Origin of the sequence: Polaribacter atrinae, assembly GCF_038023995.1 — a bacterium.
GTDB lineage: Bacteria > Bacteroidota > Bacteroidia > Flavobacteriales > Flavobacteriaceae > Polaribacter > Polaribacter atrinae.
Window position 1 is genome coordinate 2948406 of the sequence record NZ_CP150660.1, and the last position, 115343, is coordinate 3063748.

The window sequence follows — 115343 nt, forward strand, 5'->3', positions numbered from 1 at the left end:
CCAGCTTTTAGCTGGATTTTTTTTACCTATAAGTCGTGTAGATTTTATGTTAGCACGGAGTTATAAGAGCGTGTTGATTGATAATGAGGTTGTGTTATTCTTATACTCTTAAAGGAGTAGAATATTCAGGTATAACAACAAAAGAGGTTAAATAACTTGGGCGGAAAGTTCGTAAATGCAAAAAACCGTTGAAAATCAAAAAGATTAACAACGGTTATTGTACTGAAGGCGGGACTTGAACCCGCACGGCCATTACTGACCACTGGATTTTAAGTCCAGCGTGTCTACCAATTCCACCACTTCAGCATGGTAATTTATATATAAAGTAAAATTTGATTACTAAATCAAAACTTACTTTTATTTTAAAATGAACTTTTTAATACTTGTCCTTATTTCTAAGGAGTGCAAATATACTACGTTTAATGATAGTTCACAATATTTAAAAGGAAAAATAATTAATTATTTTTATGTTTTTTTGTAAGTAATTAATATCCGGTTGTTTAAGTGTGTTTTTTTTATTGAATACAACGATGCTAACTGTGTTGTTTTCTAAAATAAAGTTAATAAAAAGATAGGGGTAGGCGAGTTGTCGGGGTAAAAGCAAAAAACCGTTGAAAATCAAAAAGATTAACAACGGTTATTGTACTGAAGGCGGGACTTGAACCCGCACGGCCATTACTGACCACTGGATTTTAAGTCCAGCGTGTCTACCAATTCCACCACTTCAGCATGGTAATTGAATAGAGCGAAAGACGGGATTTGAACCCGCGACCCCCACCTTGGCAAGGTGATGCTCTACCCCTGAGCTACTTTCGCAGTCATAATTTTAAAAGAACTTTTCTTTTTAATTACCCTTATTCCTAAGAGCGGTGCAAATATAATATCTTTTATGGTTCTGGCAAATTTTTATTTCGTTTTTTTTATATTTTTTTATTGGTATTTATTTTACATGATAAATTGGTTCTTGATGCTGAAATTACTTCATCTAAGAGTGTCGTAATTTAGCTTTTGGGGATTAGAAGGTTGTTTTTGTAGTAAACAACGCTATAACTATATCTTTTCTTAAATGTATAGTCTCTTTTAATTTGAAGAACGTTCATAGAAAATAATTTTACAAATTATCCGTAGATTTACGAGGTAACAATTAATGTGTTTAAATATGAAATTAATAAAATATGTAGCTTTTCTTTTTTTAGTGCTTATTGGAATATCATCTTGTAAAAAAACATCAGAAAAAATGGTTATAAATGATGTTAAAAACCAGCAGCCTAATATTATTTGGTTAATGGCAGAAGATATGAGTACCGATTTGGAAATCTATGGAATGCCAAACGTAAAAACACCACATTTAAATAAAATGGCATCAGAAGGTATTCGTTTTGATAATGCTTTTGTAACAAATCCAATATGTTCGCCAAGTAGATCTGCAATGATGATTGGTACACATCAAGTTAAAACAAACTCACAACATCATAGAAGTAATAGAAAGGTGCCTCTAGATTCTATATATAAACCGTTTACAAAATTATTAAGAGATGTAGGTTATACTACAATATTAGGTCATCATGGAGTGATGAAAAAAGGAAGGAAGACAGATGTTAATTTTAAAAGTAAGCCTATTGGGAAATGGGATGGAAAAACGGAGTTTGGTTTGTTTGATAAATATGATACGTTTACAAAAGAAGATCAACCTTTTTTTGCTCAGATACAATTAGATGTTACACATAGGGGAGATTGGTGGGATGACGTTAGAGAGAAGTCTAAACATCCTGTAGATCCTAAAACGGTAACATTGCCTCCGTATATGGCGGATGATGCTGCAATACGATTGGATTGGGCTAAGTATTTAGATCAAATTGAATATATGGATAATGAAGTTGGAATGATTTTTAAGGAATTAGAAGACAAGGGAATGGCGGACAACACTATTGTGATCTTTATTGGAGATAATGGGCGTTGTAATATCCGTGGAAAGGGGTATTTACAAGATACTGGGTTAAGAATTCCTTTTATACTGTATTACCCGAAGCAATTTAAAGGTGGTCAAGTTAGAAAAGACGTGGTTTCATCAACAGATATTACAGCTACAATTGTAGATTTTGCAGGGGTTAAAGTTCCTGATTATATGACCGGAAAACCAATTTTTAAGAAAGACTTTGAGAGGGAGTTTGTTTACTGTACAAGAGATTTATGGGACGAAATTGAAGAGAAATCTAAAGCTGTAACATCTGGAGATTGGTCTTATATTAAAAATGAGAAACTAGAGATACCTTATGATGCACAACAAGCGTATTTAGAGTGCTGTACATGTGATGAGAAAACTGTATAAAGAAGGTAAATTAAATGACGCTCAAAACCATTTTTTGAAGCAACAAAACCTAAAGAAGAGTTGTATAATTTAAAAGAAGATCCACATCAGTTAAATAACTTAGCTTCTAATGAAAAGTATAAAGAGATATTAGAAAAGCTACGTGTAAAAACATTAGAATTCGAGAAAGCTATGACTCCAGATAATTATGTTTATAATCCGGCTCATGTTCCAGGTTTGGCTTTTGTTAAATGGTTTGAAAAAGAACATCCAAAAGCACATCAGCAAATGAAAGAAGGTGTTAAGGTTGGTTATAAAAAATATAGTAAAGCTTATAAAGAGTATTTAAAAAAGAGCAATAGCAAGTAAAAGCATCCTAAATTTAGGATGCTTTTTTTATGAAAATTAGTAATCTTACTCTTAAGTTAATTCACTTTATGAGTGAGATGTCTAAAAACAACTTTGTTGCTTATTTTGCTGCTGCGTAACGTTTTTCAACTTCGTTCCAGTTAATTACATTAAAAAATGCATTAATATAATCTGGTCTTCTGTTTTGGTAGTTTAAGTAGTATGCATGTTCCCAAACGTCTAATCCTAAAATAGGAGTTCCGCCACAAGTAACACCTGGCATTAATGGATTGTCTTGGTTTGGAGTAGAACAAACTTCTACTTTACCTCCTGGTAAAACACATAACCAAGCCCAACCAGAACCAAACTGAGTAGCTGCTGCTTTAGAAAAAGCGGCAATAAAATCATCTTTAGTACCAAAAGCAGCTTCAATAGCATCTTTTAATTCACCAGATAAATATCCTCTATCATTTGGGTTTAAAACAGTCCAGAATAAAGAATGATTGTAAAAACCACCACCATTATTTCTAACTGCACCATTGCTCATGTCTAAATTAGTAAGAATATCTTCAATAGATTTTCCTTCTAAATCTGTACCTGCAATTGCGTTGTTTAAATTATTTGTATATCCTTGGTGATGTTTGCTATGGTGAATTTCCATAGTTTTTGCATCAATATTTGGTTCTAACGCATCGTAAGCGTATCCTAATTCTGGTAATTGAAAAGCCATTTTTTTATGTTTTTAAAAAGTTAGTATTTTATTTACGATTGTAAAATTAACCATAAATGGATGGTTTTACAAACAATTTATGGTTTGATAATTTATTACAGTATAAATAAGATTTATTCTCCGTGTATTTGCATAAATTCTTCTAGTTGGTTTACCATGTTTTTGCTTCCACAAATAAAAGGAACCCTTTGATGTAATTCTGTTGGTTCTACATCCATTGTTCTTGTATAACCATCAGAAGATTTTCCGTTAGCTTGTTCTGCTATAAATGCCATTGGGTTACACTCGTATAATAAACGTAATTTTCCATTAGGATTTCTAGAGCCTTTCGGGTACATATAAATCCCTCCTTTTATCATATTTCTATGAAAATCAGATACTAAAGAGCCAATGTATCTACTGGTATAAGGTCTGTCTCCTTCTTCTTCCTGACAGTATTTAATGTATTTTTTTACACCTAAAGGAAAATCTAAATAATTCCCCTCGTTTACAGAATACATGGTTCCGTCTTCTGGGAACTCCATATTTGGGTGAGATAAGTAAAAAGAACCAATTGCAGGGTTTAATGTAAAACCATTAACACCATCTCCAGTAGTGTAAACAATCATTGTAGAGGTACCGTAAACTATATAACCAGCAGCAACTTGTGCACTTCCTTTTTGTAAAAAATCTTTTAATTCTACAGGAGTACCTGTTGGAGTAATACGTCTATAGATAGAGAAGATCGTTCCTACCGAGACATTTACATCAATATTAGACGAGCCATCTAAAGGATCAATTAAAACAACATATTTATTTTGATGATTCTCATCATTACTATTAATAGAAATAAAACTATCTTCTTCTTCACTAGCAATACCACAAACAATATTCCTTCTTGTTAAAGTCTGTATAAACTTATCATTAGCATACACATCTAATTTTTGTTGATCTTCACCTTGAATATTTGTGTCTCCAGCTGCACCAATAATATCAACTAAACCAGCTTTGTTAACTTCATGGTTTACCACTTTTGCTGCTAATCTTATAGAGTTTAAAAGACTAGAAAGTTCTCCAGAACTATATTTAAAAGCATGTTGATGTTCAATAATAAATTCACCTAAAGTTTGTTTTTTTCCTGTCATTTTGCGTGTTGTGTTGTTAATTTTAACAAATATCTATTTTTTTAAAGTTACTACAACGTTTTAGTTGTTTAATTTTTCTTCAGAAATTTAAACAATTCAAAAATAATTGTCTAAAATCTTCAAATATTTTTGGTAGATATGTAAATAACTATCTTTGATTAAAATTTATAAAAAGATGGATTTTATTGTAAGATTAGGACAACAAAAAGACATGCAATCTGTATTTAATTTAATTACAGAATTAGCCGTTTTTGAGAAAGAACCAGATGCTGTAGAAATTACCGTAGATGATTTAATAAAAGATGGTTTTTCTAAGAATCCTAAGTTTAAGGTTTTTGTTGCTGAGCAAGAGAATACTATTATTGGAATTGCTTTATTTTATGAGCGTTATTCTACTTGGAAAGGTAGTGCTATTCATTTAGAAGATTTAATTGTTACGCAAAGTAAACAGAAAATAGGTGCCGGAAAAGCATTGTATACAGCTGTTTTAAAATATGCGCATGACCATAATTTTAATAGAGTTGCATGGGAAGTAATCGATTGGAATACCAATGCAGTAGAATTTTATAAAAGTACTGGAGCCACTTATTTAAATGATTGGTCTGTGGTGCAAATGGACAAAGAAAACTTATCAAAATTTATTCAAAATAATTAAAATGAAGATTTTTAAATTTGGAGGAGCGTCTGTAAAAGATGCAGCAAGTGTAAAAAATGTAACACAGATTTTACAAAGCGAAGGAACGGAAAGTACAGTAGTTGTAATTTCTGCAATGGGTAAAATAACCAATGCTTTTGAAGAGGTTATAGACGCATACTATAATAAGACAGATAAGTTGTCTGAAAACTTAGGTGTTATAGAAGACTTCCATAAAAATTTAATGAATGATTTGTTTGATAAAGATGATGAAATTTATAAAGAAATAGATATTCTTTTAGGGGAGTTAAGCTGGTTCTTAGCAAGAAATACCTCGCAGAGATATAATTATGTATATGATCAAATTATCTGTTTTGGAGAGCTTTTATCAACAAAAATAGTAAGTGCGTATTTAACCAAAATAGGTGTAGAAAATAATTGGTTTGATGTTAGAAACTACATAAAAACAGATAGTAATTATAGAGACGCAAAAGTAGACTGGGATTTAACACAAGGTATTATCAGTAATAAATTAGATGCCTCTAAATTAAATATTACCCAAGGATTTATTGCTGCAAATGATACAGAAAACACCACTACTTTAGGTAGGGAAGGATCTGATTATACGGCAGGTATTTTTGCGTATTGTTTAAATGCCGAAAATGTAACTATTTGGAAAGATGTACCAGGAGTATTAAATGCAGATCCAAGAGTATTTTCAGACACTACTTTATTAGAACAAATTTCTTATGAAGAAGCGATAGAAATGGCGTTTTATGGTGCATCTGTAATTCACCCAAAAACGTTACAACCATTAGAAAGAAAAGATATTCCGTTGTTGGTGCGTTCTTTTGTAAATCCTAAAGAAACCGGTACTCGAGTTTCTAAAGGAACAAGTTTGGTGCCTTCTATTCCTTGTTTTATTGTAAAAAAGGATCAGATTTTAGTTTCTATTTCTGCATTAGATTTCTCTTTTATGGTAGAAGATAACATTAGTTATATTTTTAAAAAACTACACGAATATCAATTAAAAGTAAACTTAATACAGAATTCTGCAATTAGCTTTTCTGTTTGTATCGATAATAAATTTAACAAGTTTGATGAATTTTATAATGAATTAAAAACACAGTTTAAAATTGATGTTCAGAAAGGTATAGACTTGTTTACAGTACGTCATTTTGATGATAAAGCAATTACAAGTATCGAAGAAAAAGGAAAATCTCTGTTGACGCAAGTAAATAAAGAAACTATTCAAATTGTTTTAGAATCAAATTAATAATTTGATAAATGATTTTTTTAGTATGTTTGCATTTCCGTCTAATTATAATTTATGGCATTAGTAACATCTAAGGAGATTTCGCAAGTAGTTGGTTTGCAAAGGTTTGGTTTTTTAGGAACCTTCGTTGGGTGGATTCTTTTAAGGATACTTCGTATTTCTGCCATTAATAGAGTGTATGAAAAAAACAAAAACAAAACTGATTTAGATTTTTTAAACGGAATTTTAGATGATTGTAACATTAAATTTGAAATTCCGGAAGAAGACTTAAAAAGAATTCCAAAAGAAGGACCTTTTATAACTGTTTCTAACCATCCTTTAGGTGGTATAGATGGTGTTTTACTGCTAAAACTGCTAATAGAAAAAAGAGCAGATTATAAAATTATAGCTAATTTTTTATTGCATAGAGTAGCCCCTTTAAAACCTTATGTAATGCCAGTCAATCCTTTTGAAACAAGAAAGGATGCAAAGTCTAGTGTTGCCGGAATTAAAAGTGCATTAATGCATTTAAAAGAAGGATATCCTTTAGGTATTTTTCCTGCAGGAGAAGTTTCTACTTACAAAGATGGAAAATTAAACGTAGATAAAACATGGGAAGAAGGAGCTGTAAGGTTTATTAAAAAGGCCAATGTACCGGTAATTCCTATTTATTTTCATGCAAAAAATAGTCGTTTATTTTATTTTTTATCAAAAATATCAGACACTTTAAGAACAGCTAAATTACCTTCAGAAGTAATGTCTCAAGGAGGTAAAGTAATAAAGGTAAGAATAGGAAAGCCTATTTCTGTTAAAGATCAAGAAGAGTATAAAGAGATTTCTGCTTTTTCAGAATTTATTAGAAAGAAAACCTATATGCTTGCAAATCCTTTTGAGAAAGCACATAAATTAATTTCTACCCAAAATTTAAAGATTCCTAAAAAGGCTGCTAAAAAAATTGTTGCACAAAGAAGTGTAAATTTATTTGTAAAAGAAGTAGATGCTTTAAGAGCTGGAGATGGTAGATTGTTAGAAAGTAAGAATTACGAGGTGTTTTTTGCATGCGCCAAAGAGATTCCTAATTTGTTACATGAAATTGGTAGATTACGCGAAATTACCTTTAGAGAGGTTGGTGAGGGAACTAATAAAGAAATAGATTTAGATAAGTTTGATAAATATTACCACCATTTATTATTGTGGGACAGAGAAGCAAACTGTTTGGCAGGAGCCTACAGAATGGGACTTGGAAAAGCAATCTATAAAAAATATGGTATTAATGGATTTTATATTCAAACCTTGTTTAGGATAGAGCCAGAATTATATCAAATGATGGACAATACCATAGAAATGGGTAGAGCCTTTATTATTGGTGAATATCAACAAAAACCAATGCCATTATTTTTATTGTGGAAAGGAATTGTACATGTTACTCTTCGTTACCCAGAATATAAATATTTAATGGGTGGCGTTTCTATTAGTAATCAGTTTTCAGATTTCTCTAAATCGTTAATGATAGAGTTTATGAAATCTCATTATTACGATCCATATATTGCGCAATACATTCACCCGAAGAAAGAATACAAAGTAAAATTAAAAGACGGTGATAAAGATTTTGTATTTGATGCAACCAAAGCAGATATGCAAAAGTTCGATAAAATTATCGATGAAATAGAGCCAGGAGCATTAAGAATTCCGGTATTGATTAAAAAATATGTGAAACAAAACGCGCGATTGGTTGCGTTTAATGTAGACCCTAAATTTAATAATGCCGTAGATGGATTAATGTATATTAAGGTAGCAGACATACCAGACAGTACGGTAAAACCTGTTATGGAAGAATTTCAGGCAGAGTTAGAGCGTAAGGCTACGGAGTTACAGAATAAGTAATAGATATTTGTAATTTGGGCGTTACCCAAAAGGGTCGGGCTTTATGTTACAAGTCCTCGGTCGTTCCTCCCTGTGGGCTTTTCACTACAATCCCTAACGCGGGGTTGTTATATAAAACAGTATTCTAATTATTTTTATAAACTTCTGATTTCCCTTTTAAGACAGGGAAATCAAAAGTGAATATGGTTATTAAAGTAACTTACACTCGTACATTACCGTCTCCAATAATATAATATTTATTAGTCACTAATTTTTTTAATCCTAACGGGCCTCTGTGGTGTAGTTTGTCTGTACTAATAGCTAATTCTGCGCCAACACCTAACTGACCACCATCTGTAAACCTTGTCGATGAATTTTTATAAACTGCAGCACAATCTACTTGTTGCATAAAGTTATCTGCATTTTCATCATTTGTGGTCATTATTGCTGCAGAATGTCCTCCGGAATATTTATTAATCATTTCGGTAGCTTCGTCTAGGTTATCTACAGCACCAATACAACATTTTAAGGCTAAGAATTCTTCTTTCCATACACTATCTTCAGGAATCACAGCTTCGTCTGTTAATACTTTTTTAATGCTTTTATCAACTAAAATAGTTACGTTTTTTTCTTTTAAAACAGCTTGTAAGTCTTTTAATTTAGACTCGTAATTTTCTATCTTTTTATTGATAAGAATTTTGTCTAACGCATTACAAGCAGAAATTTTAGCTGTTTTTGCATTGATGATCACGGCTAAGGTTTTGCTCCATTCTGCGCTTTCATCAATATAGATAAAATTATTTCCTCGTCCGCTAATTAAAACAGCACATGTTGCATGTTCTTTTACAAAACTAATTAAGCGTTCGCCACCTCTTGGTACAATTAAATCTAATTGTTCTGTTGGGTTTCTTAAGAACTCTTGTGTTTCTGTTCTGTCCATTTGCAAGAACTTTATATAATCTTCACTTAGATTATTTTCTGTTAATGCCTTGTGCCAAAAATCTACTAATATTTTATTACTGTATAAGGCTTCTTTACCACCTTTTAATAATATTCTATTGTTAGATTTAAAGGCTAAAACGGCTGCTTCTACAGTAACATCTGGTCTCGATTCATAGATAATCATGATGGTACCAAACGGAGCTGTTTTATTAGTTACTTTTAATCCGTTCTCTAAAGTAATATCACTTATAATTTGATTTACTGGGTCTTCTTGCGCTTTAACTTCGTTGATGGCTTTTATCATTCCATCAATTTTTTGATCGTTTAAAATCAAACGATCAAACATTGCTTGATCTTCTTTATTAAAAGCGTCTAAATCTCTTTTGTTCGCTTTTAATAATGCTTCTCGATTTTCATCAAGAATCTTCGTCATGCTGGTTAATACGTTATTTTTAATGGTTGTTTCTAATAATTTCATCTTGTAGATTTTAAAGTGCCACTTTTGTACCGACAGATTTTCCGTCAATAATATCAATAATGGTGTTATCTCTTTTTCCGTTTGCAATATAGGTAGGGATGTTGTTTGATGCAGCTTCTTGTGCATAATCTAGCTTAGAACCCATTCCGCCTCTACCTTCTCCAGGTTTCTTATTGCTATCTTTTATGTATTTGTCTAGATCTTCATCTGGATTTACATTGGTAATTAAATTACTGCTTTCTGCTTCTGGATGTCCTGTATACAGACCATCAATATCGGTTAGAATAATTAATTTATCAGCATTTATTAACTGTGCAATTAAACTAGCTAGTTCATCATTGTCAGAAAACATAGACATGGTTACAGATACAGCGTCATCTTCATTGGCAATAGGTATTACGCCTTCTGCTAACAAACCTTCGCAACAATTAATCATATTTTGTCTGTGTACACCCGGAGTAAAATCTCTCTTTGTTGGTAGTACCTGTGCGCACTTCATTCCGTAATCATTAAAAAGATTGTAGTAATGACGCATCATTCTTGGTTGCCCAATAGCAGAGTATACTTGTCTTCTTTGGGTATCATTTTCAATACTAGATTCACCTAGAATTTCTTTTCCTGCAATTACAGATCCAGAAGAAACTAGGATGCAAATAATTCCACGTTCGTATAATTCTGCAACTTGTTTTACCAAACGTCTTAATACAGGTCTAACAATTCTGTTATCTCTGTTTGTCATTACGTTGGTACCTACTTTTATTACTATTCTTTCTTTATACATTTTAATTTTCTTTACCCATTTCTACAGCCCTATTAAAAGCGGCAAAAGCGGCGTCTTTAATTAATTCGTTTACATTATTATCTTCCATAGAATCTAAGGCAGCACGTGTAGTCCCCCCTTTAGAAGCAACTTTTTCCATCCAAGAATTTGGCGATAAATTAGATTGGTTAAATAATTCTATGGCACCTGTAAAAGTCTGACTTACCAAAATAGAAGAATCGTTTTTAGAAAAGCCCATTTTTAGTGCAGCCTCCATCATACTTTGCATAAAGTAAAATACATAGGCAGGTCCACTCCCAGAAATTCCTGTAGAAGCATCAATGAATTTTTCACTATTAACCTCCATAGATTTACCTGTTGTATCTAGTAAACTTTCTATGGTTATTTTTTCTAATCGAGATACTTCTTCTGATGTTACATAAGACGTTAATCCTTTACCTATTTGAGCAGGTAAATTTGGCATTGCTCTTATTATTTTGTGAAGTCCAGAGTATTTTTTTATGTTTTCTATATTAACACCAGCCATAATAGATACAATTACCTGCCCTGGTTTTGTAAAAGGTTTTAATGCTTTAAATAGTTTTTCTGCATGGTAAGGTTTTACGGCAATAAAGATAATGTCTGCTTTTGGTACACAGTCTCCTAGTTCTTTAAATGCATCAAAATGAGATATTTCATTCAATTCTTCTAACTTTTCTGCAGAATTGTCTAAAACCATGATGTTTTTTTTCTTTAACAATCTAGACTTAGACATTCCTTGAGCATACGTTAGCCCCATATTTCCTGCTCCAATTACTAATATTTTCATTTTTCTATATTAAATGTTACTATTATTTTAATTTTATTTTGAGTATTATTTATAAAGCGTCATTTGAATTTTCTTTGATTCAAATCCGTTTTTTTTAAATAGTTCAATAGCGTTATTATTTTTATTGATGTTTAAAGAAAGGTTTCCGTTACAATAGTTGGTCGCTTCCTTAATTAATTTTGTTGCAATTTTTTGTTCTCTGTAATCTTTGTGAACTGCTAAGTAAGTAATAAGATTTTCCGATTGATATTCACTCATGCCCGTTTTATTGACGATAATTGCACCAATTATTTTGTCTTTTTCCTCTATAACAAATGCGTATCCACCTATATTTGAGGTTTCTTTAGCTGCATATAAAAGGGATTTACGAATGGCTCCTTTTTCTTCTTTACAATCTTCTAAATGTTCGTTTAAAAATTTTGAAATTTTATTAATATTTATGTATGACATCCTTGTAAAGGCGTCAAAGGTTTTAATCATCATCATTATTTCTATTGATTTGATTTATCTAAAACGATAAAAAATGAAAAGCTAAAAAAGCTCTAAAAAAAGAGAGGTTAAACGTTTGGTCGTTTATTTAACGAAAAGAGTGAGGAGGTATGAATTTTTTAGGTTGCTTTCTAAACACTAAAAAATTAAAGTTGAATATTCTAAAGTTACGCAATTTGTGTATCCTTACTTTCATCCTGCAAAGTTACAAAAAGCATATGCCACTATCAAATTATATAGGTTTAATAAGGAAATATCTTATTTATGTGTTTTTAAAAGCAAAAAAAATGTTGATAAAATAAGACGTAAGAATCTTATTTTTACAAACTGTATGGTAGTTTGTAAACCTGTAGTTTTATCCGAATAAAAAAAAGAATAGCGCGTTATAGAAACGTATCCTTCGTTTATAAAGACGGGTCTTTTGGTAAATTCTTTAAGTTGTTGATGTACCTATCTTCGTTAAAAGGTTTTTTATATTCTAAAACATCTAGTAACTCTATTGCCAAACATTGGCTCATAAATTGCTTAGATTCCGTTTTACTAAAACCTAATTCAATTAACCTTTTATAAGTGATATTTGTCTCTTTGGATTATTATCTCTCATTTGATTTTCGATAATTTCAAAAATTTGATTTTTTAAAGGATCGTTAGTTTTCATTTTTTTAGGTTTTTATCTATTCATGTAGAGTAGAAGTGAGTTTGTGTGTTTTTTAGGTACTTAACTTAGCGAAGTTAACTGTATTTAAAATTAATAACAAATTAAAGGCAACCAAAACATGACAAAAATGCAGATTTTTTCATTTGGTACAGTTTTAGCAATTATCTTTAAAAATAAACAGTATGAAAACCTTTTTAAAAATTCTATTAACGGCTTTAGCAGTAATTGTTTTAGCTAATATTTTACCAGGTATTTCAGTAGCAGGTTATGTTGCAGCAATTATTGTTGCAGTGGTTATATCGTTACTAAATATGTTTGTAAGACCACTCTTAATCTTCTTTACATTACCAGCTACAATTGTCACTTTTGGCTTATTTATTTTTGTAATTAATGCGTGTATTATATTATTGGCAGATAAATTAGTAGATGGTTTTGCCGTTTCAGGCTTTTTTGCAGCGCTATTATTCAGCGTTTTACTGTCTGTTTTTAGATCGGCATTATTTTCATTATTAAAAGAGGATACCAAAACAATCCAGAACTAAATAACATTACTGAATTAGAAGTATTTAACATTTGTGCAATCAATTAAAATCATTAATTTTGCACTCGATTTTTCAAGATAAAAGAACAAGAAATGAATATTACAAAAGAAAACATTGATGCGTTAAACGCAGTTGTAAAAGTAGATATTGTTGCTGATGATTATCAAGCAAAAGTAACCGGTTTATTAGAAGATTATCGTAAAAAGGCAGATGTTCCTGGTTTTAGAAAAGGACATGTACCAATGGGGATGATTAAAAAGCAGTATGGTAAATCTATTATGATAGATGAAGTAAACAAGCTTTTACAAGAGTCTTTAAATAAATTTATAACAGAAGAAAAATTAGAAATGCTAGGTAACCCTTTACCTAGAATGACAGAAGATTTTGATTGGAATGCAGAGGTTTTTTCTTTTGAATTTGAATTAGGTTTAGCACCTGTTTTTGATGTAGATTTAAAAGCTAAAGATAAAGTTACACAATATAACATCGTAGCAACAGAAGAATTACTTGACGAAGAAGTTAAGAACATTCAAACTCGTTACGGAAAAGTAAGTGCAATAGAAGAAGCTACAGAAGATTCTAATGTTACAGGTACTTTTGTAAATGAAGAAAAAGAAATTAACAAAAAATCTACTTTTATAGTAAAAGACTTAAATGGTGATGAGAACATTGCTAAATTAGTTGGTGCTAAAGTTGGAGATGTAATTGAGTTAGGTACTAAAGATTTATTTGAAGATGCGCATAGATTACAGCACCTTTTAGATGTGGAGCATGATGTAATTCACGATTTAGATATTACAGTTTCTTTTACTGTAGAAGAAATTACAAAAACAGAGCCAGCAGATTTAGATAAAGAGTTGTTTGATAAATTATTTCCTGACGGAAGTGTAAGTACTGTAGCCGAATTAAGAGAAAAAATTAAAGAAGATGCAGAAAAGCAATTTCAACAACAAGGAGATCAACAATTATTAAATGCAATTACGGAGTATTTAGTAGAAAGTACAAAGTTTGATTTACCTGCAGATTTCTTAAAGAAATGGTTAAGAACAGCTGGAGAAAAGCCTTTAACAGAAGAAGAAGCTACTGCAGAGTTTGATAAATCAGAAAAAGGTTTACGTTATCAATTAATCGAAGGAAAGGTGATGAAAGATAACGATATTAAGATAGACTATAAAGAATTGGTAGACTATGCAAAAGGATTTATCCGCACGCAAATGGCTCAATTTGGTAATACAAATCCAGAAGAAAAAGAATTGGATGATATTGCTGGTAGAATTTTACAAAACCAAGAAGAAGCTCAGAAATTACAATCTCAATTAATTAGTAATAAATTATTAAATTTTTATAAAGAGAACATGAGTTTTAAATCTAAAGAACTTTCTTACGAAGACTTTATTAAAGAAGTATATAAATAAGAACCCTGTTTTTTAGGTCACCTCAAGCTCAGTCGAGAGGTTTTAAAATTATAAAAGATAAAAAACCTGAGTTGTTAGATTCAGGTTTTTTTAGCGACAAACTGAAACAAAATAGTAAGAAATAGTTCTTATATTTACAGTATTAAACTTAAAACAGCATCACGAAAATGGATTACGGAAAAGAGTTCGAAAAATACGCAACAAAACATCACGGAATAAACAGCAACTATTATGGTAAGATTACAAGTAGTGTAACACCATATATTATGGAAGAACGCCAAATGAATATTACTCAAATGGATGTTTTTTCTCGTTTAATGATGGATAGAATTATCTTTTTAGGAACAGGAATTAATGACCAAGTAGCAAATATTATTCAAGCTCAGTTATTGTTTTTAGAAAGTGTAGATGCTAACAAAGATATTTCAATTTATATTAATTCTCCAGGAGGAGGTGTTTATGCAGGTTTAGGTATTTATGATACTATGCAGTTTATAAAACCAGATGTAGCAACAATTTGTACAGGTATGGCAGCTTCTATGGGAGCCGTTTTAATGTGTGCAGGAGCAGCAGGTAAACGTTCTGCATTACCACACTCTAGAGTTATGATTCACCAACCTTTAGGTGGTGCTCAAGGGCAGGCTTCAGATATCGAAATTACTGCAAGAGAAATTATAAAGTTAAAAGGAGAATTGTATGATATTATTGCACATCACTCTGGTCAAACTGTAGAAAAAGTACACAATGATTCTGATAGAGATTATTGGATGAAAGCAGACGAAGCAAAAGCTTACGGAATGATTGATGAAGTTTTAGCAAGAAAGAAGTAATATTAGCAATTAGCCGTTAACAAATAGCTAACAGCCAAAAGCAAAAAGACAATTAAATGTCAAAAGAAGAAAATTTAGAATGTTCGTTTTGCGGACGAAAAAAAGCAGAAACAGACTTGCTGATTGCAGGGATGGATGCTCATATTTGCGATAAATGTATAGAACAAGCGCACGGTATTGTAGAAGAAGAAATTTCTGAAGCAAAATCTAGCGACTTATCTAAAGATTTAATGCTAAAAAAACCTTTAGAAATCAAAGAATTCTTAGATCAATATATTATTGGTCAGTTAGAAACTAAGAGATCAATGGCAGTAGCTGTATATAATCACTATAAAAGATTATTACAGTCTAAAGACGACAAAGATGATGTAGAGATCGAAAAATCTAACATTGTCTTAGTAGGAGAAACCGGAACCGGTAAAACCTTAGTAGCAAAAACAATTGCAAGAATGTTAAACGTACCATTTGCTATTGTAGATGCTACCGTTTTAACACAAGCAGGGTATGTTGGTGAAGATGTAGAAAGTATTTTAAGTAAATTATTACAAGCTGCAGATTACGACGTAGAAAAAGCGCAAAGAGGTATTATTTTTATCGATGAAATAGATAAAATTGCTCGTAAAGGAGATAACCCTTCAATTACAAGAGACGTTTCTGGAGAAGGAGTTCAGCAAGCTTTATTAAAATTATTGGAAGGGACTGTGGTAAATGTTGCACCAAAAGGAGGAAGAAAACATCCTGAGCAAAAATTTATAGAAGTAGATACCAAAGAGATTTTATTTATAGCAGGTGGTGCTTTTTCTGGAATTGAAAGATACATAAGCAAGCGTTTAAACATGCAAGCTGTTGGTTTTAGTGCCTCTTTAGATGATGACAAAGTAGACGAAGAAAACTTGTTGAAATACATTATACCTTCAGATTTAAAAGCTTTTGGTTTAATTCCAGAAATTATTGGGCGTTTACCAGTTTTAAGCTACATGAATCCTTTAGATGCTACAACGTTAAGAGCAATTTTAACAGAGCCTAAAAACGCTATTATTAAGCAGTATTCTAAGTTGTTTACAATGGATGATGTTGCGTTTACAATAGAAGAAGAAGCTTTAAATTATATTGTTGAAAAAGCAGTAGAATATAAATTAGGTGCAAGAGGTTTACGTTCTTTATGTGAAGCTATTTTTACAGATGCAATGTTCGATTTACCAAGTTCTAAAGAAAAAGAACTGAATGTAACAAAAGAGTATGCAGAAGCAAAATTATCAAATTCTACTTTAAAGAAATTAAAGGCAGCTTCTTAAATTATTTAGGGCGTTACCTTTCAGGTCAGGCTTTCGCACTCGCTTTTTTTGTAAAAAACAAGAAAGAGCTCAAGCAATTGCTCAATCCTTAACGCGTATTGCTAACTAGAAAAGGAAGTTTTTAAAAATTTCTTTTTAGAATTTATAGAAACTTCAAAGGCAATTGTACTGTAATTTATGCAGTATATAACCTTTGAAGTTTTTTCATTTTAGAATAATTAAAGTAATTATTCTAATTTATATATTTGTAATCACTTTCCACTAATTAAACCAAATAAATGATATTAAGAAGTACCATAGACCGCATTTTCGAAACTGCAAGAGTAGAAGAGGTTATTGGTGAATTTGTTGTACTTAAAAAAGCAGGAAGTAACTTTAAAGGATTAAGTCCGTTTACAGATGAAAAATCACCTTCTTTTATGGTGTCTCCAGTTAAACAAATCTGGAAAGATTTTTCTACAGGAAAAGGAGGTAACTCTGTTTCGTTTTTAATGGAGCATGAGCATTACACCTATCCAGAAGCATTAAGGTGGTTGGCTAAAAAGTACAATATAGAAATAGAAGAAGCAGAGCAATCATCCGAAGAAAAAGCGCAGATGAATGAGCGCGAAAGTATGTTTATGGTTTCTACTTTTGCCAAAGATTACTTTCATGAGATAATGCTTAATACTAATAAAGGGAAAGCAATAGGATTATCTTATTTTAAAGAACGTGGTTTTACAGACGAAACGATTAAAAAGTTCGAATTAGGGTATTGTTTTGATGAGTGGGATAATTTTACTAATGCCGCTTTAAAAAAAGGGTATGATCTAAAATTTTTAGCATCAACAGGATTAACAATTGTAAAAGAAAACAAGCAGTTCGATCGTTTTAAAGGACGTGTTATGTTTCCGATACATTCTATGTCGGGCCGTATTTTAGGTTTCGGAGGACGTATTTTAACTGCAGATAAAAAAGCAGCCAAATATTTAAATTCACCCGAAAGTGATATTTACCATAAGAGTAAAATTCTCTACGGTTTATACCAAGCAAAGAAAGAAATTGCCAAACAAGATAATTGTTTCTTAGTAGAAGGTTATACAGATGTTATCTCATTTAATCAATCTGGGGTAGAAAATGTTGTTGCATCTTCTGGTACTGCTTTAACGCCAGATCAAATTAGATTAATAAATAGATTAACAAAAAACATTACCGTACTTTTTGATGGTGATGCTGCGGGAATTAGAGCTTCTATTCGTGGTATCGATTTAATCTTGGAACAAGGAATGAACGTAAAAGTGGTTCAGTTTCCTGATGGAGAAGATCCCGATAGTTTTGCTAAGTCAAATTCAAATGCAGAATTAGCTGCTTATTTAGAAAATTCAGCTCAAGATTTTATCAATTTTAAAGTCTCTCTTTTATTAAAAGATTCTAATAATGATCCTATAAAAAAAGCAGGTGTAATTAGAGATATTGTAACAAGTATCTCCAAAATTCCAGATGGTATTCAGCGAGAAGTATACGTACAAGAATGTTCTAGAATTATGGATATTTCAGAACGTGTATTGTTTAGTGAACTAGCCCAACTGTTAAAAAAGGGATTACAAGAAAAAAGTAAATCTAGCAGACAACAAAATACACCACAGCTAAACCCAAATGAAATACCACCAGAATTTGCTATTGGGCAAGAACAAACTAAGATGGGTTTGGTTAAAGGAGGTGCTGTTACTAATCAGAAAATAGATCAACTTTCAATTTTAGAAAATGAGATTATTAAAATTCTACTTTTATATGGAAATGAAGAAGTAGAGTTTACAGAAGAGGTTATACATGTTGATGATGCTGGAAAAGAGAAAATAGATACAAGAAAATATGAAAATACAGTTTCTGCAGAAATTTATGTCCATTTGCATGAAGATGAAATAGAGTTTTCTAATGTTTTGTTTCAAGAAATTTATACGGAAATTATTCATCAGTTAAATCAATTAGAAAAATTAGATATAGATGGTTTAATTAATCATAAAAATTCAGAAATATCTACCATTGTAACTTCTATTTTAATGGAAAAAGAAAACCCAAATAGACAGTTAAGTAATTGGGAAGGACAAAATATAGAGGTAAAGTCTGCTTTAGAAGTTTTAGCTAAAGATGTGAACGATGTGGTTTATAATTTAAGAAGAGTTTTAATTGGTGAAAAGATTGACGAATTGATGAGTGAGGCAGTATCAAACCAAGGCTCACCAATAGATTTAGAGGTTATTAGAAACTACACAAGTCTGAAAATGAGGCTCTTTGAAAAGTTAAATAGAGTTGTCTAATATTATTAAATTGTAAAACAGGGTGTTTATACCCATAGCTTTAGATTATGGTTAGATAAATTTTTTGTATATTGCAGCCGCTAAAAGAAAACCCTTACTGTTATGAAAAGACTATTACAATGTTTAAAAATTATTCAATTATTTGTTTTATTACCATTTGAAATTTCAAAAGGATCTAAGAAAAAAGCATATTTAAAGATAAAAAAAATAATGGTTGCTGCCAACCTATTATAATGATAAAAAAAAAGCCTTAATTTAAAAAATTAAGGCTTTTTTTTATCATCTAATTTCTTTAGGTATTTCACAAATAGGTATTGGCAACATTTTATGTTGGTTAATTCTATTTAATCTTGTATATATTTTAAAAACTTCTAGATCTCTTCCAGAAAAATCATCTTCAGATTTTCCTTTTTCTTGCATAACCATAGCCCATTCTAATTCATCATAAGAAGCGCCTATTTGGTCTTCATCAGTTCTGCTATCTCCAAATAAACCATCTGTTGGTTGTGCTTTTTGTATAGAATTTGGTACGCCCAAAAATTCAGATAATTCATATACTTCAGATTTCATTAAATCTGCAATAGGGCTTAAATCTACACCACCATCACCATATTTTGTATAAAACCCAACACCAAAATCTTCTACTTTATTACCTGTTCCGGCTACTAAAGAACTATGTAAACCCGCTAAATAATATAAAGTAGTCATTCTAAGTCTTGCTCTTGTATTGGCAAGAGATAGATCTACTTTAGGTGAAGGATCTGCATTTGGTACAACATTTTTAAAATCCTCGAAAGTAGAGGTTAGATCTACTCGTACATCAGAAACATTATTAAAATTATTTTTTAATTGTGCAATATGTTCTTGTGCTCTAGTAACTTGACTCGGAGATTGATGAATAGGCATTTCTACGCATAAAGTAGGAAAACCTGTTTTAGCGCATAAAGTAGAGGTAAGGGCAGAGTCTATACCACCAGAAACTCCAACTACAAATCCTTTTACTTTTGCATTTTCAGCATAATCTTTTAGCCATTTTATTATGTATTCGGCAACCTTTTCAGTCTTCATTGATAAACTATTTTAGTATTTTTAGCGTTCTTAAATCTAATGACTAAGGTACAAAGAATATGAGATTTTATTTTATGATTTTAATGGTTTTATGTGTGTTTTTTTCGTGTTCTGATAAAAAAAACACTCAAATTGATGTTTCTACAGTAAATATTGATTTTACCGTAAAAAGGTACGAGGTTGATTTTTATAATACAACTGTAAATACATTGCCTGATCTTAAAAATAAATATCCTTATTTATTTCCAAAATCATTTTCAGATAGTTTAGCTATTTCTAAAATAGCTAATAAAGATGAACAAGAATTGTTTTTAGAAACGCAAAAGTTGTATAGTGATATCTCACCGTTAGAATCTGAATTAACATCTCTTTTTAAACATGTTAAATATTATAATAAGAATTTTAAAGCACCCAATTTAGTGACAATGATATCTAATATAGACTATAATAGTAGAGTTATCTACGCAGATAGTTTATTGTTTGTTTCTTTGGATGTTTATTTAGGTAAAACGCATAGGTTTTATGCTGATTATCCAAAATACATTAAAGAAAATAACACAAAAAAAAGCATCATTGTAGATGTAGCAAATTCAATGATAGAAAAGCAATTAGTTTCATTGCCTAATAGAAGTTTTTTGTCAAAAATGATTCATGAAGGCAAAAAACTGTATTTATTAGATATGTATTTACCTGCTGTTTCTGATCAATTAAAAATAGGGTACCCAAAAGAAAAAATAGATTGGGCTATTGAAAATGAAGAGAATATTTGGAAATATTTTATAGAAAAAAAGCTGTTATTTAGTACAGAAACACCATTGAATAAAAGGTTTTTAGACAATGCACCATTTTCTAAATTTTATTTACAAAATGATAACGATTCTCCAGGTAGAATAGGCGTGTGGTTAGGATGGCAGATTGTGAAGTCTTTTATGCAAAATAATGATGTATCTTTGCAAGAATTATTAATGATTGATTTTGAAGAGTTATTTCAAAAATCAAATTACAAGCCTAAAAAATAATGTCAGTAAAACATAATTCACAAATTAATTTCGAAATTGGTTTAGATGAAAACAAAGTTCCAGAAGAAATTTCTTGGACAGCAAAAGATGGTGGTATAGATAATGAAGTATCTAAAGCTATAATGATTTCTGTTTGGGATCATAAGAAAAAAGATACCCTAAGAATGGATTTATGGACAAAAGAAATGCCTGTAGATGAAATGAAGCAATTTTATCATCAGACATTAGTGTCTATGGCCGATTCATTTGAACGTGCAACTGATGATCAGAAAATGAGTGCTACTATGCGTGATTTTTGTGATTACTTTGCAGAGAAGTTAGAGCTGAAATAAATAATACTTATTATTCAAAAAATAAAGGTTGTCCAAATTAATTGGACAACTTTTTTGCATTTGTAATAAGCTGTATTTGTATACCCGTTATCTTAGTTAAGATTTTAGACATAAAATCTTATACTATGTTTAAATCTTATTCTAAATAGAAAGTTCCCAAGGTTTGTATATGGGTATTTGTTTACATAGGTTAGTTTTTTTACTAGGCTATTTTATAATACTATAATTTTATACCCAAAAAAAAGAGGCTACATAGTAGCCTCTTTTTTTATTATTAGTAAATCGATTAATTATTCATCAATTCTTTCTACTTCTCCTATTGCGTCTATAGGCTTAATTTCAACCCTTCTGTTCAATTGTCTTCCACCTGCATTTTCGTTAGAGAATTTAGGTCTAGACTCTCCGTAACCTACTGGTTTAAGTCTATCACTTGATATACCGCTCTTAATCATGTATTTTCTCACACTTTCAGTTCTTCTTTGAGATAAGTACAAGTTGTATCTATCACTATTTCTGTTATCTGTATGACCTTCAATAACGAATTTTACATCTGGTATTTTTTTCATTAATCCAATAATTTGGTCAATGGTGCTATAAGATATTAATTTAATATCATCCTTGTTTGTGTCAAAGTAAATACTAGTTGCTAATAATCCAATTTGTTGGGTAATATTAACAGGTGCTACAGCTTCTTGTTTAGGACAACCTCTATTTTCTACTGGACCAGGAGTATTTGGACATAAATCTTTAGCATCCATTACACCGTCTCCGTCTGTATCAATATTTAAAGGACAACCTTCATTTGATAGTGGCCCGTATTTTAATGGACATTTATCTTTGTAGTCAGGTAAACCATCACCGTCTGTATCTACAGCTTGACCGTTACCATATACCATTGCTCCTTTAGGAGTATTAGGTTCAACATCTAATTGATCCATTACACCATCTCCATCTGTATCAATAATTTCAAATTCAGTACCAGCCGGCTTCTCAGGTGCCCAAATGATGTGTTCTTTTTTCTTTTCTAATTTTAAAACAACTCCTAAACTAGTAACAAAAAAGCTTTCCCAAGTCTGTTTATCAGAAACAGCTGCGTCTAAATGATCTTCATTATTAAAGTACATTCCGGTTCTAAATTCAAGATCGACTCTTCTGCTTATTCTTCTTTTAACACCTAATTGTGCAGATAGAAAAATTGAACTAGCTTCATTTACACTATTTCTATCAGGGTTGTAACCAAAGTCGACTAAAAGTTCATCAGGTGTTGTACCTGTTGGGTCAGTTTTATAAAGAGCAGAATCGTATTGATGATATCCAACTCCAAAATAACCAGCTGCATGCCATTTAGTTGCATTTCTTTGAAACATATTTGTTAAACTTACGATTAAATTTAACTCAGCACCGTAAGATCTACCTTCAAATCGCAAGTCAGAATCAGTAATAATATTATTTGGTACATATCTAAGGGAATATCCGTTTGAGAAAGATTGTACACCCCCAGACATTTTAGTATATGTAGCTTTAAACTCTAAACCTAAAATTGGGTTAAACATTTTATCTACATATATATAACCTCCAAAATTCCAATAATTAGAATCATCATCAACGCCAATAGAGCGTAAATCTCCGTGCATTATAAAATTACTAAAACCACCACCTACTGACCAAGTGTTAATTTCTTTAATTATATCATTACCTTTTATGTTGGTACTGTCTAAATTTATAGCTTTTTTTTCCGAAGATTGACCGAATGATTGAGCAATAATAATACTGCTAAATAGAATAAATAGAATAATTCTCCTCATTTTAATTTTTTGTTTTAAACAATATAGGGGAATGACTCCCGCAAAAATATATATTTTTTTTTAAAAATGCTTTATTTTATTAACAATGTTCTTATAATCAGCTTCATTGTTTACAAAATCTATATCCGAAACATCAATAACTTGCAAATTTAAACTTTTTTCAGTTTTAATAAAACTTTTATATCCATTATGAATACGTTTTAGGTAATCGGGTTCTATTTTTTGTTCATAAGATCTTCCTCTGTTTTTAATATTTTCTAAGAGACGTTCTGTGTTTTGAAATAAATAAATATACAAATCTGGTTTTGTTATTTCTTTATACATTAAATCGAACATTTTTCGATATAACAAATACTCTTCTTTTTGTAATGTTACTTGTGCAAAAATTAAAGATTTAAAAATATAATAATCTGATATAATAAAGCTCTTAAACAAGTCGAACTGCGCTAAATCGTCGGTTAGTTGCTGATATCTGTCTGCTAAGAAACTCATTTCTAAAGGAAATGCATATCGTTCTTTATCTTCGTAAAATTTTGGAAGAAATGGATTGTCAGCAAAACGTTCTAATACCATTTTAGCATTAAAATCTTTAGACAGTAAATTTGCTAAAGTTGTTTTACCTGCACCAATGTTTCCCTCAATAGCAATGTAGTTATACTTTTCTGAAATTGGTATAGGTCTTTTTAAAGTTTCATCTAATTTTACTATTTCAGAACTGTCATCACAACTTTGTAAGCATACTGAAATTTGTTTCTTCTCTATAGGATGCATTACAGTTGAAGCTATTTCTGCCAAAGGAAGCATTACAAATTTTCGTTGTAACATTTTAGGATGAGGCACTATCAATGTTTTAGATAAGATTACTTCATTATCAAACAATAAGATATCTATGTCTATTTTTCTATTATGATACCCTTCTGCTGAAGAGCGCTGTCTACCTAATTCACTTTCTATTTTTAATAGCGAATTTATTAAGATTTCTGGTTGTAAATTAGTGACGACTTTAATACAAATATTAAAAAAATCGTCCCCATCAAATCCCCAAGCAGGGGTTTTGTATATGGATGATATTTTTTGAATTCCCCCAATGTTATCATCAATTAAATGAATAGCATTTTGTAGGTTTTCAAGTTTATTGCCTTGGTTTGTACCTAAAGATAAATATGTGATATGTTGTAATTTCATTGTTGTGTGCAAAGAAAATAAAAGGATTCAACAAATACCCTATAAACTAAAAAAATCGCCAAAATTAATTGGCGATTTTTAATATCAATTTAAAAAAGAAATTATTCTTCTTTTCTTGGTTCTCTAGGTTTTCTATCGTCACGTCCGCGATTATCTCTGCTTCTGTTATCACGTCCACCAGAACGTTTATCATCTCTTGGTGGTCTTGCTACATAACCTTCTGGTTTTGGTAACAATGCCTTTCTAGAAACTTTTTCTTTACGAGTTCTTGGGTCTAAACCAAAGTACTTCACATCAAAAACATCACCCATGTTTACAACATCAGTTACATTTTCTGTACGTTCCCATGCTAATTCACTTACGTGTAATAAAACTTCGTTTCCTGGAGCTTCTACGTATTCTACTACAGCACCAAAATCTAACATTTTAATTACTTTAACTTCGTAAGCACTACCAACTTGAGGTTTGAATAGCATTGACTCGATACGAGCAATAACTAATTCTATTCCTGCTGGGTCTGTACCTAAAATCTCGATAATTCCTTCTTCAGTTACAGCATCTTCAGTAATTACAATTGTAGTTCCTGTTTCTTTCTGTAATTCTTGAATATGTTTACCTCCTGGTCCAATAAATGCACCAATTATATCATTAGGAATACGTCTGTTAATCATTTTAGGAGCATGCGCTTTTACTTCTCCGTTTGCAGTTGCAATCGTATCTGTAATTTTACCTAAAATATGTAAACGACCTTCACGAGCTTGTTTTAGTGCATTCACTAAAATTTCGTAAGAAAGACCTTTTACTTTAATATCCATTTGACAAGCAGTAATTCCTTCAGAAGTACCAGTTACTTTAAAGTCCATATCTCCTAAGTGATCTTCATCACCTAAAATGTCAGATAAAACAGCGTAACGATCTCCATCAGAAATTAATCCCATTGCAATACCAGAAACTGGTCTTATCATTTGTACACCAGCATCCATTAAAGCCATTGTACCAGCACAAACAGTTGCCATAGAAGACGAACCGTTAGATTCTAATACTTCTGATACAACTCTTACTGTATAAGGGCAATCTGCAGGAATCATTCCTTTTAATCCACGTTGCGCTAAGTTACCATGACCAACTTCTCTACGAGATGTTCCTCTTAATGGTCTTGCTTCACCTGTACAAAAAGGAGGGAAGTTATAATGTAAATAGAAATTTTCTTCACCTTCGTAAGATGGCATATCTATTTTATTTGCGTCTCTTGATGTTCCTAAAGTAACTGTTGCTAAAGCTTGAGTTTCTCCACGAGTAAAGATCGCAGAACCATGCACAGATGGTAAATAATCTATTTCACACCAAATTGGTCTAATATCTGTAGTTTTACGTCCGTCTAAACGTAAACCTTCTGCTAAAGTTAATTCTCTAACTGCAGCTTTTTGAGATTTGTTGAAATATTTACCAACTAAATCTCCGTAATCTGCTAATTCTTCTTCTGTAAAAGCAGCTTTAACTTCTTCTTTTATTTCAGCAAAAGCATTTGTGCGTTCTACTTTAGAAGTTCCTTTTTTAGCGATAGCATAACACTTATCGTAAGTAAGGTCGTTTATTTTTGCAGCTAATTCTTCATCTTCTCTTTCTCCTTGATATTCTCTTGTTGCTTTCTTACCAAAAGCTTCTGCTAATTTTATTTGAGCAGCACACTGAACTTTAATAGCTTCATGTGCAAACTTAATTGCATCTGCCATTTCTTCTTCAGAAATTTCATCCATTTCACCTTCAACCATCATTACAGAATCTGCAGAAGCTCCAATCATCATATCGATGTCAGATTCTGCTAATTGTGCTCTGTTAGGGTTGATTACAAATTCACCGTTTATTCTTCCAACTCTTGCTTCAGAAATTGGGCATTCAAAAGGGAAATCTGATAATTGAATAGCTGCTGATGCTGCTAAACCTGCTAATGCATCTGGCATAACGTCTTCATCATTAGACATTAATTGGATCATTACTTGTACTTCTGCGTGATAATCTTTTGGAAATAATGGACGTAAAACACGGTCTACAAGACGCATTGTTAATACTTCACCATCACTTGGTCTTGCTTCTCTTTTAAAGAAACCTCCAGGATAACGACCTGCAGCCGCAAATTTTTCTCTATAATCTACTGTAAGTGGTAAAAAATCAACGTCACTTTGTTTGTAGTTAGAAACTACAGTACATAATAACATTGCTTTTCCCATTTGAACAACAACTGAACCGTGCGCTTGTTTCGCTAATTTACCGGTTTCTAATGAGATGGTTCTTCCGTCTCCAAGGTCTATTACCTCTCTAAATACTTTTGGAATCATAAATTTTAATTCTAAATTTTTAATTTGTTTGTTGTTGTGTTGTTGTACGTTGTTGCAATGGAAATTCAAAAATGCTGTTACTATTTTTGATTTTTTTTCCTGCCTTTGCAGGAATGAGGTCAATCTAATTCAACCTTTTTTATATAGATTCTGTTTGTTAGTCAGAATTTAATACTTTTTTCATCCTCGTTTTTACGAGAATAACCTTTTACTATTTTTAAAGCAATTCTAAAGCAATGCTTTAAAATTTAAAAACAAAAAAGAGGAACATTTATAGCCCCTCTTTTCTATAAGAATTATTTTCTAATTCCTAATTCTGCAATAATTGCACGATATCTTAAAATATCAGATTTTTTTAGATAATCTAATAAACTTCTACGCTTACCTACTAACATTACTAATGAACGCTCTGTGTTGTAATCTTTACGATTATTTTTTAAGTGCCCAGTTAAGTGGTTAATTCTGTGTGTAAACAATGCAATTTGACCTTCTGAAGAACCAGTATCGTTTTTTCCTTTACCGTGTTTTTCGAAGATGCTTTCTTTTACTTCTTTAGTTAAATACATTCCAATATTATTTAAATGATTATTATGTATATCAATGATATTTTCATTGAAGCTGCAAAGATATGATTATTTTTTTAATTGGAGATAGGAAAATATACACATTATTTAGCTCTTTGTAAGATACATCGTAATCTGTTTAAGGGTTTAAAATCAGTAGATTAATTGTTTTTAAACCCTTTGTAAGGATATTTTAAATTATGCTCTAACAGGTATGTTTTGTATTAAATCAATATACAAATTAATCTGTTTTTTTAAATTTTTACGTTCGTAAATTGCATCTAAGAAACCATGTTCTAAAACAAATTCAGATTTTTGAAAACCTTCTGGTAAGTCTTTACCTGTAGTGTCTTTTACAACTCTTGGTCCTGCAAATGCTATTAATGCATTTGGTTCTGCAATATTAATATCGCCTAGCATGGCATAAGATGCAGTGGTACCACCTGTTGTAGGATCTGTACATAAAGAAATATACGGAATGTTAACTTCTGCTAATTGTGCTAATTTTGCAGATGTTTTTACCAATTGCATTAAAGATAAAGAAGCTTCCATCATTCTTGCTCCTCCAGATTTAGAGATCATTAAAAAAGGAATCTTATTTTTAATAGAGTAATCGATAGCTCGTGCTATTTTTTCTCCAACTACAGATCCCATAGATCCACCTATAAAAGCAAAATCCATCGCTGCAATTACAATCTCTTTTCCTAAAGACAACCCAACAGCTGTTCTTACAGCATCGTTTAATTTAGTTTTTTCTTGTGCAGCCTTTAATCTATCTGGATATTTTTTTGTGTCTTCGAATTTTAAAGGATCTTTAGAGGTTAAAGTTGCATCTAACTCTTTAAACTTGTTTTCATCAAAAAATAATTCGAAATATTCTTTACTACCTATTCTTACGTGATATCCATCTTCTGGACTTACATATAAGTTTCTTTTTAATTCTTCTGTATCTATTATTTTTCCACTAGGTGTTTTGTACCATAACCCTTTTGGAGTGTCTTTTTTATCTTCTGTAGAAGTCTGTATTCCTTTATCCGTTCTTTTAAACCAAGCCATACTAGTTGTTTTGTTTTAGGTTATTTCTAAATTTATGTAAATAAAATTAGAACCGCAAATGTAAAAGTTTTTTCTTAAAAGTATCCTTTTTGATCTCTAAACTCATAAAAAAAGCACTTTGATTTTAATCAAAGTGCTTTTTAAAAGTATTTTAAAGATAACTCTTATAAAGTATCTACGTTGTTTAAGTCAGAAAATGCTTGTTTTAAACGTGTAATGAAAGTAGCTTCACCTTCACGTAACCATTTTCTTGGGTCGTAATATTTTTTGTTTGGAGATTCAGGTCCATCAGGGCTTCCAATTTGAGATTTTAAGTAATCTGCTTTTTCTCCCATGTAATCTCTAATTCCGCTCATAAAAGCATATTGCATATCAGTATCAATGTTCATTTTAATAACACCGTAACCAATAGCTTCTCTAATTTCTTCTAATGTAGAACCAGATCCTCCATGAAATACAAAATCGATATGATTTTCTTCAACACCATATTTCTTAGTAATAAATTCTTGAGAATTTTTTAAGATTTTTGGAGTTAACTTTACGTTTCCTGGTTTATAAACACCATGTACGTTTCCAAAAGCTGCAGCTATTGTAAATTTATCACTTACTTTAGAAAGTTCTTCATAAGCATAAGCAACTTCTTCTGGTTGTGTGTATAATTTAGACTCATCAACATCACTATTGTCAACACCATCTTCTTCACCACCTGTAATACCTAATTCAATTTCTAAAGTCATACCCATTTTACTCATACGAGCTAAATATGTTTTACAAATTTCAATGTTTTCTTCTAAAGGCTCTTCAGATAAATCAATCATGTGAGAGCTATAAAGAGGTTTACCAGTTTCTTCAAAATGTTTTTCTGAAGCATCTAATAATCCGTCTATCCAAGGTAATAATTTTTTAGCACAGTGGTCTGTATGTAAAATAACAGGAACTCCATAAGCAACTGCTAATTCATGTACATGTTTTGCTCCTGCGATACCACCTGCAATGGCAGCTTTTTCACCTTCGTTAGATAAACCTTTTCCTGCGTTAAATTGTGCACCACCGTTAGAAAACTGAATAATTACAGGAGCGTTTAAATCTCTTGCCGTTTCTAAAACACCGTTAATTGTGTTAGATCCAATAACATTTACTGCTGGTAAAGCAAATCCTTTTTCTTTTGCAAAATTAAAAATATCTTGAACTTCTGATCCAGTTGCAACACCTGGCTTTATATTATGACTCATGTTTGTTTATTTTAATCATTAATTACTCCTCAAAAGTACTAAAAATACGGCTGAATGTAAGCATAAAATAACGAAAACGTTATAGGTTTTATTCCTGATTTAGAAGGGGTAGTTAATACCTATATTGTATACAGCATTGGCAAAGTTGTAGTTTTTAAACCATTTATTGCCATTTAAATATGGCTCGTATGTTTTAAAGCCAACATCTAAACGTAAAATTAAAAAACTAAAATCTAACCTTGCTCCAAAACCAGAACCTACGGCAATATCTTCTAGTGATGATAAATTATTAAATTTTGATTCTTCGTCAACAAAATCAGAACCGGTTATGTCCCAAATGTTTCCAGCGTCAATAAATAATGCTCCTTTTAATTTGCTAACTACATCAAATCTGTATTCTGCACTGGTTAAAAATTTAAGGCTTCCTACATTAAATTCTAGCCCTGTGTTTCTGCTTCCTGGACCTAGTTCATAGGTTTGCCATGCTCTAATATCATTAGAGCCCCCTGCAAAATAACTTTTTGTAAAAGGTATGTCTGAATTATCGTAAGGAATTATTGCTCCTAAAAAAGTTCTAATTCCAAAAACAGAGTTACCGCCTAGATCCCAAAATTTCTTGTATTCTAAATCTGTTTTAAAATATTGTGCTAGAGGTATATCTGCAAGTGTTTTTTTGTTATTTACATTTGTTTTGTTAGATAATAAACCTAAAGCATTGCCAGAATTTGCAAGTCTTATTTTAAAGAATGAGAAATTATTATCACTAAAATTTGATTGGTTATTGTAGGTATATGTGTAAGCTAAAACAGGTATTAAAAAATCTGATGTTACTATATTATACCTATTTAAAATATTTAAAGCAGTATTGTATTCGTCTGAATTGGTGGCTTTAAAGCTATCATCATCAGATACTTTTTTCATGAAAGCGAATGCTTCAGGTACTTGAGTCGCGATATCTGTAGAAAGAGGGTAGTTGGGGTTTGTTGTAATGTTGTTTGCAATATCATAAGCCTCTGCTACTTCATCTAGGTTAGAAAACTCTGAGCTATAAATATCAAAATAACTACTAATGTTTAAGTTTTGTATGTACTGCGTATTCAAAACTTCTAATTGAATTGTTTTCTTAGCATTGTACTGCCATTTATAATCAGATAAGAATGTAAATGTTTGCCTATCTAAACCTATGTTTTTTTGAAAGCTAGATCCAACAGAGAATAGGGTTCTTGGAGACATTTCTTTAGGAACCAATTTATTTAAACCAAAAGGAGCAAGAAGTCTTGGTATTTCTAAAGAAGCATCTGCTCCAATTTCCCAACCAGGACCACTGTTTGAATTAAAATATGAGCCTAAAAAAGATAGTTTTAATAATTCTGCACCTCTAAAGGCATTTCTATTGGTGATAGAAAATTTAGCAGAAGAACCAATATTTCTAATATTAGAATGTGTTATTTCTGTTTCTAAACCTAAAGTATATTTTTCTATAGGAGCTAAAAGAATATCCATTCTAAGTTCATCATCTGTACCCGAAATTTGATTAAATTCTATTTTTGTAGATTTAAAATTTTTAAGAGACTTTAAATCATTTCTTGTTAAATTCCTTAAAGTATCTTTATAGATACTACCTGGTTTTAAAAATATTGACTGCGATAAGTATTTTGGATTGTATTTAATTTTTCGGTGAGCTAAAAAATTAATTCCATCATACTTTAAAGTGTCTAATGGTGTTTCTCCTTTTCTTGTAAAAGAATAATCTGTAGTAACATTTACTTCAGTCACCTTTTGTACTTTATAAGGTGAGTTTACGTAAATTCCGTTTGTTTCTTTTAATCTGTTTCCAGAAATTAAGAAATCTACATTGGTTTTATAATCCGTTCTTGTAGAGTCTAAATAAAAACCTAGAGCAGATTCTGTAAAATTATAAATACCATTGTTTCTAAATAGTTTTAAAACTCTACTTGCTTCATTTCTAAAAGTTTTATCGTTGTATTGATTTCCTGTTTTTAAGAGTGATGGTGTGCTAGAGCTTTTATAAATTGAATCTAAGACTAATGACTCTATTTTGAAATTAATAGTATCTAAAAGAGTTGGCTTCCCCTTACTTATTCTATACGATACGGTGGCTTTTTTGCTAATTGAATCTCTATTTATATCTGATGTTACTATCGATTTAAAATAACCTTGATTTTTGTAATAAGTTAATAGATTTTTTTCTGTGTTTTTTACTTTTCCCTCACTAACAATAACAGGTCCTTGGTAATTTAAAAACCATTTATTTAAACCAATAAAAGTTTTTGCGTATGCAATACTTTGTTTTTCTGAAAAAACATTTTTAATAAAGTTGTAAGAACGAGGATTTTTTTCTCCCCATTTAGAAGGTGTTTTAGGGTTGTTTGGGTTACCTATATTATGAAAATATAAACCAACAGGTAAGTTTAAGAACTTTGGGTTTGGTTTTTGTAGAATGTATTTTTGGATATCACTACTCTTATTTTTTACACTATCTACATAAATATAATTTTGAGTAAGCATGTTTTTACCTTCCGCAACATGCTTTGTAGAATTACATGAAACTAAAAGGAGTAAGAATAAAAATGATAAAGAAAGTTTTTTCATTAATTTAGCAGTGCTATCAAATTCAAAAATAGTATTTTTCGGCGGTTTATATCCAATTACAATCAATTAATGAGTATCTCAAAAAATCAATTTAAATTAATAACAAGTTTATCTCAAAAAAAGTATAGACAAAAGCATAAATTATTTATAGCGGAAGGTATAAAAGTTGTGCAAGAAATCTTAAACTCTTCATTTGAACTTGAAACCCTTTTTTGTACGGATGATTTCTCTTCGGATGTTTCAGAAGAAAAAATAGTTCGTGTATCTGAAGCTGACTTAAAGAAAATTAGCAATTTAAAAACGCCAAATAAGGCTTTAGGTATCTTTAAAATCCCTGAAAATAAACGGGATGTAAATAAAGGTTTAACGGTGGCTTTAGATGCTATAAATGATCCGGGTAACTTAGGTACTATTATTCGATTATGTGATTGGTTTGGTGTATCTGAATTAATTTGTTCTACAGATACGGTAGATTGTTACAACCAGAAAGTAGTGCAAGCAAGTATGGGGTCTTTAACTAGGGTATCTATCCGTTATGTAGATTTGTTTAAATACTTAGAAGAGACCCCAAAGCCAACCTTTATAGCAGATATGGATGGTGAAAATGTTTATAAAACAAGTTTGCCAGAACAAGGTATTTTAATAATGGGAAATGAAGCAAATGGTGTTTCTGATGAAATAAAAAATTTAATTACTCATAAAATTTCTATTCCAAGGTTTGGAGAAACTCAAGAAACTGAAAGTCTGAATGTAGCTACAGCTACTGCAATTTTGTTGAGTGAATTTAAAAGAAGTTATTAGTTGTAGTTATTTATAGTAAAGGAGCTAAATATGTTCCTTTATATCTTTTTAGAGTACAATTAACCAATAGCTACTCAAAAGCTAAACTTAGAAAAACACCACGAGTCCCCATATAATTTACAGGCGCTGTCCAAGGGCTTGTACCACTACTAGGATTGTCATATTTAATTTCACTAGGTAATGCAAATATTCCTCGTATAGATGGAGAAAATTTAAAATAGTATAAGTAAATATCAATTCCAACTCCTACTTCATACATAAAGTTATGAGTTTTCATTCTAAATTGATTCGCGAAATTATCATCAGAATTATTTTCATTACTAGAAAAGTTATAGTTGTAAGAAACTCCTCCTAACACATAAGGTCTAATGTTTTTATATCTATCGGTACTAAATTTAAAGATTAAAGGGACGTGCAAATAAGTAGAACTTACTTCTCTAACGCTGTCTTGTGGGGTAGAGAGGTGGTTGAAATATAGTTTTTTAGAGTTGGTCATTAAACCGGGTTCTAAACGTAGGTTAACGTTTTTATGTAAACGTAAATCTGCAATTAAACCAACATTAAAACCGGCAGAAGGTTCTACTGTTATGTTTGCATCTGGTACTCCGGATTTGTTATTGTAACTAAACTTAAAATCATTCTGATTTAAACCAAGGTAAAAACCATAATGTATTTTTCTTTGATCAAAAGTAGGTAGGTATTCTACCTTATCTCTTTGCGCAAAAAAAGCGATGGAAGTTAAAAGGAAAAAACCGAATATTATAAATTTCTTACTCATCATTATTTACTTGCAGTATAAATTGTAGCAACTCCAAAAGTTACTGGTGTATCTTCTGTATGTGTAAACCCATTTTTTTGTAAAATATTGTTGAAAGCTTCTCCAAAAGGAAAAGAATTTGCAGATTCTGATAAATAAGAATAGGCCACTTTATCTTTAGAAAATAATTTACCTACAACTGGTAAAAACAAATTAGTGTATAATTTATAACCTTGTTTAAATGGAAACTTTGTAGGGTTAGAGGTTTCTAATATAACTAAAACACCAGTTGGTTTTAAAACTCTAGCGATTTCTTTAATACCTTTGTTTAAATTGGCGAAATTTCTAACACCAAAAGAAACCGTAATTGCATCAAAAGTATTGTCAGGGAAAGGCATTTCTTCAGAATCACCAACAACCATTTCTATTTTATCAGATAGATTGGCTTTGGCAATTTTTTGATTTCCTACTTCTAACATTCCTTCAGAAATATCTAAACCTACAATTCTGTCTGGGTTTAAAGCTGCCATCATAATAGCTAAATCACCTGTACCTGTAGCGATGTCTAAAATTTGTTTTGGATTGTTTTTCCCAACAATTTTCACCACTTTTTTACGCCATTTAACATCAATTCCTAAAGAAATTACTCTGTTTAATCCATCGTAATTTTCAGAAATATTATCAAACATTTGAGCAACTTGCTCTTTTTTTCCAAGTTTAGAATCTTTGTAAGGGTTTATTTTTTCTGCTGACATATTAAAAATCCCATCTTAATCTTCCTCTATGGAAGAATTAGCAGCATGAGTAACTGTGTTTTAATATTATTTATTTCCTTGTAACCTTAGGTTTCGTTTTTTGCTTCCGGAAAATATCCGATTGGAAAAAGGAAGTTTTATTATCCGTTAATTGCTACTACCTCGTTAATTTGATTTGGTAACATTTCTTTTAATAAACTTTCTATTCCGTTTTTTAAAGTAGCGGTAGAAGATGGGCAACCACTGCATGCACCTTGTAGGACTACACGAACTACTTTGTTTTCTTCATCATAAGAACGGAAAGCTATGTTTCCTCCATCACTTGCAACTGCAGGTTTAATATATTCGTCTAAAATATCTGAAATTTGTGCAGAAATTCCTTCTAATTGTACTTGTGGCTCAGCTACTTTATTTTCTGATGTTGATTTTTCTTCTGTAGGTAGCTCTTTAATGATTGTTTTTCCTGAAACTAAATATTCACGTATAAAAGTTCTTACTTCTGCGTAAACATCACTCCATTCTACCATGTCGTATTTGGTAACAGAAACATAATTATCAGAAATAAATACCTCTTTTACAAAAGGGAAGTTAAAAATAGCTTGTGCTAAAGGTGATGATTTACTTGCTTCATCTATGTTTTTATATTCAACATCTGTTTGTGTTAAAGATTTGCTACTTCCAAACTTCATTACAGAAGGGTTTGGGGTAACTTCTGCATATACTTCTATTGCTTCTTTTTTAGAAGCTGGAGATTCGTTTACAACAACACCATCTTCTTTTAAGTATGCTTCTATTTGTTCTTTAACTTCTTCTTGTACGTCTATCCATTCTAAAATGTCATAACGTTGTACGGCAATAAAGTTTGCGGTAATAAAAATCTTTTTTACAAAAGGTAAATAAAATAATTGTTGAGCTAAAGGTGAGTTTTTAGCTTCATCTATATTATTATACTCATAGCTTCCTCCATTTATTAAAATTTGATTGGTATTAAATTTTATAATGGTATTATTTGTAGTTTCTTGAATTGTAATTTTTACGTCTTGCATGGTGCTAAAATATTGAATTGCAAAATTAAGGGAAAAAAGGGAGATAGAATTGTTTTTTGTAAATATCCTACAAGGTTTTAAAATGGCTTGTATTTTTGGTAATTATTGTTTTTATAATCAACAATACCTACAAAAAAAACTTGTAGGTATTGTAAAAATAGTTATTTCGATTTTTAAATTATAGATTTATAGAAATCGAAGCTGTTATTGTTTTATTGTCTATTTGTAATTCTGCAGGATTTACGTTTGTGTTAAGGTTTGAATAAAAGTTATAAACGCTTGTTCTACTATTGTCACTAAAAGAAAGGTCTAGTTTTATATTACCAAAGTTGTAACCTGCTCCTAAAGAGTATCCTTTTAAATTATCTGAGTCTAAAGCAAATTCGTCAGGGGCTTGCTCAAATTTATAACCACCTCTTACACTAAATCTATCTAAACGCCATTCTGTACCTATGTTAAAAGAATGCGTGTTCTTTAAATTACTCTCAAAAAAATCATTTTCAACTGTAAAATTCCCGTTAGATAATTTTATGTTTTGATAGTTTCTGTTGATATAATCGATACTTATTAAACCATCTTTTCCAAAAATAAAAGCAGCACTTGCTGTTAATTTACTAGGTGTTTTTAGTTTATAAGATATAAGTTGACGATCATTATATTCTGAAAAGGAAAAAACTTCATCAGGAAAAAAAGCTGTTTCTCCAACATCAATATTACTATCTTGATTGTAGTTTGTGTCTTGTAAGATCTCTGTATACCAAGTTGGTGTTTGGTAAGCTAAGCCAAATCTAAAACTTTGATTCACTTTATAAATAAAACCGGCATTTGCAGAGAAGCCTGTTCCTGTTGTGAAATTTTCTTGATATAACTCTACGTCTAGAATATTACCGTCTTCATCGCTATTTAATTCAGTTAAAACAGATTTTTGAGTGAAGTTTAAATCATAGAAATTAAGACCTAAACCGACGTATAGCTTGTTCTGGTGTACTGATGAAAAAGCGATGTTTAACTCTGTTGTTTCTCCGTTGTAATTTGTATCGTATAGCTGACCATCTGTGAAATTGTATATAGTGTTTGGATCACGTGGATTTGTGTCAAATCTAGTAACAGCTTCATTACCTTGTGCAGAGAAACTATTTTCAAAATCTTTAGTAATTCTATAATTAAAACCAATTGTAAATTTATTCCAATCAGATTTGTAGGCACTATCAAAAACTAATACTGCACCAGCGTGAGAAAGGTTAAAAAATTTATTATTAGCTGTTGTTTTTTTTCTATCATTAAAGTTGGCGTCTCCATAACTTGCAGAAATATCTGAATTTCTAGAATTTAATGTTCCTGTAAAAGCACTATTATTAAAGACCGAAATACCTGCTGGGTTAATACTCATTGCAGAAACATCTCCTCCTAAAGCTCCAAAAGCACCGCTCATAGACGTAAATCGAGCAGAACCATTGTCGTCATTTTTAGAAAACAAAATACCTAAATCTTGGTAACCTAAAGATTGAGCGTAAGACATAGCTGTTGCTGTTAATAAGAAAGCTATTGCTATAATTTTTTTCATACTAATATTTATTTGTTGCCTTTTAAAGATTTAAAACTTTTTTATCCTCTTCTTCTAGATGAAGAGGAGCTACTAGAACTACTGCTTCTAGTTGGTGTGCTTCTTGTAGAAGAGCTTCTAGTAGGAGTACTTCTTGTTGATGATGACCTAGTTGAAGAAGAGCTTCTTGTAGATGGAGTATATGTATTGTTACTTCTGCTAGAGGTACTGGTTCTTGTTGGTGTACTTCTAGAAGAACTTGTATTTCTGGTAGGGGTAGTTCTACTAGTGCTTCTACTTGTAGATGAGTTAGAACTTCTAGTAGTAGAAGGTGTTGATGATCTTCTTACAACTACAACTTGCCTGTTATTTCTAGTACTTGTATTATTGTTTACGCTTGCACTATTGTTTCTTCTTGTACTAGAGCTACTTCTAGTTCCGCTGCTTCGTGTAGAACTACTGCTTCGTGTAGAACTGCTTCTTCTTGTGGTTGTAGTAGAGCTTCTTCTTGGTGATGTTGTTGTGCTAGTTCTTCTGCTAGTAGTGTTTGTAGGTTGTCTACTTATGGTACTACTTCTTCTTCTGCTGGTTGTGGTGTTTCCACTTCTTGAATTAACGGTACTGTTTTTTCTATATGTACTATTGTTAGTTGTTCTTCTTCCGTAAGTACTGTTTCTATAGGTATTATTTGTGTACCTGTTACTGTAGTTTCTATATCTGTTAGCGTAACCATAATGATAAGGTTGGTAGTAATAAGGAGAATAAAAACCTACACTCCATGCATAATAATTATGGTAAGGATGCCAATAGGGGTTATGGTTCCAAACATATCCTCTATAATTCCAGTTTCTATAACCCCAAGTATCATAGTAATTATAGCCGTAATAATTATTCCAATAAGGACTTTCTATTACATTTATATTTACAGCTACATCGTTATTACTGTTTTGCCCCCAAGGTTGGTTTGATTTGTAGTTTAAAGTTTCATCAATATCTGCTTCATCAATATAAATTGTGTCTACAGAATTGTAATTATCAACATTTGTAAAAACATCATTATTATCTACATTTTCTAAACTATTTAATTTTTTTAAAAAATAATTATCATTGTAATCATCATATCCATCTTGATCAACATAGATAACCTTTCTATTCTCATTATCCGCTAAGTCATTACCATAAATACCATCATCATTGTAAGCACTTTGATATGTACCGCAAGAAACCAATACTAAACTAGTTGTTAGTAGCATTAATAATTGGTTTAGGTTAAGATTTATATATTTTAGTTTCATAATGAATATATTTAGATGAATACTTATTTTATTAATTAAATGTAGCTAAAACTCTTTTAATTATAGTAGTTTTGTACTGTTTTCGTTTAATATAACGAATTTTTAACAAACATTTACACAATAAAGGTAACAATATTTGTGCCAAACTTTTGATTATGAGTAAACATTTAACAAAAAGAGCAGACGATTATTCCAAGTGGTATAACGAGTTAGTAGTGAAAGCAGATTTAGCTGAAAATTCTGCCGTTAGAGGTTGTATGGTTATTAAACCCTATGGTTTTGCTATTTGGGAAAAAATGCAAGCAGAATTAGATAGAATGTTTAAAGAGACTGGGCATGAGAATGCGTATTTTCCATTGTTTGTGCCTAAAAGTTTGTTTGAAGCAGAAGAAAAAAATGCGGAAGGTTTTGCAAAAGAATGTGCTGTAGTTACACATTATCGTTTGCAAAATGACCCTGATAATCCTGGTAAATTAAGAGTAGATCCAGAAGCTAAATTAGAAGAAGAATTAGTAGTTAGACCAACTTCTGAAGCAATTATTTGGAACACATATAAAGGTTGGATTCAGTCTTATAGAGATTTACCTTTATTAATAAATCAATGGGCAAATGTTGTGCGTTGGGAAATGCGTACGCGATTATTTTTGCGTACAGCAGAATTTTTGTGGCAAGAAGGGCATACTGCGCATGCAACAAAAGCAGAAGCAATTACTGAGTCTAGACAAATGCAAGATGTGTATGCAACGTTTGCAGAAAACTTTATGGCAATGCCAGTGGTAAAAGGTGTAAAATCTGATAGCGAGCGTTTTGCTGGTGCGGATGAAACTTACACTATTGAGGCTTTAATGCAAGATGGAAAAGCTTTACAAGCAGGTACTAGTCATTTTTTAGGTCAGAATTTTGCAAAAGCATTTGATGTTAAGTTTACTTCTAAAGAAGGGAAAAAAGAATATGTTTGGGCAACGTCTTGGGGAGTTTCTACTCGTTTGATAGGTGGTTTAATTATGACACATTCTGATGATTTAGGTTTGGTATTACCACCTAAGTTAGCACCTATTCAAGTTGTAATTGTACCTATTTACAAAGGGGAGGAGCAATTAGATGCTATTTCTGAGAAGATGAATGTAATTGTAAAAGAATTGCGATCAAAAGGAATCTCTGTTAAGTTTGATACTAGAGATACATATAGACCAGGGGCAAAATTTGCAGAATACGAACTAAAAGGAGTTCCTGTTAGAATTGCAGTTGGAAATAGAGATTTAGAAAACGGAACTTTAGAGATTGCAAGAAGAGATACTTTAGAAAAACAAATCGTTGCACAAGATGATACTGTTTCTTTTATTGAAAACTTATTAGTAGAAATTCAAGATAATTTATTTAACAAGGCAATTGCTTTTAGAAAAGAACATACAACTGTTGTAGATGATTTTAAAGAATTTAAAAGCGCAATAAAAAATAAAGGAGGTTTTGTTTCCGCTCATTGGGATGGTACAGAAGAAACAGAAGACAGAATAAAAGAATATACCAAGGCTACCATTAGATGTATACCTAATGACGCTAAAGAAGAGGTAGGGGTTTGTGTTTTAACAGGGAAACCTTCTTCTAGAAGGGTTCTTTTTGCGAAAGCATATTAATTTTATAAAAAAAAACGTTTTTTTTTATAAAACTGTTGCAAGATTTAAAAAACATTGTATATTTGCAGCCGCAATTAGGATATACTTGATTGTTATGGTCCGTTCGTCTAGGGGTTAGGACGCATGGTTTTCATCCATGTAACACGGGTTCGATTCCCGTACGGACTACAATGTTTTATTAAAAAAACAAATTAAAGTATTATGGCAAATCACAAGTCAGCATTAAAGAGAATTAGAAGTAACGAAACTAAAAGGTTACGTAATAAATATCAGCATAAAACTACTCGTAATGCTGTAAGAGATTTACGTTCTGTAGAAGATAAGAAAGATGCAGAAGAAAAATTAGTAAAAGTTATTTCTATGTTAGATAAATTAGCAAAAACTAATATTATCCATAAAAATAAAGCGGCTAATTTAAAATCTAAATTAACAAAGCACGTAGCTGCATTGTAATATTTAAGCCTTAAAAATTTAAAACTCTGAATAGTAATATTCAGAGTTTTTTTTGCTCTTAATTTAAGTCTTCCATCTTATTTTAAGTTAAATCTTTATTATAGATTCGCAATACAGAATTGTTTATATACTTGTTATTGGTATTTTTTATAAAAAAAAATATAAATATTTTTATTTTCTTGAAATTAATTTAAGAAAGACTGTGTAGCTTGTTAGTTGTTGTTTATTAGTGTTTTATGCTGGTAATGTCTGTTCTGTTTTTATTTTAGATCAATTATTTTTTAAAAAAATAGTATATTTTATAAAAATTACTTGCAGGAATTAAAAAACATTGTATATTTGCAGCCGCAATTAAGGCAATTTTAATTGTTATGGTCCGTTCGTCTAGGGGTTAGGACGCATGGTTTTCATCCATGTAACACGGGTTCGATTCCCGTACGGACTACAAGTTTTAATATAAAAAACTAATAAATTAAGTATTATGGCAAATCATCAGTCAGCATTAAAGAGAATTAGAAGTAACGAAGCTAAAAGGTTACGTAACAAATATCAGCATAAAACTACACGTAATGCTGTAAGAGATTTACGTGCTGCGGAAGATAAAACTGATGCAGAAACTAAATTAGGTAAGGTTATTTCTATGTTAGATAAGTTAGCTAAGAATAACATTATTCACAAAAATAAAGCTGCTAATTTAAAATCTAAATTAACAAAGCAGGTTGCTGCATTGTAAGGTTTTAATAGCATATAAAATTTAAAAGCTCTGAATGAAGATTCAGAGCTTTTTTTTGTTCTAAATTTAAAAATTATTTCACTCAATTCTAAAAGTAGTTTTTATTCTTTTAATATGAATTAGGTCTCTAATTTAATGTCTAAAGCCTTTGGTTACAGCTTGCCTAAGCCTATTAAGTTTTGTGTAATGGATTTATTAGAGCTAGTTTTTAATATCTAGTATAAGGGCTGTTATTAATTGTTTAATTGGTAGGTTAACGATCTATCTATAGGTGGTTTTAAGAATTGGTTTTACCAATCGTAATGCTTATGTGCATCTAATCTTATAAATATAAAGAGTAAGATTGTAAAGCCCCAAAGTGATGAGCCTCCGTAGCTAAAAAAGGGTAGAGGTATACCAACAGTTGGTAGTAATCCTATAACCATTCCTATATTTACAATAACATGAAAAAAGAGAATAGACGCTACACTGTAGCCATATATTCGTCCAAACTTATTGCTATGTGTTTCCGATAGGTAAACTATTCTATACATCATCAACATAAAAAGAATAATAACAATGCTACTTCCTAAGAACCCCCATTCTTCTCCAATCGTACTAAAAATATAATCGGTGTGTTGCTCTGGTACAAAATCTCCCTTAGTAATATCACCTTTTAAAAAACCTTTACCTGTCCAACCACCAGAGCTGATTGTTAATTCTGATTGATGTGAATTGTATCCAATATTCTTTTTATCCGTTTTTAGGCCTAATAATACTTCAAAACGATCTCTGTGGTGTTGTTTAAAAATATTATTATAAGTAAAGTTTGTTCCAAATACAAAGAGTGTAGTAACTATATACAAGGCTAATACTTTGTACCAATTAAAGCGAAAAAATCTTTTTCCTCCTCTATAAATGGCATAACCAACAGCTATTGTAATTAATGATAATAGGGTAATTAATACGGAAGCAAATCCGAAGAAAATAGTTGAAATAAAAATAACGATAGCCAAAGTACCCAAAATTATGTAATTTAGGGTTAATCCCTCTCTGTTTAGAACAAAGAAAAACGCTAAGTAAATTAAGGCGGAACCTGCATCTGGTTGCAAGGTAATTAGCACTGCTGGAGTAAAAATAATTATAAAAGCCTTAATTTGGTTCTTAATTAAGCTCAAATTGTATTGCCTATCACTTAAAAGCTTGGCAACTGCGAGTGCTGTAAATGCTTTTACAAATTCAGATGGTTGTAAACTCATACCTCCAAAGTTAAACCAAGATTTTGCGCCATTTATTTCTTTACCAAGTGGAAATAAAAGCATTAACATAATCAAAGAAATTATGTAAAATATACTTGAATATTTCTCGTAAAATTTAGAATTAAAAAAAAGAATGATCACAATTAATGGAACACTTAAAATAATCCAAAGAATTTGTTTACCATAATTAGTAGAAAAATCTAATATCTGTATATTGTCTTCAGTTTTGGATGCAGCATATATATTCATCCAGCCAAAACCGACAAGAATAGCAAATAAGAAAACTAAAAGCCAATCTATCTCAGCAAAAATGTTATTTCGTTCTTGGCGCAATTTATTGTTGTTTTTGATTTAATTTAGCGTAAATATCTTCTAAATTTAAGTCTAACATTCTTTGTTCTCTATATTTGTTTTCTTTAGATATACTGCCGTTTATATACTTTTCTATAAGTAAACTGGTAATTGGAGCAGCGATTGTAGATCCATATCCACCATTTTCAACAAAAATTGCTATTGCTATTTTTGGGTTTTCTTTAGGCGCAAATGCTACTAGAATTGAATGATCTGGCAGTTGAATTTTTTGACCGTCTATTCTAGCAAAGTTTTCTGCAGTTCCGGTTTTTCCACAAATTTCAATACCTTCTACTTGATTAAATCTCCCTGTTCCTGTCTTAAATACTTCGTGCATTGCTTCAACTACTGGAGAAAAATACTTTTTATCTATCGTTGTTTTTTTTGCAATTGTATATACAGAATCTTTAATAGGATTTTTATTCACTTCTTTTAATACGTGTGGTGTATAGAAATACCCTCTGTTGGCAATTACTGCTGTAAAATTAGCTAGCTGAATAGGTGTTGTTAAAACTTCTCCTTGACCAATTGCGTTAGATATGGTGGTGGAACCATTCCAAGAATATCTATAAATATCATCATAATATTTTCCGGTAGGTATTAAACCAGGACTTCCAGCAGGTAAATCATACCCTAAATAATTACCTAAACCAAAACTGGCAATATGATTATGCCAAGTGTCTAAACCTTCTGATGGTTTATTGTTTTTTTCTATAATTTTCTTATAGGTTTGAGAAAAGTAAGTGTTACAAGATCTAGCAATGGCTGCTTTTAGTTGTACTGGCCTTCCTGTAATTCCGCAATGGCATCCCATAAAAGCACCTGCTCTGCTACCGTATCTAAACCCGTGATTACATCTAAAACCTGTATCCTCTGTAATTACACCTTCTTGAAGACCAATTAATGCATTCATCATTTTAAATGGAGAACCAGGAGCATAAGTTGCTAATAAACCTCTGTCATAAGAAGGTTTACTTATAGTGTCGTTAAATAGAATGGTAGAGTTTTTAGATCGCTTTCTACCAACTAACATATTTGGGTCGTAGGATGGAGCAGTTACCAGTGCTAAGATTTCTCCGGTTGATGGTTCTATAGCTACAATTCCACCTCTTTTACCAGACATTAGTTTTTGAGCATATAGTTGTAGCTCTATATCTAAGGTTAAAGTTAAGTCTTTTCCATTTTCAGGTAAAGTATCATATTTACCATCTAAATAAGCACCTGTAACTTTATTTAGGTTGTTTCTTTGTAGGTATTTTTTTCCTTTAGTACCTCTTAGATAATCTTCATACTGTCTTTCAATTCCATCTTTTCCAATTAACTCACCAGGTTGATAGTAGGCATTTTCCTTTGCTAAAGTTTCGTTTACTTCTCCAATATAACCAAGTACATTTGCAGCAGCATTTATAGGATATTTTCTAATGATTCTTTTCTGAATATAGAATCCAGTGTATTTATGTAATTTTTCTTGAAGAAAAGCAAAATCTTCTTTTGCCAATTGTTTTAAAAAAACAGAAGGTAAATAAGGAGCATAATTGTTCGCTTTTTTAAATCTTTTTAAAAAATCATCTTTGTCTATTTTTAAAAGATTACAAAACTCAATAGTATCTAATGGTTTCACCTGGTTTGGTTGCACCATTACGTCATAAGAAAGTTGATTTGCTACTAAAAGTTTACCGTTTCTATCATAAACATAACCTCTCTCTGGATAATCATATTCTGTTTTTACAGCAGAATTATGAATAGGGTCATAGCTAGCGCCTCTAACTACCTGTAATTGAAATAGCCTTCCAATAAAAATGATCCCGACAAATGTGATTAAAAAATAGAGTAAAAAACTTCTTTGCATTATTCGCTTTTAGTAAAAATATAAGTTCCGAGAAAAAATAAAATCAATGTAAAAACACTAGAATATAATGTGTTTAAAAAAACCATAGATAAATTTTGAAAACTAAAATTAGCAAAAGAAAAATAAATAAGGTGGTGTATAATTGTTAAAGTTACAACATAGTTAAAAACTTTACCAAAAGATTCTGATTTTAAACTGAAAAAAGGATAATCTGCGGGTATTTTTCTAAAATATACATTCACAAAAAACAACCTGATATAAGCAATAAATAAAGTTGCAAATGCATGTATTCCTCCAGAATCTGAAAAGAAATCAACAAATAATCCTAGAAGAAAACTTATAAAAAGAAAAGAATATCTTTTTTCATTTAAAGGGTATAGAATAACAAAGCTTATATAAAGATATGGGTTTATATGCCCTAAAAAATTTATATTATTTAGAACTAGCACTTGCAAAAAAAGCAAGAATACAAAAGATAAAATTTGATTTATACTTTTATTCATTGCTCGTGTTTTCTAAAAATTTCAGTTCTTCTTTGTCTAGGTTTTTAATAATATAAACATAACCAAGGTTGCTCATATCATTAAATAATTTTACATCTACTTGGTTGTTAGCCGTGTTTCCTTTGTTTATTTTTGAGATAGTACCAATAGGTATTCCCTCCGGAAAAATAGTAGATTTCCCTCCTGTTTCTATGGTGTCACCAATTTTTAATGGAGCTTGTCTAGGGATATCGTGTAATTGAACAATATTATAATCTACACTGTTCCATTTTAATGTTCCGTAATAAAAAGTGTTTCCTTTAAGGCGTGCATTAATACCACTATTTTTATTCAAAATAGATTGTACTCTCGTATAATTATTTGATGAGTTTTCTGTAATCCCAATAATTCCTCTGCTATTAATTACAGCCATTTCTTTATCTATATTTTGATTTTTACCTTTATTTATAGTTAAAAAATTAAATGGTTTAGAATAATTATTATTGATGATTTTTGCGTTTGTAAAAGTATAATTTTGATGATATTGTAATGAATCTATAACGGTAGAATCAATATCAAAATTTATAGATTTATTTTTCTCTAATAGATTTTTTAGACGCGTATTCTCTTCTGATAAAAATTTATTTTCAGATTTTAATCCTAAATATTCTGTAGAATTAGAAAGAGTTGTAAGTAAGCCACCTGTAACACTATTAGCAGAGTTTATAAACTTGCTTTTATGAAAACTTAGGTTGTTAAAAGTAAATGTTAGCGCTATAAACTCTAACAATATAAAAAACAGAAAATACTTAAACTTCTGAAAAAAATAGATAATCTGCTGCATTGTTAGAACTTAAAAACTACTATTTCATTAATACATTTTTGTATTTTTTTAATTCTTTTAAGGCAATTCCTGTTCCACGAACAACCGCTCTTAAAGGGTCTTCTGCAACATAAACTGGTAAATCTGTTTTTCTAGATAAACGTTTGTCTAAACCTCTTAACATAGAGCCTCCTCCTGCTAAGTAAATACCTGTGTTATAAATATCAGCCGCTAATTCTGGCGGAGTTTTAGATAAAGTTTCCATAACAGCATCTTCAATCCTTAAAATAGATTTGTCTAATGCTTTTGCAATTTCTCTATAAGAAACTTGTACTTGTTTTGGTTTTCCGCTTAATAAGTCTCTACCTTGAACTAACATTTCATCTGGTGGAGTTTCTAAATCTTCTGTTGCGGCACCAATGGTGATTTTTATTTTTTCTGCGGTAGATTCTCCAACATGTAAATTGTGTTGGGTACGCATATAATACATAATATCATTTGTAAAAAGATCTCCTGCAACTTTTACAGATTGATCACAAACAATACCACCTAATGCTATTACAGCAATTTCTGTTGTACCACCACCTATATCAATAATCATGTTTCCTTTTGGCTCCATAATGTCTATACCAACACCAATTGCAGCAGCCATAGGCTCATAAATTAAATAGATTTCTTTTGCATTCATGTGCTTTGCAGAATCACGAACTGCTCGTTTTTCTACTTCTGTAATTCCAGAAGGAATACAGATAACCATTCTTAATGCTGGTGGAAATAAACGCTTTTTAATGGAAGGAATTTGCTTTACAAATTCTTTAATCATCTGTTCTGATGCTTCAAAATCTGCAATAACTCCGTCTTTTAAAGGACGAATTGTTTTAATATTTTCATGGGTTTTTCCTTGCATTAGGTTGGCTTCTTTACCAATTGCAATGATTTCTCCAGTAATTCTGTTCCTGGCAACAATAGAAGGACTATCAATAACCACTTTTCCGTTGTGGATTATTAAAGTATTTGCGGTACCTAAATCAATCGCAATATCTTCCGTCATAAAATCGAAAAAACCCATAAAATATATTTGTTGTTTTATTCTTGATGTATTCTTACAAAATTACTAAAATTCTGTGTGTAAAATACATATTTATTATTAATGTTTAAAATGTCTTGTCCCAGTCATTACCATAGATAAATTGTTTTCATTACAATAGTCTATACTTAATTGATCTTTAATAGATCCACCAGGTTGAATAACACTTTTTATTCCTGCTTTATCTGCAATTTCTACACAATCTGGAAAAGGAAAAAATGCATCACTAGCCATAACACTTCCATTTAAATCAAATTTAAAAGAATTTGCTTTTTCAATAGCTTGGTTTAATGCATCAACTCTACTTGTTTGTCCTGTTCCTCCTGCCAATAATTGTTTGTTTTTAACAAGTGTTATGGTGTTAGATTTTGTGTTTTTACACAATTTAGAAGCAAATAACAAATCATCTAACTCATTTTGAGTTGGCTTATTGTTGGTTACGTACTTTAAATCTGATAATTGATCTGTAATACTATCTTTATCTTGAACTAAAGAACCATTTAAACAAGTTCTTACGGTTGTAGTAGGTAAAGCAACGTCTTTTTGAATTAAAATAATTCTGTTTTTCTTTCCTTTTAAAATTGCTAATGCGTCTTCAGAAAAAGAAGGAGCAATTACAACTTCGCAAAATAAAGTGTGAATTTTCTCTGCAGTTTCTTTGTCTATCTCTGTGTTTGCAATTAAAACACCACCAAAAGCAGAAACTGGATCTCCAGCTAAAGCATCTGTATAAGCTTGACTAATAGTGTCTCTTTGTGCAAAACCACAAGCATTGTTGTGTTTTAAAATAGCAAAAGTAGGTGCTTCACCTTTAAATTCTTGAATTAAATTTACAGCAGCATCTACATCTAATAAATTGTTGTAGCTTAATTCTTTACCGTGAAGTTTGTCAAACATTGCTTCTAAGTCTCCAAAGAAATATCCTTTTTGATGAGGGTTTTCTCCATAACGTAAAACGTTTGCATTTTGTTCACTTGCCTTATAAACTATTTCATCTTCGTTAAAATAGTTAAAAATAGCAGTATCATAATGAGAAGAAATATTAAATGCTTTTGCGGCAAGTTTTTTTCTTTCAGAAATGGTAGTTTCACCATTGCCTTCAGAAAGAGTGTTTAAGAAACCTTCATATTGGTCCATAGAAGAAACAATAACAGTGTCTTTAAAATTCTTTGCAGCAGCTCTAATTAAAGAGATTCCTCCAATATCAATTTTCTCTACAATATCTTGTTCAGGTGCTCCAGAAGCTACTGTTTTTTCGAATGGATATAAATCTACAATTACTAAATCTATTTGTGGAATATTAAATTCTGCTAATTCAGCAACATCGCTTTCATTGTCTTGTCTGTTAAGAATTCCTCCAAAAACCTTTGGATGCAATGTTTTAACTCTTCCACCAAGAATAGAAGGATAAGAAGTAACTTCGTCTACCGGAATTACATTGATTCCTAAATCTTTTATAAACTTCTCTGTACCACCTGTAGAATAGATTGTTACATTAAGTTCATTTAATTTTTTTACAACTGGTTCTAGACCATCTTTGTGAAATACCGAAATTAATGCGGATTTAATTGTTTTTGAAGTGCTCATTTAGTGTTGTGTTGTTAAGCGTGCAAATTTAGGTAAAGCAATCTTCTAAGGCAATAAAAGATAGTAACAAAACAAGTAAGTAATTAACAACAAAGTTTTAATGAGGTTTTTTTGTATAGAAAAAAAACAAATCCACTACTCGGCGTTATCTAAAAAATCTCGAAACCAAACAACAAAATTATCTATAATGGATGTTTTTTTTGAAGCGTAATTAGAAGTTGCGTTTTTAGACGTTAATGTAGTGGATTCATGTTTTTTCATTATTTAGGGGTTATGTCGATTTTTGTATTGTATTATTTTTATCAAAAATAATGAAAAATTAAATATAAATCAACGAAATTAAAGAATATTTGATAATTTTTTGCAAATATACTCTAAAAGTGCCTCGTCCTTTGCGGAAAATGTATTTGCTGTATGAGAGTCTATATCAATTTGACCAATGTTCTCTCCAGCTACAAAAATTGGAATAACAATTTCAGATTTTACTTTCCATCCGCAAGAAATATAATTTTCTTGAGCAGAAACATCTTGTACTACAAAGTTTTCATTACTAAGAGCTACTTGTCCGCAAATACCTTTCCCAAAAGGAATAATGGTGTGTTCTGTTTCTTCTCCTGTATATTGCGCTAGTTTAAGCTCGTTTTTATCTCCGTTTTTAAAATAAAAACCAACCCAATCATAGTAAGAGATTTCTTTTTCTAAATAATCGCATATCGCTTGTAATTTTTCGTCTCTTGTACTGTTAGACGAGATAATTTTGTCGATCTGTTGTTGTAAAATATCTATATTCATTTGTATATTCGTTGTGTAAATAAGTGGCAAAATTAATTAAAATTTATTGTGAAAAAATATAAAAGCATCATCATTTTTCTGATTAAGTTTTTTGTAACCTATTTTTTGTTAGTTACAATTTATAACAGTTACTTACAGCATTCTCAAGAAAAAGAAGGTGTTTATAAAACGGCTTCCATTACAACACTTGTTGCCGACCAAACCGTAAAAGTGCTTACTTTTTTCGGTTATAATGTAGAAGCGATTCAGCATGATAAAGAGGTTTCTGTTAAATTGGTTATAGAAGGTGAGTATACTGCTAGGGTTATAGAAGGTTGTAATTCTATTAGTTTAATTATTTTATTTATTTCATTTATTATTGCCTTTTCAGGATCTTTTAAAGCTACTTTCTTGTTTGCTATTTTTGGAAGTATTTTTATTTATGTAGTAAACGTTTTAAGAATAGCTTTTCTTACGGTAATGATATATAAGTTTCCGGAACAGCTAGGTATTTTGCATGATCTAGTTTTTCCTGCTATTATTTATGGGGCCATATTTTTATTATGGGTTGTGTGGGTTAACAAGTTCTCTAATTTAAAAAAATGAATACATATATAAAAACTGCATTAGCAATACTTCTTTTTTTGCTACTTTTTGTGGTAAGATCTGCGTCTTCTAATTTGTTTTATGATCCATTAATGGAATATTTTAAAAACGATTATTTATATAAAAATATAGATCAATTAGATGTATGGCGATTAATGTTACACATGCTGTATAGGTATGTGTTAAATTCTGTTATAACATTAGGTTTAATTTGGGTTTTGTTTGAAAGAAAAGACTACCTAAAGTTTTCTGCTTTCTTTTTAATGATAGCCTTTGTATTGCTTATGGTGATTTTTATGATTTTAATTAGAGATAACTTTGAAGGTGGCTATTTATTACCATTTTACATACGTAGATTTATAATTCACCCACTATTTTTACTCATATCGTTGCCTGCTTTTTATTATCAAAAGCTGAGTAATAGGTAATTTAATAAACAGTTTGATTTTCTTGTTGTAAATTTGCAAAAGCAATGAAACAATTTTTTTCTAAAATAGCGTCTTTTTTATTAGCACTCTTAGTGTTGTTTTCTACGTTTTCTTTTACTGTAGAAAAGCATTATTGTGGTGATTCTTTAATAGATGTTTCTTATGTAGGGGCAGCTAATGATTGTGATTTAGAAATGCAAAAAATTACTGCTAAAGAAAACTGTTGTAAAGATGAAGTTCATCAAATTAAAGGACAGGATCAATTAAGACAAACTCAGGTAGATGATTTTGATTTTTCTAAACAACAATTTCTAGCGGCATTTTATATTTCTTTTAATGATTTATTTTTAGAAAAGGAGTTAAAGAAAATAAATGCTAATAATACTTCACCTCCTGATACTTCTTTAGATTATCAGGTTCTATATCAATCTTTTTTAATTTGATTTTAATCAATAAGTTTTTGTAGAGTTTTTTTGATACTATAAATTCTTTGAAATTGTTGTTCCTGTAAAAACAGGAATCTTAAAGTGCAATATTCAGTAATGATTAAAATTCAAATACAATGAAAAAATACATAATAAGTAGTTTCTTGCTACTTATTCCTGTGATTCTCTTTTCTCAAACTACATTTAAAGGGATGATTATGGATAAAAATAACCCTAAAGATAATTTAGGTGTTGCCGATGTAACTGTGCATTGGTTAGGTACAAACGTGAGTGCAATTACTAATAAAAAGGGATGGTTTACTATAGATTACAAACCAGAATTTAAAAAGTTAGTGGTTAATTATTTAGGCTATAAGACAGATACTTTAACGGTTACAAGTTTAAAGCCTGTGTATCATTATATTACACTAGAAGGTAATTTAGATGAAGTAATTATTAAAAGTAAAAGAAATGCAATTCAAAAATCTTTTTTGTCTACGGCTAATATGTTTACTGTAAATGCAGAAGAGTTATTAAAGGCGGCATGTTGTAATTTGGCCGAAAGTTTTGAAACCAACCCTTCTATAGATGTTAGTTTTTCTGATGCTTTAACAGGAACGAAACAAATACAAATGTTAGGTTTAACAAGTCCTTATTTATCAATTACACAAGAAAATATTCCTTCTGTTAGAGGTGCGGCCCAGGTTTTCGGACTCACATTTACACCAGGTACTTGGGTAGAAAGTATACAGATTACAAAAGGAGCAGGTTCTGTTGTAAATGGGTATGAAAGTATATCTGGACAAATAAATGCAGAATTGGTGAAACCTTTTTCTGATAATAAATTCTTTGTTAATGCCTATTCTTCTTTAAATGGAAGACTCGAATTAAATACACATTTTAACCAAAAAGTTTCAGATAAATGGTCTACAGGTATTTATATTCATGGAGATTATAGAGGAGAAAGGTTTGATAAAAATGATGATAATTTTTTAGACAATCCTTTAACTGATCAAGTAAATGTAATGAACCGTTGGCAATATGTAGATGCAGAAAAGGGGTGGGTGAGTTTTATTAATGTACGTTTTTTAAATGATGAAAAACAAACAGGTGAGATTGATTTTAATCCATCTTTAGATAAAGGAACCACAAATGCTTGGGGAAGTGAAATAGATACAAGACGTTTTGAGACTTCTGCTAAATTAGGGTATGTTTTTCCTGAGTTGCCTTTTCAAAGTGTAAGTCTTCAGTTTGCGTATAGTAACCATCAGCAAGATTCTTATTTTGGACAAAAAATTTATGATATAGAGCATGAAAGCATATTTTCTAATATTATTTTTAATTCTATCATAGGGGACACTAGAAATAAGTTTAAAACAGGACTTAGCTTTACACATGATAATTATGATGAGTTGGTAAATATTACCAATTACGATAGAAAAGAAACTTCTGCTGGCGCCTTTTTTGAGTACGCATTTGATAATTTAGATGATTTTAGCCTAACTGCAGGTTTGCGTATAGATACTCATAATTTATTAGGGACTTTTGTTACTCCTAGAATTCATGCAAGATATGTGCCTTGGGAAAGCAGTGTTTTTAGAGCTTCTGCAGGAAGAGGAAAGCGAAGTGCTAATATTTTTGCAGAAAATCAACAATTATTTGCAAGTTCAAGAGCTATTAATATTGATGATGTTGGTGGTAATATCTACGGATTAAATCCGGAAGTTGCTTGGAACTACGGAGTTTCTTATATGCAAAGATTTAACTTATTCAATAAAAAGGGAGATGTTACTTTCGATTTTTATCAAACAGACTTTTCCAATCAGGTTGTGGTAGATTGGGAGAATCCACAAGAAATATCATTTTATAATTTAGATGGAAAAAGTATAGCGAATAGTTTTCAGTTGGAAGTAAACTATAATATTGCGCCGTATTTTAATTTTAGAACAGCATATAAGTATTTTGATATTTCTACTGAGTATACTTCTGGTAATTTGCAAAAACCAATACAACCTAAAAATAGATTTTTTGCCAATCTTTCTTATGAAACTCCGGCTAAAGAAAGTGGGGCTCAATGGAAGTTTGATGTTACTTTTAATAATATAGGAAAACAGCGCTTACCAAATACGGTATCTAATCCTGTACAATATCAATTGCCATCACATTCAGATTCTTATCAATTGTTGAATTCGCAAATTACAAAGGTTTTTTCAGACAAGTTTGAGGTTTATGTTGGTGCGGAAAACTTAACAAATGTTCAGCAGAAAAATCCTATTTTAGCAAGTGATGATCCTTTTGGGGATTATTTTGATAGTACAATTGTGTATTCTCCTATTTTTGGAAGAGCATTTTACACGGGATTAAGATTTAAAATTAAATAGCCCACTTTGTGGGATTAAGTATCATACTATAAAATTATAATAAAGATGAAAAAAGTACTATTCGTATTAAGTTTATGTTTGATTGGTTTTTCAGCACAATCACAAGAAGTAAAAAAGAAAAAAAGTGCAAAAGTAACTATAGAAGTAGATGGAATTTGCGGTATGTGTAAAAAACGTATTGAAACAGCTGCTTTAAAAACAAAAGGGGTAAAGTTTGCAATTTGGAGTGTAGAAACACATCAATTAAATTTAATTTTAGACGAACGTAAAACAGATGTTGAGACTATTCAACAAAATGTTTTAGCTGTTGGTCATGATGTTGTTTTAGCTGAAGAAAACATCTTAAAAGCAACAGATGAAGCTTATGGTTCTGTGCACGGTTGTTGTAAGTATAGAGATGAGGAAATAATTAAAGACCATAATGGAGATTTAAAAAAACAGAAGAAGCAGTAGTTTACTTTATTTTAAATAAAAAATCCGATAGAATTTGATTTCTATCGGTTTTTTTTTAATTTATGAAGTATGTTATAATTAGTTTTATGCTATATTTTGGAAATGTATATTTTTTTGTCATAGCTTACATTTGATGTGCTAATTTTTTTGATTTCTTTCATTCTAACATTGTCTAATAAATGAAAGTTATTGGCTAGATGACCAATAGCAAGTTCGTTATCTATAAATATTGTAGTTTTATTTTCAGAGATATGAGGGGTTAGGTTATTAGGTAATACTCTTCCTCCAATATTGTTATTCATATTTCTTTTATTTCTAATAACTTGATTTACGGTATTGTTCTTAATCTTAGTTTCTCTAGATAAGTAATCTAATACAAGTTGGTTTGTTTTTACTTCTCCATTTTCAACAATAATTGTTGGTGTTTTTTTCTTTTGTTTAGTGTTTTCTTGAGCAACAAATGTTAAAGAACATAATGTTAAGATTGTTAATAAAATTTTTCTTGTTTTCATTTCAATATGTTTTTAAGGTTATTGTAATATCATCAATAATTATACCTAAATATTAAGTAATTCTTATTTTTATTTAGTCAATGATGTGAGTATTTCATTATCTAAAGGTAGTAATTCAATTTTAATAATTTTAAACATTGTTTAAATATTGTTCTTAAAGTAAAATATTGGTTGTGTTTTTATAATTCCACTCTGTGAAAATTTATAAAAAAAAATCCGATAGAATAATTTCTATCGGATTTTTTATCATATTTCACATAGCAGTGAAATAATTTATCTATGGCGATTCGCCATTACATCATTCCTGGCATTCCACCACCCATTGGAGGCATTCCGCCAGCAGGAGCATCTTCTTTAATGTCTACTAAGGCACATTCTGTAGTTAAGATCATTCCGGCAACAGATGCAGCATTTTCTAATGCAACACGCGTTACTTTCTTAGGATCTATAATTCCAGCTTCTAACATATCAACATATATGTCGTTTTTAGCATCATAACCAAAGTCTTTTTTACCTTCTAAAACTTTATTAATTACAACAGAACCTTCACCACCAGCATTTTCTACGATGGTTCTTAAAGGTGCTTCAATTGCTTTGTTTACAATTTGTACACCTGTAGTTTCGTCTAAGTTTTCTGTAGTGATTTTTTCTAAAACTTTTTTAGCGCGTACTAAAGCAACACCACCACCAGCAACAATACCTTCTTCTACTGCAGCTCTTGTAGCGTGTAAAGCATCATCAACTCTATCTTTTTTCTCCTTCATTTCTACTTCAGAAGCAGCACCAACATATAAAACAGCAACACCACCAGCTAATTTAGCTAAACGTTCTTGAAGTTTTTCTTTGTCATAGTCAGAAGTTGTAGTCTCTATTTGAGCTTTAATTTGACTAACTCTTGCTTTAATAGCATCTGCATCACCAGAACCATTTACAATAGTTGTATTGTCTTTATCAATAGTAATACCTTCTGCAGTACCTAAAAGATCTAATGTTGCGTTTTCTAAAGAGAAACCTCTTTCTTCAGAAATTACAGTTCCGCCAGTTAAGATTGCGATGTCTTCTAACATTGCTTTTCTTCTGTCTCCAAATCCTGGAGCTTTAACAGCAGCAATTTTTAAACCACCTCTTAATTTATTTACAACTAAAGTAGCTAACGCTTGTCCGTCTACATCTTCTGCAATAATTAATAAAGGACGTCCAGATTGAGAAACTGGCTCTAAAATTGGAAGAATTTCTTGTAAGTTAGAAATCTTTTTGTCGAATAATAAAACATAAGGATTTTCTAAATCTGCAATCATTTTATCTGCATCGGTAACAAAATAAGGAGATAAATAACCTCTGTCAAATTGCATACCTTCTACAACGTCAACATACGTTTCCATTCCTTTTGCTTCTTCAACGGTAATAACACCTTCTTTACCAACCTTGGCAAAAGCAGTAGCTATTAAGTCACCAATAACAGCATCGTTATTTGCAGAAATTGCTGCAACTTGTTGAATTTTTTCAGAAGAATTACCAACTTTTTTTGCTTGTTTTTCTAAGTCTGCAATAATTGCAGCAACAGCTTTGTCAATTCCACGTTTTAAATCCATTGGGTTTGCACCTGCAGCAACGTTTTTTAGACCTTCTTTTACAATTGCTTGTGCAAGAACGGTAGCAGTTGTTGTACCATCACCAGCTAAATCGTTGGTTTTAGAAGCAACTTCTTTTACCATTTGAGCTCCCATATTTTCAAGCTCATTTTCTAACTCAATTTCTTTTGCTACAGAAACTCCATCTTTAGTAACTGTTGGTGCTCCAAAAGATTTAGAAATAATTACGTTTCTTCCTTTTGGTCCTAAAGTTACTTTTACTGCATTTGCTAAAGCATCAACTCCACGTTTTAATCCGTCTCTTGCTTCAATATCAAATTTTATATTTTTTGCCATTGTTTTTTTATTTTTGCTTTTAGCTAGTAGCACTAGGCTTTTAGCTAAAATTAATTACTAAATTTTTTATTTCTGATAAAGGCGAATCGCCAAAAGCAAATAGCTTTTTTAGATGATCGCTAAAATATCAGATTCACGCATCATTAAATAATCTTTACCTTCTAACTTTAAATCGGTTCCACCATATTTACTATATAAAACAGTATCTCCAATTTTTACAGTTAAAGGCTCGTCTACTTTTCCGTTTCCTACGGCAACAACAGTACCTTGTTGAGGTTTTTCTTTGGCATTATCAGGTATAATTAATCCTGATGCTGTTTTTGTTTCTGCTGGAGCAGGTTCTACAAGAACTCTGTCTGCTAAAGGCTTAATATTTAATCCCATTGTTATATTTTTAGTTAATTAATTTATATGTTACTAACTGTAAATTGTCAGAAATTGTGCCATTAGAACAAAACTGACAATTTTTCTTTGATTGATTTTATTGTTAAATTTTAAGCACAAAAAAATGCCAACGTGTCATTTTCGTTGGCATTTTAAATTATCTCTAACAGATGTTTAGTTTAAACTATCGTTAGTTATAGGAGTTGTGGTTTCAACAGGAGTTGTCGTTTCAATACCATCTAAAGTATTGTTTAACTGAAAATTGTTGTCTCCATCTCTTGGAATTGCAAAATTTGCTAATAAAATTAATGCAAACATAGCAATTGCTAAAGTCCAAGTTGTTCTGTCTAAAAAATTGTTAGTGTTTTGTACTCCTCCTAAAGATTGTGCACCACTACCTCCAAAAGAAGAAGTTAACCCTCCACCTTTAGGGTTTTGAACCATCACAATTAAGATTAATGCAACGGCTACAATCAAAATAAGAATTAAAAAAGCTGTGTAACTCATGATTTATTTTTTTGTAAAATTTGTATTCTTTTAATTTGGTCTGCAAAGAAACCACTTTTTTCTGGATATTTCAAACTTAAAATTCTATAAGCTTGCATTGCATTTTCATACTTTTTTTGTTCTAAATAAACTTTGGCCAATGTTTCTGTCATTAAAGAGGAATCTTGATTGTTTTTAGCAACAGGTACAGCTATTATCTTGTCTTTAGCAAGAGGCTTAATTTTAGGATTATTTTCAATAAAAGTATTTATTAAGTCTTCTTTTTTGATAGATTCTTCTGCTGGAGCTTTATCTATTTTCTTTTTTTCTTCTCTAACAATTGGTTTTCTTTTAGAGAGTTGTAGCCATTCGCCAAAAGAATGATTCTCTGCGGAAGAGAAAGAAATAGGCTTGCCAATTTCTAATGCGGTTTCTATTTCAGTTATGTTTTCTGAAACTATTTTCGGTTTCTCTACTGGGGTTTTAATAATATCAGAAGCTGTTTTTACTGTTTTTTCTTTCGATATTTTTTCAAATATTTGTTGATGGATATCTGTTTTATGATTGTTAAAATCGTTTGAAGTGATATAATTGAATAATAAAGTTCTGTCTGTGGTATAAGATGCTGTTACTTTTAATTCGTTATTATATTTAAAACTATCTTGATTTTTTAACCCTTTTAAGTACAAAACTCTAGCTGTTTGAAAATATGGGTATTCTTCAACAACAGTTTTTAATTCAGCAGTTTCCACTTCCTGAATTTGAGTTTTATTTTCTATTAAATCTATAAAAGTACTTGGTTTCAAATTGTAGATTTTTAATATATGCTTTTCATTAACGCTTGTTCGCTTCTAAAATTACCATTTAGCAACAGAGGCGTTAAAAATGTCTTGTGTAAGTCTTTCCATAATTTCATCTAAAGCAGCTTCTAACACTCCGCCGGTAAGTTGTGCATCTGCAGCAAAATCTGAATAAAAAGAGAATTGTTTTTCAAAATCGTCTTTTTCAATTAATTTATTTACAAAACGAACATTAACGGTTATAGTAAGCCTATTTTGAGCTGCAGTTTGGTCTGCGGTTGCACTCATTGGTGTTATTCTGTAACCAGTAATTTCTCCGCTAAAATACAAATCTCCATTAGAGGTAACTGTAGTTAAATTGGTTTGTCGTGTAAACAAATCTAGCATATCTTGGGTAAAACGCTGACTTAAAGTAGGCTCTACTAAAGATGCTTGGTTAGGGAAAAAATCTATCTGCAATGTTTTTGCATCACCTGTACTTCCTCCAGTAAAAGAGTAGGCACCACAAGCTATAAAGAACAATGTACTTAACGTAAATAGTGATATGTATAGTAGTTTTTTCATCGATTTTGTGTGTTCGAACGCAGTCGAAACTTCATAAAAGTTATTTATTACAACCTCTCGACTGCGCTCGAGTGGATGATTTTACAAATCGTATTGCTTAATTTTTCTGTATAAAGTTCTTTCAGAGATTCCTAACTCTTTTGCTGCTAACTTACGCTTATTGCTGTTTTTCTCTAAAGATTTTTTTATCATTTCTACTTCTTTGTCTTGTAAAGATAAAGACTCATCTTCTTCAATAGTCTCAATAAAATCATAATCTTTTTCTGTGGATGAATTTTGTGGGATATTCATTACTTCCACATTAGATTTATGTGCATCTTTATTTTCGTACATCTTTTCAATTAACTGATGATGTTCTTCTTGCACTTCCTCTACATTTCCGCTTTTCATTAAGTCTAGCGTTAACTTCTTTAAATCGTTAATGTCATTACGCATATCAAATAATATTTTATACATAATATCACGTTCAGTAGAAAAATCATTTTCTTTTTTACTGCCAATTACAGCTGGTAAATTACCATTGTTGTTAGGTAGGTATTGTTGTAATTTTGGGCCGGTAATGGTTCTACTTTCTTCGATAACTGAAATTTGTTCTGCTAAATTTTTTAACTGACGAATGTTACCTGGAAAACGATAGTTTAACAATACTTTCACCGCATTGTCATCTAATCGAATAGAGGGCATCCTGTATTTCTGAGCAAAATCTGCAGCAAATTTTCTAAATAATAGATGAATATCTTCATTACGGTCTCTTAAAGCTGGTAAATGAATTTCTACAGTACTTAATCTATAATATAAATCTTCTCTAAATTTTTCTGTTTGAATTGCAGTTTGCATATTAACGTTTGTTGCAGCTACAATTCTAACATTTGTCTTTATTACTTTAGAAGAACCTACTTTTATAAATTCGCCATTTTCTAAAACACGTAATAGGCGTACTTGCGTTGTTAAGGGGAGCTCACCAACTTCATCTAAAAAAATAGTTCCGCCATCGGCAACTTCAAAATATCCTTTTCTGTCTTGTGTTGCACCTGTAAAAGAACCTTTTTCGTGTCCGAATAATTCACTATCAATAGTGCCTTCAGGGATTGCACCACAGTTTACAGCAATATATTTTGCATGCTTTCTGTGTGATAATTGATGTACAATTCTTGGTATATTTTCTTTACCAACACCACTTTCTCCGGTAACTAAAACAGAGATATCTGTAGGTGCTACTCTAAGTGCTTTTTCTAAAGCTCTGTTTAAGTGAATATCGTTACCAATAATTCCAAAACGCTGTTTTAATGTTTGTAAGTTTTCCATATTTTCTTTTTTTGAAACAGGATTATTTTGATGTAAAGATCAAGGTGTTTGTTACTTGATCCTTTTTATCAATTAATAATTAAAAAGTATTTTAGTTTCTTAATGCTATGTCTACCATAGATATGCTTAGCCCTGATTGAAGTGACATCCTTTTTATTCTTTTATAAAAAATACAACCTTTCGGCTACGCTCAAGATGAACTACAAGCAGGAAATAGCTTCTAATTATTGTCGGAATATCCAACAACAGTTCCCTTTAAGGTTGCAGACGTACAATCTTCTACTTTTACCATAACAAAATCACCTAATTTATAATCACCTTTATCAAAAACAGCTACGGTATTTTGTGTATTTCTACCTTTCCACTCATTTGGATTTTTCTTAGAAGTACCTTCAATTAAAAATTCTTCTACTTTTCCTAAATGCTGTTGTGTTCTGTATAAAGCGTGTTCTTGTTGTAGGTCGATAATTTCTTGTAATCTACGTTTTTTAACAGCAAAAGGTACATCATCTACCATTTTCTTAGCGGCTAAAGTTCCTGGTCTTTCTGAATAGGTAAACATAAAACCGAAATCGTATTTTACATATTTCATTAAGTCTAAAGTGTCTTGATGGTCTTCTTCTGTTTCTCCGCAAAAGCCAACAATCATATCTTGACTTAAAGACATTTCTGGAACTATTCTAAAAATATTATCAATTAGTTCTATATATTCTTCACGTGTGTGCTGTCTGTTCATAGCTTTCAGCATATTGTTACTTCCACTTTGTACAGGTAAATGAAGGTATTTACATATATTTTTGTGTTTAGCCATTGCGTGAATCACATCTAAACTAATGTCTTGAGGATTGGAAGTAGCGAAACGAAAGCGTGTTTTTGGAAATTCTGTAGCACACATGTCTAACAATTGTGCAAAATTAACAGCGGTTGCTTGTGCCATTTCAGACGCTTTGCTAAAGTCTTTTTTCAACCCTCCACCAAACCATAAAAAACTATCTACGTTCTGACCTAAAAGAGTAATTTCTTTAAAGTTTCTATCTACCATAGATTGAATTTCTTCTATAATACTCTTCGGATCACGGCTTCTTTCTCGTCCACGAGTAAACGGAACTACACAAAAAGTACACATATTATCACAACCTCTTGTTATAGAAACAAAGGCTGTAACTCCGTTAGAATTTAAACGAACAGGAGAAATATCTCCATAGGTTTCTTCTTTAGATAAAATTACATTTACGGCATCTCTACCCGCATTTACTTCTTCTAATAAGTTAGGTAAATCTTTGTAAGCATCTGGACCAACAACTAAGTCTACTATCTTTTCTTCTTCTAAAAACTTTTCTTTTAAGCGTTCTGCCATACAGCCTAAAACCCCCACTTTCATGTTTTTGTTCACTTGTTTTACAGCGTTGTATTTCTGTAACCTTTTACGAACAGTGGTTTCTGCTTTTTCTCTAATAGAACAGGTGTTTACTAACACTAAATCTGCTTCTTCTAGAATTTGGGTTGTATTGTAACCTTCTTTGTCTAAAATAGCGGCTACAATTTCACTATCATTCATATTCATTTGGCAGCCGTAGCTTTCTATGAATAGTTTTTTAGTGTTATTTTTTTTATTTTCGGTTACAAGAGCCTTGCCTTGTATTTTCTCGTCTATGATTTTTTCTACGTATTCCATCTCTCAATTTATCATTTAAAGGTGAGCAAAGATACAACCAAATTTGAATTGTTGTGACAAATTGGCAGAAAAATTATTATACTAATTCTAACAATTTTTTATTGAAAAATGGTGAAATAATTTTTTTTTACAAAAAACTAACTACTTTTGCAATCAAAAATAGTACGTTTTTAAAGCGTTTTAGCGACAAAAGAGAGATAAATGGCAAAGAATTTAGTAATTGTAGAGTCACCAGCAAAGGCAAAAACCATCGAGAAATTTCTTGGAAAAGATTTTCAAGTAGAATCTAGTTATGGTCATATTGCAGACTTACCATCCAAAGAATTGGGTATTGATGTAGAAGGAGATTTTAGTCCTAAATATATTATTTCTGATGATAAAAAACCAGTAGTAAAAAAGTTGAAAGCTTTAGCAAAGAAAGCAGACACTGTATGGTTAGCGAGTGATGAGGATCGTGAGGGTGAGGCAATTGCGTGGCATTTAAAAGAGCAATTAAATTTAAAAGATGAAAATACAAAACGTATTGTTTTTCATGAAATAACAAAAAACGCCATTTTAAAAGCAGTCGAAAATCCAAGAGATATAGACTATAATATGGTAAATGCACAACAAGCACGTAGAGTTTTAGACAGACTTGTTGGGTATGAGTTATCGCCAGTTTTATGGCGTAAAGTTAAAGGAGGTTTGTCTGCAGGTCGAGTACAATCTGTAGCGGTTCGTTTAATTGTAGAGAAAGAAAGAAGCATTCAAGAATTTAATGCAGAAACACATTATAAAGTAGTAGCAGAGTTTTCTAATGTAGACGGAAAAACGTTTAAAGCAACCATTCCAAAGAATTTTGATACTAAAAAAACAGCTGAAAATTTCTTAAAATCGTGTGCAAATGCAGATTTTTCTATCGCAGAGTTAACGAAGAAACCAGCAAAGAAATCTCCAGCAGCACCTTTTACAACTTCTACGTTACAACAAGAAGCATCTAGAAAATTAGGTTTTCCGGTTGCTAAAACAATGCAAGTTGCACAACGTTTGTATGAAGCCGGTTTAATAACCTATATGAGAACAGATAGTTTAAACTTATCTGTGGATGCAAGAAACGCTGCCGAAGAAGAAATCACCAATTATTACGGTAAAGAATATAGCAAACAACGTGTTTTTAAGACGAAGGCAAAAGGTGCTCAAGAAGCGCATGAGGCTATTCGACCTACCAACATGAAAATGCATTCTATTGATACAGAATACGACCAAACTAGATTGTATGATTTAATTTGGAAAAGAACATTGGCTTCTCAAATGAGTGATGCTCAGTTAGAAAGAACCAATTTTAAGATAGAAAATTCTGAAAACTCAAAAATATTCACTGCAAATGGTGAAATGATAAAGTTTGATGGTTTCTTAAAAGTGTATTTAGAAGGAAAAGATGATGACGAAGAAGAGCAAGCAGGAATGCTACCAAATTTAAAAGTTGGTGAAGCTTTAGAGTATTCTTTTATAAACGCAACACAGCGTTTTACGAGTCCGCCTTACCGATTTACAGAAGCTTCTTTGGTAAAACAGTTAGAAGAATTAGGTATTGGTAGACCATCTACGTATGCGCCAACAATTTCTACTGTACAAAGAAGAGGATATGTAGAAAAAGGAGAAGATGAAGGGATCGAAAGAAATTACGAACAAATGATTTTAGTTTCAGGTACTGTAAAAAGTGAAACTTTGACTGAGAAAACGGGTTCAAATAAAAATAAATTAATTCCAACAGATATTGGTAATATTGTTAATGACTTTTTAGTTGCTAACTTTTCTAATGTTTTAGATTTTGGTTTTACAGCCAAAGTTGAATCTTCTTTTGATGATATCTCTGAAGGAAATGAAGATTGGATAGAAATGATTAAAGGTTTCTATAGCAGGTTTCATGTCATTGTAGAAGATGTAAAAGAAAATGCAGAAAGAGAAAGTGGAGAACGTATTTTAGGAAAGCATCCAGAAACAGGAAAAACAGTTTTAGTTCGTTTAGGTAAGTTTGGACCAATTGCACAAATTGGAGCGCCAGAAGACGAAGAAAAAGTGTTTGCTAGCTTAAATAAAGATCAGAATTTAGGAACCATCACTATGGAAGAGGCTTTAGAGTTATTCTTGCTTCCAAAAACATTAGGTGGTTATGAAGATGAAGAGGTAATTGTTTCTAATGGTCGTTTTGGTCCTTATATTCGTTTTGGAACTATGTTTGTTTCTTTAGATAAAGGAGAAAACCCAATGGAGGTTGATTTGCCAAGAGCAATAGAATTAATTGTAGCAAAACAAAAAGCAGATGCACCAATTTATCACTATGAAGACTTACCAGTACAAAAGGGAGTTGGTCGTTTTGGGCCTTTCTTAAAATGGAATAATATATTTATCAACGTAAATAAAAAATACGATTTTGATAATCTTACTGATGACGATATTATCGAGTTAATTGAGGTTAAAAAGCAAAAAGAGATAGATAAAGTAATTCATAATTGGGAAGACGTAGAAATTCGTGTAGAAAAAGCACGTTGGGGGCGTTTTAATGTGATTAAAGGAAAGATTAAAATAGAGCTACCTAAAACTACCGAAATAGAAAAATTATCTAAGGAAGAAGCTGTTAAGATGATTGAAGCTAAAACACCTAAGAAAAAAGTAGCGAAGAAAAAAGCTGTCAAGAAAAAGGTAGTAAAGAAGAAAGTAGCTAAAAAGAAATAATATTTTCATAAATTACATTTGATTTTAAAAATTTGATGAACCAAGACTTTTTAACTCCCGTAAAAGAATCGATTGTAACCTATTTAGAACAACATTCTAATGCCTGTTTAGGGAAGACTTTTAGAATACATACTCAAGAAGATGGTTTGCCTGATTTAGAGAATGTACAAATTGCAATTTTAGGAGTTCAAGAAGATAGAAATTCTGAAAATAATTTTGGATGCGGAGAAGATTTACATTTTATCCGAAGAAAATTATATGATTTATTTCCTGGAAATTGGAATACCCAAATAGCTGATTTAGGAAATGTTTTAAAAGGAAATTCAGTTACAGATACGTATTTTGCCGTTTCAGAAATTATCACAGAATTACTTAAGAAAAATATCATCCCTGTAATTATTGGTGGAGGTCAAGATCTCACCTACGTAAATTACAGAGCTTATGACTCTTTAGAGCAAACTGTTAATATTGCTGCTGTAGATAGTCGTTTCGATTTAGGTAAGCTAGATGATGCATTAACTTCTCAGTCTTATTTAAGTAAAATAATTATGCAAGAGCCTAATAACTTGTTTAATTATAGTAATGTAGGATATCAAACATATTTTAACTCGCAAGATGAAATACAGTTGTTAGATAGCTTATTTTTTGATGCTTATAGATTAGGAAATGCAAAAGAATTAAAAAATATTGAACCTGTTTTTAGAAATGCCGATATTGTTTCTATAGATTTGGGTTCTGTAAGACAAAGTGAAGCACCGGCAAACAACAATGCTTCTCCAAATGGGTTTTACGGAGAAGAAATATGTGCCATTGCTCGTTATGCAGGTCTAAGTGACAAGGTTACCTCTTTTGGTATTTATGAATACAATTCAAAGTTAGATAACAATCATCAGACAGCACATTTAATAGCTCAAATGATTTGGTATTTCATTGAAGGTGTTAATTTTAGAGTAAAAGATTATCCGTTTTCTGGAAAGGAAAATTATCAAAAATTTACTGTTTTATTAGATGATGATGATCCTTTAACATTTTATAAAAGTAATAAATCTGGAAGATGGTGGATAGAGATAAAAATTTTATCAGATAATAAATACAAAAGACATGCGTTAATACCATGTACATATAACGATTATACAGAAGCTACTAAGCAAAATATTCCTGAAAAGTGGTATAAAGCGATGCGAAAATTGGTGTAATAAATACAGATTAAAATATTAGAACGTTAAAAAGCAATTTGATTATTGTTTTTTAACAAAAAAAATAATAGGTTTACGGACTTTACAGTAAAGACATTTTTAAATATGAAGAAAGCAGCAATATTTGCACTTTTAATAGTAGTTTTTTACAGTTGTGGCTCTAATGATAGAGGAGAACTGGTTGGAGTTAAATCGAAGAAAAAATGGTTTTCAGAAAAACCATTTGGTATGGCGTTGATTCCTGGAGGTGCTTTTACAATGGGTAAACAAGACGAGGACCTTATAGGTACAATGAATTCACCTACTAAAACAGTTACTTTAAGACCATATTATATGGACGAAACAGAAATAACCAATAACGAATATAAAGAATTTGTTCAGTGGGTTAGAGATTCTGTTGTAAGAACTAGATTAGGTTACCAACAAGAATTTGCAAGTATGATGGGGACACCAGACCCTAATGGAGAACCACTTTCTGGAGGTATTAATGATTATGCATTTGCTGTATTAAAAGATACTACAGGAGCTAATGCTTATGAAAAATACATGTACGAAAACTACACAAGTTTAGAATATGATTCAGATTCTATAAGACCATTAAACTGGGAAAATGATATTATTTGGGAAAAAGAAGATTTTCCGGATGCAGATTACGTAGAGGTAATGGATACTTTATTTGTAGCTAGAGATGAAGCTGTAGATGGTGTTAGAACTTTTAACGTAAAATACTTAAAATATAAATACACTTGGTTTGATAGAGATAATGCTGCAAGACAAGGTGGTAATAGAAAAGATTTTGTAAAACACGAGAAATTAAATATTTATCCAGATACTACTGTTTGGGTAAAAGATTTTAATTATTCTTATAACGACCCAATGCACCAAGATTACTTTTATCACCAATCTTATGGAGATTATCCTGTTGTTGGGGTAAACTGGGAGCAAGCAACTGCTTTTTGTAATTGGAGAACAAAGAAGAAAAATAATTATCTAAAAAGTAGAAAAAATTCAATTGGTGTTCCAGACTTTAGATTACCTACAGAAGCAGAATGGGAATATGCTGCAAGAGGTGGTTTAGAATTTGCTACATATCCATGGGGTACAGGTAATACTACCTCAGATAGAGGTTGTTTCTTAGCTAACTTTAAACCTGTAAGGGGAGACTATGCTGTAGATGGAGCTTTGTATACTATGGAAGCTAAATCTTTTAACGCAAATGATTACGGTTTGTATAATATGGCAGGTAATGTTTCTGAATGGACAAATACTGCTTATAACTTATCTTCTTACTATATGGCTTCTACAATGAACCCTAATGTAGAGGATAGAAAAAACAAAAGAAAAATAATTCGTGGAGGTTCTTGGAAAGATGTAGCGTACTTTTTAGAAGTTAGTTCTAGAGATTATGAATATGCAGATACTGCTAGAAGTTACATTGGGTTTAGAACAGTACAGAACTATATTGGTACAACAAATAATTAAAAAAAAATAAACAAGAAAAGAAATTATGGCACAGTCAAAAACAAAAAAAGTATTATTCAACATGGCTTACAATATTGGAGCCTCAATTGTAATATTAGGAGCATTATTTAAATTAAACCACATTAGTTTTGGTTGGTTTAATGGTTCTAACGTTTTAGCTGTTGGATTAATTGCGGAAGCTCTTATTTTCTTAATGTCTGCTTTTGAGACACCAGAAGATGATTTTGATTGGTCTAAAGTATATCCAGAGTTAGGAGAAGATAGTCTTAAAACTGTAAAAGTAGAAAAAGAAGAAGTTGGATCTCAAGGCTTATTATCTGAAAAGTTAGATAATTTATTAAAAGAAGCAAAAATTGATGCTAGCTTAATGACTAGTTTAGGAAATAGTATGAAAAACTTTCAAGGAGCAGCAGAAGGATTATCTGCAGCATCAGAATCTATTTCATCTACTAACAAATACAACGAGCAAATGTCTAAAGCAGCTATTCAAATGGAGTCTTTAAACAATTTGTATAAAGTACAAGTAGAAAATGTAAGTAAACAGTCTGAATTAAATGGAGCTGTTGTAGAAAATACTGAAAAATTAAAAGATCAAATGGAATCTTTAGCAAAAAACTTATCTTCTTTAAACGGAGTTTATGGAGGTATGCTTTCTGCAATGTCTAAATAATAATTAGTTGCAAACAATAATTTTAACTTAAAAAACTAATTATAATGGCAGGAGGAAAAGTGTCCGCAAGACAGAAAATGATAAACTTAATGTACCTTGTATTTATTGCAATGTTGGCAATGAATATGAGTAAAGAAGTTTTATCTGCTTTTGGTTTTATGAATGAAAAGCTGATTGAAAATAATATTTCAACTACAGCAAAAAATAATGAAGCGTATGCTAATTTAGCAACAAAAGCATCAGAGCAAGCGGCAAAATTTGAAGAATTAAATAAAGATGCAATAAAAATAAAAGGGTATTCGTCTGAATTCTATACATATATAGAAGAGCTTAAATCAAAAATGTCTGCAGAAATTGAAGATAAAAGTGATTATGAAGCAATGGATAAAACTACTTTTTTAGATGAGTATTTCTTTAAAGGAGAAAATTTTACAGCAGAAGGTGAGGAGTTTTTAGCTAAAATAAATGGTTACAGAACAGATGTACTTAATGTTTTAGGAGAAAAAAGCAAGTTTGTACCAGTTCTAGCAAAAAGATTTTCTACAGAAGATGAAGTAAATAGAGATGGTAAAACCATTAAATGGTTAGATTACAGATATAAAGGGTTTCCTTTAGTAGCTTCTTTAACCAATTTAACTCAAATGCAAGCAGATATTAAAAACACAGAAAGTGATATAGTATCTGATTTGTTAGGAGGGAAAATGGAAGAGGCATTGTCTTTAAACAACTATAAAGGTATTGTTGCTTTAGACAAGAACGCTTATTTTGCTGGTGAAAAAGTAACAGGTAAAATTGTTTTAGGTCGTTATGATGCTACTATGATTCCTGATAATGTAACTTTAAATGGTAAAGATTATAAAAACATTCAATCGGGTCAAGTAATTATAGACATGCCTGCAGGTAATGTTGGTAGTCATGATATTAAAGGGAAAATAACTTTTACACAAGATGGTAAACCGGTAGATGTAGATTTCGAAAGTTCTTATTCTGTAATACCACAACCAGGTGATGCTGTTGTGTCTGCAGATAAAATGAATGTAGTTTATAGAGGATTAAGCAACCCAATATCAGTTTCTTTACCTGGTGTTAGTGATAACAACTTAAGAGTTTCTGCAACAGGAGGTAGTTTATCTGGCGGTAATGGTAAATATGTTTTAAAACCAGGTGGAGGTAACACAGCTGTTATTAATGTGAGCGCAACATTAAGCAATGGAAAATCTGTAAACTCTAAAGCTACCTTTAGAATTAAAGACATACCAGCAGCTATGGGATCTGTGAGAGGGCAATACGGAACTGTAAGAATGCCTAAGTCAGGTTTATCTAATGCACCAATTGCAGCAGGATTACCTGATTTTGAATTCGATTTAAGTATTAGAGTTCAGAGTTTTAAAATAAAAGTACCAGGAGAATTAACAATTATTGTAAATGGTTCTTCTTTAAACGCAGCAGCAAAACAAAAATTGGCTAAAGCAAAAAGAGGAGATCAAATTAATATTTTTGATATTAAGGCGACTGCTAACGGAGTTAATCTTAAACAAGTATTACCTGTTAGTATAGAATTAACAAACTAGAAGTTAAAAATAAAAATATGTTTAAAAATTGTTTAATATTATTTTTCGGTTTGATGATTAGTGGTTCAATAAACGCACAAGTAGGTTTATTGAATGCTACAACTGTAGATCAAATAGGAAAAAAAAATGAGGAACAAATTGCAGCCGATAATGATGCTCCATTAGCCTACGGATATGTAGATGATAGAGACGTATTATGGTCTAAAGTAGTTTGGGAATTTGTAGATTTAAATCAAAAAATAAATTTACCTTACTATTTCCCTATCGATAATTCAAGTATCTCTTCTAATAGAAGATCTTTATTTGATACTTTAATTAAAGGAATTAAACAAGGCAATATAGAAGAGGTATATTCAGATTCTTTCTTTACTTCTAAGATTACTCAGAATGAAATAGATTCTAGAATGTCCAGTATAAGAGAATCTAATGGGTATAGTGATACTATTAGACTACAATCTCAAGATGTAGAAGGCTACATGATTAAAGGAATGTGGTATTTTGATAAACGCCAAGGAGAATTAAAATACAGATTGTTAGCAATTGCACCAATGGGTAAAGATGTTCAAACTTTAGGGTTAGGACTTGATGGTGGAAATGAAGACGAATTGTATGAGTTATTTTGGGTTTTCTACCCATCTGCAAGAGATGTTTTACATGATGCAAAAGTGTTTAATCCCAAAAATGCATCACAACCAATTTCTTTTGATCACATGTTAAATGCAAGACGATTTAGCAGTACCATTGTTAGAGAAGAAAATATTTATGGAGATAGAGCAATTTCAGATTATGTAAGAGGTAATTCTTTATTCCAGTTATTAGAAGCTAATAAAATTAAAGAAGGCATTAGAAATAGAGAAATGGATATGTGGAATTACTAATATTCTACCATTTTTTTTAAATATAAAAACGTTCCAAATCTTTGGGACGTTTTTTTTTGAAGCTATTTCCCGCTTTCACTACTCGCTTTTTTTACTACTCCTTTTCGATACAAATTTCTCATCCTTCAAAATTCACTCAAAGAAGCAGTAAAAAAGAGCTCAAACACACCGTTCAATCGGGGCTAAACATTTTAATAAAGATTAGTAATAACATCATAATTATTGCAAATTCACGTATTTTTATCCCATGAAAGTAGATTACATAATAGTAGGTTTAGGATTAGCAGGTTTGGCTTTTGCAGAAGAATTAATTGCTGCAAAAAAAACGTTTATAGTTTTTGAAGACGATTCTCAAACTTCGTCCTTAGTTGCTGGTGGTGTTTACAATCCAGTAATTTTAAAACGTTTTACACCAGTTTGGAATGCTAAAGAACAATTAGATATTGCTTTGCCTTTTTATAAAAGGATAGAAGAAAAACTAAATATAATTATAGACCAAAAATTTGTAATCAAGAAATCTTTTAAATCAGTAGAAGATCAAAACAATTGGTTTGGAGCTTTAGATAAACCAAAATTAACTGATTATTTAGATCCTAAATTAGATACCAATTCTTATCACGGAGTTTTAGCCGATTTCAGTTTTGGTAATGTAAATGAAACAGGAAGAATCGATACTGAAAAGTTAATACAAGCCTATAGAGCCTATTTAGAATCAGAGAATTTAATTCGCTTTGAACAATTTAAACATAAAGAATTAAATATTGAAGAAGAATCTCTAACATATAAAGACCTTAAAGCCTCTAAAATTGTTTTTTGTGAAGGTTTTGGAGTTGTAGAAAACCCTTACTTTAATTATTTACCAATAAATGAAGCAAAAGGAGAACTATTAACCATACATGCTCCAGAATTAAATATCGACTTTTTATTAAAGTCTACACTTTTTGTAATGCCTTTGGGAGACCATACATATAAAGTAGGAGCAACGTTTAACTGGACAGACAAAACATCGGATCCTTCAGAGGAAGGAAAAGAAGAATTGGTAGAAAAGTTAAAGAAAGTACTTAATGTTCCTTATACCATTGTTTCTCAATCAGCAGGAATAAGACCTACGGTTTCAGGCAGAAGACCTTTGGTTGGTATTCATCCAGATTATGCACAATTAATTGTTTTAAATGGATTAGGAACACGAGGAGTAATGATTGCACCTACGGTTGCTAAAAATCTATTCAACCATATTTATAATGATGAATCTTTAGACGAAGAAATAGATATTATTCGTTTTAAGCACTTGAAGGATAAAAGGTAGTAATAATAAAAAACATGCTGATACGTTGAACCATCGTTTTTATAATAAGAATGAAAAAGAGCAAAAAAGAATACTAATTGCGATAGCAACTTGTTCTCTTATAATTATTGTGTTGTCAATTATTATATCAATATATTCAAGAATATATGTGATTGGAATTTTAACATTTGCTATTACTTTATCAATAATTGCTCCATTCTTTGACATGTCATCCTTAAAAAAAAGTGGTAGAATAATTTATTGTTCATCTTTATTCGTAATCGAAAAACCTAAAAATAGCCGAATCAAAATTCACGGAGGAACTTTATTTGATTACTATTTCGTAATTGAAAATCAAATGAATGGAAAACAAAGAACTGATTTTATAATCCAACAATATTTAGAAGGACTTTTACATCTACTTAAAAAGTATGAGAAGGATAAAAGAATGAAAATTAGTGGTACAAGCTATATTATAAATAGGAGAACAGCCGAAAAAATTGGCTTTAAAATTATTGAAACTGATTTTTTACAAATAATAATCCTAACTTATAATTACTTTAATATTTTAATTTCAAATTCAATAGCAAAAAATAAATTATCATTTCCTAAATTAAATAATACTAAAACATTTGAGGCCGACATAGGTCAATTACTAGAGCGGAAAGAATATATTGAAAAATTAAATAATTTGTTAAAAAGAAAAATATTGCTAATTCTTGATAAGGTTGGTTATTAGCTGTATGCTTTTAGTGGGTTTTCATGAATTTTCTTCTCGGTTGGCAATATGCGCTAAGGATAGAGCGGCATGTTTGAGCTCTTTTTTAGTGTCAGTTAGAGAGAATTTGTTTTCAACAAATTTGTATCGAGAACTGGCACTAAAAAAAGCGAGTGGCGAGAGCCTGTTAAAGCGCCCAAAAAATATTTATGATTGTTTTTTCTTGAATTTTTTATCAAAATGGACAAACATATTTATCCAAATTATTCTAGATAAGCGTAAATTAAAAGGTGCTAATATTAACAATGCTATTACAATTGCCGCAAAACATTGTAAAAGACTCAAGCTAAAAATTAAAGTGCTTATTACAAATGTAGCAACAGAAAGAGCAACAGTTAAACCATAATTAACATACATAGCTCCGTAAAAGAAAGAAGGTTCCATCATATATTTTAAATTACAGTTCGGACAATTGTCATGTAACTTGGTTACTTTATTAGGGTTAAAAGTAAATTTATGTGTAAAGAATTCGCCTTCATGACATCTCGGACACTTAGCTTTAAAAATACTATATAACTTGGTTCCCTTTTTCAACATAATAGACCTTAAATTTGTATACTTTTGCAAATATAGAGTTTTAAACTTTTTTTTAAGTAACAATTATTACATTAGATGCTAAACGTACACAACTTGTCAGTTTCTTTTATGGGAACTGATTTATTTTCAGGAATTACTTTCAAATTAAATAAAGGAGATAGAATTGGTCTTATCGGAAAAAATGGAGCAGGGAAATCTACGCTTTTAAAAGTGCTTTCTAAAGATATAGAAACAAGTGGTGGTACCATGGCTTTTGATAAAGATATTAGAATGGGGTTTTTAAGACAAGATATAGATTTTGTTGAAGGAAGAACTATTTTAGAAGAAGCATACCAGGCGTTTGTTGAAATTAAAGAAATTGAGGTAAAACTTGATGAAATTAATGAGCAACTTGCTACTAGAACCGATTATGAAAGTGAAGGGTACACAGAATTGATTCATGATTTAACGGATAATACAGAACGTTATGAGTTGCTTGGTGGGTATAATTACCAAGGTGATACCGAAAAGATTTTACAAGGTTTAGGTTTTCAGAGAGAAGATTTTGATAAAAAAACAGATACTTTTTCTGGAGGTTGGAGAATGCGTATAGAATTGGCAAAATTACTTTTACAAAATAATGATATTTTGTTATTAGATGAGCCAACAAATCACTTAGATATTGAATCTATTATTTGGTTAGAGAATTTCTTAAAAGGATATTCTGGTGCTATTGTATTGGTATCGCATGATAAAATGTTTTTAGATAATGTAACCAATAGAACTATAGAAATTTCTTTAGGTCAGATTTACGATTATAAAAAACCATATTCTGAATTCTTGGTATTAAGAGCAGAAATTAAAGAAAAGCAATTACAGGCACAGAAAAACCAAGAGAAAGAAATAAAACAAAAGCAACACTTAATTAATAAATTTAAAGCAAAAGCTAGTAAGGCTTCTATGGCGCAATCCTTAATGAAACAACTTGATAAAGTTGAGTTAATTGAGGTTGACCAAGATGATAACCAAGCAATGAATGTTAAGTTTGCTATTTCTAAAGAACCTGGTAAAATTATTGTTGAAGCAGAAAAACTTTGTAAAAGTTATGGAGATAAACATGTTTTAGAAGACGTAGATTTATTAATAGAAAAAAACAGTAAAATTGCTTTTGTTGGTCAAAACGGACAAGGAAAATCTACTTTGGCAAAAATGATGGTAGGTGAAATTCCGTTTGAAGGATATTTAAAACTTGGTCATAATGTAGAAGTTGGATATTTTGCTCAGAATCAATCTGAGGAATTACCGCCAGAAAAAACGGTATTGGAGATAATGGAAGATGCTGCTACTGATACTAACAGAATGCGCGTTAGAGATATGTTAGGTTCTTTCTTATTTGGTGGAGATGCTGTAGATAAAAAAGCAAAAGTACTTTCTGGAGGGGAAAGAAATAGATTGGCATTATGTAAATTATTATTACAACCATTTAATGTTTTAATAATGGATGAGCCAACAAATCACTTAGATATTGCCTCTAAAACAGTGTTAAAAGAAGCTTTAAGGAATTTTAATGGAACCTTAATTGTAGTATCTCACGATAGAGATTTTTTACAAGGATTAACAGAAACTGTTTATGGGTTTAAAGACAAAGAAATTAAAGAATATTTAGGAGATATAGATTATTTCTTAGAGCAGCATAAAATAGAAAACCTTAGAGAAGCAGAAAAAAGAACGGTTGTAAAAGTTGATAAGGATACTTCTAAAAAAGAATCTCATCAATTATCTAGAGATCAAGAAAAGCAATTAAAGAAGTTAAAGAATAAATTGTCTAATATAGAAACTGAAATATCAGATTTAGAAAAAGAAATTGCAAAAATAGATTTAGAACTAGCACAGAATTATGATGAAGTTTCTGCTAGACCAAATTTCTTTGAAAAATACAAAGCTAAAAAAGCTAAATTAGATACCGTAATGGAAAACTGGGAAAAAATAGAAGCAGAAGTTTCTAATTTCTAGCTTTTTATTTTATTAAAAATATAAAAGCTCATTATTTAATAATGAGCTTTTTTTATACTTTATTATGTTGTAACAAAGACAAAAGTATCATCAGCATTTAAAAATTATAGTTTATCAAAAATAAATTCAATTTTAAAATCCTCTGCAGAAACAACTGCTTTTAATTGATCATTTTCTAAATAATATTTTATCTTTTTTGGAAACTCATTCCTTGGATTTTCACAAACAAAAGAAGTCGCTGATTGTTGTGTAAATTTAAATAATGTTGGGTTTTCATTTACTCCTTTTACTTTTAAAAATAAGGAGTCTTTTATAGTTACTATACTCAATTTTTCCTTAAATGTAGTGTCTTTTTCTTTTAAGGTATACCCTAAACCTTTAAGGTTTGTATGCCATGTTTCATAAGTAATACTGCCTTCTTTATCGTTTATACGAACCCAATCTCCAATTAAGAAAGTAGGCTTTTGTGGTTCTTTTTTTTCTTGATGACAAGAAACCAATAATAAAAAACAACAGGTAAATAGTAGTAATTTCATAAAATTAGTTCGCTTTGTTCAAATATAGCTATAAAAATTGTAAATTCGCAATCCAAGAAAAGACAGAAGATGTTAGATAAATTAAGAATTGTAAAGCAGCGTTATGATGAAGTTTCTGATTTAATTATTCAGCCAGAAATCATCATGGATCAAAAGCGTTATGCGCAATTGATGAAAGAATATAAAGATTTAGGAGATGTTGTTAAAAAGGGAGATGAATACCTAACTTTAACAAACAATATAGAGGAAGCAAAAGAAATTCTTGCTGATGGCTCTGATGCAGAAATGAATGAGATGGCGAAGATGGAAATTGACGAAGCCAACACTAGAATTCCTGAATTAGAAGATGAAATAAAAGTATTATTAATACCTAAAGACCCAGAAGACTCTAAGAATGCCGTTGTAGAATTACGTGCAGGAGCAGGAGGAGATGAAGCAAGTATTTTTGCGGGAGATTTATTTAGAATGTATACTAAATATTGCGAAAGTAAAGGGTGGAAAGTTTCTACTGTAGATTATTCTGAAGGAACAAATGGAGGTTTTAAAGAAATTCAGTTTGAAGTTACAGGTAATGATGTTTACGGAATTTTAAAATTTGAAGCGGGTGTACACCGTGTTCAAAGAGTTCCACAAACAGAAACTCAAGGTCGTGTGCATACATCTGCAGCAACTTGTATGGTTTTTCCGGAAGCTGAAGAATTTGATGTAGAAATTAATCCAAAAGAAGTTAGAATTGATTTTTTCTGTTCTTCTGGTCCTGGTGGTCAATCTGTAAATACTACGTATTCTGCAGTTCGTTTAACTCACCTTCCAACTGGTTTGGTTGCACAATGTCAAGATCAAAAATCGCAACATAAAAATAAAGAGAAAGCATTTAAAGTATTACGTTCTCGTTTGTATGACATGGAATTAGCGAAAAAGAATGCCGAAGATGCCTTAAAGCGTGGTTCTATGGTTTCTTCTGGAGATAGAAGTGCTAAGATTAGAACTTATAATTATGCACAAGGTAGAGTTACAGACCATAGAATTGGTTTATCTCTGTATGATTTACCTAATATTGTAAACGGTGATATTCAGAAAATTATTGATGAATTGATGTTGGCTGAAAACACACAAAAATTAAAAGGATTAGGAGACGGAATATAAGTTACTTAATAAAGTATAAGTAAGGCCTTAAAACATTGTTTTTAAGGCTTTTTTTATGAAACAAAAAAAGCGATTATAGTTTTAGGGAACTATAGATCGCTTTTGTATTAAGAAATCTTAAACAATTTAAAATTGTTTAGGGGGAAGATTACTTATGCTACAAATATATAGCAGTTATCTAGATCCCACAATCCCCATTAATGGGGTATTTTCATCTCACTGTTTTTGGTGAACTGACTCACTGAAAACAGTTAGAAGGAAGTTTTTTTTATTAGTTAAATGGCTTTATTTATAGGTTTAGATTTTGTTACTAATAGTTACGCAGTTCTATAGTTATTGGATAGGCCTAATTCTACCATTTTGAAATTATTTTTTTTGGAGATCTTGTAAAATAAAAAAAGCGATTATAGTTTTTAGGGAACTATAGATCGCTTTTGTATTAAGAAATCTTAAACAATTTAAAATTGTTTAGGGGGAAGATTACTTATGCTACAAATATATAGCAGTTATCTAGATCTCACAATCCCCATTTATGGGGTATTTTCATCTCACTGTTTTTGGTGAACTGACTCACTGAAAACAGTGAGAAGGAAGATTTTTTTATTAGTTAAACGGCCTTATCTATAGGTTTAGATTTAGTTAGTATTAGTTACCCAGTTTTATAGTTATTGGATAGGCCTAATTTTACCTTTGTGAAATTATTTTTTTTGGAGATTTTGTAAAATAAAAAAAGCGATTATAGTTTTTAGGGAACTATAGATCGCTTTTTGTGTAATTTAAAATACTTAAGAAATCTTAAACAATTTAAAATTGTTTAGGGGGAAGATTACTTATGCTACAAATATATAGCAGTTACCTAGATCACACAATACCCATTAATGGGGTATTTTCATCTCACTGTTTTTGGTGAACTGACTCACTGAAAACAGTGAGAAGGAAGATTTTTTTATTAGTTAAACGGCCTTATCTATAGGTTTAGATTTAGTTAGTATTAGTTACCCAGTTTTATAGTTATTGGATAGGCCTAATTTTACCTTTGTGAAATTATTTTTTTTGGAGATTTTGTAAAATAAAAAAAGCGATTATAGTTTTTAGGGAACTATAGATCGCTTTTGTATTAAGAAATCTTAAACAATTTAAAATTGTTTAGGGGGAAGATTACTTATGCTACAAATATATAGCAGTTACCTAGATCACACAATACCCATTAATGGGGTATTTTCATCTCACTGTTTTCAGTGAACTGACTCACTGAAAACAGTGAGATGAATTAATTTGTAATGAGTTATAGCTTATTGATTACTGCAACAAAGCTTATATAGATTTTAACTTCTAAGAAGATAACAGTTTCTGAATGTTTTATATTTTCCGGTTGATAAATTTTATATCAATAAGAATATAAACTAGGAGTAATAATTTTTATAGTAATAAAAAAAGCGATTAAAGTTTAGACAAACTATAATCGCTTTTGTATATTCAGAATATTTAAGAAACCTTAAACAAATTAAAATTTGCTTGGGGAAAAGATTACTTATGCTACAAATATATAGCAGTTACCTAGATCACACAATACCCATTAATGGGGTATTTTCACCTCACCATTTTCAGTGAGTGAATTCACTGAAAATGGTTAGGAAAAAAATTATTTTCCTATTAAATGTAATTCAGAAAACCCTTTATCTAGAAGTATAGATTGTGTATCTCCCGAGATAACACGGTCTATAGTTGTTTCAACATTATCTATTTGTATAGAAGTAATTTTAAAAGGTAAATTATGGAACACAATATTAAACTTGCTATAACCTGCATTAAAGTCACCACGTTTGTGTTGTTGAATAATTAATTCTTCTTTTTTACCTGTTACTTTAAAAGTACGTAAACTAAATCTACCTTTTTTATAATCATACCCATCATGAGCATCATCATATAATTGTGACGATTCTTTACCTTCTTTATAATATAGGTCTAAAGTAATTTCATCAAATTGTTTTTCATCAACATATTGTTGAACAGGATATTTTGGTATAACGGCTCCTTCTTTAATAAATATAGGCATGCTATCTATATCTGCATCTACCCACATTTCTTTTCCACCAATTACAAGTTCATTTGTCCAAAAATTATACCATTTACCTCTAGGTATATACATTCTTCTTCCTCTAGCATTTGGTTCTTGTATAGGGCAAACTAAAATTTGTTCACCATAAACAAATTCATCACTTCTATGATGTGTAGCAGTATCTTCTTGATCGTATAAAACTAAAGATTTTAGAATAGGTGTTCCGTCGTTAATATAATTCCAGAAACAAGTATATAGATATGGTAATAATTGATATCTAAGTTCAACAAACTTTCTTACAATGTTTGTAACTTCATCTCCAAATACCCAAGGTTCTTGATCTCCATGATCTCCAGAAGAATGTACTCTACAAAAAGCATGAAATACACCTAATTGAATCCAACGGGCAAAAAGCTCTCCTTGTGGTTGCTCTGCAAAACCACCAATATCTGAACCTGCAAAAGAGAAACCAGACATAGACATTCTTTGTGCTTGGTTATTGGCTATTGCTAAGTGTTCCCAAGTAGCAACATTGTCTCCCATCCAAGTAGAAGTATATCTTTGAGCACCAGAATAAGCAGATCTTGTAATTACAAATGGTCTTTTTGGGTATGCATATTTTTTTAAACCATGATACGTTGCACGTGCCATTTGAGTTCCATAAATATTATGTGCTTTTCTATGGCTACATGGGTTTCCATCATAATCATGACGAACATCATCTGGAAAAGATTTGTTAGGAACATCCATTACAGCTGGTTCATTCATATCATTCCAAACACCTTTTACACCAAAGTCTTCAATTAGTTCTTTAAACAAACCAGACCACCATTCTCTTACTTCTGGTTTTGTATAATCTGGAAAATAACATTCACCAGGCCAAACTTTACCTTTCATATAAGGTCCATCTGCACGTTTACAGAAATAATCTTTATCTAATGCTTCTTTAAAAACATCGTATTCTAAATCTATTTTAATCCCTGGATCTATAATAACTACAGTTTTAAAACCGTCTTCTTCTAATTCTCTAACCATTCTTTTAGGATCTGGAAAATGGTTTTTATCCCAAGTAAAACAACGGAAACCGTCCATATAGTCGATGTCTAAATAAATAGCATCACAAGGTATCTTTAAATCTCTAAAAGTATTTGTAACTTCTTTTACATTACTCTCTGGAAAATAACTCCATTTACATTGATGGAATCCTAAAGCCCATAATGGAGGTAAAGCATGAGGTTTTCCTGTTAAATCTGTATAGTTTTTAACTACATCTTCCATTTTAGGTCCGTAGATAAAATAATAATTCATTTCACCACCTTGTGCCCAAAAACTTGCTACATTTCTTCTTTCATGTGCAAAATCAAAATGTGATTTAAAAGTATTGTCAAAGAAAATACCATAAGATTTATCACCTTGTATAGCGGTGTAAAAAGGAATTGCTTTATATATTGGGTCTGTGTCTTTACCAAAAGCGTATGAGTCTGTAGCGTAGTTTTCAAAACGTTTCCCTTTTAAATTTACATCTACAGGCTTATCTCCTAAGCCATAAAAACTTTCTCCCCTTTGGCAAGCCTTACTCATTTTTACGATGTCTCCACCATATTCGTAACTTTCTTCCCAATGAAACCCAATTTCATCTTCGTTTATTAATTTAAAGTCTATAGCATCATAAAGTTTAACTTGTAAACTACTTTTTTCTACTTTACAGATTAATTTAGAAGTTGTAATAATATAATGAGTATCATCTTCAGTAACGTCTAAAAAATAATATCCTCTAGATGCATGAATTGTTACTCCGTAAGAAAAATCATTTTCAAATTTACCCGTTGTAGCATATCTAAATCTTATAACACTATCTCTTACAACAGTAAGTTGTAAGATTACATTGTTCTTTGTTGTAAAATATAAAGTGTCTATATCTTTTTTATAGCTCACTATCTCTGAAGGAAATAAGTTTCCTTTTTGTTCTAATTCTGTATTAACAATCATAATTTTGGTTGTTTATTGTGCTTGTAAAAATCGTAAATATTTGTAAATGACGATTGTTCTATACTATTTTACGATAATGTATTTGTTAAATTGATGAGCAAAAATATTGCTTATTTATTTAATTTTAAATAGAATAGATTTTCTTTTTAAAATTGGATGTATTTTTCTTAATGTCTTAAAAATGAGAAGTTTTATTATGAAGTTGTAAAAAAAAATCCTCTTTTTTTATCAGAATAATATAATGATAAAAAAAGAAGATTTGTAATTGAAATTTATTTGTACTTGTAAGCAATCATTCCTAATGGAGGTAAATTTAACTCTATAGAATGCTCCCTATTATTCCATACCTTTTTTTCTGAAGTTAACTTTTTACTTTTAAAGTTTCCGGTACCATTATATTTGGTATCATCACTATTAAAAACAGGTGTTAAGGTTCCTTTTTTAGGTAAGCCTATTCTGTAATTTTCTCTTGGAACAGGTGTTAAGTTTAAGATAACTATTATGTTATCTTTTTCATTTTCACCTTTTCTAATATAAGACATTACAGAGTTTTCATGATCTCCATGATCTATCCATTCAAAACCTTCATGAGAAAATTGCTTTTCATGTAATGCAGGTTCTTTTTTGTATAATTTGTTTAAGTCTTTTACTAAGTTTTGTGCTCCTTTATGTACACCGTAGTCTAATAAATGCCAGTCTAAACTTCCGTCAAAGTCCCATTCGCTCGTTTGTCCAAACTCTGCTCCCTGAAACAATAGTTTAGTTCCGGGATGTGTGTACATCAAACTATATAACATTCTTAAGTTTGCAAACTTTTGCCATTCATCACCAGGCATTTTATCTACTAAAGCTTTTTTACCATACACTACTTCGTCATGAGAAAGTGGAAGCATAAAGTTTTCTGTAAATGCATAATTTAAACTGAATGTTAATTCATTTTGATGATGCTTTCTGTATATAGGTTCTTTTGCAAAATAATCTAAAGTATCATGCATCCAACCCATCATCCATTTCATACCAAAACCTAAACCTCCATCATAAATTGGTTTAGAGACTTTTGGGAAAGAAGTAGATTCTTCTGCAATAGTTTGTACATCTGGGAAAGATTCATAGACTGCTGCATTCATTTCTTTAATAAAATTAATAGCATCTAGGTTTTCTCTTCCACCAAATTCATTTGGTTCCCATTCTCCTTCTTCTCTAGAATAATCTAAGAATAACATAGAGGCAACAGCATCTACTCTTAAACCATCTGCGTGGTATTGGTCTAACCAAAAGATAGCATTACTAATTAAAAATGCTTTTATTTCGTTTCTTCCGTAGTTAAAAATTAAACTTTTCCAATCTTGATGATAGCCTTTTCTTCTATCTGGATGTTCATATAAATGAGAACCATCAAAGAAACCTAATCCGTGATCGTCTGACGGAAAGTGAGAAGGAACCCAATCTAGTAAAACTCCAATTCCTTTTTCATGGAATTTATCTACTAAATATTTAAATTCATCTGGATAACCAAAACGAGATGTTGGTGCAAAATAACCAGTTAATTGATAGCCCCAACTTGGGTCGTACGGAAATTCCATAATTGGCATAAACTCTACATGTGTAAAATTCATTTCTGATACATAATTAACTAACTCCTCGGCTAATTCATGATAACTTAAAAATCGTCCTTCTTCAACTTGCTTTTTCCAAGAACCTAAATGAACTTCATAAACAGAAAAAGGAGCATCTAGTGCATTATTTTTCTTTCTATTTTTCATCCATTTCTTGTCGTTCCAAGCGTAGTCATCTTCCCATACTTCAGAAGCTGTTTTTGGTGGATGTTCACACCTTCTAGCAAAAGGATCTGCTTTTTCTGTTGTTATGTCATTATTAGTACTTCTTATTTTATATTTATATACGGTTCCTTTACCAATATTTGGAATAAAACCTTCCCAGATACCGCTACCGTCCCAACGTACATTTAAGTGATGTTCTCCTTCTAACCAAAAATTAAAATCACCAATTACTGAGACTGATTTAGCGCTTGGTGCCCAAACGGCAAAATAAGTTCCTTCTACACCATCTACAGTTATAAGATGTGAACCAAATTTTTCGTATAAACGATAGTGTTTTCCAGCTTTAAATAAATTAATATCAAATTCTGTAAAAAGACTGTGAGCTTTTGTTTTTGTCATAATTTTATGAGTTCAATATGTTTGCAATACCTTTTAATGGAATAATTGTCCATTTTGGTCTTGAGTTAAGTTCGTAACCTAATTCGTAAATTGCTTTTTCTAATAAGCAATATTTTAATAAAAATATTCTTTCGTTTCTATAACCTATATGTAGGTTTGCATTTTTTGTGGTTTCTATATAGGTGTCTAAAAAGATAGAAACCATGTATTTGTATAACAATTCTCCATACTCAAAAAGTTCTTCTTGAGTTTTTTTATATTCATTTTGATGATTAAAAATCGTTGAATAAATTGCGTAATGAAAAGATCTAAATAAACCTGCAACATCTTTTAATGGTGGTTGTTTTACTTTACGATCTCTAATTGTACTTTCTGGTTCGCCTTCGAAATCTAAAATACAAAAATCATCATCTTGTACTAAAACTTGCCCTAAATGATAATCGCCATGAATTCTAATTCTTTCTCCTTTTAGTTTTGTCCAATCAAAATTTACTAAGCGTTTTCTAATTTCGTTTTTTCTTTCTAAAAATTCTTTTGCAAGTTGTAAAGAATCTCCTTCTAATTTATGTAAATTATTTTCAGCAAGATGTAATCTATTTTGAAATTGATAGGTTAATCTATTTTTTAGCCAAACAGTATAATCGCTATTAAAACGAGTAGGAGTAAAGGAAGTGTCTGCAAATTCTGATCCTAAAGCAATATGCATTTCTGCTGTTCTTTGTGCTAATTTTTTTACTTTGGATACTAAATTAAGTCCAATCCAATCTATAATTTTCGGAGGAACTTCAGAAATCTTAACTCGTTTAAACATTTTTACATCTGGTAAATTTTTATAAGAAATATTTTTAGAATCTATTGTTTTATAGATTTTATGAATTTCCTTTAAAAAATACTCCCAAGCATCACCATTATTTTGCACTAATTTTTGCATTAAACCAATAGTAACATTGGTATTATCCGAATCAATAATATTGATACTTCCTAAATATGGAGGTGTGTGTTTAAACTCTTTTGTGTGTGATAAAAAACGACTCATTTCATAGTCAGGATTTTTATCAGCATAAATTCTTCTAAAAAATTTTAAGATAAATGCATCATTATATATAATAGAAGTATTGCTTTGTTCAACCCCCATAAATCTTGACGATTTGTAAGCAGGGAAATTGAAACCTTCTGTTTTATGATATTGTACAGGAGTTTTATCAACCGGTAAAGCAGAACTTATTCTTTCATAAACTACTTTTCTAAAACTTTCTATATGCATTGCATCTATAATATAACCTTCTTGATCTTTAAGTTTTATAGGTAATATTCTATTTTCTTTAGATATGCTTTCATCAGCAACAAATGCAATAGGTAAAAAATAGTGATGATAAAAAGCTTCTACAAAATTAACTTCTAGAATTAAACCAAAATAGATTTCTCCATCTTGCTGAATTTTAAAATATTCACTTAATTCAATGTATTTTAATTGGCTAGATTTACCTCCAAACCAACGTTGCTTTTGTATGTATTCTTCTAAAACATCAGATAAAAAAATAGATATAAAATCTTTATCGGCAATAATTTCCTCCCAATTATTTGAAGATGAAAAAATAGAAGATTTAGAAATTGTATTTTCTTCCTTGATCATTGATTATTTATTAATTTTAAAAATATGAAATGGTAATGTTGCATGTAACTGCACATAATTTCTTTCATTATACCAATTGTAAGTATTTCTTGTAACTAAATCTACAACTTCTACTTTATGACCATAAGGAACACCTAAATCATTAAGTGGTAATTGTACAGAACCCGTTTGTGCGTTGTAAGCATCTAAACTAATGACTGTTAATGTTTCATTTGTTTTATCTTGATTCCATTTATAGAAAGCAATTAATTGATCGTTACCAGTTTCTAAAAACTTAATATTGTTTGTTTGCTGATAAGATTCGTTTTCTTTTCTAATATGGTTAATTTTAGTAATTAAAGTTGTTACTTTATTTTCTTTAAACCAATCGTAATGACAAAGTTGAAATTTCTCTGACATGTAATATTCCTCTTTTCCAGCAATAGGAACATCAATCATTTGTTCAAAAACAGGACCATAAATACCAATATTAGAACACAAAGTTGCAGCCAAAGCATAACGTTGTAAGTATTTACTTTCTGGAGCGCCTTGTAAATGATACGGATTAATATCTGGCGTGTTTGGCCAAAAATTTGGTCTCATATATTCTTTTTGATCTGTTTGAGTCAATTCATTCATATATTCAATTAACTCATGTTTAGAATCTCGCCAAGTAAAATAAGTATACGATTGTGTATATCCTTGTTTTGCCAATTGATGCATTATTTTTGGTCTTGTAAAAGCTTCTGCTAAAAACAAAACATCAGGATGTTTTTTCTTAACTTCAGTAATAATCCAACCCCAAAAATAGTAAGGTTTTGTATGCGGATTATCAACTCTAAAAACGTTAATTCCACAATCAATCCAATAGAATAAAGTATCTAAACATTCTTGCCAAAGGTTTTTATAATCTTTGCTTTCCCAATAAATTGGAAGAATATCTTGGTATTTTTTAGGCGGATTTTCTGCATATTGTACAGTTCCGTCTGGTCTCCATTTAAACCAATCTGGATGTTCTGTAACCCAAGGATGATCTGGTGCTGCTTGCAAAGCATAATCCATTGCAACTTCAATTCCTAATTCTTTTGCTTTTGCAACTAAATGTTTAAAATCTTCTAAAGAACCCAATTCTGGATGAATATCTTTATGACCACCATATTTAGAACCAATTCCCCAAGTAGAACCAACATCTCCATCTTGTGCAACTGTAGTATTATTTTTTCCTTTTCTATTTACTTCACCAATTGGATGAATTGGAGGAAAATACAAAGTATCAAAACCCATTTGTGCAACTCTTGGCAACAATCTATGACAATCGTTAAAAGTACCATGTTTACCTTCATGTTCTGATGCAGAACGAGGGAAGAATTCGTACCAAGTAGAAAATCTAGCTTTTAAACGATCAACATAAACTTTATATTCTGGTGATGTTTGTGTTAAAGTTTTCTTCGGATTGTTTTTAAGAATTACGGTTAACCTTTTAGAAATAGCTTCTTTAATTGCTTCTGCGTATGTTTCTGTATTTTTAAAGATGAATATTAAGCGAAGAAGATATTCTTTATCATCAGCATTAACATCATCTAAAAGTGCAAATAAAAGTTCTGCACCTTCTAAAAGTTCAGAATTTACATGCTGATAATCATCTATTTTTCTTTCAATTCCATGTTGCCAGTTTAAGGCATAATCTACCCAACCTTCAATTTTATAAGAATAAAAACCTTGTTTTGTTGTTATAAAATTTGCTACATATTGATCGTTAGAAGTGGCGTCCATTCTATGTTCTGACCACTTTTTTTCTGATTCGTGCTTGAATAATAAATTTGCCTGAAGTACATCATGACCATCTACTAAAACATCTGCAGTTACATTTACAATTTCGTCTACAACACGTTTTATATATACTGTTCCTTCATTTAATTGTGGAGCAATATTTTCTATTACAATTCTACTTTGATTTTGCATTAAATTAGTTTAGTTTAAATAAAGAAAGTAAAAATATTTTCTAACCGATATTTGTGCCTCTTGGTATTGTTGCGTCTTTTTTAATAACTACGATTCCTTCTTTTACAAAATAGGTGTCAGTTTCTGTGTTTTTTATATGTGTACCTCCATTAATTCTAACATCATCACCAATTCTACAGTTTTTATCTACAATACAATTATGAATGTAACATCTATCACCAATTCCCATCATAATATCAATATGGTTTTCAGCAACTTCATCTAAAGATTCATAAGAATCATTCCCCATCATATAAGTATTAGAGATTAAAGAATTTTTACCAATTCTAGAACGAATTCCAATTACAGATCTTTCAATTTTTTCGGCATGAATTATACAACCATCTCCAATAACCGCTTTATTTAAAATAGAACCAGCAATTTTAGAAGTTGGTAATATTCTAGGTCTTGTGTAGACATGTTTATCATTATCATATAAATTAAATTGAGGAACATCATCTGTTAATCCTAAATTAGCTTCAAAGAATGAATCTATATTTCCAATATCTGTCCAATATCCTTCATATTGATAACTTAATGTTTTGTGAGAGTCTATTGCTTGAGGTATAATTTCTTTACCAAAATCATTCGTATCTGGGTTGCTCATTAAATCAACCAATAATTGACGATTAAAAATGTAAATACCCATAGAAGCTAAATAGTTTCTATTTTGAGCTTTCATTTCATCACCAACATCAGATGTCCAATCTGGTAATAATTCTGCAGCTGGTTTTTCTATGAATGAAGTAATTATATTTTCTTCATTCGTTTTTAATAAACCAAATGATGTAGCGTCTTTTGCGTTTACAGGATATGTAGCAATTGATATTTCTGCTCCACTTTCTTCATGTTTTTTAATCATATCATTAAAATCCATTTGATATAATTGGTCACCAGAAAGTATTAAAGCGTATTCGAAATCGTTTTGTAAAAAGTGATGCATACTTTGTCTAACTGCATCTGCGGTTCCTTGAAACCATTTATCACTATGAATAGTTTGCTCTGCAGCTAGTACATCAACAAAAGCAGAACTAAAAAAACTAAAGTGATAGGTGTTTTTTATATGTGCATTTAAAGAAGCAGAATTAAACTGAGTTAATACATACATTCTTTTTATGTCAGAATTAATACAATTAGAAATTGGGATATCTACGAGTCTATATTTACCTGCAATTGGTACAGCAGGTTTAGATCTATCCTTTGTTAGTGGGTATAATCTGGAGCCTTGTCCACCTCCTAAAATAATTCCTAATACTTTTTCATTTATCATTGCGTTATTTTTTTAGTGATTTATATAATTCTTCTACTTGCTTAGCTATTGATATCCAATCAAAATGTTCTTCTACTCTTTTTCTTCCTTTTTGGGCCATACTTTCCCTCAATTCAGGATTGTTTATTACCTGATTAACTCCATCAGCTAAGTCTCTTGCAAATTTATCTGGATTTATAGGTTCAAAAGGGGCAGAGTCTTGCTGTTCTACAGGGATTAGTAAACCTGTTTCTCCATGAACAACAACTTCTTTTATGCCACCAACAGCACTAGCCACCACAGCTGTATTACAAGCCATTGCTTCTATGTTTATAATTCCAAAAGGTTCATAAATTGATGGACAACAAAATACATCTGCATGAGAATACAATTGTATGATTTCTTCTTTAGTAACCATCTTATCTATCCAGATTACGTTCTTACGAGTTTTTTTAACCTCGTTAACGGCATCTTTCATTTCTTTACCAATTTCAGGAGTATCTGGTGCACCAGCACAAAGTACAATTTGAGTATCGGGATCTATATATTTTATAGCATTTACTAAATGAATGATTCCTTTTTGTCTTGTTATTCTCCCAACAAAAAGTACATAAGGTTTATTTTTATCTACACCATATTCATCTAGAGTAGTGGTTTTAGGAGTAGTAATATATTGTTGTAAGTTAATACCATTGTAGATAACCTTAATTTTAGTTTCATCTACATTAAAATGTTTTAAGACATCTTCTTTTGTTTCTTTAGAAACCGCAATTAAAGCGTCTGCCATTTCAATAGCTGTTTTCTCTATCCAAGAAGAAGCATCATAACCACGACCTAATTGTTCCCTTTTCCAAGGTCTTAATGGCTCTAAGGAGTGTGTAGTAATTACTAAAGGAATTCCGTAACAAAGTTTAGCAACAATACCCGCAAAGTGTGAATACCAAGTATGGCAGTGCACTACATCTGCATCTATAGGATCTGCATTCATATGCAGGCCTGTGCTTAAAGTTTTAAAGATTGCTTTAAGTTTATCGTCGGAGTTATCAAAAATTGGGTTTTCATAAGGAAAACCTTTTACAGTTGGGTTATTGTTACTGTCGTCCTGGTCTCCAAAACATCTAACATCTACAGACATAAGCTTAGCTAATTCTGCTGCAAGATATTCCACATGAACACCAGCACCACCATATACATAAGGAGGAAATTCTCTAGTATAAAAAAGGGCTTTCATAAAGTTTCAGTAATTAAGTTGGTTTAGTTTTTTTTAGAAATCCTAAGTTAACAAAATACTGTTAAATGGACTAAATAATTGAGGGTATTTTTATTTAAGTCATAAATATTACGAAAATGATAATATTAAGGTGTCAATTAAGATCCTTTCTATAAAATTATCATAGATTTTATAGTTTATGTTTAATTAATGAAACATAAACTATAAAAATTAACTATTTCTCTGTTTGTTTATCTCATCTTGTAATTGTCTTCTAAGTTTTTGCTCCTTTTCTAATGTGTTTTTTCTGTGTTTTTCAAACTCTTCTTCTATATCTGCTAAATTATCTTTGGCCTCTTTTGTTAACACGTTACTTCTAGAGAATTTAAAAATAAAATAAGAAAGTGCTAAAAGTAAGCCAATCACAATACTCCAAAGTATAAGATTATAAGTTATTTTACTTAATTGGAAACCTGCAACAGAAATTGAATTTTCTTTTATTAAAGCAGCTTCTAAATCTAATTGTGTTTTATTTAAAAGTATCTTATTCTTTTCAATATTTTCTTTTTCCGCTTTTAATAAAACATCTTTTTCAGAAATAATCTTTTTAGACGATTTAAGAGAGTCTAATACGTTAGACTTTAGATTTAAGTAGCTGTCTCTGCTTATTACTTTATACACCTGGTATGTGGTAGATACTCTATATATTTTATCAAACTGGTTTTCAATAGAGTTTGTTTCTTCTACAGTTTCTTGTGAAAAGGAAATAGTAGCAGTAAACAATAGTAAGGTAATTAATAATGATTTCATTGGTTGATTTTTTAATATTGTAAATCTATAAAAAAAACCCAAACGTAATTGTTTGGGTTTTTATTATAAGCAAGTATTATTATTTATTTTATTTTTTCTACAACTGCCTTAAAAGCGTCTGGGTTGTTAACAGCTAAATCAGCTAAAACCTTACGGTTTAATTCGATTTGGTTAGCTTTAACTTTCCCCATAAACTGAGAGTAAGACATTCCGTGTAAACGAGCTGCAGCGTTAATACGTACAATCCATAAAGAACGGAAGTTTCTCTTATTGTTTTTACGGTCTCTGTATGCATAAAGCATACCTTTTTCAACTGCATTTTTTGCTACTGTGTAAACGTTTTTTCTACGTCCGAAGTAACCTTTTGCAGCCTTCAAGATTTTTTTTCTTCTTTTTCTTGAGGCTACTGAATTTACTGATCTTGGCATAATTTCAATGTGTTTTGTAGTAGGCGATTCAATTAAGAATTCTTTTTATGATTTGCCTAACTCCATGGTTAATAATTAAATTCCCTTATTAAACTTACTTTAAGTTTAATTGTTGCTTAATGTTAGACTCGTCTGCTTTATGTACTAAACCGTCATGAGTTAACTTTAATTTACGTTTTTTAGACTTCTTTGTTAAGATGTGACTTTTAAACGCGTGCTTTCTTTTGATTTTCCCAGTACCAGTAACTTTAAATCGTTTTTTGGCGCTAGATTTGGTTTTCATTTTAGGCATCTCTCCTTCGTTTTTAACTTGCTTATTATCTTTAGTAATAAAGTTATAATTTTTAAAATCTTATAGTTAAGTATATACAAAACTTTAAGAATCTTAAAAATTTTAAAACTTTAAAAACTTTTTTATTTTACTTTTTTAGGAGCAATAAACATAATCATACGTTTACCTTCTAATTTTGGTAACTGTTCTACTTTACCGTATTCTTCTAATTCTTGGGCTAATTTTAATAATAAAATTTGACCTTGTTCTTTAAATATAATAGAACGTCCTTTAAAGAATACAAATGCTTTTAATTTAGCACCTTCTTGTAAGAATTTAAGAGCATGTTTCTTTTTAAATTCATAATCATGCTCATCAGTTTGAGGTCCAAAACGTATTTCCTTAATCGTCACTTTTGTAGCTTTCGATTTTAAAACTTTTTCACGTTTTTTCTGCTCATACAAGAACTTCTTGTAATCAATAATTTTACAAACAGGAGGCTTAGCTTTTGGTGATATTTCAACCAAATCTAATTCTTGCTCTTTGGCTAATTCTTTAGCTTTATCTAAAGGATATACACCAACTTCTATATTATCGCCCACAAGACGAACTTCGTCAACATATCTTATTTTCTCATTAATTCTATGTTGATCTTCTTTGATTACTCTTAACGGTCTTCTTGACCTGCTTCTACGAATTGCTATGACTTATATATTTTAAATTTAACTAATGGTTGTTTTCCAACCTTTTTATTTTCTAGACGAATTTCAAAATTAATTAAAAATTCTTCAATGTTTTACTTTCTTCTGTTTTAATTAAAGAAATAAATTCTTCAATTGTAAAGGTACCAATATCACCCTCTCCATGTCTTCTTACAGAAACTGTGCCATCTTGTTCTTCCTTTTCTCCTACAATTACCATAAATGGTACCTTGCTAACTTCGGCGTCTCTAATCTTACGACCAGTTTTCTCACTTCGGTTATCTACCAGGGCGCGAATTTCGGAATTTTCTAACGATTTTAAAACTTTTTCTGAATATTTCTGATATTTATCACTGATTGGCAATAAGATAACCTGCTCTGGAGTTAACCAAAGAGGGAAGTTACCTCCCGTATGCTCTAGCAATACGGCAATAAAGCGCTCCATAGAACCAAAAGGTGCTCTATGAATCATCACAGGTCTGTGTAGTTGATTATCTGCCCCTTTATAAGTTAAATCAAAACGTTTTGGTAAATTATAGTCAACTTGTATCGTTCCAAGTTGCCAACTTCTGCCTAAAGCGTCCTTTACCATAAAGTCTAATTTAGGGCCATAAAAGGCTGCTTCACCTTCTTCAATCACAAAATCTAAACCTTTATCTGTTGCTGCACTTATAATTGCATTTTCTGCAATTTCCCAAGTTTCAGTATCACCAATATATTTATCTGGGTTACTTTTATCTCTAATAGAAACCTGTGCTGTAAAATCTTCAAAACCTAAAGAACCAAAAACATATAAAACTAAATCTATAACGTCTTTAAATTCCTGATCTAATTGTTCTGGTGTACAGAAAATATGTGCATCATCTTGCGTAAAACCTCTAACACGAGTTAAACCATGTAACTCACCACTTTGTTCATATCTGTATACTGTACCAAACTCTGCAAATCGTTTTGGTAAATCTTTATAAGAATAAGGTTTAAAGTTATAAACTTCACAGTGATGTGGGCAGTTCATAGGCTTCAATAAAAATTCCTCATCCATTTTAGGCGTTTTTATTGCCTGAAAACTGTCTGCTCCATATTTTTCATAATGCCCAGAAGTAACATATAATTCTTTCTGCCCAATATGTGGCGTCATTACCATTTCGTAACCCGCTTTTTTCTGTGCCTTTTTTAAGAAATCTTCTAAACGACCTCTTAAAGCAGCACCTTTAGGCAACCATAAAGGTAAACCAGCACCAACTTTCTGAGAAAAAGTAAATAACTCTAACTCTTTACCAAGTTTTCTATGGTCACGTTTTTTAGCCTCTTCTAATAATTCTAAATACTCAGTTAGTAACTTTTGCTTTGGGAAACTAATTCCGTAAACACGTGTTAACTGATTGTTTTTTTCGTCACCTCGCCAATAAGCTCCAGCAACACTCATTATTTTGATAGCCTTTATAATACCTGTATTCGGTATGTGCCCTCCTCTACATAAATCTGTAAAGTCACTATGATCACAAAATGTAATTTCTCCGTCCGTTAAGTTTTCAATTAACTCAACCTTATATTCATTGTTTTCTGCTTTATATAAAGACAAAGCATCTGCTTTAGAAACAGAACGCAAAGAGAACTCATGTTTTCCACGAGCAATTTCTAAAAACTTCTTTTCTATACTAGAAAAATCCTTGTCAGAAATAACATCATCTCCTAAATCAATATCATAGTAAAAACCATTTTCAATAGCAGGTCCAATTGTTAACTTCGCTTTCGGATAAAAACTTAAGATAGCTTCTGCTAAAACGTGTGCAGATGAATGCCAAAAAGCTTTCTTCCCGCCATCATCATTAAACGTGTATAAGATTAAAGACCCATCCGTGGTTAATGGAGTAGTGGTTTCAACAGTTACGTCGTTAAAATTTGCAGATATTACGTTTCTAGCAAACCCTTCACTAATGCTTTTTGCAACATCCATCGGAGTACTGTTTACAGCAAACTCCTTAATCGTTCCGTCAGGTAATGTAATTTTAATCATTTAATGTCTAATATTTGAGAATGCAAAGATATTAGAAAACAATATTTCATACAATATATATATGTACTTATTATGAATAACAATTTCAGTACAGATTATTTCGTTTGTTTAAAGATCTGTTTTTCTTTTGGGTGTTCCCTTTTTTAAGTCAATTCTAAGATAGTTCAGATTATATATAAAGACATTCATTCAATTTAAAAGCAGTTTTTAGATAAAAAGGTCGGGCTTTCCACTATATCTTTTGCTTCATGCTTCACAAAAGGATGCCGTTTCTATCCCTAACACGAATAATTACCCAAATAAAATTTCCGATAAAGTAATTTAATAGACATACTATACGTGCTAATTTTTAAAAATTAAAAGAAAAACCAACCAACAAAACTTACTGTATTTAATACTTTCTATAGCAAAATACCAAGAAATACTCCAGTCCATCAACAAACGGATAAACCCTCTAAAAAACATTTAAAAAAATATAGCTTATAAATCATTCAAAACAAGCTCATTAAAAGCATGTGTAAAATTAAATTAAAATAAAGGTAAAAAAATAGTTGTTAGGTTAAAAATGAGTTGTAAGTTTGCACCCGCTAACAGCAATATAGGGATGTTAGTTTAGTTCATTGAGGAGTTGTAAATCGAGTGAAAGTTAAGGAGTTAAATCGATAAGTTTGTGAAAACGAATAAAAAAAAACTTTAATTTTTATGAGGTTGGTTTGTGAAAAACGTTGTATGTTTGCAATCCGAAATTTTCGGCAAAACGTTCATGCTTTTTACTAGCAAATTAAAATAAAAAAAAGTTTATTTTTTTATTGTCAGATTAGAAATAGTTTGTATGTTTGCAGCCGCTAAGAAATACAGCGAAAAACAATCATAGAAAATTTGGAATGACTATTAGAAAAAGTCAGTTAGTTCGATTCTAACGTTTCTACAAATTGAATTTTAAATACCTGTTTAAATACAGGGAGTGCAAGATTTAAGAAGTTCATTGAAAATATTGAAATTGACAGCGTAATTAAAGAGTAGAATAACCATGTTTAGATTTATTTAAACAAATTCTTTTGAAACTTATTCATTATAATATTTACAATATACAATGAAGAGTTTGATCCTGGCTCAGGATGAACGCTAGCGGCAGGCTTAACACATGCAAGTCGAGGGGTAACATTGTGCTTGCACAGATGACGACCGGCGCACGGGTGCGTAACGCGTATAGAACCTACCTTTTACTGAGGGATAGCCTTTAGAAATGAAGATTAATACCTCATAGTATTGAGACTTGGCATCGAGTTTTAATTAAAGATTTATTGGTAAAAGATGGCTATGCGTCCTATTAGTTAGATGGTAAGGTAACGGCTTACCATGACTTTGATAGGTAGGGGTCCTGAGAGGGAGATCCCCCACACTGGTACTGAGACACGGACCAGACTCCTACGGGAGGCAGCAGTGAGGAATATTGGGCAATGGAGGCAACTCTGACCCAGCCATGCCGCGTGCAGGAAGACTGCCCTATGGGTTGTAAACTGCTTTTATACAGGAAGAAACACTGGTATGTATACCAGCTTGACGGTACTGTAAGAATAAGGACCGGCTAACTCCGTGCCAGCAGCCGCGGTAATACGGAGGGTCCGAGCGTTATCCGGAATCATTGGGTTTAAAGGGTCCGCAGGCGGTCAATTAAGTCAGAGGTGAAATCCCATAGCTCAACTATGGAACTGCCTTTGATACTGGTTGACTTGAGTCATATGGAAGTAGATAGAATGTGTAGTGTAGCGGTGAAATGCATAGATATTACACAGAATACCGATTGCGAAGGCAGTCTACTACGTATGTACTGACGCTGAGGGACGAAAGCGTGGGGAGCGAACAGGATTAGATACCCTGGTAGTCCACGCCGTAAACGATGGATACTAGTTGTTGGGCATTAGCTCAGTGACTAAGCGAAAGTGATAAGTATCCCACCTGGGGAGTACGGTCGCAAGACTGAAACTCAAAGGAATTGACGGGGGCCCGCACAAGCGGTGGAGCATGTGGTTTAATTCGATGATACGCGAGGAACCTTACCAGGGCTTAAATGTAGTATGACAGGACTAGAGATAGTTTTTTCTTCGGACATATTACAAGGTGCTGCATGGTTGTCGTCAGCTCGTGCCGTGAGGTGTCAGGTTAAGTCCTATAACGAGCGCAACCCCTGTCGTTAGTTGCCAGCATGTTATGATGGGGACTCTAACGAGACTGCCTACGCAAGTAGTGAGGAAGGTGGGGATGACGTCAAATCATCACGGCCCTTACGTCCTGGGCCACACACGTGCTACAATGGTATGGACAATGAGCAGCCATCTGGCAACAGAGAGCGAATCTATAAACCATATCACAGTTCGGATCGGAGTCTGCAACTCGACTCCGTGAAGCTGGAATCGCTAGTAATCGGATATCAGCCATGATCCGGTGAATACGTTCCCGGGCCTTGTACACACCGCCCGTCAAGCCATGGAAGCTGGGAGTGCCTGAAGTCGGTCACCGCAAGGAGCCGCCTAGGGTAAAACTGGTAACTAGGGCTAAGTCGTAACAAGGTAGCCGTACCGGAAGGTGCGGCTGGAACACCTCCTTTCTAGAGAAAGATGGTGAGTTACAAAAAAAGGTCATTTTTACTCTTTGCTGTTAATTTTATAATATAAGTATTTTAAGCTATTATAGTCTCGTAGCTCAGCTGGTTAGAGCGCTACACTGATAATGTAGAGGTCGGCAGTTCGAGTCTGCCCGGGACTACAAAAAGCAAAATACTAAGGAAATTCTGGAAGTAAGAGGATTCTACATTCATAATTTAGGATTTATTCTGAATTTCATAATGGGGGATTAGCTCAGCTGGCTAGAGCGCTTGCCTTGCACGCAAGAGGTCATCGGTTCGACTCCGATATTCTCCACCAGGCAATGCCTGGAGATGATGTATATTATCTCTAGATTATTGCAGGAGAGCACTAATGATGATTTAAATTGTCAGTGGTGACTCACCACAAGTTCATTGACATATTGGTAAAATGATATCGTAAGAATCAAATAGATAGAGAACGATTAGATTTATCTAATCAAAAATTTTTTTATAAAAATATAAAAGAGTTCATTATAGTGTGGCAACACACTGTAGCAAAAAGTACAATAAGTTAAGTAAGGGCGTATGGCGGATGCCTAGGCTCTCAGAGACGACGAAGGACGTGATAAGCTGCGAAAAGCTACGGGGAGGGGCACATACCTTTTGATCCGTAGATCTCCGAATGGGGCAACCCGTCATGTTGAAGACATGTCACCTAGCAATAGGGGTAAACCCGGTGAACTGAAACATCTAAGTAACCGGAGGAAGAGAAAACAATAGTGATTCCGTTAGTAGTGGCGAGCGAACGCGGATTAGCCCAAACCTATTTTGTTACGGCAAAATAGGGGTTGTAGGGCCACGATATTCGAAGATAAGTGAATTAGAACAGTTTGGAAAGACTGACCATAGAGGGTGATAGTCCCGTAAAAGTAAGCGAATTATAGATAGTGGTACCCTGAGTAGTGCGGGACACGAGTAATCCTGTATGAATCCACCGGGACCATCCGGTAAGGCTAAATACTCCTGAGAGACCGATAGTGAACTAGTACCGTGAGGGAAAGGTGAAAAGAACCCTAAGTAAGGGAGTGAAATAGAACCTGAAACCGTACGCCTACAAGCGGTCGGAGCAGCATTTATGTTGTGACGGCGTGCCTTTTGCATAATGAGCCTACGAGTTACTGTTTCTAGCAAGGTTAATTGATTAAGTCAAGGAGCCGTAGCGAAAGCGAGTCTGAATAGGGCGCTTTAGTTAGTAGTAGTAGACGCGAAACCGAGTGATCTACCCATGGGCAGGTTGAAGCTGTGGTAACACACAGTGGAGGACCGAACCAGTTGACGTTGAAAAGTCTTTGGATGACCTGTGGGTAGGGGTGAAAGGCCAATCAAACTCGGAAATAGCTCGTACTCCCCGAAATGCATTTAGGTGCAGCGTTGAGTAAAAGTTTTATAGAGGTAGAGCTACTGATTGGATGCGGGGGCTTCACCGCCTACCAATTCCTGACAAACTCCGAATGCTATAAAATGTTTCTCAGCAGTGAGGGCATGGGTGCTAAGGTCCATGTCCGAGAGGGAAAGAACCCAGACCATCAGCTAAGGTCCCCAAATATATGTTAAGTTGAAAAAACGAGGTGAAATTGCTTAGACAGCTAGGATGTTGGCTTGGAAGCAGCCATTCATTTAAAGAGTGCGTAACAGCTCACTAGTCGAGCGATTTTGCATGGATAATAATCGGGCATAAACATATTACCGAAGCTATGGATTAACTTTGAAATATAAGTTAGTGGTAGGGGAGCATTGTAATCAGCGTAGAAGGTGTACTGTGAGGTATGCTGGAGTGTTTACAAAAGAAAATGTAGGCATAAGTAACGATAATGGGGGCGAGAAACCCCCACACCGAAAGACTAAGGTTTCCTCAGCGATGCTAATCAGCTGAGGGTTAGTCGGGTCCTAAGGCGAATCCGAAGGGAGTAGTCGATGGATAACAGGTTAATATTCCTGTACTTCTTATAATTGCGATGGGGTGACGGAGTAATGAAAGCAGCGCGAACTGACGGAATAGTTCGTTGAAACATGTAGCTATTAGAACTGTAGGTAAATCCGCAGATTTAGGTGAAATGTGATAGTACCAAGCGTCTTCGGACAATTGGATAGTGTGCCTAAGGGCTTCCAAGAAAAACCTCTAAGCTTCAGATTATAAGAACCCGTACCGTAAACCGACACAGGTAGTTGGGATGAGAATTCTAAGGTGCTCGAGAGATTCATGGCTAAGGAACTAGGCAAAATAGACCCGTAACTTCGGGAGAAGGGTCGCCCATCTTCGGATGGGCCGCAGTGAAAAGGTCCAGGCGACTGTTTATCAAAAACACAGGGCTTTGCTAAATTGAAAGATGATGTATAAGGCCTGACACCTGCCCGGTGCTGGAAGGTTAAGTGGAGGGTTTAGCTTCGGCGAAGATCTGAAATGAAGCCCCAGTAAACGGCGGCCGTAACTATAACGGTCCTAAGGTAGCGAAATTCCTTGTCGGGTAAGTTCCGACCTGCACGAATGGTGCAACGATCTGGACACTGTCTCAGCCATGAGCTCGGTGAAATTGTAGTATCGGTGAAGATGCCGATTACCCGCAGCGGGACGAAAAGACCCCGTGAACCTTTACTATAGCTTAGTATTGGCTTTGGATAAGTAATGTGTAGGATAGGTGGGAGACATCGAAGCAGCGTCGCTAGGCGTTGTGGAGTCGTCCTTGAAATACCACCCTTTGCTTATCTAGAGTCTAACTCAGAGATGAGGACAGTGCTTGGTGGGTAGTTTGACTGGGGTGGTCGCCTCCAAAAGAGTAACGGAGGCTTCTAAAGGTACCCTCAGTACGCTTGGTAACCGTACGTAGAGTGCAATGGCATAAGGGTGCTTGACTGAGAGACATACAGGTCGATCAGGTTGGAAACAAGAGCATAGTGATCCGGTGGTTCCGCATGGAAGGGCCATCGCTCAAAGGATAAAAGGTACTCCGGGGATAACAGGCTGATCTCCCCCAAGAGCTCATATCGACGGGGGGGTTTGGCACCTCGATGTCGGCTCGTCACATCCTGGGGCTGGAGAAGGTCCCAAGGGTTGGGCTGTTCGCCCATTAAAGTGGCACGCGAGCTGGGTTCAGAACGTCGTGAGACAGTTCGGTCTCTATCTGCTGTGGGCGTTAGAAATTTGCGTGGATCTGACTCTAGTACGAGAGGACCGAGTTGGACTGACCTCTAGTGTACCTGTTGTTTCGCCAGAAGCATAGCAGGGTAGCTACGTCGGGAAGGGATAAGCGCTGAAAGCATATAAGCGCGAAACCCACCACAAGATGAGATTTCTTTAAAGGGTCGTTGGAGATTACAACGTTGATAGGTCATAGGTGTAAAGGCAGTAATGTCATAGCCAAGTGATACTAATAACCCATAGACTTATGTACGCTTCCCGCCGAAAGGCGGGAGCATAGACTCTTTATTTATTAGACGATTTAGATATTATTTTACCATATGTTAACTTATACAGTTAAATAAATTTAGCTGAAAATTTTAGGGTGGTTATAGCATTGGGGCTCACCTCTTCCCATCTCGAACAGAGAAGTTAAGCCCAATCGCGCCGATGGTACTGCATTTATGTGGGAGAGTAGGTCGCCGCCTTTCTTTAATCTTGAGAAATCAAGATCCTAAACCTCAATTCTTATGAATTGAGGTTTTTTTTTGCTCTAAATTTAAATGGTTTATTTGTATTAGACATACTGCAAAAAGGTATCATTAATTTCTGCTGTTTTTACCTTATAATCTTACTTGGACTGGGGTTATTGTTAGTTGTATTGGTATTATTTGGTTGTAATTACTTCCTTTTTGTCTTCGCAATACATCATCCATAGTATTGGATAGAAAAGAAGGAATTCTAGTATTTAATTTCAATTTTTGCATTAATATGCTTAAAAGTTTATTAGAGGTAATCATTCCAAAATATTTAAGGTTAAATATTTTGGAACTATTTAGCTATTTTAACATCCTTTAGAAAATGTTAAGGATTTATTATAAAAGTTGTAAACGTTTTTCATCTTATCTTTTTACTTATATTTATTTTTTTAATATCAACTTGCGTACTTTCTTTATGAAGAAGAGTTGTTTTGAAATAGAAGTAACTATTATATCTTTTTAATTCATTAATACCGCATATTTCATTTGATTGATAAAATTAAATTTCATTTGATTTTTTTAAATTTCTGATTCTCCTTTCCATTTTTTTTTATTTAATAAAAATACGTATATTTGGTTAGCTAAATTGGTTTACCAATTTTAAACAAGACATCAAAACTTGTTAAAAAAAAGTGGTTCCCTTTTTGATTATAACTATATTAATTATAATTTCTATTTATGAAAAAGTTAGTCTTATTCTTTATATTCATCTTATCATTCACTAATATTAATCTCCATGCTCAGGAAGTTTTAGTTTCTAATATTACTAGAATATAATACCACGATTAAATCGGCTAAACCAGGTGATATAATTGTTTTAAAAAATGGAGTTTGGGAAGATGTAGAATTGAATGCTTACGGAAAAGGAGAAGAAGGAAATCCAATTCTGATAAAAGCTGAAACTCCAGGAGAAGTAATAATTACAGGTAATTCTACTTTAAATATTTATGGGGAATTTATAATTGTAAGTGGTTTGTGGTTTAAAGATGGTAATACAACCTATAAATCTGTTGTTCAATTTAGAAAAGATTCTAAAATATTCGCTAATAACTGTCGCTTAACAAATTCTACAATTTCTTACTTTAATTCTAAAGAAAATTTAAAAGACCATTGGGTAGATATTTGGGGTAAAAATAACCGAGTAGATCATAATAATTTTACAGGTAAAATAAGTGAAGGAACTACGTTGGTTGTTTGGCTTAAAGGTGAAGAGCATGTAGAAAATAATCATAGAATTGATAATAATTTTTTTGGAACAAGACCTGATTTAGGTAAAAACGGAGGTGAAACAATTAGAATAGGTACGAGTACTAACTCTAAAAAATCTTCTAAGACATTGGTAGAAAGAAATGTCTTTGCCAATTGTGATGGTGAAATAGAGATTATTTCTAATAAATCTGGCGATAACATTTATAGAGATAATTTATTTATAGGTAGTCAAGGTGCATTAACCTTAAGACATGGTGATAATGCTTTAGTAGAACGAAATGTTTTTCAGGAAATGGAGTTTCTAAAACTGGTGGAGTTAGAGTTATTAATTCTAATCATATTATTAGAAATAATTTTTTTGTAGGTCTTTTGGGAGATGGATATAGAGGTCCAATTGTATTGATGAATGGAGTGCTTAATTCTCCTTTAAATCGATATGAACAAGTAAAGAATGTAGATATTCAGAATAATACAATTATTAACTCAGGGCCAATATCCTTTGGAGAAGGTAAAGATGAAGAAAAAACATTGGCACCTATAAACACTAATTTTTCAAATAATTTAATATTTAATGATAAGCCAGGTGAGAACATTTTATTTATAGATGATGTTTCTGGAATTACTTTTAACAATAACTATTTAGATGCGATTACACCCCAAGTTATAAATGGTTTTGATGTAACAAAAATCTCGTGGAAAGAAATAGGTTCTTTTCCTATACCAACGGCAAGTAATAAGGATTTATTAGTTGTAACTAAAAATAGTAACAGTTTTGAAAAAGATATTAATAATAGTATAAGAGAGGTTTTTAATGCTGGATCATTTAATCTAGATGCAAATAATTTACCTAGAGCTCTAAAACTAAGATCAGGTCCTGGGTGGACTCCTGCTATTGTAGCGCCTATTATAAAAGCAGAAGAAACTACAGTTGAACCTGGTTTAGAAACTTTAAGAAAAGCAATTGATAAAGCTTCTCCTGGATCTGTTTTAAATTTAAAAACAGGAGAATATCTACTTGAAAAATCAATTAAAGTATCAAAAAATATTACAATTCTTGGTGATAAAGGTGGTGCTACTATTATCACGGCATCAAAAAATTTAGAAAAACCAATTAGCTATTTATTTAGAGTTAATGAAGGTGTTTCTTTAAATATTAGTAATGCAGTTTTGGATGGTGAAAATTCTAATCTTAAATATGCTATTGTTTCTCCAGATATAAAAGAAGGTGGACTTTATAATTTATTTGTAGATAATATAATATTTCAAAACTTTACAAATAAAAATGGAGGTAGTGTTTTTAAAGCCTATAATGGTACAAAAGCAGATACCTTAAGTTTTGTAAATTCAAGATTTGAAAATAATTATAGAGGTTTAAATTTATCTTACGATAAAGATATTATGGAGCAATACAATGCAAATAATATTATTATTGATAACACTGTTTTTAAAAATATAGAAGAATCAGCAATTAATTATTTTAGAAAAACATTATCTCCAGAAATTCCTGGAGGTAATTTAATTATTAATAACTCTATCTTTAGTAATGTTTATAATGATGAAAAAGGTAAAATGATTAGAGCAGAAGGAATTGGTCATGTACTTATTTCTAACTCTATTTTCGAAGATAGTTATAAAGTTATAACACCGGTTTCTTTAAAAGGTTCTAATAATAGGATTGTTAATTGCTTAATTCATAACAGTGGTTTTGTTAAAACAAGTGAAAACGCTAAAAAGGAAAATTTAATTTATAAAAATCCTAAATGGGAAGATAATGCACTTTTTATTCCAAGTGATAAATCTCCACTTTTAAAAGCAAATAATGATATTGATAACATTGGTTTAAAGCATTAAATTCATTTTATGATGTATAAAAAAAAATATTTTTCGATAATTATTTGTATTATTTTATTCTCACAATCAATATCTAGTCAGGTTGTATTGCGTGCAGACGGTCCTGGAAATACTTATGAGTTGATAAACGCTATTTTAGCCAATCCCAATAGGAGTGTTGTAGAGACACCTGATTGTAATCATACAGATTTTGGTAACCATATAGACGAAGTTTTTGATTCGGAATTAAACATAAATGTTTTTCGTTTTCACATTCATGTAACACCCGATAATGATCGTTGTAAGAAATTTGATAGACAACGTAATGAAATAAAAACATATGCTGATTCTCCTGATAATTTAAAAGCAACGAAAGGTGAAACTGTAGAATATAAGTGGAAATTTAGGTTAAGTGATACCTTTAAACCTTCCGCTAGTTTTACGCATATTCATCAAATAAAAGCTGTTGGTGGTGCTTATGCATCTATACCAATGATTTCTTTTACTTTAAGAAAGGGTAATCCGGATAAATTAGAATTAAGGTATACAGCTACCAATGAACAAAACACTTTAAAAACTGCAAACCTAGATTTGTTTAAAGGTAATTGGGTAGAAGTAAGAGAATATATTAAATTTGATGATATAGGTAGCTATTCTGTAGAAATTAGAAACCTTTCTAATAATGAGAAAATATTTAGTTATTCTAATAGTCCATTAGATACTTGGCAAGATGGAACCGAATTTGCAAGACCAAAATGGGGTATTTATAGAAGTTTAAATAATAAACAAGATTTGCAGGATGAGATAGTAAAATATGCAGATTTTAGCATAGAAGAAATCACAGGTTTACTTTCTGTAGATGACTTAAAAGCCAAAGCAGAAAGTATTTTGTTATTTCCAAATCCATCATCTAAAGAAATTGAATTCAAAAATGTAGATTCAGATGCTTATGATGAAGTAGCATTGTTTGACAATACTGGCAGAAAATTGGATATAGAAAAGAGATTAAATAATCATAAATTAGATGTTCGTGGTTTTTCTACAGGATTGTATTTTGTTGTCTTTACAAAAGATTCAATAATAGCGAAAGTATTAAAATGCTATATTAAATAAGTATTTGTCTCTTGCAATTCTCTTTTAAAATTATATTTTCAAGTTCTGTAAGTTTCTTAATTTCGTTTTAACATATAAAACGTCAATTAATGAGTTCTTTATGAAACTATTAATTCTTCTTAAATAGTTTTATCAATTGGAAATTAGTAACTATATTTGGTAAACCAAATTGGTTTACCAAGTAGTATTCTCTCAAATAGTTTGTATTAAATAATTTAACATCTTTCTATTAGAGCTCTATTTGTTTACAGAATATTTATAATACTATTTTTAAGCAGTATAGTTTTAGAGTTAGCAGGCTCTGATATTTTTGTAACATATTATCCAAATCATATTAACTAAATAAAATGAAAAAATCACTTCTAATTATCAGTTTACTATTGCTAATTGTTTCTTGTCAGCAAAAAGTAACAAAAAGTATTATTGTAATAAATGCATCCGAACTATTAGAGGCAGCAAAAAATGCGCAAGCAGGAGATGATATTGTTGTTAAAAATGGGACATATAAAGATGTTGAAATTGTATTTCAAGGAGAAGGAACAAAAGAAAATCCTATTACATTAAAAGCAGAAACTCCAGGTAAAGTTTTTATAGAAGGCGTTTCTAGTTTACAAATAGGGGGGTAGTTATTTAGAAGTAAATGGGTTGTTTTTTAGAAATGGTTACTCTCCTTTTAAAGACGTTATTGCTTTTAGAATTACAGACGATCATGTAGCAAACTATAGTAAAGTTACCAATTGTGTTATTTTAGATTATAACAATTTAGAACGCGACCAAGATAACTTATGGGTACAACTTTATGGAAGACATAACGAATTAAGTAATAGCTATATTGCTGGTAAAACAAATGGAGGTCCAACTGTTAGAGTAGATTTAAAAGGAAACCAAAGTATTAGAAATTACCATAAGATTATAAATAATCATTTTGGTCCAAGACCCAGAAAAGGTGGAGCAAGAGGAGAAACGATTCAATTAGGAAGTACTTTTACTTCAATGTCACCAAGTAATACAACTATTGCAAATAACTTATTTGAGGAGTGTAATGGAGAAGTTGAAATTATTTCAAGTAAAACGAATTTTAATATCATTAAAAATAATGTTTTTTATAAAAGTGAAGGTTCTGTGGTAACCCGTCATGGAAATTACGTTACTATTGATGGTAATTATTTTATTGGAGACGGAGTTAACAAACAATTTGGAGGGATTAGAATTGTAAATACAGGACATTGGATTATCAACAATTATTTCTACAATATTATCGGAGAAAATTTTAGAAGTCCATTAGCTGTAATGAATGGTATTCCTAAATCTCCTTTAAATAGGTACAATCAAGTTACAGATATCGTTGTTGCTTATAATACTTATGTAAATTGTAAATCTCCTTGGCAATTTGGTGTAGGAACAAATATTGCGCAAGCTGCTGTTTTACCTAAATCTGAAATTCGTTCTGCAAGAGCATTAAGATCTGTAGTAGCTAATAATGTTATTTATAATAAAGAAGGCGATAAAAATCCTATTATTGAACATGATAAAGCTGATGGTGTAAAATTTAAAAATAATATTATTAATAACCAAGGGGTAGATTTTGGAGATACAAATAGAATTAAAGCAAGTAACTTTGAGTTAGTGAAGTTAAGTGAAAGTATCTATATCCCTAAACTATCTGGTAATGAAGGTATTTATAAAGGTTTTGGTTTTGAAACGATAACTAATGATCTTTTTGGAAATGCAAGAGAAAATGCTAATTCTATAGGTGCTACTATTAATGGCGAATTAAAAGATCCAGCAATTTTAGATAAAACAAAATACGGAGCATCTTGGTATTCTAATGTAGTTGAAGCTACAACACCAAATGTTTTAGCTGTAACTAGTGCTAAAGGAGAATTAGAAGCAACTATAGCTTCTGCTAATTCTGGAGATATTATAGCTTTGAGTCCTGGTACGTATAATGTATCTGAATCTATTGTAATTAATAAAGCAATTACAATTCAATCTAAGGATAATGAAAAAGCTGAAATTGTTTTTGAAGGAGTAGAGAATACGCCTGTGTTTGAACTGAATCCTTATGGAATTTTAACTATTAAAAATATTGTACTTACTGGAAACGGTAAACAACAAGCTTTTGCAAATTTAAAGAAAAACATGTCTAATCATTTTGGGTTGACAGTTTCTGGTTGTGATATCAATAATTTCGATTATGTGTTAAAATCCTATAAACAAACATTTGCAGAAGAAATTACTTTTACAAATACTTCAATTGCTAATTGTGAAAATGGGATAGAATTGTCTGAAGAAACAAATGATAGAGGAGATTATAATACAGAATATTTAACGGTAGATAATTGTGAGTTTACAAACGTAAAACAAAATGTGATCGATTATTACAGAGGTGGTTATGATGAGTCTACAATTGGTGGAAACTTACTAGTTTCTAACAGTACTTTTACAGAGTGTGGAAGTAACGAAAAAAATGGCATGTTATTAAATCATAGAGGGATTGTAAATGTGAACATTACCAATAATGTATTTAAAAACAATAAGGTTGATTTTGTTTCTATTTTATGGGGAGCAAAAAATAATGTTGAATCTAATAATACTATAAGTAATTCAGGAGAGATTAAAACTCAAGAGAATTTAGTAATGAAGTTGATGTATTAATCAAACTTATTTTGATAAAAAAAATCCTACAAGGCTTCACGCTTTGTAGGATTTTTCATTTTAAATATAATCGATCTTAAAATGAAACTATTTTTAGTAAGACATAAATAGCTGGAAAGAATAATAATTATTAATTTATTTAATTAAAGTTACTGTTAACAAAAAAGCGATAACGTTTTACAGGAACTAAATGTATTAAATATAGTAGAATTACAATTCAATCTTTATTTATAAATAATTTATATGAAGTTAAGTGGGGGTTTAGGTCCTAAATTAATAAAGCTACTTGGTTTTGTTTTATAATAAATGTTTTTTTAACAATTTAAGTATTAAATACTTAAAATAGATTTCAAAAAACTTTGATAATTCAATTTTTATTGTATTTTTGGTAAACCAATTTGGTAAACCAATTTTTTATTCACTTTAAAAATTTATCTTATGAAAAAAACATTACTAATTAAAAACAAATCAAACACATTATTCGCTTTTTTGGTGTTTATTTTATGTGTGAATGTTGGATTGGGACAAACAAATCTTGTTCTAAATGGTACCGCTGATGACTTTAGTGTAGAAGAAATTAAAATAGACAATGTAAAAGAGGTTATTGGTAATACAGGAGATAATGCAGACGCTTGGGATATGACACCAAATAGTTCTGTAATCACTAATGCATCGGCAAATACAGCAGCAGCAGGAAGAGTATCGGGAGAAGTAGGAGTTTCAGGAGAAACGTCTGCTAGTCCTTATAAATTTGATGAAGATGACAACCCATCTGGATGGAATAATACAGAGTTAGCAGATTGGCTAGAAACAAATTGTGGTGATGGAGATGAGCAACCAGGTTCATCAGGAGATGGTAATAAATTTGCAAACCTTGGAGATAGAGGAGTGAAATTATATGAAAAATGTCGCCGCTTATATCAAAAGGTAACTGTTGAAATAGGAGCAGAATATACTTTTAAAATTGATTCACGTTCTGAAGCTGAAGGGATTAATAGCGAGATATTTATTTTAAATAATGAAATTGTTAATGAAGATGTTCTTATTGAAGGAGCTGCACGTGATGCAAATGCTGATGCTTATTTTTTAATTGAAAATGATTTTAATGCTTCAAAATCTTCAAGTGCCAACGATACATTTACAACAAATACTTTTGACTTTATAGCAACTACAACTACGGCAGTAATTTACGTAAGATCAACAGATGCTATAGATGGTAGTAATGAAGTGTTTTTTGATAATATTAGTCTTGTTAAAAAAGCTACTGCTGGTGTTGATGATGTTTTCTCTTCAAAAATTAGTATTTATCCTAACCCAGCAAATGATTTTTTACAAATATCATCAGAAGAAACAATTACAGGTATAGAGGTTTATAACTTAATAGGTAAGAAAGTTATCTCTAAATCAAAATTAATAAACAATAAAATAGATGTTTCTCATTTATCTAAGGGAGTATATGTCTTAAAAGTTATGAGTAATGATCTGGTAGGATCTAGAAAGATAATTATTGAGTAGTTTTTTGAATTATTACTTTAAAAGCCCATTTATTTAATAAATGGGCTTTTTTTTTGTCTTTCCAATACCTAATAAGAACTTAGAATAATGTGAATCGTACAAAAAGAGGCGTTTTAGGAGGTGAGTTATGTTAAATTCACTATTTTATATACTATTATTTTGTTAAAAAATTAAATAGCTATATATTTGGTACACCAATCTGGTTAACCAATTTTAATTCGATTTCTAAATATGAAAGAATTTAGCATAAAATTAGCAGCTCTTTTTTTTATGAGTTTCATTTATTTTTCCTGTAACAATACGGCATAAAGTGTGAGTGATAACTTAAAAAACGAGGGTTCACATCCTAAATTAATTTTAACAAAACAAGGTGTAGACAATATAAGAAAGCACCTAGGTACGGTACCTATTTTCGATAAAACTTTGGCAGATACAAAAGCAGAAGTAGATGCAGAAATAGAGCTAGGTATACAAGTTCCTATCCCTAAAGATTTATCTGGAGGTTATACGCATGAGCGTCACAAGAAAAACTTTATAATAATTCAAAAGGCAGGAGTTTTATTTCAAATTTTAAATGATGAAAAATATGTAAACTATGTTAAAGATATGTTGTTTGCTTATGCTAAATTATATCCAACATTACCTGTGCACCCACAAACAAGGTCGTATGCAAGAGGTAAATTGTTTTGGCAATGTTTAAATGACTCTAATTGGTTGGTGTATTCTGCACAGGCTTATGATTGTGTGTACGATTGGTTGTCTAAAGAAGAGAGAGACATCTTAGAAAAAGATTTATTTATTCCGTTTGCTAAATTTATATCCGAAGGAAATCCACAGTTTTTTAATAGAGTTCATAACCACAGTACTTGGGGTAATGTAGCTGTTGGAATGATTGCTTTGGTTATGGATAACGATGAATTGTTAGACAATGCCTTAAACGGATTAAAAACGGATAATTTAAATACAGGAATGAGAGACAATGATGGTGGTTTTATTAAGGTTGAAGGATTAAGATTAGGTTTCTTTGGTAATTTAGATGAACCTTTTTCTCCTGATGGTTATTATAATGAGGGACCTTATTACCAACGTTATGCCATGTATCCATTTTTAATTTTTGCAGAAGCATTACACAATGTTAAGCCAGAATTAAAAATATTTCAATATAAAGATGGAGTATTGTTAAAAGCTGTAGATGCTTTGTTAAACTTGTCTGATGCAGATGGAGATTTTTTTCCATTAAATGATGGTCAAAAAGGAATGTCTTATTATACAGCAGCGTTGGTTTCTGCCGTAGATATAGCTTATAAATTTGGAGGTGAAAATCCAGAGTTATTAAGCATTGCAAAAAAACAAGATAGAGTTGTTTTAGATGATACTGGTTTAGCTATTGCGTTGGGAGTGAAAGAAGGGTTAGAAAAACCTTTTACAAAAAAATCTGTTAATTTATCTGATGGTAAAAAAGGAGATGAAGGTGGAGTTGGTGTTTTAAGAAGCGACAATTTAGAATTGGTATATAAATATGCATCACATGGCTCTAGTCATGGTCATTATGATAAATTATCTTTTTCTTTATATGAAAACGGAAATGAAGTATTACAAGATTATGGGTTAGCTCGTTTTGTAAATATCGAACAAAAAGGTGGTGGTAATTATTTAAAAGAAAACCAAACATGGGCAAAACAAACGATTGCACATAATACGCTTACCGTAAATGAAGAAAGTCATTTTGAAGGTAAATTCGAGATTGGAACAAATCACCATTCAGATTTATATTTTTATGATGATAAGAATCCTAATGTACAGATATTAAGTGCTACAGAAGTAAATGCATATCCTGGTACAGAAATGCTTAGAACTTTTGCTTTAATTAAAGATGAAGACTTTCAAAGACCATTTACAATAGATCTTTTTAAAATAAAATCAGATAGTAAAAATCAGTATGATTTACCTTATTATTATTTGGGGCATATCATGAAAACTAATTTTGAATATGAAACTTATAATGAACTAAATCCTTTAGGTAAAAAGAATGGATATCAACATTTATGGAAAGAGGCTTCGGGGAAAGCTGCAGCGGACAATACGGTCTTTTCATGGAAAAATAATGAGTTATTCTATACATTAACAACTGCTTCTAATGCAAATGATGAGTTAATCTTAGCAAGAATAGGAGCAAACGACCCAGAGTATAATTTACGTAAAGAACCTTCTTTTATTGTAAGAAGAAAAAATACACAAAACATCACTTTTGCTTCTGTAATAGAATCTCACGGTAGTTATAGTTATGTTTCTGAGTTGGCTTTAAATGCATATAGTAGTATTAAAAAATTAAAAATTGTTTTAGATACAGAAGCATATACAGCTGTAGAAATTACTACAACAAAGAATACAAGCAAGATTTTTATAATTTCTAACAAAGATAATTCTAAGGATAAAAATCATAAAATTAAAATAGAAAGTAAAGAGTATAGTTGGAAAGGTGCTTATTATTACAAGTAAAAAAATAAATAAAATGAAAAAAATGAACAGATTTAGTGAAAAGTATGTCATCTCAAAAGATATGGAATGGGAAGTTCTTGGTGGAGGAGTATCAAGAAAGTTTTTAGGGTACGACAATCAAATTATGATGGTTAGTATAAAGTTTGAAGAAGGAGCGTTAGGTGCGCCACATTAACATTTTCATACGCAAGCTACTTATGTCGTTTCTGGTAAATTTGAGTTTGAAATTGACGGTGTAAAACAAATTGTAGAAGCAGGAGATGGGGTTTATATTGAACCTAATTTATTACATAGTGCAGTTTGTTTAGAAGAAGGACAACTAATTGATACATTTAGTCCTGTAAGAGAAGATTTCTTAACTGGTGATGGACCTTCTTATTTTTCAGACAAGAAATAATAAGGGAATCTCTTCGAGAAGATTTATTGAGGTAATAGACGTTATTATTACATCAAAATATAGCAGTTTTAATCTTAAAAATAGATGTAAGATTAAATGTTTTTAAAAGAAAATAACTCAAAACAATTAACTTAAAAATTAAGTTAGTATTTATTGCAATGCTTCTTTTTAGTGCAATAGGATTTGCACAAGAAATTGTTACAGTAACGGGAAATGTTATGTCTAAAACGGATGGTGAGCCTATATTGGGAGCAAACATTATCCTTGTTGGAACAACAAAAGGAACAAGCACAGATTTTGATGGTAATTATAAAATTACAGTTAAATCTGGAGATATCATTCAGTTTTCATACCTCGGTTTTAAAACCAAAACTGTAGCGTATACAAATCAAAAAACAATAGACGTAGCTCTAGACGAAGATTCTAATATTTTAGATGAAATTGTAGTTGTAGGTTATGGAAATCAAAAACAAAAAAACGTAACAAGTGCTTTAACTAAAGTTTCTGGAGAAGATCTTCAAAACCAAGCATTAGCCCGTGTAGAGGATGCTCTTAAAGGTAGAGTTGCCGGTTTAAGAATTCAAGTAACTTCTTCTGAAGCAGGTGGAGACCCAAAGATTACATTAAGAGGACCTGGTTCTGTTACTGGTTCTTCTTCTCCTTTAATTGTGGTAGATGGAGTAATTTTAGGAACAGATACAGATATTTTAGGATCTATTGATAATAATAATATTAAATCTATTAGTGTTTTAAAAGATGCATCTTCTGTTGCTATTTACGGTTCTCGTGGTGCAAATGGTGTAATTTTAGTTACTTTAAAAGAAGGTATTTCTGGTCAAACAAGATTCTCTTATAATACATTTACAGGTTATAAATATTCTGATAACAATAACAACTTTAATAAAACAATAGCACAAGAAAGAGCTAGGTTAGATGGTTTACAAGGTCAAGTTAGTGCAATATCAATAAACAGCCCAAATTATGGTAGAATTGTTGGTGATAATGCAAATGCAGATAATGGATCATATAATAGTGCTTATGCAGAATTAGAAGCAATGGAGTTTATTGCATCATTAGGTGGTGGAGAAACAAATTGGCAAGATGAAATTTTTGATGGTGGTTTTATACAAAGTCATTCTTTTGCAGCTAGAGGTGGTTCTGAGTTAACAAGTTATTCAGCATCTTTAGGTTATTTAGAAGATGATGGAATTGTTTTAAATGATGATTTTAAAAAGTACAATGCTAGAGTTAAGATTGATAGTAGATCTAAAAACAAAAAAATAAAATACGGAGCAAGCATCCGTGTAAATTATAATGATCAAAATAGAGTACCAGCAAGGTTTACAGATCCATTAAGACAAATGGGGCATGTACCATTGTATTTAAATGAAGAACATTTAAAATATGTAACAAATTTCTCTACAGATGTTGGTGTTGCTACAGATGCTGGTAAATTATTTGAAAACTTAGGTGTAGGAAGCTACGGATTTTCAAGAGCTTTTGACCATGTTTTTACTACAGACCCTAACAATCCTAGAAGTATTCTTAGAGACCCAGCTACAGGACTTCCTGTTGTTAGTGGTTTAACTTCTGGTGGATTAACTTTATCTACCACTAAAAACGTACACCCTTTAGTACATTATTTAGAAAGATCTAGAACAAAGAAAAAGTTAAGTTTAAACGCATCATCTTATATAGATTTTAAATTAGCAAAAGGTCTTAGTTTTAGACAAACTGTTTCTGGAGATTTTAGACACAGTAAAAGTAATGAAGCAGATTATTTATATGGTCAAGAAAATAGAGATCAAGAATCTTATAGATTAGAAAGAAGAGATGAGTTAAATCAATATACATTCGAATCATTACTTAAATATGATAAGAGTTATAAAAAACATAACTTTAATACCGTATTAGGATTTGAGTATATGCAAAGTGATAACTATAGACAAGAATCTGAAGCAGTTGGTTTTTCTAATGACTTTAATAATAATATTGCTATTGCAGACGGAGGAACAACATATACTGATAATGCAAGTGAAAAATTAGTTTCATTTTTTGGTAGATTAGACTATAATTATGATGAAAAATACTTGTTTCAATTATCTGTACGTAATGATGCTAGTACAAGATTTGGACCAGATTCTAAAAACGGATTTTTTCCTGCAGCTTCTTTTGGTTGGGTTATGTCTAATGAAAAATTCCTATCAGACAGTAACTTAATATCATTCTTAAAAGTAAGAGCAAGTTATGGTCTTTCTGGTTCTAACCAAATATCTAATAACATATTCGAATCTCTTTATAGATTTGAGGAGGCTTATAGTACTATTAGCTATAATGGAACAACTGGTGTAAAAGCAACAACTCTAGCAAATCAAATTTTAGGTTGGGAAAAATTAAGAGAATTTAACCCAGGTATAGATGTTACATTTGGTAGAGGTCTTTTTAGCTTAACTGTAGATTACTATATTAGAACTAGTGAAGATTTATTACTTTTTGCTCCATCAGCAGCTGCGTATGGTACAGACAATTGGTTACAAAACCTTGGAGAAGTTAAAAATGAAGGAGTAGAGTTAGAACTAAGTTCTAGACTTATTTCTAAAGAAGATTTCCGTTGGAGTGTTTCTGGTCAGTTTTCTTTAAACAGAAATGAAGTAACAAGTTTAGGTAATAACGAACAAATTATCTCTAGAATAGATCAAGATACTAGACCAACAGAATTTATTGCAAAAGTAGGACAGCCAATTACCTCTTTTTATGGATGGGTATATGATAAAGAAATTCCTTTAGAATGGGTAGACAATCCTTTTAATAGATTTAATAATGATTACGCAGATGTTTATGTAAAAGATTTAAATGGAGACGGAATTATTGATGATGATGATAGAACTGAATTAGGGAGTCCTTATCCAGATTTTGAATGGGGTTTTAATTCTGATTTCACTTTATATGATTTCGATTTTTCTTTCCAATTACAAGGATCTCATGGAGCAGAAGTTAGAGTTGCAGATTTAGATCAATTGTATTATGCAAGTGAGTCTGCTGTAAATGAAGTATCTAATTTTCCAGATAGAGATTTAACAGTTCATAGAAGATTTACTGATGACCATATACAAGATGCATCTTTTGTAGCTTTAAGAAATGTAACCTTAGGGTATACATTACCAAAATCTTTTACATCAAAATATAATGTTGATAAATTAAGATTTTATGTAGCAGGAGAAAATTTATTATTCTTTACCGCTAAAGGTTATGAAGGGTTTAACCCAGAAGCAGCTGGTCAAACATCAGATAATGCGAATACGCCTTTAACAGCAGGTTATCAAAGAGGAGATGGACCTGTGGTTAAAACAATTTCAGCAGGAATTAACTTTCAATTTTAAATAATTATGAAAAATATATATAAAAATATAATAGTTGGTTTTTCTTTCATGGCTTTATTGACAAGTTGTGAAACTGAACTAGACTTAAGTAATCCTACAGCACTATCGCTAGAAGAGTTACTACAGACAGACGATGGATTTATTGCATTATCTAATGGGATTTTAGATTCTTATCAAAAAATTCCTGCAAACGAATTCTTATTAACAGAATTAAGATCAGATAATGTTAGAGCAAATTCAGAAAACGGAAACTTTCCTGCAATTAATGCATATAATGTAGATGCAAATAATGGAGATGTTGCAACTTATTACTCTAATAACATGCATACTATTAAGCATGCAAATACTATTATTGATAATAAATTTTTAGCACCAGAAAGTCAACAATATACTGTTGGTGAAGCTTATTTTATGAGAGCTTTATGTCACTTTAACTTGGTAAGAGCATACCAAAATGTTCCCTTTATAGACAAAGTATTAGATGTTACAGAAAAGGAAGCTTTAGATTATCCTCAATTACCAGAAGCAGTAGTTTATGAGAAAATTATTGATGATTTTAAAACTTCAATAGCTTATTTAAATGATGCTAAACAAGATAGATATCGTCCTTCTAAAGGAGCTGCTATTTCTTTAGCTGCAAAAGCATATTTAAGCCAACCAAACCCTAACTATGTAGAAGCAGAACTTTTATTAGCTTCAGTAGTAGAAAATAGTGAGGCATATAATTACGATTTAATGTTTACAGAAAGAGCTGCTGGTTTATCAGACCGTGATTATTATGCAACTTTAGCTATAGACTATGGTCATGTATTCGGTAATCAGTTTTCTGGTAATTTTTCAGAATCAGAATTAGAATCAGATCCAGTACTTGATGGCGATTGGTCAAATAATGGAGGTTTAGAGATTAATGACGAAGTTATTTTTTCAATTGCTTACGATTTAGTTAGTAGTGATAATTACGCAACCAGCGATAGTGGTTTGGGAGATCAAGTAGAAACAGATTCAGAATCTCACAGTTTTGCAATGACATTACAAGGTCCTTCTAATGGTGTAAATATTGCAACTTTAGAATTCTTAGAAGTAATGAATCCAACACTACAACCAGTAAGATTTCCGGGTTCTATTTTATCTTTAGGTTACAATGCTTTTTTAGCGAATAATACAGTTGATGTTTTTAATGCAAAATATCCTACGGATGGAGAGATTGGAGATAATGATTGGATTGTTTTAAGATACGCAGACGTGTTGTTGTTATATGCAGAAGCTATTCTTGGTAATGCATATAGTACTACAGACCAAAGAGCTATAGATGCTTTTAATAAAGTAAGACTAAGAGCAGGATTAGAAGAGGTGGTTAATTTAACAAAACAGGACTTATTAGATGAGAGAAGAGTTGAGTTTGTATATGAAAACCAACGTATGTATGATTTAATAAGGTTTGGAGAAGCAGATAATGTTTTATCTAAATTTTCTACAGACAATAGTTTAAATTATACTAGTGGAAAGAAATACCTTCCATTTCCACAAAGAGAAAGAGATAATTTGCCTAATTTTTATAAACAAAATGATGGATACTAAAAAACACTCAATTATGAAAAAATATTTGTTTAACTTAAAGTATATTGTGTTAGGGACAGTGATTTCTCTAACCTCTTGTGTAAGTAATGATTTACCAGAAGTTGGTGATTTAGAAGACTTCACAAGTCCTACACCTTTCTACAACTCAACAGATATTACAACATCTGAGTTTGATTGTAATGATGTAGAATTATGGGCTAAATATGAAATTAATTTTCAAGCTGGTTCTAATTTAGCTGTAAACGGTACTCAGTACGATTGGACAGTAACACCGTCTGATGGAGTAACTTTTATTAATAAAGATTTACCAATTCTTAATCAGTCTATAGATGGAGAATTAGCAGCCGTAGTAGCATTAGAAAAAGAAATTGCTAAAATTGAATTTAAACTAC

General features: G+C 31.2%; 88 protein-coding genes, 7 tRNA genes, 3 rRNA genes and 2 pseudogenes (1 of these 100 only partly in view). 49 read left to right on the forward strand and 51 right to left on the reverse strand.

What is annotated here, in order from left to right:
• Nucleotides 1–220: 220 nt before the first annotated feature.
• The 3 genes from WG945_RS12835 to WG945_RS12845 form a co-directional block, all read right to left on the reverse strand.
• Nucleotides 221–306, reverse strand: a tRNA-Leu gene (locus WG945_RS12835).
• Nucleotides 307–643: 337 nt separating this feature from the next.
• Nucleotides 644–729, reverse strand: a tRNA-Leu gene (locus WG945_RS12840).
• Nucleotides 730–744: 15 nt separating this feature from the next.
• Nucleotides 745–816 (reverse strand) — tRNA-Gly (locus WG945_RS12845).
• Between the two features lie 343 nt (nucleotides 817–1159).
• On the opposite strand from WG945_RS12845, the gene WG945_RS12850 reads away from it, so the two are divergent.
• Together WG945_RS12850 and WG945_RS12855 are read left to right on the forward strand one after the other, a co-directional pair.
• Entirely contained in the window at nucleotides 1160–2329 is a 1170-nt protein-coding gene (locus WG945_RS12850) for a sulfatase family protein (RefSeq protein ID WP_231874621.1), read from the forward strand.
• Nucleotides 2330–2389: 60 nt separating this feature from the next.
• Nucleotides 2390–2677, forward strand: a complete 288-nt coding sequence (locus WG945_RS12855; RefSeq protein WP_231874619.1) for a hypothetical protein — start codon at nucleotides 2390–2392, stop codon at nucleotides 2675–2677.
• Nucleotides 2678–2777: 100 nt separating this feature from the next.
• Here WG945_RS12855 and WG945_RS12860 read toward each other — a convergent pair whose 3' ends face one another.
• Together WG945_RS12860 and fbp are read right to left on the reverse strand one after the other, a co-directional pair.
• Nucleotides 2778–3386, reverse strand: a complete 609-nt coding sequence (locus tag WG945_RS12860; RefSeq protein WP_068449478.1) for a superoxide dismutase — start codon at nucleotides 3384–3386, stop codon at nucleotides 2778–2780.
• A gap of 113 nt (nucleotides 3387–3499) precedes the next feature.
• Nucleotides 3500–4510, reverse strand: a complete 1011-nt coding sequence (fbp, locus tag WG945_RS12865) for a class 1 fructose-bisphosphatase (protein ID WP_068449477.1) — start codon at nucleotides 4508–4510, stop codon at nucleotides 3500–3502.
• Between the two features lie 175 nt (nucleotides 4511–4685).
• Here fbp and WG945_RS12870 point away from each other — a divergent pair, with 175 nt between their 5' ends.
• The 3 genes from WG945_RS12870 to WG945_RS12880 are packed head-to-tail and all read left to right on the forward strand — an operon-like array spanning nucleotide 4686 to nucleotide 8283.
• Nucleotides 4686–5165 (forward strand): GNAT family N-acetyltransferase, encoded by a 480-nt coding sequence (locus tag WG945_RS12870; RefSeq protein WP_068449476.1) that lies wholly within the window; start codon nucleotides 4686–4688, stop codon nucleotides 5163–5165.
• Nucleotide 5166: 1 nt separating this feature from the next.
• Nucleotides 5167–6420 (forward strand): aspartate kinase, encoded by a 1254-nt coding sequence (locus tag WG945_RS12875; protein WP_068449475.1) that lies wholly within the window; start codon nucleotides 5167–5169, stop codon nucleotides 6418–6420.
• Nucleotides 6421–6474: 54 nt separating this feature from the next.
• Entirely contained in the window at nucleotides 6475–8283 is a 1809-nt protein-coding gene (locus WG945_RS12880) for a GNAT family N-acyltransferase (RefSeq protein WP_068449474.1), read from the forward strand.
• Between the two features lie 199 nt (nucleotides 8284–8482).
• Here the strand turns inward: WG945_RS12880 and WG945_RS12885 are convergent, their stop codons facing one another.
• Genes WG945_RS12885 through WG945_RS12900 form a run of 4 tightly spaced genes read right to left on the reverse strand, consistent with a single transcriptional unit; the run spans nucleotide 8483 to nucleotide 11721 of the window.
• Nucleotides 8483–9682, reverse strand: coding sequence for a glutamate-5-semialdehyde dehydrogenase (locus WG945_RS12885; RefSeq protein ID WP_068449473.1), 1200 nt, complete (start codon nucleotides 9680–9682; stop codon nucleotides 8483–8485).
• A 10-nt stretch (nucleotides 9683–9692) separates the two neighbouring features.
• The gene (gene proB, locus WG945_RS12890) at nucleotides 9693–10463 is read right to left on the reverse strand and encodes a glutamate 5-kinase (RefSeq protein ID WP_068449472.1); all 771 of its coding nucleotides are present in this window, start codon (nucleotides 10461–10463) and stop codon (nucleotides 9693–9695) included.
• Nucleotide 10464: 1 nt separating this feature from the next.
• On the reverse strand, nucleotides 10465–11271 hold the full coding sequence (gene proC, locus WG945_RS12895; RefSeq protein ID WP_068449471.1) for a pyrroline-5-carboxylate reductase: 807 nt from the start codon (nucleotides 11269–11271) through the stop codon (nucleotides 10465–10467).
• A gap of 45 nt (nucleotides 11272–11316) precedes the next feature.
• A complete protein-coding gene (locus WG945_RS12900) occupies nucleotides 11317–11721 on the reverse strand; it encodes a GNAT family N-acetyltransferase (protein WP_197482074.1) in 405 nt (134 codons plus the stop codon).
• Between the two features lie 879 nt (nucleotides 11722–12600).
• On the opposite strand from WG945_RS12900, the gene WG945_RS12905 reads away from it, so the two are divergent.
• From WG945_RS12905 to WG945_RS12930, 6 genes are all read left to right on the forward strand, one after another.
• On the forward strand, nucleotides 12601–12960 hold the full coding sequence (locus tag WG945_RS12905; protein ID WP_068449469.1) for a phage holin family protein: 360 nt from the start codon (nucleotides 12601–12603) through the stop codon (nucleotides 12958–12960).
• Between the two features lie 92 nt (nucleotides 12961–13052).
• The gene (tig, locus tag WG945_RS12910) at nucleotides 13053–14375 is read left to right on the forward strand and encodes a trigger factor (protein WP_068449468.1); all 1323 of its coding nucleotides are present in this window, start codon (nucleotides 13053–13055) and stop codon (nucleotides 14373–14375) included.
• Between the two features lie 167 nt (nucleotides 14376–14542).
• A complete protein-coding gene (gene clpP, locus WG945_RS12915; protein ID WP_068449467.1) occupies nucleotides 14543–15205 on the forward strand; it encodes an ATP-dependent Clp endopeptidase proteolytic subunit ClpP in 663 nt (220 codons plus the stop codon).
• Between the two features lie 56 nt (nucleotides 15206–15261).
• Nucleotides 15262–16500, forward strand: coding sequence for an ATP-dependent Clp protease ATP-binding subunit ClpX (gene clpX / locus WG945_RS12920; RefSeq protein ID WP_068449466.1), 1239 nt, complete (start codon nucleotides 15262–15264; stop codon nucleotides 16498–16500).
• 278 nt (nucleotides 16501–16778) lie between these two features.
• Entirely contained in the window at nucleotides 16779–18797 is a 2019-nt protein-coding gene (gene dnaG, locus WG945_RS12925; protein WP_068449465.1) for a DNA primase, read from the forward strand.
• A 102-nt stretch (nucleotides 18798–18899) separates the two neighbouring features.
• The gene (locus WG945_RS12930; RefSeq protein ID WP_262501940.1) at nucleotides 18900–19031 is read left to right on the forward strand and encodes a hypothetical protein; all 132 of its coding nucleotides are present in this window, start codon (nucleotides 18900–18902) and stop codon (nucleotides 19029–19031) included.
• Between the two features lie 45 nt (nucleotides 19032–19076).
• On the opposite strand, the gene nadE is transcribed toward WG945_RS12930, so the two are convergent.
• Nucleotides 19077–19865 carry an NAD(+) synthase gene (gene nadE / locus WG945_RS12935; protein ID WP_068449464.1) on the reverse strand — a complete coding sequence of 263 codons (789 nt, stop codon included), beginning with the start codon at nucleotides 19863–19865 and terminating at the stop codon, nucleotides 19077–19079.
• Between the two features lie 59 nt (nucleotides 19866–19924).
• On the opposite strand from nadE, the gene gldB reads away from it, so the two are divergent.
• Nucleotides 19925–20884, forward strand: a complete 960-nt coding sequence (gldB, locus tag WG945_RS12940; protein ID WP_068449463.1) for a gliding motility lipoprotein GldB — start codon at nucleotides 19925–19927, stop codon at nucleotides 20882–20884.
• The gene (gene gldC, locus WG945_RS12945; protein WP_068449462.1) at nucleotides 20884–21216 is read left to right on the forward strand and encodes a gliding motility protein GldC; all 333 of its coding nucleotides are present in this window, start codon (nucleotides 20884–20886) and stop codon (nucleotides 21214–21216) included. The genes gldB and gldC overlap by 1 nt, the downstream gene beginning before the upstream one ends.
• 290 nt (nucleotides 21217–21506) lie before the next feature.
• Here gldC and WG945_RS12950 read toward each other — a convergent pair whose 3' ends face one another.
• The 7 genes from WG945_RS12950 to WG945_RS12980 all read right to left on the reverse strand — a co-directional run bounded on the left by WG945_RS12950 (nucleotide 21507) and on the right by WG945_RS12980 (nucleotide 32006).
• On the reverse strand, nucleotides 21507–23021 hold the full coding sequence (locus WG945_RS12950; protein ID WP_068449461.1) for an OmpA family protein: 1515 nt from the start codon (nucleotides 23019–23021) through the stop codon (nucleotides 21507–21509).
• Between the two features lie 60 nt (nucleotides 23022–23081).
• Nucleotides 23082–24206, reverse strand: a complete 1125-nt coding sequence (folK, locus tag WG945_RS12955; RefSeq protein WP_068449460.1) for a 2-amino-4-hydroxy-6-hydroxymethyldihydropteridine diphosphokinase — start codon at nucleotides 24204–24206, stop codon at nucleotides 23082–23084.
• A 101-nt stretch (nucleotides 24207–24307) separates the two neighbouring features.
• On the reverse strand, nucleotides 24308–26542 hold the full coding sequence (locus tag WG945_RS12960; RefSeq protein WP_068449459.1) for a polyribonucleotide nucleotidyltransferase: 2235 nt from the start codon (nucleotides 26540–26542) through the stop codon (nucleotides 24308–24310).
• A 296-nt stretch (nucleotides 26543–26838) separates the two neighbouring features.
• Entirely contained in the window at nucleotides 26839–27108 is a 270-nt protein-coding gene (gene rpsO, locus WG945_RS12965; protein WP_068449458.1) for a 30S ribosomal protein S15, read from the reverse strand.
• 195 nt (nucleotides 27109–27303) lie between these two features.
• On the reverse strand, nucleotides 27304–28161 hold the full coding sequence (accD, locus tag WG945_RS12970; RefSeq protein ID WP_068449457.1) for an acetyl-CoA carboxylase, carboxyltransferase subunit beta: 858 nt from the start codon (nucleotides 28159–28161) through the stop codon (nucleotides 27304–27306).
• A gap of 164 nt (nucleotides 28162–28325) precedes the next feature.
• Entirely contained in the window at nucleotides 28326–29393 is a 1068-nt protein-coding gene (gene fbaA / locus WG945_RS12975) for a class II fructose-bisphosphate aldolase (protein ID WP_068449456.1), read from the reverse strand.
• A 99-nt stretch (nucleotides 29394–29492) separates the two neighbouring features.
• Nucleotides 29493–32006, reverse strand: coding sequence for a BamA/TamA family outer membrane protein (locus WG945_RS12980; RefSeq protein WP_068449587.1), 2514 nt, complete (start codon nucleotides 32004–32006; stop codon nucleotides 29493–29495).
• A 69-nt stretch (nucleotides 32007–32075) separates the two neighbouring features.
• Here WG945_RS12980 and WG945_RS12985 point away from each other — a divergent pair, with 69 nt between their 5' ends.
• Entirely contained in the window at nucleotides 32076–32807 is a 732-nt protein-coding gene (locus tag WG945_RS12985; RefSeq protein WP_068449455.1) for a TrmH family RNA methyltransferase, read from the forward strand.
• A 70-nt stretch (nucleotides 32808–32877) separates the two neighbouring features.
• On the opposite strand, the gene WG945_RS12990 is transcribed toward WG945_RS12985, so the two are convergent.
• The 5 genes from WG945_RS12990 to WG945_RS13010 all read right to left on the reverse strand — a co-directional run bounded on the left by WG945_RS12990 (nucleotide 32878) and on the right by WG945_RS13010 (nucleotide 38203).
• Nucleotides 32878–33588, reverse strand: a complete 711-nt coding sequence (locus WG945_RS12990) for a porin family protein (RefSeq protein ID WP_282072722.1) — start codon at nucleotides 33586–33588, stop codon at nucleotides 32878–32880.
• Entirely contained in the window at nucleotides 33588–34319 is a 732-nt protein-coding gene (gene ubiE / locus WG945_RS12995) for a bifunctional demethylmenaquinone methyltransferase/2-methoxy-6-polyprenyl-1,4-benzoquinol methylase UbiE (RefSeq protein ID WP_068449453.1), read from the reverse strand. The genes WG945_RS12990 and ubiE overlap by 1 nt, the downstream gene beginning before the upstream one ends.
• A 140-nt stretch (nucleotides 34320–34459) precedes the next feature.
• Nucleotides 34460–35365 (reverse strand): NifU family protein, encoded by a 906-nt coding sequence (locus WG945_RS13000; RefSeq protein ID WP_068449452.1) that lies wholly within the window; start codon nucleotides 35363–35365, stop codon nucleotides 34460–34462.
• 178 nt (nucleotides 35366–35543) lie between these two features.
• Nucleotides 35544–36929: an OmpP1/FadL family transporter gene (locus WG945_RS13005; protein WP_068449451.1), complete on the reverse strand. Its 1386-nt coding sequence runs from the start codon at nucleotides 36927–36929 to the stop codon at nucleotides 35544–35546.
• Between the two features lie 41 nt (nucleotides 36930–36970).
• On the reverse strand, nucleotides 36971–38203 hold the full coding sequence (locus WG945_RS13010) for a hypothetical protein (protein WP_157603595.1): 1233 nt from the start codon (nucleotides 38201–38203) through the stop codon (nucleotides 36971–36973).
• A gap of 155 nt (nucleotides 38204–38358) precedes the next feature.
• On the opposite strand from WG945_RS13010, the gene proS reads away from it, so the two are divergent.
• From proS to rpsT (WG945_RS13035), 5 genes are all read left to right on the forward strand, one after another.
• Nucleotides 38359–39837, forward strand: coding sequence for a proline--tRNA ligase (gene proS, locus WG945_RS13015; RefSeq protein ID WP_068449449.1), 1479 nt, complete (start codon nucleotides 38359–38361; stop codon nucleotides 39835–39837).
• A gap of 96 nt (nucleotides 39838–39933) precedes the next feature.
• A tRNA-Glu gene (locus tag WG945_RS13020) sits at nucleotides 39934–40005 on the forward strand.
• 33 nt (nucleotides 40006–40038) lie between these two features.
• Nucleotides 40039–40290 carry a 30S ribosomal protein S20 gene (gene rpsT, locus WG945_RS13025; protein WP_068449448.1) on the forward strand — a complete coding sequence of 84 codons (252 nt, stop codon included), beginning with the start codon at nucleotides 40039–40041 and terminating at the stop codon, nucleotides 40288–40290.
• 373 nt (nucleotides 40291–40663) lie between these two features.
• A tRNA-Glu gene (locus tag WG945_RS13030) sits at nucleotides 40664–40735 on the forward strand.
• Nucleotides 40736–40771: 36 nt separating this feature from the next.
• Nucleotides 40772–41023 (forward strand): 30S ribosomal protein S20, encoded by a 252-nt coding sequence (gene rpsT / locus WG945_RS13035; RefSeq protein ID WP_068449447.1) that lies wholly within the window; start codon nucleotides 40772–40774, stop codon nucleotides 41021–41023.
• 290 nt (nucleotides 41024–41313) lie between these two features.
• Here rpsT (WG945_RS13035) and rodA read toward each other — a convergent pair whose 3' ends face one another.
• The 7 genes from rodA to WG945_RS13070 form a co-directional block, all read right to left on the reverse strand.
• Entirely contained in the window at nucleotides 41314–42594 is a 1281-nt protein-coding gene (gene rodA / locus WG945_RS13040; RefSeq protein ID WP_068449446.1) for a rod shape-determining protein RodA, read from the reverse strand.
• A gap of 1 nt (nucleotide 42595) precedes the next feature.
• Complete coding sequence (mrdA, locus tag WG945_RS13045) at nucleotides 42596–44461, reverse strand: penicillin-binding protein 2 (protein WP_068449445.1); 1866 nt, start codon at nucleotides 44459–44461, stop codon at nucleotides 42596–42598.
• Complete coding sequence (gene mreD, locus WG945_RS13050; RefSeq protein ID WP_068449444.1) at nucleotides 44461–44964, reverse strand: rod shape-determining protein MreD; 504 nt, start codon at nucleotides 44962–44964, stop codon at nucleotides 44461–44463. Before mreD ends, mrdA begins: the two co-directional genes overlap by 1 nt.
• The gene (gene mreC / locus WG945_RS13055; RefSeq protein ID WP_068449443.1) at nucleotides 44957–45787 is read right to left on the reverse strand and encodes a rod shape-determining protein MreC; all 831 of its coding nucleotides are present in this window, start codon (nucleotides 45785–45787) and stop codon (nucleotides 44957–44959) included. Before mreC ends, mreD begins: the two co-directional genes overlap by 8 nt.
• A 19-nt stretch (nucleotides 45788–45806) precedes the next feature.
• Complete coding sequence (locus WG945_RS13060) at nucleotides 45807–46835, reverse strand: rod shape-determining protein (protein WP_068449442.1); 1029 nt, start codon at nucleotides 46833–46835, stop codon at nucleotides 45807–45809.
• A 78-nt stretch (nucleotides 46836–46913) separates the two neighbouring features.
• The gene (gene purH / locus WG945_RS13065) at nucleotides 46914–48440 is read right to left on the reverse strand and encodes a bifunctional phosphoribosylaminoimidazolecarboxamide formyltransferase/IMP cyclohydrolase (RefSeq protein WP_068449441.1); all 1527 of its coding nucleotides are present in this window, start codon (nucleotides 48438–48440) and stop codon (nucleotides 46914–46916) included.
• A gap of 339 nt (nucleotides 48441–48779) precedes the next feature.
• On the reverse strand, nucleotides 48780–49232 hold the full coding sequence (locus tag WG945_RS13070) for a GAF domain-containing protein (RefSeq protein WP_068449440.1): 453 nt from the start codon (nucleotides 49230–49232) through the stop codon (nucleotides 48780–48782).
• A 48-nt stretch (nucleotides 49233–49280) separates the two neighbouring features.
• Between WG945_RS13070 and xrtF the strand changes: the two genes are divergently transcribed.
• The 5 genes from xrtF to WG945_RS13095 all read left to right on the forward strand — a co-directional run bounded on the left by xrtF (nucleotide 49281) and on the right by WG945_RS13095 (nucleotide 53504).
• Nucleotides 49281–49817: an exosortase family protein XrtF gene (gene xrtF / locus WG945_RS13075; protein ID WP_068449439.1), complete on the forward strand. Its 537-nt coding sequence runs from the start codon at nucleotides 49281–49283 to the stop codon at nucleotides 49815–49817.
• Nucleotides 49814–50245 (forward strand): exosortase F system-associated membrane protein, encoded by a 432-nt coding sequence (locus WG945_RS13080; protein WP_068449438.1) that lies wholly within the window; start codon nucleotides 49814–49816, stop codon nucleotides 50243–50245. The genes xrtF and WG945_RS13080 overlap by 4 nt, the downstream gene beginning before the upstream one ends.
• Nucleotides 50246–50289: 44 nt before the next feature.
• On the forward strand, nucleotides 50290–50688 hold the full coding sequence (locus tag WG945_RS13085) for an HYC_CC_PP family protein (protein ID WP_068449437.1): 399 nt from the start codon (nucleotides 50290–50292) through the stop codon (nucleotides 50686–50688).
• Nucleotides 50689–50807: 119 nt separating this feature from the next.
• Nucleotides 50808–53051, forward strand: coding sequence for a TonB-dependent receptor (locus tag WG945_RS13090; protein WP_068449436.1), 2244 nt, complete (start codon nucleotides 50808–50810; stop codon nucleotides 53049–53051).
• 45 nt (nucleotides 53052–53096) lie between these two features.
• Nucleotides 53097–53504: a heavy-metal-associated domain-containing protein gene (locus tag WG945_RS13095; RefSeq protein ID WP_068449435.1), complete on the forward strand. Its 408-nt coding sequence runs from the start codon at nucleotides 53097–53099 to the stop codon at nucleotides 53502–53504.
• 89 nt (nucleotides 53505–53593) lie between these two features.
• On the opposite strand, the gene WG945_RS13100 is transcribed toward WG945_RS13095, so the two are convergent.
• The 8 genes from WG945_RS13100 to miaB form a co-directional block, all read right to left on the reverse strand.
• Nucleotides 53594–54016: a hypothetical protein gene (locus tag WG945_RS13100; protein WP_068449434.1), complete on the reverse strand. Its 423-nt coding sequence runs from the start codon at nucleotides 54014–54016 to the stop codon at nucleotides 53594–53596.
• 293 nt (nucleotides 54017–54309) lie between these two features.
• The gene (gene groL, locus WG945_RS13105; RefSeq protein ID WP_068449433.1) at nucleotides 54310–55944 is read right to left on the reverse strand and encodes a chaperonin GroEL; all 1635 of its coding nucleotides are present in this window, start codon (nucleotides 55942–55944) and stop codon (nucleotides 54310–54312) included.
• A gap of 108 nt (nucleotides 55945–56052) precedes the next feature.
• Nucleotides 56053–56328, reverse strand: coding sequence for a co-chaperone GroES (locus tag WG945_RS13110; RefSeq protein ID WP_068449432.1), 276 nt, complete (start codon nucleotides 56326–56328; stop codon nucleotides 56053–56055).
• A gap of 174 nt (nucleotides 56329–56502) precedes the next feature.
• Nucleotides 56503–56835 carry a preprotein translocase subunit SecG gene (secG, locus tag WG945_RS13115; RefSeq protein ID WP_068449431.1) on the reverse strand — a complete coding sequence of 111 codons (333 nt, stop codon included), beginning with the start codon at nucleotides 56833–56835 and terminating at the stop codon, nucleotides 56503–56505.
• Entirely contained in the window at nucleotides 56832–57620 is a 789-nt protein-coding gene (locus WG945_RS13120) for a hypothetical protein (RefSeq protein ID WP_068449429.1), read from the reverse strand. Before WG945_RS13120 ends, secG begins: the two co-directional genes overlap by 4 nt.
• 51 nt (nucleotides 57621–57671) lie before the next feature.
• Entirely contained in the window at nucleotides 57672–58178 is a 507-nt protein-coding gene (locus WG945_RS13125; RefSeq protein ID WP_068449427.1) for an LptE family protein, read from the reverse strand.
• Nucleotides 58179–58259: 81 nt separating this feature from the next.
• Entirely contained in the window at nucleotides 58260–59483 is a 1224-nt protein-coding gene (locus tag WG945_RS13130; protein ID WP_068449426.1) for a sigma 54-interacting transcriptional regulator, read from the reverse strand.
• A gap of 220 nt (nucleotides 59484–59703) precedes the next feature.
• Entirely contained in the window at nucleotides 59704–61158 is a 1455-nt protein-coding gene (gene miaB / locus WG945_RS13135; protein ID WP_068449424.1) for a tRNA (N6-isopentenyl adenosine(37)-C2)-methylthiotransferase MiaB, read from the reverse strand.
• Nucleotides 61159–61359: 201 nt separating this feature from the next.
• Between miaB and topA the strand changes: the two genes are divergently transcribed.
• The 8 genes from topA (at nucleotide 61360) to WG945_RS13175 (ending at nucleotide 71694) form a co-directional block, all read left to right on the forward strand.
• Entirely contained in the window at nucleotides 61360–63873 is a 2514-nt protein-coding gene (topA, locus tag WG945_RS13140) for a type I DNA topoisomerase (RefSeq protein WP_068449422.1), read from the forward strand.
• Nucleotides 63874–63908: 35 nt separating this feature from the next.
• Nucleotides 63909–65069 carry a formimidoylglutamase gene (locus tag WG945_RS13145; RefSeq protein ID WP_068449420.1) on the forward strand — a complete coding sequence of 387 codons (1161 nt, stop codon included), beginning with the start codon at nucleotides 63909–63911 and terminating at the stop codon, nucleotides 65067–65069.
• Nucleotides 65070–65174: 105 nt separating this feature from the next.
• Nucleotides 65175–66551 (forward strand): gliding motility lipoprotein GldK, encoded by a 1377-nt coding sequence (gldK, locus tag WG945_RS13150; protein WP_068449418.1) that lies wholly within the window; start codon nucleotides 65175–65177, stop codon nucleotides 66549–66551.
• 25 nt (nucleotides 66552–66576) lie between these two features.
• On the forward strand, nucleotides 66577–67221 hold the full coding sequence (gene gldL / locus WG945_RS13155) for a gliding motility protein GldL (protein WP_068449416.1): 645 nt from the start codon (nucleotides 66577–66579) through the stop codon (nucleotides 67219–67221).
• Between the two features lie 44 nt (nucleotides 67222–67265).
• Nucleotides 67266–68792 carry a gliding motility protein GldM gene (gldM, locus tag WG945_RS13160; protein ID WP_068449415.1) on the forward strand — a complete coding sequence of 509 codons (1527 nt, stop codon included), beginning with the start codon at nucleotides 67266–67268 and terminating at the stop codon, nucleotides 68790–68792.
• Between the two features lie 17 nt (nucleotides 68793–68809).
• Nucleotides 68810–69670, forward strand: coding sequence for a gliding motility protein GldN (gene gldN / locus WG945_RS13165; RefSeq protein ID WP_068449413.1), 861 nt, complete (start codon nucleotides 68810–68812; stop codon nucleotides 69668–69670).
• A 247-nt stretch (nucleotides 69671–69917) separates the two neighbouring features.
• Nucleotides 69918–70976 carry an NAD(P)/FAD-dependent oxidoreductase gene (locus WG945_RS13170; protein WP_068449411.1) on the forward strand — a complete coding sequence of 353 codons (1059 nt, stop codon included), beginning with the start codon at nucleotides 69918–69920 and terminating at the stop codon, nucleotides 70974–70976.
• Nucleotides 70977–71001: 25 nt separating this feature from the next.
• Nucleotides 71002–71694: a hypothetical protein gene (locus tag WG945_RS13175; protein ID WP_068449409.1), complete on the forward strand. Its 693-nt coding sequence runs from the start codon at nucleotides 71002–71004 to the stop codon at nucleotides 71692–71694.
• 186 nt (nucleotides 71695–71880) lie between these two features.
• Here WG945_RS13175 and WG945_RS13180 read toward each other — a convergent pair whose 3' ends face one another.
• Nucleotides 71881–72300 carry a DUF983 domain-containing protein gene (locus WG945_RS13180; RefSeq protein WP_340866678.1) on the reverse strand — a complete coding sequence of 140 codons (420 nt, stop codon included), beginning with the start codon at nucleotides 72298–72300 and terminating at the stop codon, nucleotides 71881–71883.
• Nucleotides 72301–72345: 45 nt separating this feature from the next.
• Between WG945_RS13180 and WG945_RS13185 the strand changes: the two genes are divergently transcribed.
• Nucleotides 72346–74262 (forward strand): ABC-F family ATP-binding cassette domain-containing protein, encoded by a 1917-nt coding sequence (locus WG945_RS13185; RefSeq protein ID WP_068449404.1) that lies wholly within the window; start codon nucleotides 72346–72348, stop codon nucleotides 74260–74262.
• Nucleotides 74263–74366: 104 nt separating this feature from the next.
• Here WG945_RS13185 and WG945_RS13190 read toward each other — a convergent pair whose 3' ends face one another.
• A complete protein-coding gene (locus WG945_RS13190) occupies nucleotides 74367–74798 on the reverse strand; it encodes a hypothetical protein (protein WP_068449402.1) in 432 nt (143 codons plus the stop codon).
• 69 nt (nucleotides 74799–74867) lie between these two features.
• Here WG945_RS13190 and prfA point away from each other — a divergent pair, with 69 nt between their 5' ends.
• Complete coding sequence (gene prfA / locus WG945_RS13195) at nucleotides 74868–75944, forward strand: peptide chain release factor 1 (protein ID WP_068449400.1); 1077 nt, start codon at nucleotides 74868–74870, stop codon at nucleotides 75942–75944.
• 1642 nt (nucleotides 75945–77586) lie between these two features.
• Here the strand turns inward: prfA and WG945_RS13200 are convergent.
• The 11 genes from WG945_RS13200 to thrS form a co-directional block, all read right to left on the reverse strand.
• Entirely contained in the window at nucleotides 77587–79992 is a 2406-nt protein-coding gene (locus WG945_RS13200) for a glycoside hydrolase family 31 protein (protein ID WP_068450916.1), read from the reverse strand.
• A 272-nt stretch (nucleotides 79993–80264) separates the two neighbouring features.
• Entirely contained in the window at nucleotides 80265–82172 is a 1908-nt protein-coding gene (gene glgB, locus WG945_RS13205; protein WP_068450918.1) for a 1,4-alpha-glucan branching protein GlgB, read from the reverse strand.
• Between the two features lie 4 nt (nucleotides 82173–82176).
• Complete coding sequence (locus tag WG945_RS13210) at nucleotides 82177–83805, reverse strand: trehalose synthase (RefSeq protein WP_068450921.1); 1629 nt, start codon at nucleotides 83803–83805, stop codon at nucleotides 82177–82179.
• Between the two features lie 3 nt (nucleotides 83806–83808).
• A complete protein-coding gene (locus tag WG945_RS13215) occupies nucleotides 83809–85746 on the reverse strand; it encodes an alpha-1,4-glucan--maltose-1-phosphate maltosyltransferase (RefSeq protein WP_068450923.1) in 1938 nt (645 codons plus the stop codon).
• Between the two features lie 40 nt (nucleotides 85747–85786).
• Nucleotides 85787–87055, reverse strand: coding sequence for a glucose-1-phosphate adenylyltransferase (locus WG945_RS13220; RefSeq protein WP_068450927.1), 1269 nt, complete (start codon nucleotides 87053–87055; stop codon nucleotides 85787–85789).
• A gap of 4 nt (nucleotides 87056–87059) precedes the next feature.
• The gene (gene glgA / locus WG945_RS13225) at nucleotides 87060–88265 is read right to left on the reverse strand and encodes a glycogen synthase (protein ID WP_068450930.1); all 1206 of its coding nucleotides are present in this window, start codon (nucleotides 88263–88265) and stop codon (nucleotides 87060–87062) included.
• 210 nt (nucleotides 88266–88475) lie between these two features.
• On the reverse strand, nucleotides 88476–89054 hold the full coding sequence (locus WG945_RS13230; protein WP_068450933.1) for a hypothetical protein: 579 nt from the start codon (nucleotides 89052–89054) through the stop codon (nucleotides 88476–88478).
• An 83-nt stretch (nucleotides 89055–89137) separates the two neighbouring features.
• Nucleotides 89138–89482, reverse strand: coding sequence for a 50S ribosomal protein L20 (gene rplT / locus WG945_RS13235; RefSeq protein WP_068450935.1), 345 nt, complete (start codon nucleotides 89480–89482; stop codon nucleotides 89138–89140).
• Nucleotides 89483–89576: 94 nt separating this feature from the next.
• A complete protein-coding gene (gene rpmI, locus WG945_RS13240) occupies nucleotides 89577–89774 on the reverse strand; it encodes a 50S ribosomal protein L35 (RefSeq protein ID WP_068450938.1) in 198 nt (65 codons plus the stop codon).
• Between the two features lie 122 nt (nucleotides 89775–89896).
• Nucleotides 89897–90415: a translation initiation factor IF-3 gene (gene infC / locus WG945_RS13245; RefSeq protein ID WP_082864268.1), complete on the reverse strand. Its 519-nt coding sequence runs from the start codon at nucleotides 90413–90415 to the stop codon at nucleotides 89897–89899.
• Nucleotides 90416–90530: 115 nt separating this feature from the next.
• Entirely contained in the window at nucleotides 90531–92471 is a 1941-nt protein-coding gene (thrS, locus tag WG945_RS13250) for a threonine--tRNA ligase (RefSeq protein WP_068450944.1), read from the reverse strand.
• Nucleotides 92472–93561: 1090 nt separating this feature from the next.
• On the opposite strand from thrS, the gene WG945_RS13255 reads away from it, so the two are divergent.
• The 5 genes from WG945_RS13255 to rrf all read left to right on the forward strand — a co-directional run bounded on the left by WG945_RS13255 (nucleotide 93562) and on the right by rrf (nucleotide 98724).
• Nucleotides 93562–95079 (forward strand): 16S ribosomal RNA (locus WG945_RS13255).
• A gap of 84 nt (nucleotides 95080–95163) precedes the next feature.
• Nucleotides 95164–95237: transfer RNA gene (locus tag WG945_RS13260), tRNA-Ile, on the forward strand.
• Between the two features lie 81 nt (nucleotides 95238–95318).
• Nucleotides 95319–95395 (forward strand) — tRNA-Ala (locus tag WG945_RS13265).
• A gap of 227 nt (nucleotides 95396–95622) precedes the next feature.
• Nucleotides 95623–98507, forward strand: a 23S ribosomal RNA gene (locus WG945_RS13270).
• 107 nt (nucleotides 98508–98614) lie between these two features.
• Nucleotides 98615–98724 (forward strand): 5S ribosomal RNA (gene rrf / locus WG945_RS13275).
• The 16S, 23S and 5S rRNA genes sit together here with 2 tRNA genes alongside, the layout of an rRNA operon.
• A gap of 132 nt (nucleotides 98725–98856) precedes the next feature.
• Here the strand turns inward: rrf and WG945_RS13280 are convergent.
• Nucleotides 98857–99000 carry a hypothetical protein gene (locus WG945_RS13280; RefSeq protein ID WP_157603719.1) on the reverse strand — a complete coding sequence of 48 codons (144 nt, stop codon included), beginning with the start codon at nucleotides 98998–99000 and terminating at the stop codon, nucleotides 98857–98859.
• A gap of 583 nt (nucleotides 99001–99583) precedes the next feature.
• Between WG945_RS13280 and WG945_RS13285 the strand changes: the two are divergent.
• The 10 genes and pseudogenes from WG945_RS13285 to WG945_RS13330 all read left to right on the forward strand — a co-directional run.
• Nucleotides 99584–101832 (forward strand): annotated as a pseudogene (locus tag WG945_RS13285) (chondroitinase-B domain-containing protein).
• Between the two features lie 9 nt (nucleotides 101833–101841).
• Nucleotides 101842–102924 (forward strand): T9SS type A sorting domain-containing protein, encoded by a 1083-nt coding sequence (locus tag WG945_RS13290; protein ID WP_157603718.1) that lies wholly within the window; start codon nucleotides 101842–101844, stop codon nucleotides 102922–102924.
• 347 nt (nucleotides 102925–103271) lie between these two features.
• Nucleotides 103272–103550 (forward strand): chondroitinase-B domain-containing protein, encoded by a 279-nt coding sequence (locus WG945_RS13295; protein WP_317039199.1) that lies wholly within the window; start codon nucleotides 103272–103274, stop codon nucleotides 103548–103550.
• A gap of 19 nt (nucleotides 103551–103569) precedes the next feature.
• Complete coding sequence (locus WG945_RS13300; protein WP_317039198.1) at nucleotides 103570–105582, forward strand: chondroitinase-B domain-containing protein; 2013 nt, start codon at nucleotides 103570–103572, stop codon at nucleotides 105580–105582.
• Between the two features lie 438 nt (nucleotides 105583–106020).
• On the forward strand, nucleotides 106021–107097 hold the full coding sequence (locus tag WG945_RS13305) for a T9SS type A sorting domain-containing protein (RefSeq protein WP_068452217.1): 1077 nt from the start codon (nucleotides 106021–106023) through the stop codon (nucleotides 107095–107097).
• Between the two features lie 312 nt (nucleotides 107098–107409).
• Complete coding sequence (locus WG945_RS13310; RefSeq protein WP_082864311.1) at nucleotides 107410–109596, forward strand: alginate lyase family protein; 2187 nt, start codon at nucleotides 107410–107412, stop codon at nucleotides 109594–109596.
• Nucleotides 109597–109618: 22 nt separating this feature from the next.
• Nucleotides 109619–109993 (forward strand): annotated as a pseudogene (locus WG945_RS13315) (cupin domain-containing protein).
• Nucleotides 109994–110151: 158 nt separating this feature from the next.
• Nucleotides 110152–113373, forward strand: a complete 3222-nt coding sequence (locus tag WG945_RS13320) for a SusC/RagA family TonB-linked outer membrane protein (RefSeq protein ID WP_231874704.1) — start codon at nucleotides 110152–110154, stop codon at nucleotides 113371–113373.
• 6 nt (nucleotides 113374–113379) lie between these two features.
• Complete coding sequence (locus WG945_RS13325) at nucleotides 113380–114951, forward strand: RagB/SusD family nutrient uptake outer membrane protein (RefSeq protein WP_068452208.1); 1572 nt, start codon at nucleotides 113380–113382, stop codon at nucleotides 114949–114951.
• A 13-nt stretch (nucleotides 114952–114964) separates the two neighbouring features.
• Nucleotides 114965–115343, forward strand: the 5' portion of a protein-coding gene (locus tag WG945_RS13330; RefSeq protein WP_231874703.1) for a PKD domain-containing protein. Its footprint extends 797 nt past the window's final position; 379 of the gene's 1176 nt are visible here — the first part of the coding sequence; its start codon is at nucleotides 114965–114967; its stop codon lies off the right edge, out of view.

What these genes read in the sequence shown, in the direction of transcription:
- WG945_RS12850 (WP_231874621.1), top strand. Translation starts at nt 1,160, where the DNA reads ATGAAATTAATAAAATATGTAGCTTTTCTTTTTTTAGTGCTTATTGGA.
- WG945_RS12860 (WP_068449478.1), bottom strand. Translation starts at nt 3,386, where the DNA reads ATGGCTTTTCAATTACCAGAATTAGGATACGCTTACGATGCGTTAGAA.
- fbp (WP_068449477.1), bottom strand. Translation starts at nt 4,510, where the DNA reads ATGACAGGAAAAAAACAAACTTTAGGTGAATTTATTATTGAACATCAA.
- WG945_RS12870 (WP_068449476.1), top strand. Translation starts at nt 4,686, where the DNA reads ATGGATTTTATTGTAAGATTAGGACAACAAAAAGACATGCAATCTGTA.
- WG945_RS12875 (WP_068449475.1), top strand. Translation starts at nt 5,167, where the DNA reads ATGAAGATTTTTAAATTTGGAGGAGCGTCTGTAAAAGATGCAGCAAGT.
- WG945_RS12880 (WP_068449474.1), top strand. Translation starts at nt 6,475, where the DNA reads ATGGCATTAGTAACATCTAAGGAGATTTCGCAAGTAGTTGGTTTGCAA.
- WG945_RS12885 (WP_068449473.1), bottom strand. Translation starts at nt 9,682, where the DNA reads ATGAAATTATTAGAAACAACCATTAAAAATAACGTATTAACCAGCATG.
- proB (WP_068449472.1), bottom strand. Translation starts at nt 10,463, where the DNA reads ATGTATAAAGAAAGAATAGTAATAAAAGTAGGTACCAACGTAATGACA.
- proC (WP_068449471.1), bottom strand. Translation starts at nt 11,271, where the DNA reads ATGAAAATATTAGTAATTGGAGCAGGAAATATGGGGCTAACGTATGCT.
- WG945_RS12900 (WP_197482074.1), bottom strand. Translation starts at nt 11,721, where the DNA reads ATGTCATACATAAATATTAATAAAATTTCAAAATTTTTAAACGAACAT.
- WG945_RS12905 (WP_068449469.1), top strand. Translation starts at nt 12,601, where the DNA reads ATGAAAACCTTTTTAAAAATTCTATTAACGGCTTTAGCAGTAATTGTT.
- tig (WP_068449468.1), top strand. Translation starts at nt 13,053, where the DNA reads ATGAATATTACAAAAGAAAACATTGATGCGTTAAACGCAGTTGTAAAA.
- clpP (WP_068449467.1), top strand. Translation starts at nt 14,543, where the DNA reads ATGGATTACGGAAAAGAGTTCGAAAAATACGCAACAAAACATCACGGA.
- clpX (WP_068449466.1), top strand. Translation starts at nt 15,262, where the DNA reads ATGTCAAAAGAAGAAAATTTAGAATGTTCGTTTTGCGGACGAAAAAAA.
- dnaG (WP_068449465.1), top strand. Translation starts at nt 16,779, where the DNA reads ATGATATTAAGAAGTACCATAGACCGCATTTTCGAAACTGCAAGAGTA.
- WG945_RS12930 (WP_262501940.1), top strand. Translation starts at nt 18,900, where the DNA reads ATGAAAAGACTATTACAATGTTTAAAAATTATTCAATTATTTGTTTTA.
- nadE (WP_068449464.1), bottom strand. Translation starts at nt 19,865, where the DNA reads ATGAAGACTGAAAAGGTTGCCGAATACATAATAAAATGGCTAAAAGAT.
- gldB (WP_068449463.1), top strand. Translation starts at nt 19,925, where the DNA reads ATGAGATTTTATTTTATGATTTTAATGGTTTTATGTGTGTTTTTTTCG.
- gldC (WP_068449462.1), top strand. Translation starts at nt 20,884, where the DNA reads ATGTCAGTAAAACATAATTCACAAATTAATTTCGAAATTGGTTTAGAT.
- WG945_RS12950 (WP_068449461.1), bottom strand. Translation starts at nt 23,021, where the DNA reads ATGAGGAGAATTATTCTATTTATTCTATTTAGCAGTATTATTATTGCT.
- folK (WP_068449460.1), bottom strand. Translation starts at nt 24,206, where the DNA reads ATGAAATTACAACATATCACATATTTATCTTTAGGTACAAACCAAGGC.
- WG945_RS12960 (WP_068449459.1), bottom strand. Translation starts at nt 26,542, where the DNA reads ATGATTCCAAAAGTATTTAGAGAGGTAATAGACCTTGGAGACGGAAGA.
- rpsO (WP_068449458.1), bottom strand. Translation starts at nt 27,108, where the DNA reads ATGTATTTAACTAAAGAAGTAAAAGAAAGCATCTTCGAAAAACACGGT.
- accD (WP_068449457.1), bottom strand. Translation starts at nt 28,161, where the DNA reads ATGGCTTGGTTTAAAAGAACGGATAAAGGAATACAGACTTCTACAGAA.
- fbaA (WP_068449456.1), bottom strand. Translation starts at nt 29,393, where the DNA reads ATGAGTCATAATATAAAGCCAGGTGTTGCAACTGGATCAGAAGTTCAA.
- WG945_RS12980 (WP_068449587.1), bottom strand. Translation starts at nt 32,006, where the DNA reads ATGAAAAAACTTTCTTTATCATTTTTATTCTTACTCCTTTTAGTTTCA.
- WG945_RS12985 (WP_068449455.1), top strand. Translation starts at nt 32,076, where the DNA reads ATGAGTATCTCAAAAAATCAATTTAAATTAATAACAAGTTTATCTCAA.
- WG945_RS12990 (WP_282072722.1), bottom strand. Translation starts at nt 33,588, where the DNA reads ATGATGAGTAAGAAATTTATAATATTCGGTTTTTTCCTTTTAACTTCC.
- ubiE (WP_068449453.1), bottom strand. Translation starts at nt 34,319, where the DNA reads ATGTCAGCAGAAAAAATAAACCCTTACAAAGATTCTAAACTTGGAAAA.
- WG945_RS13000 (WP_068449452.1), bottom strand. Translation starts at nt 35,365, where the DNA reads ATGCAAGACGTAAAAATTACAATTCAAGAAACTACAAATAATACCATT.
- WG945_RS13005 (WP_068449451.1), bottom strand. Translation starts at nt 36,929, where the DNA reads ATGAAAAAAATTATAGCAATAGCTTTCTTATTAACAGCAACAGCTATG.
- WG945_RS13010 (WP_157603595.1), bottom strand. Translation starts at nt 38,203, where the DNA reads ATGAAACTAAAATATATAAATCTTAACCTAAACCAATTATTAATGCTA.
- proS (WP_068449449.1), top strand. Translation starts at nt 38,359, where the DNA reads ATGAGTAAACATTTAACAAAAAGAGCAGACGATTATTCCAAGTGGTAT.
- rpsT (WP_068449448.1), top strand. Translation starts at nt 40,039, where the DNA reads ATGGCAAATCACAAGTCAGCATTAAAGAGAATTAGAAGTAACGAAACT.
- rpsT (WP_068449447.1), top strand. Translation starts at nt 40,772, where the DNA reads ATGGCAAATCATCAGTCAGCATTAAAGAGAATTAGAAGTAACGAAGCT.
- mrdA (WP_068449445.1), bottom strand. Translation starts at nt 44,461, where the DNA reads ATGCAAAGAAGTTTTTTACTCTATTTTTTAATCACATTTGTCGGGATC.
- mreD (WP_068449444.1), bottom strand. Translation starts at nt 44,964, where the DNA reads ATGAATAAAAGTATAAATCAAATTTTATCTTTTGTATTCTTGCTTTTT.
- mreC (WP_068449443.1), bottom strand. Translation starts at nt 45,787, where the DNA reads ATGCAGCAGATTATCTATTTTTTTCAGAAGTTTAAGTATTTTCTGTTT.
- WG945_RS13060 (WP_068449442.1), bottom strand. Translation starts at nt 46,835, where the DNA reads ATGGGTTTTTTCGATTTTATGACGGAAGATATTGCGATTGATTTAGGT.
- purH (WP_068449441.1), bottom strand. Translation starts at nt 48,440, where the DNA reads ATGAGCACTTCAAAAACAATTAAATCCGCATTAATTTCGGTATTTCAC.
- WG945_RS13070 (WP_068449440.1), bottom strand. Translation starts at nt 49,232, where the DNA reads ATGAATATAGATATTTTACAACAACAGATCGACAAAATTATCTCGTCT.
- WG945_RS13080 (WP_068449438.1), top strand. Translation starts at nt 49,814, where the DNA reads ATGAATACATATATAAAAACTGCATTAGCAATACTTCTTTTTTTGCTA.
- WG945_RS13085 (WP_068449437.1), top strand. Translation starts at nt 50,290, where the DNA reads ATGAAACAATTTTTTTCTAAAATAGCGTCTTTTTTATTAGCACTCTTA.
- WG945_RS13090 (WP_068449436.1), top strand. Translation starts at nt 50,808, where the DNA reads ATGAAAAAATACATAATAAGTAGTTTCTTGCTACTTATTCCTGTGATT.
- WG945_RS13095 (WP_068449435.1), top strand. Translation starts at nt 53,097, where the DNA reads ATGAAAAAAGTACTATTCGTATTAAGTTTATGTTTGATTGGTTTTTCA.
- WG945_RS13100 (WP_068449434.1), bottom strand. Translation starts at nt 54,016, where the DNA reads ATGAAAACAAGAAAAATTTTATTAACAATCTTAACATTATGTTCTTTA.
- groL (WP_068449433.1), bottom strand. Translation starts at nt 55,944, where the DNA reads ATGGCAAAAAATATAAAATTTGATATTGAAGCAAGAGACGGATTAAAA.
- WG945_RS13110 (WP_068449432.1), bottom strand. Translation starts at nt 56,328, where the DNA reads ATGGGATTAAATATTAAGCCTTTAGCAGACAGAGTTCTTGTAGAACCT.
- secG (WP_068449431.1), bottom strand. Translation starts at nt 56,835, where the DNA reads ATGAGTTACACAGCTTTTTTAATTCTTATTTTGATTGTAGCCGTTGCA.
- WG945_RS13125 (WP_068449427.1), bottom strand. Translation starts at nt 58,178, where the DNA reads ATGAAAAAACTACTATACATATCACTATTTACGTTAAGTACATTGTTC.
- WG945_RS13130 (WP_068449426.1), bottom strand. Translation starts at nt 59,483, where the DNA reads ATGGAAAACTTACAAACATTAAAACAGCGTTTTGGAATTATTGGTAAC.
- miaB (WP_068449424.1), bottom strand. Translation starts at nt 61,158, where the DNA reads ATGGAATACGTAGAAAAAATCATAGACGAGAAAATACAAGGCAAGGCT.
- topA (WP_068449422.1), top strand. Translation starts at nt 61,360, where the DNA reads ATGGCAAAGAATTTAGTAATTGTAGAGTCACCAGCAAAGGCAAAAACC.
- WG945_RS13145 (WP_068449420.1), top strand. Translation starts at nt 63,909, where the DNA reads ATGAACCAAGACTTTTTAACTCCCGTAAAAGAATCGATTGTAACCTAT.
- gldK (WP_068449418.1), top strand. Translation starts at nt 65,175, where the DNA reads ATGAAGAAAGCAGCAATATTTGCACTTTTAATAGTAGTTTTTTACAGT.
- gldL (WP_068449416.1), top strand. Translation starts at nt 66,577, where the DNA reads ATGGCACAGTCAAAAACAAAAAAAGTATTATTCAACATGGCTTACAAT.
- gldM (WP_068449415.1), top strand. Translation starts at nt 67,266, where the DNA reads ATGGCAGGAGGAAAAGTGTCCGCAAGACAGAAAATGATAAACTTAATG.
- gldN (WP_068449413.1), top strand. Translation starts at nt 68,810, where the DNA reads ATGTTTAAAAATTGTTTAATATTATTTTTCGGTTTGATGATTAGTGGT.
- WG945_RS13170 (WP_068449411.1), top strand. Translation starts at nt 69,918, where the DNA reads ATGAAAGTAGATTACATAATAGTAGGTTTAGGATTAGCAGGTTTGGCT.
- WG945_RS13185 (WP_068449404.1), top strand. Translation starts at nt 72,346, where the DNA reads ATGCTAAACGTACACAACTTGTCAGTTTCTTTTATGGGAACTGATTTA.
- WG945_RS13190 (WP_068449402.1), bottom strand. Translation starts at nt 74,798, where the DNA reads ATGAAATTACTACTATTTACCTGTTGTTTTTTATTATTGGTTTCTTGT.
- prfA (WP_068449400.1), top strand. Translation starts at nt 74,868, where the DNA reads ATGTTAGATAAATTAAGAATTGTAAAGCAGCGTTATGATGAAGTTTCT.
- WG945_RS13200 (WP_068450916.1), bottom strand. Translation starts at nt 79,992, where the DNA reads ATGATTGTTAATACAGAATTAGAACAAAAAGGAAACTTATTTCCTTCA.
- glgB (WP_068450918.1), bottom strand. Translation starts at nt 82,172, where the DNA reads ATGACAAAAACAAAAGCTCACAGTCTTTTTACAGAATTTGATATTAAT.
- WG945_RS13210 (WP_068450921.1), bottom strand. Translation starts at nt 83,805, where the DNA reads ATGATCAAGGAAGAAAATACAATTTCTAAATCTTCTATTTTTTCATCT.
- WG945_RS13215 (WP_068450923.1), bottom strand. Translation starts at nt 85,746, where the DNA reads ATGCAAAATCAAAGTAGAATTGTAATAGAAAATATTGCTCCACAATTA.
- WG945_RS13220 (WP_068450927.1), bottom strand. Translation starts at nt 87,055, where the DNA reads ATGATAAATGAAAAAGTATTAGGAATTATTTTAGGAGGTGGACAAGGC.
- glgA (WP_068450930.1), bottom strand. Translation starts at nt 88,265, where the DNA reads ATGAAAGCCCTTTTTTATACTAGAGAATTTCCTCCTTATGTATATGGT.
- WG945_RS13230 (WP_068450933.1), bottom strand. Translation starts at nt 89,054, where the DNA reads ATGAAATCATTATTAATTACCTTACTATTGTTTACTGCTACTATTTCC.
- rplT (WP_068450935.1), bottom strand. Translation starts at nt 89,482, where the DNA reads ATGCCAAGATCAGTAAATTCAGTAGCCTCAAGAAAAAGAAGAAAAAAA.
- rpmI (WP_068450938.1), bottom strand. Translation starts at nt 89,774, where the DNA reads ATGCCTAAAATGAAAACCAAATCTAGCGCCAAAAAACGATTTAAAGTT.
- thrS (WP_068450944.1), bottom strand. Translation starts at nt 92,471, where the DNA reads ATGATTAAAATTACATTACCTGACGGAACGATTAAGGAGTTTGCTGTA.
- WG945_RS13280 (WP_157603719.1), bottom strand. Translation starts at nt 99,000, where the DNA reads ATGCAAAAATTGAAATTAAATACTAGAATTCCTTCTTTTCTATCCAAT.
- WG945_RS13290 (WP_157603718.1), top strand. Translation starts at nt 101,842, where the DNA reads ATGATGTATAAAAAAAAATATTTTTCGATAATTATTTGTATTATTTTA.
- WG945_RS13295 (WP_317039199.1), top strand. Translation starts at nt 103,272, where the DNA reads ATGAAAAAATCACTTCTAATTATCAGTTTACTATTGCTAATTGTTTCT.
- WG945_RS13305 (WP_068452217.1), top strand. Translation starts at nt 106,021, where the DNA reads ATGAAAAAAACATTACTAATTAAAAACAAATCAAACACATTATTCGCT.
- WG945_RS13320 (WP_231874704.1), top strand. Translation starts at nt 110,152, where the DNA reads ATGCTTCTTTTTAGTGCAATAGGATTTGCACAAGAAATTGTTACAGTA.
- WG945_RS13325 (WP_068452208.1), top strand. Translation starts at nt 113,380, where the DNA reads ATGAAAAATATATATAAAAATATAATAGTTGGTTTTTCTTTCATGGCT.